Below are 111,643 nucleotides of genomic sequence, written 5' to 3'. Positions count from 1 at the left end.
ACGGCGTTCGGGCGCCTGGGTGTGGGGATCTGCTGGGATCAGTGGTTCCCCGAGACCGCGCGCTGCCTGGCGTTCATGGGTGCTGAAGTCTTGCTGTTTCCCACCGCCATCGGATCTGAACCTGGTTGCGCGACGCTGGATTCCCGTGACCACTGGCAGATGACCATGCGCGGCCACGCCGCCGCCAATCTGCTGCCGGTGGTGGCCGCCAATCGCGTCGGCCGAGAGGCGGCGACCACTGATCCGACCTTGCAGATGAGCTTCTACGGCTCGTCGTTTATCTGTAACCACAAGGGCAAGTTGCTCGCCGAGGCCGACCGCGACAGCACCGGCGTTCTGGTGCAAAGCCCTCATCTGGCTGCCGGGGATCAAAGGTAAGGACATCACGGATGCCCACGTCGATTTCTACGCCCGTTTCGTCAAGCCAGGCGTGGTGATCGCCAACCTCGACAACGACCCTCAGTCATACGATTACAGCGTCACGCGTGCCCATTTGGACATTCTCAACAATGCTACGGATGCCGATGGCCGCACGCTGCAGGTGCATACCGTGTCGCCAACGCTCAAACCACGAAAGAGCAAGTTCAGCCGCAACAACCCGGACTTTGCTGTTGGCTACATCAACTACTTCGTGATCAACGGGGCGGTCATTGCGCCCGAGTTTGGTGACAAGGCGGCAGACTCCAAAGCCTTTGATTTGTTGTCCGAACTCTACCCGGACCGTGAAGTGGTGCTGCTCAACATCGACGCCATCGCTGCCGGTGGCGGCGGTATCCACTGTGTGACCAGTCACCAACCGTTGGCTTAGTCTGGAACAACTCTTTGCCATCGGGTGCTGCGAAGCCGTCAGGCCTTGACCCAGCGTTGACGGCTCCAGCTGCTCAATGTGTCGACGGCCAATACCAGCAACAGCATGGCCAGAATGACCGTGCTGGCTTGAGCTTCCTGGAACAGGCTGAGGCTGACATAGAGCATTTGCCCCAAACCACCGGCGCCGACGAAGCCGAGCACACTGGCCATGCGGATATTGTTTTCCCAGCGGTACAGGATGTAAGCCAGTAGCTGTGGCAACAGGTTGGGCAGTGACCCGTAGCAGAACGCCCATAGGGCATTGCCGCCCTGCAGGCGGATGGCTTCGGCCGGTTCGGGTGGGGTGTTTTCCAGCGCTTCGGCGAACAGCCGGCCGAGCACGCCGGTGGTGTGCAAGGCCAAGGCCAGGGTGCCGGCATTGGGGCCGAGCCCGGCGGCGAGGACCATCAGCGCAGCCCACACCAGTTCCGGAACCGCGCGCAAGGCGTTGAGCACCAGGCGCGACGCGCTCTGCAAAGGCCAGCCGAAGCGCCCGGCCGCGGGCAATGCCAACAGCAGGCCGAATACCGCCGCGAGCAGGGTGCCGAGGGCCGACATGGCGATGGTTTCCAGGGCACCGTGGCCGATGGCTTGCAGATGGCCCGCGCTCAGGTCCGGGCTGAGAAAGCGTTGCGCATAAGCGCCCATCTGCTTCAGGTTACCGCTGCCACCGAGTTCGCCAAGGTCGATGCCCAAGTAGATGAACGAGGCGACCACCGTGGCGCCGATACACAAGAGCAGCACCAGGTTGATCAGGCGATTCATGTCAGCCTCCAGCGCAGCAGTCGGCTGAGTTGATCGGCGAGCAGTACCAGGACGAGAAACGTCAGTAGCAAACTGGCCACTTCACCGCCGGCGAACATGCGCAACGACAAATCCATTTGCTGGCCCAGACCGCCGGCACCGACGAAGCCCATCACCACCGAGGCGCGGATTGCGCATTCCCAGCGGTACACCGTGTACGACAGCAGCTCCGCAGCGACATTGGGCAGGATCCCGTAGAAAAAGGCTGCGAGCCGACCGCTGCCAGCCTGCAATAGTGCGTGGGCCGGGCGCTGGTCGACCGACTCGAAAATTTCCGCGTAGACCTTGCCCAGCATGCCGCTGTAGGTAATGGCGATGGCCAGTACCCCGGCCGTCGGGCCGAGGCCGACGGCGCGCACAAACAAAAGCGCCCAGACGATTTCCGGCACGCTGCGCAGGAAGATCAGTAAACCGCGTACCGGCCAACGCAGCAGTTGACCCCAATAGCTCGGGTGGCCGGCGCGGGAGGCAGCAGACAGCGACAGAGCTCGACTGGCCAGCAGGCTGGCGGGGACGGCCAACAACAACGCCAGGGCCATGCCGGCCGTGGCGATGGCCAGGGTCTGCAGGGTGGCTTGCACTAGCAGCTCAATGAATTCCTCACCATGTGCCGGTGGCCAGAAGGCTGAGACAAACCGGCCCATCTCGCTCTGACTGTCACTCGCCACCAATACACTCAGGTTCAATTCGCTGAAGTGGATGCCCGGCCACAGCAGGGCAAGGGCCAGCAAGGTGAGCAGCAGGCGGGGCCGGGTGGCCGGATCTCGGGCATCACGGGTCAGCATCGGGGAATCTGCACACTCAAGGGCGCCGGAGTAATCGGTGGGGATTGCAGTTGTTCGTTGGCGTAGAGCTTGTCGAGCAACTCGCGGTCGACTTCGCTGGCCGCAAGGTCGAACATGATCTGCCCATCACGCAAGCCGATGATTCGCGAAAAGTGCGCCAAGGCCAGTTCCACCGCATGCAGGCTGGCGACCAGTGTGACGTTGTGCTGCCGGGCATGGCGGCAGAGCACCGACAGCGTGTGCTCGGCCAACACCGGGTCCATGGCCGATACCGGCTCATCGGCCAGCAACACCTCGGGCGCTTGATACAACACGCGGGCAATGCCCACGCGCTGTAGCTGTCCACCGGACAGTTGCTGACATTGCGCGAACAACTTGTCGCTGAGGTCGAGCCTGGCCAATGCCGCGCGTGCGCCCGGAACATCCACCGGATGCAGTAAGTTCAGCAGGCTTTTGCCCAGCCCCCACTGACCCAGCTTTCCAGCCAGAACCGCAGTGACCACGCGCTGGCGCGGTGGTAGCGGGGGCGCTTGATGGATCAGGCCGATGCGCGCGCGCAGACGCTGACGCTGACGGGCGGACAGCTGCCAGGCGCGCTCGCCGAGCACCTGCAGGTCGCCGTCGTCCGGTCGCAGGGCGGTGGCCAGCAGGTTGAGCAGGCTCGACTTGCCCGCGCCGGACGGACCGATGATGGCGACCTGTTCGCTTGCACCGATGTGCAGGTCCACACCGCGCAACGCATGGACGCCGTTAACGTGGGTAAGGCTGACCTGGGTCAGATGCAACGTCATTTGAGCAGTTCGGCGGCGCGTGCGGCTTCCTCGATGCCCTTGTAGTTCTCGGGTTTGGTTTCGATGAATCGGCTGGCGGCCTGCAGATCCAGAATCTCCTTGTCCTTCGGATTCGCCGGATCGAGCGCCAGGAAGGCAGTCTTTATCTTGGCCGCCAGCGCCGGGTCGAGGGTCCCGCGTACCGTCCAGTTGTAGTCATAGTAGGTCGGGGTGGTCGCAAACACTCTGACCTTGGTGGTGTCGACCTTGCCAGCGGCGACCAGTTTTTCCCACACGCTGGCATTCAGTACCCCGGCATCCACCTTACCGGCCTGGACCCAGGCGACAGTGGCGTCATGGGCGCCGGAATAGCCCACACGACTGAAGTAGGTTTCCGGTTTGATGCCGTCCTTGAGCATGAAATAGCGCGGCATGAGACTGCCTGACGTGGAGGACACCGAACCGAAGGCGAAGGTCTTGCCCTTGAGGTCGGCGAGGGATTTGACGGCCGGGTCGGCGGTGATGAATTTGCTGGTGAACTGGGCGTCCTGTTCGCGCTGTACCAGCGGAATGGCATTGCCGGTTTTCAGGCGTGCCTGCACGAACGTGAAGCCGCCCAGCCAGGCCATATCGATACGGTCAGTGGCCAGCGCCTCGACCACGGCTGGATAGTCGCTCACGGGAACGAACTCGACCTTCATGCCCAATTGTTGTTCCAGGTAGGTGCCCAGCGGCTTGAACTTGCGCAGCAGTTCGGTCGGGGCTTCATCGGGAATCGCACTGACTTTCAGGGTGTCGGCGGCCTGCGCCAACAGGGTGCAAAAAGACAGGGTCAAGCCGACAGCCAATGCCAGGGTACGGTTGAGCATGAAAATTCTCCGGTGCATTAAGGCAAAAATGTCGATACGCCAAGTGCAAGCTGATTGCTGCATGGCGCTTTGTGAGGGTAGACGAAATGGAACTAAATTGACCGCTTTTGGCCCGGTTGTTAGTGCAACAAGCCTGAAGTCGATCGGGCCAGGACCCTTGGGTTAGCGCATTTTGCAGCCCGAAATTGCCATGGTTCATGACCGCTCGTAACCCGGCCCGAGGGTTGGCTCACGCTTCGCTATTCTTCATGAGACTACCGGGTTGCAAGTGGAACAGAGGATTGAATGATGAAGATGTTACTGATGGTCGAGTGCCCTAACGAACCCTTCAACACCCTTGTCAAAGCGGGGACGGTGGGCGAGGTTATTGAGCGCATCCTGAACAGCATCAAACCGGAGGCGGTGTACTTTACTGAACAAGACGGCATGCGTGCTGGGATTTTTGTGGTCGACGTGCAAGACCCCTCCGACATCCCCGCATTGGCGGAGCCTTTTTTTCTCAACTTCAACGCCACCTGCAAGTTCCGTATTGTGATGAGTGCACAGGATCTGCAAAAGGCCGGTCTGGAGACGCTCGGGAAAACGTGGGCGTGCTGATAGACCATTTGGGGTCGGCACTGACGACCCCGTTTCCGTCAACCGAATGTCCTTGATCTTCCTTAAAGATGGCTAAATCTTTCAGCGGGTGTTTCGTAGTTTAGTTTTTCTTCTTGATGAGTTTGCCCAGGTAATACTTCAGGCTTAAACGATCTTTGGGCCTTGGCTTGTAGTGGGTTTTGTTTCTTTGTGCGGGATCAATCACCAGGGTTCCTGCGGTGTAGTAATAAAGCGCTATAGACCTGCGCGTGATGTGCTCTGGCGTTGTTAAAGGCTCTGGATGCCCATGATTGCTGTCTTTGTCTGTATTGAAAATGACACATCGATTGTAAATGGGCAGGACTTTTTTAAGGCAGGTCTTCATGTCGACATCCCAAAGTTCAAGGTTGCCGCCGTATTCCTCTCGCCAGTCTTCATTTAGATAAATGATGATATTCAGTCTGCGCTCAACGTTAAGCTTCTTGTTGAGCCTGAAATCCGAGTGCACCCCCAGGAAACCACCAGTTTTCGTTTCATGCAGGCCGCCACCCGTAAAGTAGGGGTCGGGTATCAAGCCTTCGATGCCTGTGAGCTTTTCAAGAAATTGCAACATGGGGGCCGAGTTGAAGGCGTTGAAAATGGTCTTCAAATAGGGAGTGCATTCGTTGGGACTGATTTGACGTTTTCGTTGACCTTTATAGCCGCGCTCATAGAGCATTTCGTTGTTGGTGGGTTCGATTGGGAAGTGCGAGCAGATACTCGCAATCAGCTCTTCATCCAGGAAGTTATCGATGACAATGTGCGGAAATGGCGTAGCCTGAGTATAGCCACTGGCCAATGAGGAACCCAAGGCGCTGGCGGCGTTCTGGTCGAAATCAAGCGCCGGGGAGAGGGTCATAGGTAGTGCTTGAGTGATGTTTGCCATTACCGCTCCAATAACTTGATCCAGGTGGATGACTTCAAGCAGCGTCCAGCGCACTGCTCGTTATGTCTCTTCGTCGCTTAACTTTTGCTGTCTTCTTTTTTCAGGCGCTTAAGAATATCGTTGTACATTTTGGTTCGTCTATGAGTCTTTTCATAGCCGCCAGCGGCTGCGACAGTGCCGGACTGAATGTGATCCAGATAACTGAAGATTTTACGCGGTGATAACATTTCAACGACATAGCCAAGCTCGGTCATGCGGTCTTGGAGGGTGTAGCCTGGCACGCGATCATCCATCGAAAAATGCATGTTGTGCTGTTTGATAAGTTTGCAGTTCCACAATGTACAGAAACTCTTCAAGTAGACTTCTCTGTACGGTTTTGGCTCTCTGGAGCGTAATCCTATGGAGATTTTCAGGCGTCTGAAATGGTGTTTGAATAGTCGTGAGCTAAAGCGCCAAAACGTTCTTGTGGTGCCACGGTTTAATTGCTCAACACAACCGACGGCTACGACTTTTTGGTTTTTCAAACATTTATTCAACATCATCGGAAAAACATTTTTATCGAAAATAAATGTGTCGGTGTGCAGTAAAAATAAATAATCAGTTTCAACTCGCTCCAAAACCAGGTCTAGTGCTTTGCCATGCGCGATATGGCCCGGTTCTGGTTCAGAAACAGAGCGCTCGATTAAATTGATCCAGTCAAGCGTTCGTAAGTACTCAGTGCTTTCATCGGCGGAATAGTTGTCAACTACCCATATCGGGACGTTGTGGCTGCCCACATGCTGGTGCAACAAGTCTAAGCATATCCTGGTGATTTCTGGTGTTTTGTAATTGACTATAACTATGCTGAAGGTTTTAGAGTTATCAGCCAGAAATCTAGTGTTATTCATCGTTCATGTGCCCAATGATACTGCGTGTTATTGGAGAAATAATTGAACTTGTGAGCATTATATGGGCGTCATCGTATAAGGATCTGCTCTGTCGGTAAACATCCGTGACTTAATTCGTTACATGTTCCCCCGCTAGCAGTCTCCCGTGCACGCAGCTTGGCTAAGTACTGCCATTGCTGTAGTGACCGTGGCAACTGCGCATTTAGCCTTACTGATGAAACGTGTGGCCCAGTGCATTCAGGCGAATTGCGATGGGTGGCAAGCGCTGGCTGCTCAGAGCAAGGGTTTCGACATCGTCTGCGGTGTTTTGCGCGATGGTCTGCACAGACTGCAAGCGCCCGACCACTTCGCGACTTGCCGTGGATTGTTCGCGGGTGGTGGTGACAATGCGCCCATTGAGTTCATCGATATGGGAGATGTCGCTGCCCACCGCCTGCAACATCGCTGCCGCCAGCTGACTGTCTTCGACACAGCGCTTCACGCCTTCGCGGACTAATGCTGAAGTGGCGCGCAGTACGGCAGATCCGTTGCAATCCGGCCGTGGGGAATTGGGTGTCGATGGGAGAAGATGGAACCCACCTCGTCGATAGCGTCTAAATTACAGAGAGATGTCCCGCCACGTTGAAGGAACGACTCATGCTTAGATCTCGCTCATTGATTGCAGCTATTACATGCCTTGCGCTGGTTTCCGGTTCCGTGACTGCATTGGCCGATCCTGGTAATGGAAAGGGCCAGGGAAACGGCAAGGGAAATCCGCAAAACAGCCAGGTCCATGGCAACCAGGGAGGCAAGGGCAAAAATGCCGGAGGCGGCGATTGGAATAATGGCCCAAGCATCAATCGCGGCAGCGTACTTGAGATTGTTGGTGGGTATCGGGACTACTGGAGCCCCGGACCTGCATTGCCACCCGGCATTCAAAAGAACCTCGCGCGAGGTAAGCCGCTGCCCCCCGGAATTGCCAAAAAACTGGACGGTCGATTGATCGGCAGGTTGCCCCATTATGATGGGTATGAATGGCAGCAAGTTGGCACCGACTTGATATTGGTCGCGCTGGCAACCGGTCTCATCTATGAAGTGCTCAACGGTGCATTTGATTAATGGGCATGATCCCTATGCCCATTTGAAGGTGGAAGCCGGCGCAACCAGCGCTATTCGTCCACGCTGATGCCCGATCCGCCTAATTCGTTGGGGACGTCCTTCAGCTTGGGCAATCCATCCTTGATGCGCAGCACTGTCTCCTGATAGTGGACGTGAACGCCTGGCGAATACGCGAGATCCGGGATGACCGCGGCATACACATCGATGAGCCCCATTCCTGGGTGTTCAGTGAAGAGGTGCCCGCCGCACGTCTTGCACCACTTGCGGTAACTTCGCGGTGTCTTGTTGTAGGTACCGATGTTGTCAGCACCCCGAGTCACTTGCACCGCCTCGGGTTTCCACAGCGTGAAGGCATTGATCGGTCCCGCTGACCAATGCCGACACGACTCGCAATGGCAGTAGCCCATTCCGACCGGTTCGCCGCTGACGGTAAACTCGACTGCGCCGCAAAAACAACTGCCTTTGTAAGACCGTTCAATGCTCATGGCATGACTCCTTGATCAATTGCCAGGCGATACCGCCGGACGTCATTCGTCAATGTAATGCACTGCTGTCGCCGGCGTGCGCCGCACCTGCAGTTCGAAAATGTCAGGACGCGCGTAGTGCCCAGTGACGTCGAGCGCCCGCCGCGCTGGCGCGACGAGAGCGACGTCGATGTCCGCATACAAAATGCCGGCCTCTCGGTGTAATGGACCGGCCACGATCCGGCCTTGAGGACTGACCACTACCGAGTCGCCGTCGTTGATCCATTCATCCGGATCGGCAAACAGTTGCGCACGCGCCGGGAAGTCGTCGGGAATGTCACTGCCGCGCAGCGCGGTGCCGCTGCCGAGCACCCAACAGCGGCCTTCGAGGGCAATGTGACGCATCGTGCTGATCCAGCCTTCGCCCGTGTCGTACGTGGGGGCGACGTAGATTTCCACCCCTTGGGCATACAGTGAATAGCGTGCCAGCGGCATGTAGTTTTCCCAGCAGATCAGCGCACCCACGCGGCCGACCGGTGTATCGACCGGACGCAACCCGGTTGCATCACCGAAGCCATGCACCATGCGCTCGGGATTGGTTGGCATCAGCTTGCGGTGTCGGTTGAGCACTGCGCCGTTAGCGCCGATAACGACTACGCTGTTGTAGAGCGTGCCGCCTCCATTGCACCGGTCGCATTCATTGATGCCGCACACGATCGTCACCGCGTGAACCCTGGCGGTCTCGCACAATTGGCTCAGGTCACCGTTCGCGATATCGACGGCGTTGGCCAGCAGCCGCGTGTGCAACTGGCCCATGACAGCCCCGTCCGTTCCCGCCGCCAGCCGCCAGATCCACGACGGGTAACCGGGAATGTACGATTCGGGCAAAACGATCAGCGAGGCTCCCGCCGTCGCTGCCTCGGCGACCGATTGCACGGCCCGGGCGATTGTCGCGCTGCGATCGAGCAGCACAGGCGGACGCTGAATGATGGCTACCTTGGTCATGGCGTGCTCCTTTGATGTTGGGCTTTCGAGGTTTCAGCGTGCGCGTGGCGAAGTGGCGGGGCTAGTTCAGAATCTGAAGCGTTGTAATTGCGGAGCCAAGGCAATGGACGAAAGCTACGGTCAGTTCTGCACGGTCGCGCGCGGCGCTGAAGCCCTGTGCGAGCGCTGGACACCTTTGGTCGTGCGCGAGTTGCTGTGCGGCAGCAAGCGCTTCAATGAACTGCACCGCGGCGTGCCCCGGATGTCCACCAACCTGCTGGCACAGCGGCTGCGGCATCTGGAAGAAATCGGTGTCGTGCATCGCACGGCCACCGGCAAAGTCTGGGAGTACAGCCTGACCGAGGCGGGCGAAGAATTGCGCCCCATCATTATGGCGCTCGGTCATTGGGGCGCGCGCTGGATCGGCAGTCGCCTTCGCGATGACGAACTCGACGCGGGCCTGCTCATGTGGGACGTGCGCCGGTTCGTGCGCATCGAGACATTCCCGTCCCGACCGGTGGTCATCCACTTCAAATTCCGCGACGCGCGGCCCGGCGAGCAAGCGTGGTGGCTCGTGGTTGAACAGGGTGTGGCAGACCTGTGCCGCGACGATCCCGGACGCGAACTGACGCTCGTCGTGGACTCCAGCGTGCGCGCGTTGACCGAGGTGTGGACGGGCGACCGCACACCGCGGGAGGTTCTTCAGTCGCGAGAACTGCGTGTAGATGGCGCGGTGAAGGATGCGGAAAGTTTGTGGCGCTGGCTTGGCACGAGCGCGTTCGCGGGTACGCGGAGCGCTGCACGCTAGCGCTGGCAGCTCCGTCGGTCGCAGGACTTTGAACTGTCTGGGGCTTACAGCGTCATAAGATTCGCGATATCAACTTATGGAAAGCCATCATGCTTTTGAAGAATAAGAGTCTCATTGCTGTAATGTCCTGCGCTCTGATGCTGGCGGCCGCCCCATTACTCCCTGCTGACCTGTCCATCATGAACTCCGCCTATGCGAAAGACGGTGGTGGTGGTGGTGGTGGTGGTGGTGGTGGTGGTGGTGGTGGTGGTGGTGGTGGTGGTGGCGGCGGCGGCGGCGGAAACGGTGGTGGTAATGGTGGCGGAAACGGAGGTGGTAATGGCGGTGGCCACGGCGGCGGTACAGGCGGCGGTCACAGCGGTTCAGGGCACTCCGGCAACTCCGACAGCAACGGCCGTGGTAATGGACTGTCCAGCGATCATGCCGGCAAGGCTGTTCGCGACCGTGGTGAAAGCGGAAACCACTACGGCAATGATCGCAATGGTGATCGCGGCCATGGCTCAACGACTTCGGGTATCGCCAATTCCAGAGACTCTCGAGGCTTGGACAAAGCCAGGGCAGTCTCGACCACGACACCAGGCGATCACAACACGAAAGGGTTGAGCAAAGCCGGGACGTCGGTATCGAAAAAATCGCACTGATCAGCCATAACGGCTGATAGGGCTTAGCGGCTGGCTGCGATGGTCTGCATCGTCCAGCGGTGGGTGAATAGGCTGCAAGCTACCAAACCCCACAGCAAGCAATCCTGAACAAAACGGGCGCCTGACAAGGCGCCCGTTTTCGTTTGTTGCGCTGCTTGAATCCGTAAGCGTCGACCGATCACATCCTCTCTAGCGCAGCAGATGCACCGCCAAGCCGACAAGCGCGCAAGCCATCAGCACCTGAATGACGCCCCGTTTAAAGCGGAACAAGGCAATCGCCGCGGCAATGGCAATCAACGCAGAGGGCCAGTCGAGATTGCCGCTGAAGCCCTTCGGCCACAGCACGTGATAACCGAAGAAACATGCCAGATTGAGGATCACTCCAACCACTGCCGCTGTAATGGCCGTTAGCGGTGCAGTGAACTTGAGTTCGTTGTGGGTCGACTCAACCAGCGGGCCACCCGCGAGGATGAACAGGAACGAGGGCAGGAAGGTGAACCATGTCACCAGCGAGGCGGCGACAGCCCCAGCCAGAAATACTTGATCCGCCCCGAAAACCTGCGAAACGTATCCCCCGACAAAACCGACAAAGGCCACCACCATGATCAGCGGCCCTGGTGTGGTTTCGCCTAACGCCAGTCCGTCAATCATCTGTGTCGGGGTAAGCCAGCCATAGTGACCGACCGCACCTTGATAGACATATGGGAGGACCGCGTAGGCCCCGCCAAAAGTCAGTAACGCGGCCTTGGTAAAGAACCAGCCCATCTGGGTCAAGGTGCCTTCCCAGCCAAAAAGCGCGGTCAAGACTCCCATCGGCAACGCCCATAGCGCTGCGCCGATGAGGGCCAGCAGCGCCAGTTTCATCCAGCTGAACCGGGCATGTTCCGGGGACGGGGTGTCGTCATCGATCAAGGCTGGGCCGAAGGACTTTTTGGCAGCGCTATGGCCCCCGGTTCTGAACTTCTCAGGCGCCAGACGCCCTCCGACATAGCCGATTGACGCTGCCCCCAATACGATCAGCGGGAAAGGAACATTGAACGCGAAGATCGCGGTAAATGAAGCTGCTGCTATCGCCCACAGCCAGTTATTCTTCAGCGCCCGCGTGCCGATCCTGTGTGCCGCCTGCACCACGATGGCCGTCACGGCAGGCTTGATCCCATAGAAGAGGCCGGCCACCACAGGCACTTCGCCGAACGCGATGTACATCCACGACAACGCGATGAGGATGAACAGAGAGGGCAGCACAAACAACACTCCGGCGATCACTCCGCCCCAGGTTCGATGCATCAGCCAGCCGATGTAGGTTGCCAATTGCTGAGCCTCTGGCCCAGGCAGCAACATGCAATAGTTGAGCGCGTGCAGAAAGCGTCGTTCGGAGATCCAGCGCCGACGTTCTACCAGTTCCTGGTGCATGATCGAAATCTGTCCTGCTGGCCCGCCGAAACTGATGAAGCCGAGTTTCAACCAGAACCGGAATGCCTCATACAAGCTGATCGCCTCCGGCCTCGATAGATCCTCTTCAGCCGTTGATGCCAACACCTTACTCATTGGGTTGTTCCTCTTTCACAAACTCGGCGAGCAGGCCGTCGAAGATGGCGCTGGCAGCAGCCAGCAAGTGGTCGTCATGGGTAATGGTTTCGCGCAATCCCGCCAGCACCCGCTCGATGCCGGCAGCCTCCAAAGGCTGAATGCCACCGATATCGAGGTAGTGCACCAAGGCCGCGATGCGGTTCAGGCCAGGCTCTTGAAGCTCAAAACTGGCTTGCAGGGTTTCGAACGTCACGCGATTGCCGACATGACTGAAGGTCGCATCATCGAAGTCGAAGCCCAACGCGTCTGCCGGACAGTCCTGTGGAGTATTCAGCCAGAGGATCTGAGCTTGAGGAGCTCGACAGACGCCAGAGCATCGCGACAAACACCGGTATCAGGCAACAGATACGCACCATCGCGCAAAACCGCCGCACCTGAGGCTTTCAGAGCACGCCAGGCTCGCATGCGCTCGGTGGCATTCGCGGTGGGTAAAGCGAGAATCAGTGTCAGCCAGTTGTTCATGTAGAGAGTGCTATTTATTTTGTAATTCTTATTACGTTATCGGTGTTTTTGGCGTTTGGAAAGCCATCCTTGAAATCTGCATTAAATGAAGATTGATTTGAAGTGAAGGCCGGCAATCCGATGGATGCTGGCGCATCTCTTTGTTTGCAGACACAAAAAAACGGGCGCCTTCACGGCTAATGCCGATCAGTTAAGAAGCACAATCCGTAGCAGCTGGCAAAGCCTGCTGCTACGGATTGTGTTTTGGCTTAACTGACTTGCATTACGCCTTCACGGCGCTCGTTTTTGCAGCTGACCCTCTCCATCAAGTCACAACCATCGCGCAACTGAATGACCAGCAATTTGGAAAAGTCCGACAGCACACGCCGTGTCGCTCACGTTGTCTCGAGCACCACGGCCGGTTGGAGCGGCGTTGCTTGATAGACCAGCAGTTGCCATTGTTCATCGGTTTTCTGCCACGCCGTGAGCGTTCGGTTGTGCAGATGTTTTCGCACGCCCCCGGAGGTGACGGTGATGAACATCTCGCCAAACGCGATCGCCAGTTCACCCACCCGGGTCACTTTGTCGATTTGATGGTTGAGGGTGTGATAGATGAACTCCCGGGAGCGGCATTTCTCAAGGTAGCTCTTGAGATCGTCGACCACACCGCTGGCGTGGATGTAGGTCAGGTCCGGGTGGAACAGGTAGCTGAAAATATCCAGATGACCGCCGAGCATGGCGGCACTGCGTTGTGCTTCGCAGGTGCGGATCACCAGGTCGATCTGATCGTTATGCGTCATCAGCCGCTCCTCGCGCCGCCGTGACGATGATTTCGATCAGCAGTTTGCCACCCAGGTCGGCGCCGTAACAGGCGCGCTGGGGCCAGTGCTGCGGGTTGTCGCCGATCCAACGGGCCCAGATTTCATCGACCATGGGTTTGCTGCCCATGTCCGCCAGTAGCACCTGGGCCGACAGCATGCGCGAAGCGTGGGAGCCAAGGCCTTCGAGGCTGGTGCTCAACGCGGCGAGGGCCTGGTGAGTCTGGCCGACGATGTCCAGTGAGGTGTCCGCAGAGGTTGCCACGGTATAAACGATGTTGGCGCAGGCGCAGGAACGGCTACGTCCTGCGTGGCCGCTCGGAACGCGTTCAATTGTTTGCATAGGGTCTTCTTCCAGGTTGAAGTGAGGCACAAGCCAGCATCGACTGGCTTCTGCCGTCCTTGATTAAACCGGCTGCGTTGCTTCTTCCGCGGCAATGGCGGCCTGAACGCTTGGACGTGCTTCGATGCGCTTCATGAACGACGCCAGTTCTGGCCAGTTCTTGACATCGATATTGAAGAACGGCAGCCACTTCAGCACGGTGAACAGGTAGGCATCGGCCAGGCCGAAGGCGCCCAGCAGGTAGTCTTTGTACACCAGGCCCTTGTTCAGGTAGTCCAGGCGCTTGAACAGTTTCTGCCGGAAAATTTCTTTGGTGGACTCAGGAATATCAGCATTGAACAAGGGCGCGCTGCCACCATGGATTTCCGAGGTGATGAAGTTCAGCAGTTCCTGCAGACGAGTGCGCTCCCAGGTGCCGTTGGCCGGTGCCAAGGAATTGCCCGGAACCTGATCGGCCAGGTACTGGACGATGGCCGGCCCTTCGGTCAGTACCTGGCCGTTATCCAGCACCAGTGCGGCGACGTATCCCTTTGGGTTGATGTCGCGGAAATCACGGCCTTCTGCCGTGGCTTTGGTCTTGTTGTTGACCCGGATCAGTTCGAAAGACAGGCCCAGCTCACGTAGCACGATGTGCGGCGACAGGGAGCAGGTCATGGGGGCAAAGTACAGTTTCATGGATATCTCCTTATAAGCGGGCAACCCTTACCCGAACGTGTTGCCGTTCCAGGCCTGAAACGGCTGTGAACCTCGTTCCAGACATATTGGTGTCATGTCATCGAACGGTAAAATTACGATCTTATGCGCCCATCATTAGGTGCTCTTATGTTCATTCAAGCGACTTTCGCTTCAGTACTGCGAACCGTCATCGGGATGTCGCTGCCGAGGGTCGACTTGCGGATTTCATTGAGAAACGCCTGGGCAGAAGGCGTGTGTTCGCCGGCGGGTGAGCAAACCAGGCCGAACTCGCGATAGATCGGTTTGCTCAATTCGAAGACCCGCATTCCCCGGCGATCAACCGGCAGTGTCGAGGCCGGTACGATCGAAATGCCCATGCCTTCACTGATCAACGCAAACGCCGTGGTCCAGTCGCGCACGGTGATCTTGATGTCCTTGAGCTTGAGTCCTTCACGCTCGACCAGAGACTGACCATTGAGGTAGCAGCCGCCGGTCGCGAGGATGAAAGGCTCTTCCACCAGATCCTTGAGCGCGACCGTGCTGGCCGAGGATTTGCGGGCCAAGTGATGGTTCGCGGGGACTGCCGCCACCCAGGAATCGCGGCCCAGCAGCAACGCACCACGGGACGGGCAGGGATTCATCACGACGCCCAGGTCGATGCTGCTGTTGGTCAGCCATTGTTCGACTTCTTCATCGGTGCCTTCGAGCGAGACGATTTCGATACCGGGGTGCAAACGACTGAAGCTTTGCAGCAGCGGCGGCAGCAGGTTGGCGAACACGGATGGAAAGCTCGCGAGTTTGATCCGCCCCAGATGGCATCCGCGCGATGCATCTACCAGGTTCTGAATTGATTCGAACTCGCTGAGCATGCGTCGTGCGCGGTCGATGATCTGCTGCCCGATCGCCGTCGCAGTGGTCTGGCGGCGGTCGCGCACGAATACTTTTACGCCTAGCGTTTCCTCCATCTGCGTCAGGGCCTGGCTTGCGCCCGACTGGGTAATGCCATAGCGCTCGGCGGCGCGGGAAACATTTTCGGCGTCAGCCACGGCGACCAACAGGCGCCAATGCATCAGGTTCATCATCTCAGTAGTTCCTCTTATGTTCGGCTAATCGAGATTTAATTTTACGAAGCACCTGCACAGCCTCAGGATCGCCCCTGAATACACAGTGAGGTGTTGGAAAGTGGGCAAAACCTTGTCAATGGGTTTGGCGGCCAGACCCGTCTCGGCGGCTCCTGTTCTGGTGAGCGTGGCGTTGAGTTCGTTCATGGTCGCGCTGGATGTCACAGCGCTGAACGTGGCGCTGCCGAGCATCGGGCATGACCTGGCAACGGGTATGGATCGGCTGCAATGGATCGCCGGCGCCTACACCCTGGTGTTTGCGAGCCTGCTGTTATCGGCCGGTGCGTTAAGTGATCGTCTGGGGGCCAGGAAAGTGTTTCTGTGTGCACTGTTGGTGTTCACCGCTTCGTCAATGGCCTGCGGATTGGCCCAAGGCGTCGTTGAACTGATTGCCGCGCGGGCCATTCAAGGCATCGGTGCGGCACTGATGCTGCCCAGTTCCATGGCACTGCTGGTCGAGGCGTATCCCGATCCCAAAGCGCGGGCCAAGGCCGTGGCCTTGTGGGGCGGGATCTCGGCACTCGCGCTGGTGAGCGGCCCGTTGTTGGGCGGCATGCTGGTGGAACTGGCCGACTGGCGCTCGATTTTTTATCTGAACGTACCGTTCTGCCTGATTGCCTTGGGCTGTTGCGCGGTACGCAGCAGTCGCCTTGCCATCCAGCCGCGTTCGATTGACTGGGCGGGACAGATGCTTTCGGCGCTGGCGCTGGTGTCGTTGATCTTTGCCCTGATTGAAGGGCCGGTGTGGGGCTGGGGCAACGCGTGGGTCATCGCTACGTTGCTGGTGGCGCTGATTTCGGGCGCGGCGTTTATCTATTCGCAGCAAGCGCAGCGTGAACCGATGCTGCCGCTGAATCTGTTCGAGTCCAGAACCTTTTCCGCTGCCATTGGCGCCGGGTTTCTGCAAACCCTGGCGTATTACGGCAGCCTGTTCGTGCTGCCGTTCGCATTGCAGGGGCAGGGCCGGACGCCGGTGGAGATCGGCCTGGCAATGATCCCAATGACGATTGCGACCGGCGTGATGGCGAGTCTCTCGGGGCGTTTGTCCAATGCCTTCGGTGCTCGTTCAGTCGGTGCCGCCGGTATGCTTTGTGGAGCGCTCGGGGCGGCATTGCTGGCGCTGTACGGAATGGATCGCATCAGCCTGATGCTCGGGGGGCTGTTGATCGGTCTGGGTGGTGCGACCTTGCCGGTTATCGTCGGCGCTTGTCTGGCAAGTGTGCCAAGCGGCAAGGTCGGCGTCGGTTCCGGGGTACTCAATGCCGCGCGCCAATGTGGCGGAGTGACCGGTATCGCCTTGCTCGGCGCCACGCTCGAAGAGCCGGGGCGCGCCACCGGTGCCTTATCGATCATTGCCCTGTCGTTCATTGCCGCCGCCTTGCTGACCGTGCTGCGGCTGTACACCGACGAAGTCGATGTCGTGAGTGAATGCTGACCGGCGCGCCGAAGCTGGCCGGTGAGTGTTTCAATGAATCGACGTTGCGTTGCCTGCCCCGTATCGAACAGGCAGGCAAACGCAACGTTGTTGTGTGGGTTCAGGTTGTGAAAGAGCGATTCGGCAAGGCGCCGAAGCACGCTTGCCGAAGATGCAGCCAACAGCGATGTTCAACCCCAGCGGCGTACCTTGCCGGTGTCCAGTCCCAATAGATCGAGCATGCGGCCAACCGTGTGATCGACCATGTCCTCGATGGATTGCGGCCGGGCATAAAACGCCGGTACCGGCGGCATCACGATGCCGCCCATCTCACAGATCTGGGTCATGCTGCGCAGGTGTCCCAGATGCAATGGCGTTTCGCGCACCATCAGAATCAATGGCCGGCGCTCCTTGAGTGTCACGTCGGCGGCGCGACTGAGCAGGCTGCCGGTGATGCCGCTGGAAATTTCCGAAAGGCTCTTGATCGAGCAAGGTGTCACCACCATGCCCAAGGTCTTGAACGAGCCGCTGGAAATCGATGCGCCGATGTCTGCCGGATCGTGCACGACGCTGGCAAGGGCTTTGACATCCGCCACTTTCATGTCGAGTTCATGGGCCAGCGTGACTTGAGCCGATTTGGTCATGATCAAATGGGTGGCTAGCCCCAGCTCGCGCAGCAGCACCAGGGTGCGCACACCGTAAATCACGCCACTGGCACCGCTGATGCCGACCACGATGCGGCGTTCAGGGCTGCTCATGGGAATCCACCGCGTTGTCGAATGCGCTGATCACCGGCGCTTCGCCCGGCAGACCCAAATCGCTCCAGCGCTCGCGCACGCGTTCGTAGACCGATGGGCGCAACAGGGTGCGGATCGGGAAGTTGCGAATGTTGCGGTAATCCTTGCAAGCGTTGATCAAGGCTTTGGAACCGAAGAAACGCTTCTCCGGCGGGTTCTGTGCCGGATCCAGCGGCGAGCCGCGGGTGTTGCGCAGAATGTCGATGTCATCGCTGGGCGTGGCGCGCGTGGCCATGGCCCACAGCACCTGATTCATGTCGGTGGGATCGACGTCCTCGTCTACCGCGACGATCCATTTGCTGATGTAGGCGCCGCCGGGCACCTGACTGGCGAGCGCCAGGGCTTGTGCGGCATGCCCGGCGTATTTCTGTTCGAGACTGATGACGATCATGCCGAAGGCCCCGGCAGCGGCGGGCGGGCAATACACCCCTTTAATGCCCTGGATCCCGAGCTTGTCGAGGTCGCTCCAGATCTTGGCCGAGCGGATGGTGGAGAAAAACGCGCTTTGCTCGTTCGAGGGAAAATCGGCCATCAGCGCATTGGTCAGGATCGGTCGGGTGCGGTAGTGCAGGGCGGTGACTTCGATCAGCGGACAATCGATGTCCCTGTAGCCGTAGTAGCCGGTGAATTCGCCGAAAGGCCCTTCTTCACGGGTCGAGCCCGGGCGAATGACGCCCTCAATGACAATCTCCGCTGCGGCAGGAATCAGCAGGTCGGAGTTTCTCGCGCGCACCACTTCAATGGGTTTGCCCTTGATGCCACCGGCAAAATCATACTCGCTGACGCCCGGCGGCAACGACTGCGATCCCACCACCATCATCAATGGATCGACGCCCCAGGCTGCCGCGACGGGCAGAGCCTCGCCCCTGGCCCACGCCTGGTGGATGTGACGCAGGGCATCCTTGCCCGGTGCCAGCGACAGGCCGACCTCGCGGGGACCCTGGATCATCATTCGATAAGTGCCGACGTTCAGATAGCCGGATTCCAGATCCCGGGTGAACACTGCGTCCGCCGTACCGGCGTAGGCGCCGCCATCCCTTGGCCAGTGTTTGGGGATCGGCAGGCGGGTGAGGTCGATGTCGTTGCCGGTGAGGGTGTTCTGGTAGATCGGCGCGGCTTCAGCCGAGATTTCAAGCGGGGCGATGCTGTGTTTGAGCTTGTCTTTGGTGCGCCGGATCAGTTCCATGGTCGGCGTATCCGGTGCCTCCTCAAGGGTGATCGCGGTGCGCGCCACGCTCGGGCCGAAGATGTTCCACAAATGACGCAAGCCCAGCGGCGAGTCCGCTTGGTCGAAGAGCACCGCAGGCGAGTCGGTTTGGCGGGCCACCAGATAAGTGATGGCGCTCATTTCTTCAATCGGGTCGACGGCTTGCGAGACGGTCTGCAGTTCGCCGATCTTCTCGGCCCGTGCCAGCCAGTCTCGAAGGTCGGCAACCGGTTCAATCAATTCGTTCATCTTGGGTATCCGCAGGGACTGAATAGAAAAAACGGCGGGCGCATTTCTGCACCCGCCGTCAGCAGATCAACGTTTGTCGATCGAGTACTTTCCAGGCCCCAACAGGCAGAGGAAAAGGAAACCGCCGGCGATGCTCACATTCTTGAAAAAATGCACAAACAGCGTGTGATGATCGGCCGGATTGGTGGTGTTCCAGAACGCATGACCGATGATCCCGGTGCCGATGGTGTACAGCACGAAAATCGCTGCGATGGGCCGGGTCCAGAAGCCGAACAGCAGGGCCAGTCCGCCGAAGAATTCGACGAGGGTGGCGACGATCGCGGTGAACTCAGGGATCGGCGCGTTCACCGATTTGAGGTAGGTCACGAAGCTGCCGTGGTCGGTGACATAGGTAAAACCGAAGTAGCCGTACAGGATCAGAATCATGATCCGTGCCACGAGGATCAGTGCGTCGCGTTGGTCATCGAACAGTTGATAGCGTAAGTACATTCCATTGCTCACAAGTCAGATTGGGTAAGGGATGGCGGCGGAGTCTGTGTCAGCCAGAAAAAACGATTGATCGAACACCTGTGGGTTCACAGCGTTTTCGTGGTTTGGTTGAGCGTCGAAAACGTCAAGTACGTTGCCGGCGGCCAGTTTCGCCATGCGGCTCACTGCCTCGCGGGAAACCCCGGCCAGGTGCGGCGAACAGATAACGTTGTCGAGGCTGGGCAGACCGCTGCCGTGGGACGGCGGTTCTGGCAGGAACACGTCCAGCGCGGCGCCGGCGATGCGTTTTTCGACCAGGGCCTGATAAAGCGCCTGCTCGTCGACGATGCCGCCACGTGCGGTGTTGATCACATACGCCTGGGGTTTCATCAGGGCCAAACGCTCGGCGGACAGCAAGCCGACCGTTTCGGCGGTCTTCGGGCAGTGCAGGCTGACGTAATCGGCGCTCGCCAATCCGTTTTCCAGCACGGCAACCGGCTCGACGCCGTGGGGCAACTGCCGTGGGGCGAGGTACGGGTCGTACACCTTGACCCGCATCCCCAGCGCCACGAGGAGCGTGGCAACACGGGCGCCAATCCGCCCGCAACCGATGAGCAGCACTTCGCGGCCTTCCAGTTCACTGGGCAGGTAGTCGTAGCGCTGATGCCAATTGCCGTTGCGCACCAGATGGGTAAGCGCCTCGGTTCGTTTCGCCAGGGACAGCATGAAGCCCAGGGTGTGCTCCGCCACTGCCCGGTGATTGGCATTGGCGCAGACCATCACGGGAATCGCGGCCTCGGTCATCGCCGGGATATCGACTGCGTCGAACCCGACGCCGATCCGCGACACCACCTGCAAACCCGATGCGCGTTGCAACTCGGCGGTGCCGAACCGGGTCAGGCCGAGAACCACGCCGTGCACTGCATCGAAGCTCTCGAGCAAGGCCTGGAACTGGCCCTGCTCGATGGTGTTAGGAAACTCCACCACTTCAATGTCGTCACGCTCGTGCAGCATTTGCTTGCCTTCGGCACCCAGGATATGGGCGATCAGGACGCGCTTCTTGTTCATGCGACGTGCTCCTGTACCGCGTTCCGGGCAAAGAACTCGCCGTCATTGACGCCGATGCGGAACATCACCCGCTGGGCATCCCGCGACAGCTCGGTAGCGCAGTGCAGCACCGATCGGTTATCCCAGATCAGCAGGTCGTTGGGCTCCCACTGGTAGTTGAAAATCCGCTCCGGCGTCAGGGCAAACGCAAACAGCTCATCAAGCAACGTCCGACTTTGCTCTTGCGAGTAACCGTTGATGCGCGAGGTGTAGCCCGGGTTAACGTAGAGGCTTTCGTGCTGTGTGCGCGGATGCACGGCAACCGTTGGGTGAGTGCTGGCCGGGAAGGTCTGCTCCAGGCGAGTGAAGATTTCCTGGATCGACTCCCCGACATCGTCTTCCTTGACTTTGTAAGTCCAGCGCACGTCATGTACCGCCTGACGATTGTTGATCCGCTCGTACAGATCCTTCGGCAGATCGTCATACACCGACTGCATATCCACGAACAGCGTATCGCCACCCGCTTCGGGAATCTGTTGCGCGTGCAGCATGGTCAGTGGCAGTGGCTCGGCCAAGTAGCTGGAGTCGCTGTGCCACATGTTGCCGAGCTTGCGCGCACCGACCGCGCCAGCGCCGTTGCGGTTGTTGATTACCAGAATGTTCGGATACGCCGGGTCGTGGTAACTCTTGAGCTTGAACTGTTCGAGTTCTCCGAAGCACGCTGCAAACTGTTGATAACCCTCACGGGTCAACGTCTGGTTTTTCAGTGCCACCACTTTGCGTTCGTATACCAGTTCCTGAATGGCACGAATCTCCTCCAGGGAAGCCGTGTTGATATCGAAATCCGTCACCGACGTGACGAAGGTTTGCGCCAGATCCGTTCGCTTCATCTTGTGAGTCTCCTGCACAACGTCAGTCAAACAGCCAGCGCAGGCTGGAGTTGGGCAGCGACAGGGGCGCTATCCCGATTCGAATCGCTGCTTTTGAGCATCAGGCTCAGATCGAGGATATCGGCCGGGTTGTGTGCCGAGGTGACCGACATGCGCAGTGCTGCCTGACCACGTGGTACGGTCGGGAAGAACACGACGGAGGTGTAGTGACCCTGTTGCAGCAGGTACTCACCCTTGGCGATGGCTTCCTCTTCGTTACCGATGCGTACGATCCGGATCGGCAATTCACTGCCGCTGGTTTCGGTCGGGATCAGGTTGTCGAACAGCTTCATGTTGTTGCGCAGCGAGCGTTGCAGTTTGTGCAGTTCCGGCGTGGCATGGATTTCCGCCGACGCCAGTGCTGCGCCCACGGCAGCCATGTTTGGTGCGCAGGAGAAGCCGTAGGTGGGTGCATAGCGACGGATCGAGTTCTCGATGTGCTTGGTGCCAAGCATCAACAGACCGCCCGCTGCGCCATAGCCTTTACCCAGGGACGCGGCCACGATGGTGTTTTCATCCAGCCCGTCCAGTTGCGAACGGACGAAGCCTTCACCGTGCTGGCCGACCACCGAAATGCCGTGGGCGTCGTCCAGATATACGAACAGACCGTACTTGTCCTGCAAGGCACGCAGCTCGCGAACCGGCGCCGCGCCGCCCATCGAGTAGGCACCGTCGCCCACGTAGGCGACCTTGCGACCGCCCTGGCACAGACGCTCCAGGTGTTCGAGGTCGTTGTGCTCGATCACGATCACGTCAGTTTCTTCGCGCAGAACCGGGATGTGGTACTGCAGCGTCACGTGGGCGAAACGGTCGAAAGCGATCAGCGGTTTCTCACCGCCGGTGAACAGGCCGGCAGCCAGCAGCGGCAGGGCGCCCATGTTGGCGGCAGCCACGGTCGGGAACACCACCACACCGTTTACATCAAACAGCTTGGCCAGGGTGTGTTCCAGGCGTACCAGCGGCTCGGCGGAGAGGCGTGTGCGGGCTACCGAAAAATGCGCCGACGGGATTTCATCCATCGAGGCCTTGGCGGCCGCGAGCACTTTAGGGTGGGCGTCCAGGTTGAGGTAACCGCAGCGCGTGTAGTCGATCACTTCCTTGCCGCTGGTGGCAATTTCGATGCGGCGGTTGTCGAGCACACGGCAAGAAACCCCCATCAGACCTTTTTCATACGCGGCGTCGAAATGCGGACGGCTTATTTCAGCCATTCTCGAGGCATTGCGGGCTTTCGGTTGTGAAGTTTTTTCGTCCGGGCTGTTGTTGATTTCAACTGTTTTGTTCACGGCGATCTCATCCTTTGAGTGGTCGTTTTCAAGCCGTTCTGGCTTGAAAACGACGCTAGGATCCACGACCCCTGAAACAATTTGCAAAGGACTTCTTCGATGCTACCTTATGACAAAATCTCATGAGCATTACGAAGTCTTATGGTTTCCAGAATTCCGTCTCTCAATGGATTGAAAGCGTTTGAATCTGCTGCTCGCCATATGAGTTTTACCAAGGCCGCCGAGGAACTCAATGTCACGCAGACTGCCATCAGCCATCAGATCCGCCGACTTGAAGATGAACTGGGCATTCGCCTGTTTCTGCGGCTCAAGGATGGTCTGGCGCTGACCACCGAAGGCTATGCGTACTTGCCTGGCATTCGCTCGGCATTTCATGAATTGCGCTATTCCACGGAAATGTTGCTCGAGTCGACCAACAACAGCGCATTGACCATCAGCACCCTGGTTTCCCTGGCATCCAAATGGCTGTTGCCGCGCCTGGCATCCTTTCAGGATGCATTTCCCAATATTGACGTGCGGGTCACCGCATCAACCGAACTGGTCGACTTCCGCAAGGGCGGCATCGACGCCGCGATCCGCTACGGCTTCGGCGACTGGAAGGGCTTGCGGGCGGACTGGCTGATGTCCGACGAGATCTTTCCTGTGTGCAGCCCCAAGCTGCTGACTGGCCCCAAAGCCTTGAAAAGCCCGGTCGATCTGGCCAATCACACGCTATTGCAGGTCAGCGGCATGACCAGCAACGACTGGAACATGTGGTTGAGCGCGGCGGGGCAACCGAAGAAACTCGCCGAAGGCACGCGGCTAACCTTCGATCTGGCAATGATGGCGGTGCAGGCGGCCATCGACGGATTGGGGGTGTGCATCGGTCGCTCCACCTACGTCGATGACGATTTGAAGGCCGGGAAACTGGTAGCGCCGTTCAACCTCAAGTTGAAGTCCGATCTGGGTTTCTACCTGGTGACGCCGCTGGAAATTGCCAACTCGAAAAAAGTCGTGGCATTCCGCACCTGGCTGATCGATCTGGTGCAGAACGCCGAATCTGCCTCAGCGTCCGAAATCCTCGTGAGTTGATTTGAACTGATACAGGAATCAGCTCACCAATGCTGCGGCATGAAGATAGCAAGTCGTAGCGGCGGCCCGATGCGTTCGGCTATCGGTACAGCAGAGGTGCCAGCAGTGCACACATGCCGCGCCAATGCGAACCTTCCCAGTAAACCCGTTGGCAGGCGTCGCAGCGCAGGAAGTGCGAATAGAGGATGCCAACGCGTGGCGGCACCTGCGACCGGGCGAGTTCCGGGCTGATTTCGTGCAGCGGCAGGTTGCAATGAAGGCACAGGCTGAAGGGCCGCGCGCTACGCGCCAGGTCGAGGCGCTCGTACAATTCGCGCAGTTGCAGCGACGGTTTCAGGGCATGCACGTAACAGCCGTGGCTGATGATCCGTCGCTTGAGCAATTCGCGATCGCGGGTTAGCACGATGCGTCCTTGCTGCGCCGCGATCTCGGCGATCTCGCCATCCTCGAAGCCATTGTCGTAGAGGGTGTCGAAGCCGCTCATGCGCAACAGGTTGGCCAGCCCGCCAAGGTGCGCATCAGCGATGAAGCGCAGCACCCGTAAAGGTTGCGCACGAACCTTGAGCAGCGGACTGATATCCAGCGCTTCGAACTTGGGATACACCGCCAGCCGGTCACCGTCGAAAATCACCCGCTCCAAACCCACCGACTCGCCGTTGAGCAGCACCAGCTCGACCTCCGTGTGCGGTATCCCGAGCGCCTCGATCATGTGCTTGACCGTCGCCGCTCGCGCGCACTCGCAAGTGAATGACTGCCGCCGCCGTCCGGCCGGCAGGAAATCGTTGAGCTCCTCGTAGAAGCGGAAGGTTGCTCTGGTCATGTTGAACAGTATGGCAGGGCTGCAAGGATGAGCGAGTCTAGTCCCGGTCGAGTGCACAACCCGTATCAGGGGCTCGTAATAGCAGAGCAAATGTTTCATGCGCGTCGTCTCCGCCGTTAGTCAGGTTATGAGCCAGCAGCGGGGTCAGAATGGCCAGGCGATCTGCTTCAGTTACATTTTCTGATAGTTGGATTTGTACCGGCATGGTGCTCTCCCTGAGCGTTTTGCAAACGGGTCAGAACGATATCCCATTTGCGTCACCCATGATGAGTCAACCGGTCGATGTAACAGATTGGCTAGCTACTTTCTTGGCAAATCGCTTGCCAAAAGCAATCCACCATTTTTCATAATAGAAGGTCGAGATATGTGCGGTGATAAAAATGGCGGCAAACAACAAAGGGCGCTTCAAATATTTTATGACGGTATCTCCGCTGCCCAGCCAAGTATGTATTAGCAGCGGATGAACAACGTAGAGTGCGTACGAGATGGTGGCGATATAAAATAGAGCGCGATTATTCAGAATCCGGGCAACTCGTGTTCGACTATTGAGTAACGTGCTCCCCACCATTGCTGCGGCAAGATAGGGGCGGAAGTAGTTCATAAAGCCCGCATCGGGATGACAAGACAAGACAAACAGGAAGCATAAAAATATTTGCGTGATCGCCGTTTGTGTCGGAAGTTTGTCAAGGAGGTTGCCCAGCCTATTGTTGTATATCAGGGCCAGTATGCATCCGGAAAGAATTTCATCAATGCGGTAGTAAGTGTTGATGGCGACATGTACATCATTCATGACCCGGTACAGCGTGACGGCGATGCAGAGAACAGGGATCAGCAGTACCCACTTGTTTCTCATCAGAACGACCAGCAAAGCGATGGCGAAATAAAACTGCACCTCCATGCACAAACTCCATAGGTGGCCGTTTACACTGCCAAGCCACATAGGCGGCCAGTTGGCGACGAACAGAAAGTTTGCGATGTAGAACTCCGGGGTGCTGTTCATGACAGGTAAAGCAATGAGCATGTACAACCACGCGAGCGGCACAACCCGAAAGATTCTGCGGATTAAAAAATCAACGACGCTGCTGTTGTTGAGCAGAAAATTTGTTATCAGGAAACCCGATAGCGTAAAAAATATAGCCATTCCCATAACGCCTGCGGCGGCATTGAATTGCCAGGCCTTTGGGCTAAGTGGTAGCAGGTGGCATGCCAAGACAAGCAAGATGCTTATGCCGCGCCATCCATCAAGTACGCTGAATCGAGAGCCCGCTACGGAACTACTGTTCATATTCGCATCCCGCTCTTGGGTCGATAGAGGGCATTCTATAAAAGCAGTGCTGCACCTGAAGACTGTCTGAATTTATATAAAAAGCCAGTAGTTGCAGCGGTGAAAAATTCAAGAAATCAGATCATTTAAGCCTGTAGTCTAGGACACCTTTTGCACTTTACACTTCACGCCATGAAAAAATTCCAGTCGCGTGGTATTCGCTAACTGACTGGGTTTTTGGCGTTGTTTGTTTGACGTTGCTTGATAGCAGCATATAGATGCCGATCGTCGCAAAGTGGTTGGGATCCGGGAAGCCAACTATAAGCGGTCCAACCCCATCAATTTTTCGCCATCCGCCTGACGGACCGCTTACCCATCGACCGCCTCCGTGCTCAAAAAAATCGCGCATGGCGAAATTTTGATACTACACGTCGAGTTGGCGGGAGCGACGAAGCACTGACGACGATTATTGTTTTCACACAAAAGCAGGAAACAATAATCATGCTGCCGTTGATCAAAAGAATAGACAGTCACGTTCATTTTTATACGTCGCAAGACCTTCGCCGAGTGGCCGGTTCGCTGCCCTATACGTTACCTGAGCCGCATCCGCTGACTGCTTATCTGGATGCATTGATCGATGCCGGAATTGCTCCGACGCTCCTCAATAACGTCCATTTAAGTATCCTGCCCGATTCAGAAAACGTATTTGCTTCATTTGACGAACTCAAGAATCTCCAGGCAGCCAACCCACTGCGCTATGGGGACGTCAAATTGGTGGGGACGATCAAGGCAGAGCCTTCTTATGCCACCCAGGAACGTCTTTCACACCCGCAGGTGGTTGGCGCCCGAATCGTTCTGCACGATGCAAGGCCTGAAACGGTTTCCGATGCGCAGTTCAGTGATGGGCAGTGGTCGGCGTTTTATGGCCGCCTGCAACCGCACCAGCATCTGCACATTTACGCGAAAGAAGCCGAGACGAATCTGCGCGTATTGCGCCAGATCCCTCGCGATGTGCGGGTCATTATCGATCACCTGGGCACCTGTCACAGCGAGCGTGACATTACTGAGCCGGCTTACATCGCGCTGCTCTCTGAAGCGAGAGAACGAGGCAACGTGTGGTTCAAAGGCCCGGGCTATCGCACTTCTGTCTATCCCGAGGAAACAGCACGTTTCGTGACGCAAATTGTTTGCGCAGTCGGCGCGGACAAGATTCTTCTGGAAGCAACCGATTCACCTCATGTGGGGACTGACAGCCAGGGTGTGCCGTATTCCCGACTCTTTAATCTGAACAATGCTTTTAACTTTGTAGATGCCGTTGCACAGCATGTTTCTACAGAAACCCGAATTCCTGTTGGCCAACTTCTCCGAGGAGCATCTGGCCAATTGGTAAGTTGATCTATGACCACGCTCTAACTTCGAGATATCTAGCGATGACGAACATTACTACAAAAGAAATCGAGTTTGCCGTTAAGTATGGTGACGAAACCCTGAACCTCAAAGGAACGGTGTTTCAGCCGGAACTGATCGACGCGTCAATTCCGCCCGTCATCTTCAACTCCGGCTTCACCGGTGGGGTCACGATGTACGGCCAGCTGTTTGGCCGCGCCCTGGCAGCCCGCGGTTATCGCGTCATGACTTACGACGTGGCGGGCTTTTTTTCCAACAAATACATCCGCAACACGATTCAGGCCGCCGACATTGAGATCACCAATGTCATCCTCGAAGACCAGAAAGATGAAGTCCTTGGTGCCATTGAATGGGCGCGCGAGAATTTTGGTGAGATGCCGGTAGTTGCGTCCTGGGCGATGGGCTCGGTGGCGAGCCTCGGAGCAGTGGCTGAACTGGCCGCCGCAGGCGCAGAACAGATCCGCTTCTGGGTGCCGATGAGCTACACCAACATCCGTAAGCTGCAAGCCTTGCGTGCAGACAAAGACGCGGCGGATGCCGCCATTAACCAACTCGCGGATGACGCGCCGATCCCTCCGTTCGATACCGGAACTGACGGAACCCGCCTCGGCTACTATCCGCTGGATCCCGAGACTCAGGCTTACGTTGATCAGCAGTTGGGCGGCTACACCGAAGCGGGTGGCGCGGACCGTTGGCCGGGCTGCACCCACGTGACGGCGAAGTCCTACAAGTCTTATGTGGCGTATGACCCGGAGCAGTCCATCGAAGGTGCAAAAGGCTTCCCGCCTGCACTGATCATCCACGGTGCGGACAACACGTTGCACATGCCCTCGGAGTCTGTGCGTCTGCACCAGAACTATCCGGGTGATGCAGGTCCGAGCGCGCTGATCATTTCCCACATGCAACATGGCCAGCAGAATCAGGTCGACAGCCCTGTGTTCCAGTCGATGATCCAGAGCATCGATGAGGCCATCCGCGCGCGCGGCTGATCCGCTCGCCCTTATCCTGTGAGGCCTCGGGCGACGAGGTCTCGCAGCGACGCTCAAGCGCCGCGCCGCATTTTCCCGTCATTGCGATCTGTCGCAGCGATTGAATCTGGCTGAATGCGTGCCCAACCCCTAACATGGCGTGTTCAAAGCCACTCTCTCTCAGGCTGGCCTGAGCTGTTCACTTGAACGGCTGGAACGACCCATGAAAGGATCCGGCGATGGCAGCCCCCAGCGAATCAGCGACGTCTGTGAATAGCTACACCACCAAGCGAATCGGGCTGCTCATTCTCCCTCAGTTCTCCATGATGGCACTGGCCGGAGCCAGCGAGCCTTTGCGGGCGGCGAATCGGTTGTCCGGCAAGACGCTTTACGAGTGGACCTTGCTCACGGAATCCGGTGGGCCGGTCAGCTCCAGCAGCGGTATCGAAATCCAGACCGTGCCGATCGATCAAGCGCCCGATATTGATCGCTTGTTTGTACTGGCGAGCCTGGACATCGAACATCAGAAACCACCCAAAATGTTGCGCTTCCTGCAGCGCGCAGCGGCCCGAGGAATCACCGTCGGCGCACTGAGCACCGGGACGTTCATCCTCGCACGCGCCGGGTTACTGGAAGGGAAGCGCTGCACGTTGCACTGGGAGTCCATCGGTCAATTTTCGGAGGAATTCCCCACGATCGAAGTGACCAAAGAACTGTACGTCAACCACGGCAACCGCTGGACGTGTGCCGGGGGGACAGCAGCCATCGATCTCATGCTGGCGCAAATCGCGCTTGATTTCGGCAATCAGCTGGCCGCGAGCATCGCCGAGCAATTTCTGCACGCCAGGATAAGAGCCCCGGAAGAACATCAGCGGATGTCGATTCAGTGGCGGTTCGGGATTCACGATCGCAGGCTGACGGCCGCCATCGCCTTCATGGAAGACAATCTGGAGAACATTGTCGGCATCGAAGAAATCGCCGACCGCTGCAATCTGTCCCATCGTCAGCTGGAGCGGCTGTGGCATCAGCACTTCGGGATGACGCCGAAGAAATTTTATCTGGAGCTCAGGCTGAACGAAGCGCGGCGCTTGCTGCGTGAAAGCACCCAGCCCATTGCTTCCATCGCCTACAGCTGCGGATTTGTCTCGGCGTCACATCTGGGTGCTGCTTACCGTCGGGTATGGGGATGCACGCCGGGTGAAGAGCGGCGGAAATTTGATGATGCTCATTCCTGATTGCAGTCGTTGAACCGGCTGGTCAATGAACGCTGATCCCCTGAAAAACCACAGAGTTGATCCGGCTCTGTAAAACCGCATAGCAAGCTAATGACTCGGCCCGACAGGCGGTGCGCTCCGGCACGCTTCGGGAATTTGGCGATCCTGCATACTTCCTTCTTCAATCAACCCTTCATCTTGCATTGCGCGCCGGGGTGCCACGTGACGTCGGTTTTTTGATAGAAATCGTCGGGCTCAAAGGTCAGGCTGCCTACGGTAGCGCGGTAATGTTTCGTACAAATCCGGCGTCCACTTCCAGATGCATAGCCGGCAAAAACAACAATGACGTACAGAAGGCATAACAACCATGGAAACCTTGAGTTTCATTCTGGAAAACGGCGGGCTGATCGGCCTGCTACTCGGACAGCACCTTCTCATCGTGGCGGTAGCGGTGGGGCTGGCGATTCTGACCGGCGTGCCTGTCGGGATCGCGATTTCCCAACACCCTAGAACGCGCCGTTGGGTCCTGGCGTTCGCCGCTGTCCTGATGACCATTCCGTCTGCCGCGCTGTTCGGGCTGATGATTCCGGCTCTGTCCCTGATTGGCTACGGGATCGGCGTCGTGCCGGCGGTCATTGCGCTGTTTCTCTATTCCCAGCTGCCCATCATTCGAAACACCACCACCGCGATCTCCAACATCGATCCCGCCTTGCGCGAAGCGGCGATTGGGATGGGCATGTCCACCTGGCAACGACTGCGCAAGGTTGAGCTGCCGATTGCGGTCCCGCTGATCATGGCAGGCGTCAGGATGGCGACCGTCATCAACATCGGCATCGCGGCCATCGCGGCTTACATCGGCGCTGGTGGCCTGGGCAGTCTGATCATTCGTGGCATCGCTCAATCGGATACCCGACAGCTGTTGGCCGGCGCAATCGTCATCAGCGTGATTGCCATTGCGGCCGATTACGCGCTCTACGGCTTGCAGCGTGTCCTGACGCCAAAAGGCCTGAACAAGAACAAAGTGGCCGCTGGCCGAATGAAGGAAGCTACGACGTGATCCAGATCGAAAATTTAAACAAGAAATTCGGCTCAATCACTGCAGTAGAAGATGTCTCATTCAATGTTGAAGAGGGGCAGATCTGCGTACTGCTTGGGCCGTCGGGCTGCGGTAAAACCACGACGTTGAAAATGATCAACCGACTGATCACGCCGACCTCAGGCACGATCCGAATCGGTGGTCGCGACACATCCGAACTGGACAGCGTCACCCTCAAACGCTCCATCGGCTACGTGATTCAGCAAGTCGGCCTGTTCCCGAACATGACCGTCGAGGAAAACATCTGCGTCGTCCCTAATCTGTTGGGATGGGATAAGAACAAAAGTCGCAAACGCGCGGCGGAGTTGCTGGAAGTGGTCGCGCTGGAACCGTCCAAATTCCTCAAGCGCTACCCGTGCGAACTGTCTGGCGGCCAGCAGCAGCGGGTAGGGGTGGCCCGGGCCTTGGCAGCGGATCCACCCGTGATGTTGATGGATGAACCCTTTGGCGCGATCGACCCGATCAACCGCGAAGTGATCCAGGACGAGTTCATGCGCATCCAGCGCCTCGTCAACAAAACCGTACTGTTTGTCAGCCACGACATCGATGAAGCGGTGAAGATGGCGGACTGCGTCGCCCTGTTCCATAACGGAAAAATCCAGCAATTCGGCAGCTCGGATGATTTGCTGGCCCGACCCAACAGCGAGTTCGTGGCGAACTTCATGGGCGGCGACCGGATCATGAAACGCTTGCGCCTGCTGCGCGCGGCTGACGTCGTGAGCAAGATCGCGCCGCGCGAACACATGCAGATCGTGGGCGGCAACAGCGGTGTTACTTCGCACACACACCTGATCGTCAAGCCCGGGGATGACCTGCGCCAGGTGCTCTCGCAACTGCTGGGTCGCGGGCAGGACTGGGCAATATGCAACGACAGCGACGGACGCTTCATCGGTTATGTCCACCAGGCTGACATCCTGGCGCGACTTGTTGAAAACATTACTCCGGCGGTGCACTGACGATGTCTGACTTACTGATCAGATTGTGGGAAGGGCTGCAGTTTTACTGGGGCGACATCAGCTACCTGACGGTCCAGCATCTGCAGATCGTGGCGGTCAGCGGGGCGCTGGCCCTGGCCATCGCGCTGCCGTTGGGCGTGTGGATGAGCCGTCCGGCGAACCAGCGTTACGCCATGGCCAGCATACAGGTCCTTAACGTGGGACAGGCGATCCCCAAGCTCGCGCTGTTGGCCTTGGCCATGAGTTTCATTGGCGTTGGCAGCGGGGCGGCCATCATCGGCTTGTTTGTCGCGACGTTGCTACCCGTCGCGGTCAATACCTATGAAGGCTTGCGCGCGGTGCCGCAGCACTTGGTCGAAGCGGCTGAGGCCATGGGCATGACGCCACGGGAGACGCTGTGGAAAGTCGAAATTCCGAATGCGATGAACGTGATTTTCGCGGGCATCCGCACGGCGCTGGCGATCAACGTCGGTACCGCGCCGCTGGCCTTTCTGGTTGGCGGCGGCGGGCTGGGCGAGTTGATCTTTACAGGGATCGACTTGAACGACTTCGGCATGATGCTGGCCGGCGCCGCCTCGACCGCGCTCCTGGCGATTGCAGTCGATTTGGGCTGCGGCTTGATTCAAAACATTGCAGTGTCTCGGGGCTTGAGGTTGGCCGGGCGCGAATGAATCTGAAGACCATCGACCTAAACCAATAATATGAGGTGCATGATGATTTATCGAATGCTGGCCAGTCTGATCTTTAGCCTTAGTCTTGTTTCAGGTGTTGTGGGCAGCGCTTCTGCCAACAGCACGATTGTGGTCGGCGGCAAGAAGTTTACCGAGCAGCAACTGGTTGCCGAGATGACCACTCAACTCCTGCGCGCCAATGGCTACAGTGTCGATAAACGCCCGGACCTGGGTTCGTCTGTATTGCGCGCGGCGCAAGAGAACGGTCAGGTCGATGTGTATTGGGAATACACCGGCACTTCCCTGATTACTTACAACAAAGTCACGGACAAACTTAGCGCTGACGAAACTTACAAGAAGATCAGCGAGCTTGATGCGCAAAAGGGCATCACCTGGCTGAACCCTTCCAAGGCCAACAACACCTACGCGTTTGCCATGCGCAAGGCGGAGGCCGAGAAGGATGGCATTGTCTCGATCAGCGATCTTGCAAAGAATATCCAAGGCGGCAAATCCTATAAATTCGCCTCCAACGCTGAGTTCTTTTCCCGGCCCGATGGCCTGCGTCCTCTTCAAGAGGCGTACAAGTTTGAATTCGAGCGCAAGAATATCGTCCGCATGGACGGCGGGCTGACCTATCAGGCACTCAGGGACGGTCAGGTCGATCTGGCCTTGGTCCTGTCGACCGATGGACGGATTCCGGCCTTCGGTTTTGTGGTGCTCAAAGACGATAAAGGCTTCTTCCCCAGCTACGCGTTGACGCCTGTCATTCGCACTGAAGTGTTTAAAGAGAATCCGAAGATTGGCGAGTTGCTCAACGCCCTGTCTTCCAAACTGGACGACGACACCATTGCGGGTCTCAACTCTCGGGTCGATGTTGGCCGTGAATCGATCGAGAGCGTGTCCAAGGAATTTCTGCAAAAGAGCAAGTTGCTGTAGGAACTGCCGAAGGCTGCGATCTTCGATGGTGCCTTTATAACCTTCCAGGCCTGGCATAACGCCGCAATGCTGTTCACTTAAGCGCGGGCATCCACATTTGTGGCGAGGGGATTTATCCCCGTTCGGCTGCGCAGCAGTCGTCACCCCCTGTAAATGCGTATTCCGGATGAAATGCTTGGGGCCGCTTCGCAGCCCAACGGGGATAAATCCCCTCGCCACAGGTTTTTGCTCGACTGAAGAATGTCTTAAGTGAACAGCATTGGGCATAACGCCGGACTTTTTTACCCTGCCTACCACCCATTCCCTCGCACCCACATGAGGTGCGAGCTGGTTTCGTTCGCCTGTACCCACTCGGAGAATAAAAATGCAGTTGAATAAGAAATTCGTGGTGTGCTCGTTTTTGCTAATGGCGGCAAGTGCTCAGGCGGATGACGGTATCGACCGCATGACCCTCGCCGATATGCGTCATGCATTGAATAACGGGACCCTCAGTTCCGAGCAACTGGTCCAGCACTATCTGGATAACATCCGGGCGAACAATCACCAGGGCCAAAACATCAATGCGCTGGTGAGCATCAATGAACAGGCGATCGATCAGGCCCGGAAGTGGGATGCTGAACGGGCGAAAAATCCCCATGCCAAATACGCACCGCTGGCCGGTATTCCGTTCGTAGTGAAGGACAACTTTGACACCGCCGCAATGGTCACCTCCGGTGGGTCCTACGTTCTGCGTTCGTCAGTGCCGAGCCAGGATGCCTTTACCGTCAAGAAGTTGATCGACGGGCAAGCGATTCTTCTCGGCAAGGCCAACCTGTCGGAACTGGCCGCGTCCTTTGGCTGGTTTGGCTACAGCTCGTTCGGCGGCCAGACGCTGAATCCGAAAAATACCAAGCGTGATGCGTCTGGCTCAAGCAGCGGTTCTGCCGCCGCCGTGGCGGCAGCGTTTGCACCGTTTGCGCTAGGGTCGGACACCAGCGGCTCGATCCGCGCCCCGGCCAGCGTCACCGGCACAGTGGGTTTTCGACCTTCGCTGGGGTTGATCAGCCGCAGCGGCATCATTCCGCTGTCGCTCGCGTTTGATACCGGTGGTGTCATTACCAACAGCGTGCTGGATCAGGCCATCGTGCTGGATGCGATCAAGGGCCAGGACAAAAGCGACCCGGCGACCCTGGATCTGGTCGCCGACAAAATTCAGTTCGAGCCAGCGCTGAGCCGTTCCTCGTTGCAAGGCAAAACCATTGGGGTGATCACCAATTTCAAAGGCGCCAATCCCGAGGTGGATGCAGTCTTCAAGACCGCTCAGGAAACCCTCGGCAAGCGCGGCGCCCATGTTGTTTCCATCGACCTTCCGAAGTCGTTCGAAACGCTATGGAGCGATGTGTTGGGTCCCGTTGGCGAAAGCGAATTCAAACCGCAATTCGAACGCTACCTGGCGACCCTCAACCCGAGCCAACCGCGAACGCTGGCGCAGTTTCTCGATCTGGCGAAAAAGAATCAGGCTGAAAACGGACCGCATGGCATGAACCCGGCACGCCTGGCCGGACTGGAAGCCGTATCGAATACCACAAGCACCGATTCGCCGCTGTATATCTCCATCCTCTCGAGAAAGATCCCGCAGTTGCGCGCGCAACTGATGGACATCATGAAGAAGAACAAAGTGGACAGCCTGTTCTTTGCGACGATCAATTGCCCGGCTTCGGTGGTTCACGGCGTGACCGATGACAGTTACGTGTGTAAATCCGGCGATACCTACGCGTCGTCGTACATTGCCTCCGCCACAGGGTTTCCCGAAATCACCGTTCCGGCAGGCACGATCAAGGGCAACCTGCCGGTCGGTGTTTCGTTCCTGGGTGGCTACGGCGAAGACGCCAAGGTTGTGGGCTTTGGCTACGCATTCCTCGGGCGCTGATCCCGTCAGATCTGTTCCAGCAACCAGGTACGAAACGCAATGAGCGATGGCAGCATTTCGTTGCGGGGCGGGTAGGCCAGGTAGTAGCTGCGCTGACTGGCGAAGGGCTGGTCGAGGCTGATCAGCTCGGCGTTGGCCAACTCGTCGGCCACCAGAATGCGCGGCACCAGACCGATGCCAATGCCTGCCCTGACGGCCTGGATCAAGTGCGAGGTGAGTTCGAAACTCGGCCCCAGCCGCATCATTCGATGGGGCAGGCCGTGGTGACTGAACCACTCGCCCCAGACGTTGGCATTGCTCGCGACGTTGAGCAGCGTCTGTTCGCCAATGCGCTCCGGGGTCCAGGTGTCATGGAGTTCGGCCGCTTGTGGAGAAATGATCACCATCAGTTCTTCCGTGTGCAGGCGATGGCTGATCAGGCCCGGCAAATCGGCATTGCCGACGACGATCGCGGCATCGATGCCGCTGGTTTCAAAGTCGATGGCGTCGATCCGGGAATTGATGTGCACCAGCATGCCAGGATGGGTTTTGTAGAAGTCATGAAGGCGCGGCAATAACCACTTCGAGCCGAAGGTCGGCAAGGTGGCCAGGCGCAAGGTGCCGCTGCCGGATTGATAAGCCATGGCTTGCAACGTGGCGCTGCGGATGCGTCCGAGCGCTTCGCTCATTTCCCGCTGATAGAGACGACCGACATCAGTCAATTGCACTTGCCTGCCTTCACGGCGAAACAGCGTCAGGCCCAGTTGCTGTTCCAGCGCCTGGACTTGCCGGCTAACGGCGCTTTGGGTCAGTGACAGTTCCATCGCGGCCCGGGTGTAGCTTTCATGGCGAGCGGCGGCTTCAAAGGCCAGCAGCAACGACATCGAGGGCGTTAGGTGACGGTAATTCATTCGTAAAAGTCATCGATAGCGGCAGGATTATCCGTTTGTCCGGCGCCAGAGCCTGCAGGATCATTGGCGTAAACAACGACCTGAGGCTGACCCATTAATGCTCAGGCGACAAGTGTTTTGATTTTTCCCGTGATTAGACCGACAAGAGAACAGCCTGCGATGATCGCTCAGTTGCCCACCGTTGCACTCGCGGCACAGTACCCGGAATTTCTTCAAGCCCTGCGCGCCAGTGGCTTCCGCGGTCAGCTCAGCGCCGACTACGCCACTCGCACCGTGCTGGCGACCGACAACTCGATTTACCAGCGACTGCCGCAAGCCGCGGTGTTCCCCGTGGATGCGGACGACATCGCACGCATCGCGACCTTGATGGCCGAACCACGTTTTCGCCAGATCAAACTGACCCCGCGGGGCGGCGGCACCGGCACCAACGGCCAGTCGTTGACCGATGGCATCGTGGTCGACTTGTCGCGGCACATGAACACCATCCTCGAAATCAACGTCGCGCAGCGTTGGGTGCGGGTGCAGGCGGGCGTGGTCAAGGACCAGCTCAATGTTGCGCTCAAACCCCACGGACTGTTCTTCGCCCCGGAGCTGTCGACGTCCAACCGCGCCACCGTCGGCGGCATGATCAACACCGACGCCAGCGGCCAGGGCAGCTGCACCTATGGCAAGACCCGCGATCACGTACTGGAACTGCACAGCGTGCTGCTCGGCGGTGAGCGCCTGCACAGCCAGCCGCTGTCCGACGCGGAGCTGGAAGTGGCGTGTACGCGACCCGGCCGCATCGGCGAGGTGTACCGGACAGCGCGGCACATCCAGGAAACCCAGGCTGACCTGATCGACTCGGTGTTCCCCAAACTCAACCGCTGCCTGACCGGTTACGACCTGGCGCACCTGCGCGACGAGCACGGGCGTTTCAACCTCAACAGCGTGCTGTGCGGTGCGGAAGGTTCGCTGGGCTACATCGTCGAAGCCAAACTCAACGTGCTTGCGATTCCCAAGTATTCGGTGTTGGTGAACGTGCGCTACGGCAGCTTCATGGATGCGCTGCGCGACGCCAACGCGTTACTGGTGCACAAGCCGTTGTCCATCGAAACCGTGGATTCCAAGGTGTTGATGCTGGCGATGAAAGACATTGTCTGGCACAGCGTCGCCGAGTATTTCCCGACGGACGCCGAGCGCTCGACACTGGGCATCAATCTGGTGGAGTTCAGCGGGGAAGACCTGGCGGATGTGAACGCTCGCGTGGCGTCGTTCGTGGCGCATCTGCAGGCCGATACGACGATCGAGCGACTGGGCCACACCCTGGCCGAAGGGGCCGAAGCTGTGGCGCGCGTATACACCATGCGCAAACGCTCGGTTGGGCTGCTGGGTAACGTCGAAGGCGAGATTCGCCCGCAGCCATTTGTCGAAGACACCGCCGTGCCGCCGGAGAAACTGGCCGACTACATCGCCGAGTTTCGAGCGTTGCTGGACAGCTATAACCTGGCGTATGGCATGTTCGGTCACGTCGATGCCGGTGTGTTGCATGTACGTCCGGCGCTGGACATGAAAGATCCGGCACAGGCCGCTCTGGTCAAGCCGATTTCCGACGCCGTGGCCGAGCTGACGAAGCGTTATGGTGGTCTGCTGTGGGGCGAGCACGGCAAGGGTTTGCGTTCGGAATATGTCCCCGAATTTTTTGGTGAGCTGTACCCGGCGCTGCAATCGCTCAAGGGCGCGTTCGACCCGCACAATCAGCTCAACCCCGGCAAGATATGCACCCCGCCGGATGCCGCCCAGGGCTTGCTCAAGGTCAACGAAGTCACGCTGCGTGGTGATCTGGATCGGCAAATCGATGAGCGCGTCTGGCAAAGCTTCGGTACCGCGATGCACTGCAATGGTAACGGCGCTTGCTACAACTACGATCCCAACGATGCGATGTGCCCGTCGTGGAAAGCCACCCGTGAGCGCCAGCATTCGCCGAAGGGCAGGGCGTCGTTGATTCGCGAGTGGTTGCGTTTGCAAGGCGCGGCCAATATCGATGTATTGCAAGCGGCCCGGGGCAAGTTGTCGTGGTTGAGCGGATTGCCGACGAGGTTGCGCAATAACCTGGCGCGCTCGCGCGGCGAGGCGGACTTCTCCCATGAAGTCTACGACGCGATGGCGGGGTGTCTGGCCTGTAAATCCTGTGCGGGGCAATGCCCGGTCAAGGTCAACGTGCCGGAATTCCGTTCGCGATTTCTGGAGCTGTACCACGGTCGCTATCAACGTCCGCTGCGCGACTATTTGATTGGCTCGCTGGAGTTCACCATTCCTTACATGGCCTACGCGCCAGGTGTGTACAACGCGGTGATGAGCTCGAAATGGATGAGCCGTCTGCTTGAGCGACAGGTCGGCATGCTCGACAGTCCGTTGATCAATCGTCATGACTTGCAGGCCACGCTGACCCGCTGCAAGGTCGCTGTCGCCAGCGTGCCAGCCTTGCGCGAACTCACCGTCGCACAACGTGTGCGTAGCGTGGTGTTGGTGCAGGACGCCTTTACCCGTTATTTCGAAACACCGTTGCTGGCGAGCTTTATACAACTGGCGCATCAGCTGGGCTATCGGGTGTTTCTGGCGCCCTATAGCGCCAACGGCAAGCCGTTGCACGTGCAGGGTTTTCTCGGTGCCTTCGCCAAGGCGGCAATCCGCAACGGCAATCAGCTCAAGGCGCTCGCCGATTGTGGCGTGCCGCTGGTGGGTCTGGATCCGGCGATGACGCTGGTCTACCGCCAGGAATATCAGAAAGTACCGGGGCTGATTGATTGCCCGAAGGTCTTGCTGCCTCAGGAGTGGCTCTGCGACGTGTTGCCGGAAAACCCGCATCCCGCGACCGGGACATTCCGTTTGTTGGCGCACTGCACCGAGAAAACCAACGTCCCGGCCAGTACTTCGCAATGGGAAGCCGTTTTTGCCCGGCTCGGGCTCAAGTTGACGACTGAGGCGACCGGCTGCTGCGGCATGTCCGGCACCTTCGGCCATGAAGCACGTAACCAAGGCCACTCACGGACCATTTTTGAGCAGTCCTGGGCCGGCAAGTTGAAAGAAAAGAGCGAGGCACTTGCAACGGGATACTCCTGTCGCAGTCAGGTGAAGCGCTTTGCCAACCTGCAATTGCGCCATCCATTGGAGGTTGTGTTGGAGCATTCGCTCGCGAAGTGAAAGGGGAGCGTCGTTGAGTCCTGCGGAGTGTTGCTTCGACAAACCTTTTTTCACCGCAATGCGCGCCTTAGGGGTTGGCACCCCCCCAACGAAACATGTCGTTGTTTGCTCGGCGCGCATCGTTTCGGATATGAATATTAGCTTTGTCGATGTTTTATCTCCGAACAGTATCGTAATCGTAGGGTTTAGTTCCATAGAAAGAATGGATTTCTGTTGCCCAAGTCTCGTCGGCCATATTAGGCCAATTGTCCTTGTCAAAACCTGGTGCATTTTCCAAGCGTTCTTTTTCTACGTTTAGTACGAAGCGCTTATTTACTGTATCGAGTGTCAATGCATTCCAAGGTACTGCAAACAGTTTTTCTCCCATACTAAGAAAGCCACCAAAAGATAGAACAGCATAACTCACTCTGCCGCTGCGAACATCCAGCATGATTTCCTTGATATCTCCCAAGTCTTCTTCATTATGGTTATAAACATCATTTCCAATGAGTGTGTCTGCCCCCATCAAATCGGGGCCAGGGCCCTGTTCTTCAGAGTCGGCATCTCGCAGGAGGTTGGTTTTGTACATGCCATAGGTATCGCGATCTACGTAGTTCATTACTATCTCCTATCAACAATCGTCAATCAATCAGAAAAATATACTCACCGCCTTGATGGCTGTATTAGTGGGAGTCACCCGCTTTCGAAAAAGTTGAATTTTTTTTCTGCATGACGACGAATGGCAAGTTTGAGTAAAAAGTCGATCAACTTTTAATGGGTGCGCTGTTCATGTGTGACATCTTAAGTATGACGATTAAGTTTAAGTTGCTACTGCGACCAAACTTATTTGAATGATAGTTAATATAGGGGAAAGTCCAGCAATATCTGGAACAGGACGTACTGTTGGCAGGTGAATGTCTGCTTCTGGTCGAGAACAGCCTGTCGCGAAGGGCGGCAATCGACCCATAGCGGCCGGTCACGAATTACCGAGGTTAACCCATAGCGGGCATCAAGCCGTTGCACTTGCAGGGTATTCTCGGTGCCTTCGCCAAGGCGGTAATCCGCAACGGCAATCAGCTCAAGGCGCTCGCCGATTGTGGAGTGCTGCTGGTGGGGCTGACCCCGGCGATGACGCTGGTCTACCGCCAGGAATATCAGAAAGTACTGGGGCTGACTGATTGCCCTAAGGTCTTGCTGCCTCAGGAGTGGCTCTGCGATGTGTTGCCGGAAACCCGCATCCCGCGACTGGGACATTCCGATTGTTGGCGCACTGCACCGAGAAACCAATGTTCCGGCCAGCACTTCGCAATGGGAAGCCGTTTTTGCCCGGCTCGGGCTCAAGTTGACGACTGAGGCGACCGGCTGCTGCGGCATGTCCGGCACCTTCGGCCATGAAGCAAGCAACCAAGGCCACTCACGGACCATTTTTGAGCAGTCCTGGGCCGGCAAACTGAAAGAAAAGAACGAGGCGCTGGCAACGGGATATTCCTGTAGCACTCAGGAAGCGCTTTGCCAGCCTGCAACTGCGCCATCCATTGGAAGTTGTGTTGGAGAATACACTCGCGACCCACACGGCATTGCGAACGACTATGTCGTCGCCTGGAGGGATTCACGAATCGGAATTCGTTTGCGTCTTCTCTGATGACGCCTATGTACCGGTTGTGTTCAAACAGTTCTGAACTGAAATACCGATTGAACTCGAATTGAAAATGTTGAGGAGACCGCGGCCAGGCTGGCAACGCATTGCGTCGCAAATGACATGCCTTCAAAAGCCAGCGGTCTCACATCGCCAATGCCCATAACCATCAACTGCCGATTTAGGTAATCGACTAGGAAACGGGATTGTTCACACGACGGGTTGCTGATGGCGCCATTCCTGCGTGCGGCCGCCATAGCCATAGGCTGCTGCGCGTGCATCGATGAGGTACACGTAGGAAATGTCATGCAGGTCTGGAAGTAGTTTTTTCATAGCGGAATGAACCTCAAGGAGAAAACGCGCTTTTTCTTTTTTTGTATTAGTCTCGTCAGTGATGCTGATAACAAGATGGAACGCGCTACCCCCTGCCTGCGATAACGGTTTCCCCGCGATGAACCAATCCTCATTGGGGATATATTCGACGGTCGTTGCCATGAGTTCAGGCTGTTTGCCCAATACCGTGGCAGTGAGCTGATTGATAGCAACCATAGCTTGCTGACCCAAGTTGGGATTGCGTGGACCCGACAGTTTGAGCGAGATCGAAGGCATGAGATTGTCCTCTCAGGTAGATGGCGGCGGGCAAGTACTTAAGACGCGCGGTCAATACATCGCAAGCGCGTGTAGCGCACTTGCCACGTCGGTTTTGTCATTTGTTCGCGTCCAGCACGACGCGGTATCGGGCCTTGCCACTGCGCAAATGATCGATGGCTTCGTTAACTCGGCTCATGGGGAATATCTCTACCTGCGGCAGGATATTGTGACGTGCGCAAAATTCCAGCATGGTTGCCGTGTTATTGGGCGAACCGATCGGTGAGCCGGACAAGCTTTTTTGTTGTGGTATCAGGTTGAAAACATGAACTGGAATAGCGCTCGGCACGATGCCTACAAAATGCAGTCGGCCTTTGCCGCGCAGCGTTTCTAGCATGGCCGGCCAGTCGAGATCTGCGCTGGCGCTAACTAAGAGAAAATCCAGGGTGCCGGCAATGGCTCTCAGTGCATTGCTATCGGTCGAGGCAATCACGTTGTGTGCACCCAGACGCTTGGCTTCGTCCTGTTTGTTCAAGGTCGAGGTAAAGGCGGTGACTTCGCACCCCCAGGCGTTAAGGAAGCGAAGTGCCAGATGACCGAGACCACCAATGCCCACTACGCCGACGCGGTCAGTGGGTTTAACTTCGAATTCCAGAAGTGGATTGAAGACCGTCGAGCCAGCGCAGAACAGTGGCCCGGCCATGGCAGGGTCGAGTTCTTTCGGTAACGGAACAGCCCAGGCCCAGTGCGAACGCAGGTAATCCGCAAAACCACCGTTGCTACCAATGATGGTGGGTTTGACGGTACCGCATAAGTGGTGTGAGCCACCGATGCACGAGGAGCAATGCATGCAACTGCCCTTGTACCAACCAATCCCCACGCGTTGCCCTACGTCGAGCCCGCGCACGTGCGTACCCATTCGCACGATGCTACCGACCACTTCGTGACCGGGGATAAAAGGATATTGGCTCAGCCCCCATTCGTTATCGATCATCGACTGGTCAGAGTGGCAGACGCCGCAATACTCAACAGCGACCTCTACCTCTTCATCTCCCAACGGACCGGGATTATAGCTATAGCGCTCCAGTGGAGCGCCGGCCGCCATAGCAGCCCAACCGGTGAAAGAGTTGAGTTCGGTGCTAGTACTCATCGAATACCTCCAAATTAGGAGAAGGTTTTGGCTGTGATGCCTGGTACGAAGTTTGGGCGCCGACACAAAGCCCCGTTTGATTCGGGGCGTTGCATTTTCAGCCTCTGGAAAAATCAAAAACTACATCTGCAAGGTGAAGCCCTGCTTTCAGCTATGCAAACATTGCATTCGACTCAAAAAAGCGTGGAAACTATTTCGATTCCTCACCCAAGGTGCCGGTGTAATGCGCTAGGCGTTTCTCAACGTCGGCTTTCGTCTGCAATCCAAGCTCCATCAATTGCTTGATCCGCGCCTGCGCCGCCGGACGTTTCACTGAACCGATGAAACCTTCCCATTCTGAGGCGATGGCTTCATTGGGTGGAAGGCTGGCCGCGTCGACCAGTCTCTTGATGTCGGCAATTGACTGTTTGTCGAACCGGGCGATGCGGCGAGCCATGGTGTCGACGAATGTGTCGAGTTCGGCATCGGGTAGCGCGCGATTGACGTAGCCATAACGCTCGGCGAGCTCGCCATTGATGTCATTGCCGGTCAACAAGACTTCCAGTGCCCGCCCTCGTCCCATCAGCCGCGGTAGGCGAGCCATCGGGCCACCTCCGGGAACCAGCGCGGCGCCGATTTCCCATTGCGACAAAATGGCTTTTTCTCGGCTGGCGAAACGCATGTCACTGGCCAGGGCAAGTTCGCTGCCGACGCCAGTCGCACGGCCTCGTATCGACACAATCGAGACCACTGGTGCCTTGCTCAATCGCACCAGCATGTCGGGTAGCGGTGGCAGGCCGGTCGGCCCATTGGGCATGCTGGTTGTATCAGTCAACGGCGGCACGAAGTCATAGTGAGTCAGGAAGAAATCCGGCACGTCACTGTCGAACACCACGACCACCAGTTTCGGATCGGACTCGATGGCCGTCACTACCTCGTTCAACTGCGGCATGGTTTCCGGCCCGTAGATGTTGTACGGAGGGTTGTGAAACGTGACACGCCAGTACTGGGGTGTGACCTTCGTGAGCTTGATTTCCTGTTTTACCGCACTAAGGGGGGAGTCACCGGCGAGTACCGCACCTGTTGACGCCGCGCAAACGAAGATCAATGCAGCCGTAAGCAACTGAATTCTCATATGAATCTCCATGAGATTTGCCTAAAAGCATGCGGGTCCCCGCTTGAGCGGTGTGCAGCCTGCGTAGTAATTGAAGCGCGCTAAAACTCACGCCCCTTCGCTCGATTCCTTCGCGAGTAAATACATGCATTGGTTTCGTGCATAAGCGCCTTAAATCGGCTGGGCACGATTGGCGGTAGGGGACAGGTGTCGACAGAGTTGTTAACGGTAGGCTGTTTGATCTATCCCGAATCACTCGGGATACTTTGGCTGACCGGAACATGTCGTCTTTTGTCGGCAGCTCCGACAATTCAAGCGTAGCAGCGCAACTTTACTTAGCCAGCCACCACGTCTTGGCAACTGAGCCCACATTTTTTCAATGTCGTGATCCAGGGCGCTTAAGCCAGTCTCTACGGAAAGCTATTAACGCGTCGCGCATGCGAAGGTGCCCAAGGGATCCTGAGGAGATAAACGGCAAATAAAATTACGCCCATCATATTTACAGCAACAAATTATTATGATCATAATGCCGCGGGTTTCTTGCGCTTGCGACCTCGTGTTAATGCGCCATAACCCCAGCCAGAAACCCCAACAGATTGAGCGTGCCTCCCTCACGTCACCTTGGAAATAGCCATGAAACATCCTAGTCGTTCCAGCGTGTTGCTTGCCCTCCTAATCGGGCTTTGCGGCCTAGGTGAAATATCTACCCAGCTGCTGATCCCTAGCCTGCGAGACCTTGAGATGGGGCTTAACGCCGCGCCGGGTGCCTCCTTGGCGGCTTTATCAGTGTTTGTCGCTGTCTTTGGCCTCGGGCAACTTTTCTTAGGCCCGCTATCCGACCGCATCGGTCGCCGGCCGTTGCTGCTCGCCGGGGTCGCCATTTATGTGCTTGCTTCTCTATGGATGGCGTTTGCAGGGAATATGGCCGAGTTCATCGGTGGCCGAGCGCTTCAGGGGCTGGGTGCCTGCGCTGCATTGGTAGTGGCGCGGAGCATCGTGCGCGATGTTTGGAAAGAGAAAGCCGGCCCAATAATGGCCGTCACGGTGATTGGCATGCTCAGTGCGATCATGCTGTCACCGGTGCTTGGCGGGCTGATCGCTACCCACGCTGGAGGTTGGCGCACGGTTGTGTTCGCCACTGTATTGTTTGGCGCACTTGCGCTGATTGCCTCGCTGTTCTTCAAGGAGACCAATCTGCAACGCGACCCACAGGCGGGTCGGTTGAAAACGCTTTTAAGCAACTACGCTGTGTTACTTAAAAGCTCATCCTTGCGCAGCTTTTCCATGGCCATTACCTGCACCTATGGCGCGATGTTCTGCTTTATTGCCGGCTCCTCGCGGGTATTCGTTGGGCAACTCGGCTTGAGCCCGACCCAGTATGGCCTGGTTTTCGGCGGCATCGTTTCGGGGATGATCGCTGGTGCGATTTTTACCAACCGCACGATCATGAAGTTCGGTCCGGAAAAAATCGTGGGTATCGGCACCAGCCTAGTTGCGGTTGGCGCCAGCCTGGTCCTGGTGCTCCATGAACTTAACGGCCCATCAGTGCTCGGCTTGATGCTGCCACAGATGGTGCTGACTCTGGGCGCGGGCATGGTCTTGCCGGGTTCGGTCGCTGGCGCGGTGATTCCCAACCCGACTCGCGCAGGGTTGGCAGCGGGCTTTATCGGTTTTGCCCAGATGGCTGGCGCGACTATTTCCGGCATATTGCTCAGTCGACTTCAGGACGACTCGGCCTTGCCGATGGTCGCTCTGAATGCCGCCTTCGCCGTGGCCGGTTTCTTAGCCTTCCGGCTCATGCGCGCACGCAAGGCGCCCGCTGCGAAGGCCACACTTGCGCAGTAAGCTCAGCAGTGGCGTTCAATTCAGCTCGGTCATTCGGCACGCACGATAAAGCCTGCTGCTTGCGATGGTGTCCAATAGTTCACAAAAAATCCGGAGCCTTAATCAGACTCCGGTTTTTTTATGGAGTTACAACCGTGTGTGCAAGTGCGGCACGTTGCGTTCTACGTCATTCAAGATTTGAATAGTCTTACTGCCTGTTGGTAGTAATAACTCTTGTTGAAGTGCTCGAAGCCAGCTTCGTAGTCATTGAGCTGTTCACTATCTTTTTTCTCCTCTGCGGACCTCCTTACATAAATCGAGCCGAAGCAGAGCCTTCTTTGCCTGCTGCCAAATACCCGTCTGACCACAGTGGTTTTCTCGGTGCAATGCAAACCCAGCGTAATTGGATTTTTGAACGGTTAGCCGATCACTGCCATCTGTACTAACCATGAAACGAGAGGCAAAAGGCCGTACTGAGGGAAGAGACCCAGAACCCTAATTCAAAATTTAGTATCTGTTGCTGAATTGAATTCATGTATATGTATTTTATTGTATCCCGAAGAAACTTTTAAACATTGACTTACAAATACCCATTTTACCGATACATCAAGGATACACGGCTACGGCTAAATGATTTCGCCCAAATGAGATCTGCCTGTTGAAGTGAACGTGGTTGCGCGTATGTCGCCAGAGGTTTCTGGTTTCATCCGCTTTGCCTTTTGCCTTCTAGAAGGTTTTTCCCTTTCTGGCATGTCCTGCGCGGCTTGGTCGCGCAACAATATCCGGAGAAGTAATATGTCCCGTTCGTTCTCGAATAAAACTAGCCTCGGCTTGGCAGCTCTTGCCCTGACCGGCATTAGCTTAGCGTCATCCGCCGCCTTTGCCGTGGAAACATTGCCTCAGGGTTATCAACTAGCCGCTGCAGATAAAACCTCGGAAGGTAAATGTGGTGAGGGCAAATGCGGTTCCAGTGAAACCAACGCCAAGCCCTCGAAGGCAACCACCGCTGAAGGAAAATGCGGTGAAGGCAAGTGTGGCGACGCGATTTTCAATTCGATTGATACCGATCATGATGCTCGAGTCTCGCTTGCAGAGTTCCTAGTTGTTGCACCAAGCGCTCAAGCAGTATTTGCAAAAAAAGACACTAATAAAGATGGCTATATCGACGAAATGGAGTCTTATATTAGCGTCAAGGCCGCTTACAACGAAAATGGTAAAGAGTTGCCAAAAGGTCTATTTTCGACAAAAGAGTGATACTACTTTTTCGTGATATCGCCTCCGCCTTTTGCGGAGGCTTTTTTTTGGTTAACTAGACACGAATGATCACTCCTCCAAAACCTGTTGATGAATAAAGACGTTCCGCACTAAATACGAGACGTTCAGAAGCCCCAGGGGTGAAACAAAAGGCACACTGCCTCCAATCTCAACGCATACCGCGCTGGGTTGTTGGTTAGCGTTCCTAATCACACTTTTGGAAGCCTTGAACATGAAAATCTTAAGTATCGAGAATTACAAAACAAGCGCACAGAATCAGTCATTGCTTGGGATAAAAACCATGAAATCGATGTTTTTTCCACCGCCGCGACAGAATTATTTTCTTTTATGGCTGCTGCGGACGACTCCGGCCCGCATGTGTTCGACCGGTATGAATACTGTTTTCCAAACCAAATTCTTACACTTTGGGACGCCGACGAACAATCGATCGTAAGGCGGAGAAGAACGTGAGGTGTGGGGGCGATCGGAATTGGTAGCGAGGAATATGTCGCGGCGGTTGAGGGTCTTCATCAGTAGCGATTAGGTGCCACGAAGGACCGCTATTGGCCGTTTTCTGCCCGTCGCGAGAGGCAGAAAGCGACCCAAAGCTGTCACTCGCCAGCAGCAGCTGTCGACCGATTCTATTGAAAAACTCCGAGCGGATTTGGCCCAACCTACACTGAGCTTGAAAAGCGTCCGATTTACGCGTTGCAAGCCCTTCTGGCAGGGCAAGCGTATTGCAGTGAATCGCTCCAGCCCTACCACTTATGCCTGAGTCGTTAATCATGGATGAAGTCACTACCATTCCCTCGGATGATGTACCTGCTATTCAACATATAGTGCAGCGCAAACTCGGACGCTGTCTGTTGCGCTTGCAACAATACGAACGGCAGCTGAAAGCCATTGTCGCGCATGGTGAGCTGAGCGGCCCTGCGGATCGGCTGCCTATCATCCGTGAGCAAAAGGTCGCATGTGTCCAGAACAAGACGATGGGCACATTGATGGGGATGTTGACCGAAAACTTTCTGACTCCGCCGCTCCCAAATGAAGAAGAGTCACAGACGGAAGCCGATGTCGGTGAGCAGATCTGGCTCAGGTATCGATACCAGTTGGAAATGCCAGCCGAGCACTATGAGGCAATGAAGGCCGACCTCAAGGAGCTGGTTGACCTGCGCAATAAACTGGTTCACCACTTCATTGAGCGTTTCGATCTCTGGTCTGAATCAGGCTGCCAGGCGGCGGATGGTTTTCTGGAGGAAAGCTACGACATCATCAATCGGCATTGTCTAAATCTGCGATCTTGGGCCAAAACCATTGATGTGGCACGAACTGAAATGGCTTCGTTTATACAGAGCCAAGCATTTGAAGATGTGTTCGACGGTATCCGGGTGGATGGTTCAGTCAATTGGCCTGGCAGTGGGATATGCAGCTGTTTACGTGAAGCAGAAACCAAGCTTGCCGAAGGTGGCTGGACCCGACTGGAAGCAGCCATCCGCTGGATGGGTAGTGCCTATCCAGAGCAGACGCCCAAGCGCTACGGCTGCAGCAGATGGAGGCATGCCCTGCACGAATCACGGCAGTTCGAAATACGAAAATCCAAAGCTGATAATGAGCGTACTGCCGTCTGGTATCGCAGCAAGGCCACCTGATTGGGAAACTGAATCGCCCCTCCTTTTTTAAGCGCGCTGAGTGACTGCTTCTGGCTCGCTAGCTGCCTGTCAGAGAGGGCTGCAATCGACCCTTTGTCGCCTCCCTACTGATCACACCTTTATAGGGTCTCTACTTCTAGTTAGGCCCTGTATGTACAGTTGGGAGCGCGCGATGAGCAACGAACAGACGGCACCGGAGACGAAAGGCGTTACGGTGAAGTTACTGGCTACGATTGACCTGGGTCCTGAGATCGAGGGTATGGCAGGGCGCCAACTTAGAATGCGCAAGGTGACCATCGAGCCTGGAGGCGTCTTCGGGCCGATTCACAACCATGTAGACAGACCCGGCACCGTCTACATTCTGCAAGGAACGATCACTGACCATCGAAATGGAGTCGCCACGGATTATGGGCCGGGAGTGGGCTGGCCCGAGGACAGGAACACCACTCACTGGCTTGAGAACAGAGGCACGACTGCGGCGGTGGAGATCTCGGTCGATATGGTCAGGCAGGCGTAAGCTCATTTACTTCACTTGAACTGAGCTACCAGCCAATCCTTCAAACGCCCACACGCCGGATCCTCTGCCTTCTTCTCATTGATCATCAAATACTGAACCGATTCCCTGAGCGTCAGTTCCTCCGTCACCGGCCGAACCAGGCGCCCCTGCTGCACCAGATGTCTCACCAAATGATCCCAGCCCAAGGCGATACCTTGATCATCCAGCGCCATTTGCACGAGAAGGCTGTAGTCATTGCTGCTGAAGTAGTGCGGACTTTCCGAGGCCGGGATCTGCAGGTCATGGGACTGGAAAGCGAACCACACATTCCAGTCGACCTGTTCTGACAGCTGGGAGCGGCCATAAGGGTTCAGGTCCAGCAGTACGCTGTTGCGCATACCCTCCAGGGTTTTCAGTTCTGGATGAGCCTCCAGATAACGAGGCGTGCACACGGGATAGACGACTTCATTAAACAAAGGTATTCGCAGATAGCCGGGGCGCAGATCACTGTTCTTGGTGATGAAAATATCCGTATTGATCCCGGGCTCCATCACCAGAAAATGCTGGGTGGTGATGACATTCAGGTCGACATCGGGGTTGGCGCTGAAGAAGTCTTTCAGTCGATGGGATAGCCACAGCGCCGACAAGGCGGGTGAGCAGCATAGGGTCAGGGTGCGCTTATCGCTTTTTTCCCGGCGGATTCTTTCAGTCGCTTGAAAGATGTTGAGCAGGGACAGCTGTGCCGCATCGAAGAGTGCGGTGCCCGAAGCTGTCAGCCTGACTTCCCTCCCGGTACGGGTGAACAACTCGGTCCCCAAGTAGAGTTCAAGCTCGCGAATCTGACGGCTGATCGCCGCCTGGGTGACGCACAACGCTTCGGCGGCCCGGGTAAAGTTCCGATACTTGGCGGCGGCCACGAAGGATCTCATGGCCTTGAAGGACGGCATTGAGAGCAGGGCCTGATCCGGCTGGGAGCTTTTTGCCATAACAAAAACTACCTGTTTTCGCGAAAAAAAAGTCGGTTCTGCCCTTCGGGCTCCGGGTCCACACTCTACCGCACGATGGGTCGCAATCGAACCGGCGCCGCGAACACAAAAACAAGGAGACGACATGCCGTACCGATCAGGAAGGGAAGCGTTCATGCAAGGTGTCCGGGCGCTCATTCCATTGAGTCCCGGCGTCGTTCCTTTCGGATTGTTGACGGGGGTCATGGCGATCAACATGGGCATGTCGCCCGGCACGACCATGGGCATGACACTGCTGTTCTACTCTGGGTCCGCGCAGATGGTCGCGTTGCAACTGCTCCATACGGGCGTTGTGCCGCTGGCGATCGTGGTGACGGCCCTGGTCATCAACTTGCGCTTCATCATGTACAGCGCGTCACTGGCTCCCCATCTGCACCACTTGCCCCGACGCTGGACGTGGCCGGTGTCCTACATGCTTTCTGACCAATCCTACGCACTGTGCAGTCTCAAGCTGTCCTCTGGCGAGCTGGGTCAATTTGCACACCACTACTATGCCGGCACCGCCGCTGCCATGTGGCTGACCTGGCAATTGTCGGTATTGGCAGGCATCTACCTGGGCGCAAGCATCCCCGAGACCTGGTCGTTGAGCTTTGCCATACCGCTTTCGTTTCTGGCGCTTCTGGTTCCCGGCATACGCAGCGCGCCGAGCCTGGCCGCCGCCTCGGTCGGCGGGCTGATCGCCGTGTTGGCGGTCAACATGCCCTATAACCTTGGGCTGATAACCGCTTCCATCGGCGGTGTCATCGCGGGTCTGTTGATCGAGAGTGTTCGCAAGCGCCCATTGAGCGATGCGCTAACCCATGACGTCGAGAGGGAGACACCATGAGTGATCTGGCCTTGTGGGGGATGTTCCTGGCCGTCGGTTTGGGAACGTTCGCGATGCGTCTTTCTTTTGTCGAACTGTATGGCCGGTTGCGCATCCCGTCAGTGCTGAGTCGGGCCTTGCTTTACGTACCGGCGAGTGTGCTGGCGGCCCTTGTGCTGCCCACCGTGGTGTATCCCAACGGGCAGGGTGAATTCGTGTTGAATAACCCCCAGATACCCGCCGCCATTATTGCGGCCTGGGTCGCCTGGCAGACTCGTAATACGCTCCTGACGCTGGCGGTCGGTATGGGAGGACTGTGGCTATTCAAGTTTTTCGGTTTGTAATGAATCGATCTGCGACAAACTGTCTGCCAGGCGTCTGGCCTGCTGAGTCGCGTCCTCACGCGCGCGCAGATCAACGTCTTCCCCCAGGATGGTTTTCTCCACAATCACCGAATGCACATCCGTGACGCCGATAAATTTCAGCCAGGCTTCCACGTAGGGCTTCTGGAAGTCGAAGCGCTCCGCCGGTGTGCTCGACTGCGCCGAAAAATCCAGGCCGCGGGCGTACATCACCACGGCGAGTTTGTTGTGCAGCATGCCTTCCAGACCGCGTTCCGGGTCAACGCTGAACAGGATGTCTTTCTGCGATACCAGGTCGATGAAGTGCTTGAGTTTGTACGGGATGCTGAAATTCCACAGCGGTACGGACATCACGAGTACATCCGCGCGGTGCAGGTGACTGGCCAACTCTTTTAACGTGTTCCAGGCGTCTTGTTGTGCGGCGGTCAACGGCGTGCCATTGAGCCCAGCGTATTTGGCCTCCATGGCCAGATCATCGAATTCCGGCAGCGCCATGTTCCAGAGGTCGAGGGTAATGATTTCGGTGTCCGGGGTGTTTGCTTGATAACGCGCAATGAAGCTGCGGGCGACTTCAAGGGAAGCCGAACGCTGCTTGCGTGGCGAACACTGAATATGGAGAAGAGTCGTCATGGCACACCTTGATGATGGGGAAGCAGGGCAGGTGAGAGCATTGCAACATAGTTGTATTTGAAATATAAATCGTAAATTCCTACTCAATTGATCACGTATAAAACTATGTTCGATGCTCTGCTGCTCAAGACATTTGTCACCGTCGTCGATGAAGACGGCTTCAGTCGTGCCGCCGAGAAGCTGCACCTGACTCAGTCGGCGGTCAGTGGCCATGTGCGGCGATTGGAAGAACAGATTGGTAAACCCCTGTTGACGCGCACCACCCGTTCCCAGCAACTGACAGCCGATGGCGAGCGCCTGATCTCTTATGCGCGCACGATCCTCGCGCTGAACCGTGATGCCTGGACAGACCTGACACGCACGCCGTTTCACGGGCGGCTGCGGATCGGGGTGTCCGAAGATTTTGTCGAGTCTCGATTACTGCGCACCGTTCAGGATTTCGCAGCGCAGTACCCCGGGATGAAGATCGAAGTGCAGGTGAACATTCCGGGCACGTTACTGGCGCTGATGAAGCAAGGGCATCTGGAGGTGGTCATCGGTTCGCTGTGCGAAACCAGCGAAGCGGGGCTGTTGCTATGGCAAGAACCGCTGGTGTGGGCCTGGTCGGCGCAACTCGTCCCCCGGTTACCCACGCCGTTGCCGCTGGCCCTGTTCCCCGAGCCGTGCCCTTATCGCGAAGCCGCGCTGACGAGGCTGGCGCAGGCGGGAATCGCCCAACGCACAGCGATGTTGTGCAGCAGCACTGCCGGATTACGGGCGGCGGCACTGGCAGGCTTCGCGGTAGCGCCCATGCCACTCAGTCAGTTGGGGCAAGGATTGGCGGTTATTGGGGTAGAACAAGGGTTGCCGGAATTGCCGGATGCGCAATGTCGGCTGTTCGCGTCGCCTGACGCGGATCAGGTGGTTGTGGCTGCGGTTACTCAGATGATTGTGGAGTACTGCTCGAAGCGGAGGGCTTGATTGTCATTTCAAAGGCCTGCTTGAAGGTATGGAGTACGCGGTCTTTGCCTTCCTGAGGGACGGTCAGTCGTCTGTTGGATGCTGTTAAACACTTCGATCATGGATACAAAAAAACGGGCGCCTGATGGCGCCCGTTCTCATTTAATCCATCGCATATAGCGCTTTTCACCGTATGAAAGTCTTCACATTTTATTTCACATACTGACTTGATGAAGAGGCGCTAATTTCCTGGCCTCCAGAGGTTTTGTAGGCGCTTAAAACAAAATTACCTTCACATTTTATTTCACATATTTTTAGGTGAAGTGGCTTCGGTCAATGGGTTCACGAAGGGCCCCGTCAGCCGCGTTCACGCACAGACCCCAACTGCAAAAAAACGGGCGCCCATTGAAGCTAATACCGATCAATCAAGGAACGACACAATCCGTAGCAGCTGGCGAAGCCTGCGTTCGGCTGCGAAGCAGTCGTAAAACCTGAGTTTGCGGTCTTCCTGAAACACCGCATCGTCTGATTTCACGACTGCTCCGTCCGAACGCGGCCCGAACCGAACGCAGGCTTCGCCAGCAGCATTGCGGCTTAACTAATCGGCATCACCCATTGAGGTGCCCGTTTCTACTTACTCCTTCACCTCCGCTCGCAAGCGTCGACCGATCACGTCCATCAAGTCACAGCCGTCGCGTAACGGAATGGCCAGCAGTTTGGAGAAGTCCGACAGCACCACCGTGTCGCAACCGAGTTCGCCGCGGTAGGCGATGTTTTCCAGCACCTGCGTGACCGTGCGGATGCGGTAATCGGCCATGGCTTGCAGGACGTCGAGTGGGGCTTGGGTGTCAATGAGCAGGGAGGCCGGGATCAGGTCGATTCCGGTGAGGGGCATGTATCTTTCCATAGGTGAAACTCCGATCAAGGCAAAGGTTGACTGTCCCTCTATCGTCGCCAAACGAATGGGTGACAGCTGTACGCAGGTTGGCGAACCGGGATCGGAAAACCGGCAGACCCAAAGGTCTCCCGCGCACAGCTGCCATAAAGACAGCTTTGCGAGCGTGCAACAGCGTCGGCAAGAAAGCACAGAGCTTTTGCACCCGATAACTCAGGTCGCCAAACCTGGTCGCCATTGGGGCGACGGGGCGAACTATAAGCTTCTATGGATGATAGGGGCAAGGTGGAATATTGCGTTGAGGCACTATCTGGCAGGGGGACTTCACCCGAAAACTAAAATTCCATCTTTTGTGTTAATTTAGAAAAAAAGACGAATATTAAAGTTGATAATCGCTAGGCAGGGAGGAAGGAAAATGACTATACCGAAAGTTTTTGTGTCGTACTCTCATGATTCGCAAGAGCATAAAAAGTGGGTTCTTGAGTTTGCAACGCGATTAAGAAACTCTGGTGTGGATGCGGCGCTTGATCAATGGGATCTAAAGCCAGGAGATGATCTTCCTCACTTTATGGAACAAAATCTCGCATCCTCTGATCGTGTAATTATGGTCTGTACAGAGCGATATGTTGATAAAGCAAACATAGGGTCAGGTGGTGTTGGTTATGAAAAAATGATTGTCACATCGGATTTGATGAAGTCTATCAATTCAAATAAGGTGATACCCGTAATTCGACAGGCTGGTACTTTTATAGTGCCAACATTTCTAAAGTCGAAAATGTTTATAGATTTTTCTGACGATGGACAAAGTGAGTTTTCTTACGATGAGCTGATTAGATCTCTGCATGGTTCTCCACTATTTGTGAAACCTCCCGTAGGGAATAGTCCATTTTTACCTGTCGTAGATAATATGCCTGAAAGGACCGGTGACGCCATTCTTGAGCTTATGAAAACTATTGTTGACGTCTTCGAGCGCCAAACTCATGACTATTTAGATTACGGCACAGTACTTCGAAAAATGGGGATCTCTAGATTGATGTTTGATGTGTTGATTGACCAGGCTTTAGAGGCGGATTACATAACTCAATATGGTGATAAGGACCTGTCGCTTACAGGTAAAGGTAAGCAGTATGCGATGTTTCATAAGTTGGTGGGGTAAGGGGGCATAGCATATAATCAAAGGGGTATCGATATTGTGCAGGATTGTTAGGATGGAAAAGGTGACGGATTTGTTTAGTTAAAAAATCTGTCTCTTTTTTTATCTCATGTTCTTGTGGGTTGTTAAGTTGGCGTTAATTAAATGTATGTAAAATATCTGGTTGCTTTTTTGGATTGTTGGGATCTACTAGATAAGCTTTGGATAGTTTCTGTTTTTGGGTGTGAGCTTTAAATGACGGCCATAATAGGCCGTCATTAGCGATGGGTGGTTTAGTTGTTAATTATGACTTTTAAATCTGTTCCTGAAATTCCTTTGATGTAAACATAGCTTGTACCAAGTACTGCAAGTTGCTCGTCTGAAATATGTTTGTTGGATATTGCGGGCTGAACAATATAGAACCCTATGACCAATTCCTTGTCACGGCATTTATACCGAAGAAGGTCGATTTGAGAAATGTCTCCTTTTAGTATTCTGTTAAAGCCTATTTCCTTTGATTTTGAGTATCTCGAAACAAGCTGTGAGAATAGGGCTTCACCTGAGTGAAGCCATTTGACGGATCTAGATGTCTGGCCGCTTACTTCATATGTGTCGGTAACTCTACCACCCGGTGCGGCTTTTCCCTTAGTCGCGCCACAATACTTGCAGTGGTAGAAATCCACTTCTATCCTGTCGTCTTTTTCATTGATTCCTACAAGGTCTGCTATTTCGCCAGCACCGTCGTCGTTGAATACAATCTGATATTTTTCTTCGATCTTCTTGTAAGTGAAACCTTGGACTGTATCAAGGTCTAGTGCTTTTCCCATTGACTCTTTTTGGATCCTTGTATTGCCCCAGTCCCATGTGGATAGCAGTTTTTTGGGTAGTTTAATGTTAAGGGTGACTGGCGAATAATATCTATAATTGCCTCTGATGAAAGATCCGTCTTGCTTTAGTAATCTCAGAGGGTTTTCATCGAGGTATTCGGAAAAAAGCTGCTCCCCCTGTAAAGAGATTTTTACATTGTTGCATGAGGTCTTGTAATCGTCATGTAATAGCGTAATTGTTATTTTTGAAATTTCTATTGCATCGTCAGTGGCACTATTAGTTAGGATTGGGATCTCAAGTATATTGTCTGAGGTGAGAATAGGCCTGCCAAGATAAATATCTAGCAAATTAAATGATTGGCCGTTTATTGTTAATGATACTTTCGATTCGGTTTCAATTGATATTTGATCTGGCCAGTCAGCGTAAAAAATTCCTGTGGGCCATGCATCGCGAATTTGCTCCGAGCGCATTACATTATCAAGAATATCTTTTGTGTTGATGTTGGCATCATTTAGTTTCAACGACGCTTGGTCACACCAACGCACCCAGTAATCAATAGACTCTGAGTTCATTTCCCATATTTTTCCTTTGTGAGAGCATCCTGCTGTTGTTTTTTCGCCATCCTCGAATCCACTTGCAAAAATATTGGATTTTATCGCGGTCCCATTTTCTAAATCACCCATAATCGAATTAATATCTCGGCCAACATGCATCGTGAAGCTTACATCCTTTTGAGTGCGAGATAAGCCAACGTTCTGTAGCTTCATGAATGAAATGTTGTGCAGTGTTCTAAATGTTTTCTCTCCAGCGATTTTTACACTATTGTTCGATATTAGATTTCGAAAGTTTGTCGCTTGTCCTTCATCACCCGAGCAATGAATAAACAGTGTTTTCTGTTCTTGTTGGAAGTAGGCTATATAAAGGTACCATTCAGTGTTTATAATGTCGGATGAATTAGCCCAGTTTACCGGTATCTCTGCCTTTGTTACCATGATCACCATGTTGTTAGCATCGTTTACGGTGACAAATTGTAGTTTTTCTCTAAGGGATTTAAAGTTTTCCGCGTTCGCTGGCTGCCAGTCTTCTTTAGTAAGTTGATAGGCGATTGCACTAATTTTTGGGGTAGGGTTCAGTGCTAGGATTTTTTCTCCGTCCCTATCACCTTCAAATTGAGAGGTGAGTTCGTCTCTCTGTACTTCTCTTTGGATCTTGTTGGTGCTCACGTCCCGAATAATAGCACTCCAGTCGGCACTTTCCTCATAAAGAGCTGACATCTGAGCATCCATCTTCTGGTTGGCGATGTTTGCAACAAATTTAGCGGTGCCGAGTTTGTCGTCGACTCGTGTAAGTCGTCCTATAAATTGTAAGGTCACAGCAGGACTTCTGTGTTGGTCATGGATTGCTGCAATTTTAAGTTCGGGGAGGTCGAATCCTTCACCAAGCATGTCTACGCAGACAATTATCTTGTGTTTCTTTTGTTTTATATTCTTTAAGGTGTTTTCTTTGTTTTTAATTTTACTGTGAATTAAAATGGGTGAGAGGTCGTTGTGATGTTTGTATATCTCAAAAAGCTGTTCTGCTTTTTTCTGTGACTTGGCTCTTACCATCATTAAGTGGTCTTTGTTGTCTTTTAGGTCTTGCCTTAATAGTTCAACGGCTTTTGCTGCGATAGCACTATCTGCTAAGCTTGGCTGGTATTCTCTAATGGGGTGAAACTCTATTTTTTGAAAGTAGCCATCGTTTTGTGCGTCTTTTAATGGGTAGTTGTAAATTATTTTTCCATCGAGGCTTTCTTTGTCTTCTCTGAAGGGTGTTGCTGTAAATTGCAAGCAGGGTTTTTCTTTAAAAGCTTTTCTGATTCGATTCCAAGTAATTGCGGCAACATGATGGGCCTCATCAATGATTAGGTGTGTGGATATGTTGGTTAGTGCCATCAACTCCTCTTCATTGAAGTTCTGTAGTGCCTGAGGTGTCGCGATTATTACGTTCGCTCCAACTAGCTTGTTTATTTCAAGTACTGTCAGTTTTGAGCTGATTTTGATGGTGACAGGGTTTTTTACCATTTCTCCGATGGCATTCATCTTTCTTAGGGTTTTAAGAACTTCTATTTTTTCGGAGGTCTGCTCGCGAAGTGCATCAGACGGAACGATAATCAGAGTTCTAGGAAACATTCCGGCCAGAATTAGAGAAAATATTGTATCGGTCTTACCTGTACCGGTAGGCATCACGACCGTTGCAGGGGTGCTCGGCGATGAAACGAGATGGCCTAGTGCGATATATAGCGCTGCCAGTTGAGGCTTTCTAAGCCCTAAACCTCCATTGGTAGCATTAGGTTCGATGAAACGGAACGGCTGATCTACCCAGCTACGATAGGCTTCGTTCGTCTCGTACATCCCTGTATCTAATGGCATTCCGGATTCCCCTCAATTTGGCAGCAGTATTTTGTTAGAGATTTCGTAAAAAATTATGAATTTGGTTGTTTTTTTATCGCTTCTTCGGAGGGTGTAATTAGTTTTGTGTAAACGGTCATTTGGCAGGAGACTGCCTACCCCAAGGAAATCCAATGACCGAGCCAAAACCCAAGCGCGCCAAACGAGTCAAGCCTGATCCTGAACTGGTTAAACTGGCCGACAGTCTGCTGGCCAACTACAAAAAGCCCGAAGATCTGATCGGCGAAAACGGCCTGCTCAAACAGCTCACCAAGATGCTGGTGGAGCGGGCCCTTGAAACCGAGATGACCGAACACTTGGGGCACGACAAAAGCGCAGCGATCACCAACACCGCCGCCAATGCGCGCAACGGTCACAGCGGTAAAACCCTGAAGGGCGACTTCGGCGAACTGCCGCTCGACATCCCTCGCGACCGGCAGGCGTCCTTCGAGCCGCAGTTGGTGGCCAAGCATCAAACCCGCTGGACGGGCTTCGATGACAAAGTCATCTCTCTCTACGCTCGCGGTTTGAGTGTCAGAGAAATCCAGGCTCACTTACAGGAAATGTACGGCACAGAGGTCTCTCCCAGCCTGATCTCGGCGATTACCGACGCGGTGAGTGACGAGGTCAAGCTGTGGCAAGCCAGACCACTGGACGCGCTGTACCCGATCCTCTATCTGGACTGCATTCACGTCAAAGTGCGTGACGCTGGCGCCGTGCGCAACAAGGCGGTTTACCTGGCTATCGGCGTCAATATGGCCGGTCACAAGGAAGTGCTGGGTCTGTGGATCGCTCAAACCGAAGGCGCGAAGTTCTGGCTGCAAGTGGTGACCGAACTCAAGAATCGGGGCGTGCAGGACATCTTCATCGCCTGCGTGGACGGTCTCAAAGGTTTCCCTGAAGCCATTGAAGCCGTCTACCCAAAAGCCGTCGTTCAGCTGTGCATCGTGCACATGGTGCGCAACAGCTTGAACTTCGTGTCGTGGAAAAAGCAGCGAGAGGTGGCGGCTGATCTCAAACTGATTTACACCTCGGCAACCGCCGAATTGGCCGAACAACGACTCTGCGAATTTGAAGCCAAATGGGATGCCGAGTACCAGTCGATCAGCCTGTCATGGCGGCGAAACTGGGCTCGGGTGATCCCGTTTTTTGACTATCCAGCCGAAATTCGCAAGGTGATTTACACCACCAATGCCATCGAATCGATCAACATGAGCCTGCGCAAAGTGATCAAAACGCGCGCCTCATTTCCGACCGATGACGCGGTGATGAAACTGTTTTATCTGGCGCTGAACAACATCAGCAAGAAGTGGACGATGCCGATCCGGGACTGGAAAGCGGCCTTGAATCGCTTCAGTATCCAGTTCGAAGATCGGCTGTTAACGGTTTAATAAAAATCCCGTTTACACAAAATCTAGGACACCCTCCTTCTTCGATTGAACCTACACGCTCAACAGTAGTGGCACAATGGTAATTTTGAAGTTCTATGACTGTAGGCTGACTGGTTAAAACTGGAAGCGGAAACCATGAGCTCTACCTAGATTCGAGAATTACCAGCGTACTGTTCGTATTTTCCTTAGCGTAGAATCCTGAAGCGCCAGCCCACCCCCGAGACGGACCCTCAATGCATACCCCCTCAACCCAACACCCCCTCTGGAAAACCTACCTCCTTTTCCTCGCCCCCATGGTCCTCTCCAATTTCCTCCAATCCATGTCGGGCACCATCAACAGCATCTACATCGGCCAAATGCTCGGCACCCAAGCCCTGGCGGCCGTGTCCGGCATGTTCCCCATCGTCTTCTTCTTCATCGCCCTGGTCATTGGCCTCGGCGCGGGTGCGGGTGTGCTCATCGGCCAGGCCTGGGGCGCGCGTGAACCGCACTTGGTGAAAACCATCGCCGGCACAACCTTGCTGTTAGGCGCAATGATCGGCCTGACAGCGGCAGTACTCGGCAGCGTATTCGCAAGGCCAGCCCTGGAAGGCTTGGGCACACCGGCCGACGTTATCGACGACGCCGTGTCCTACGCCCACGTCATGATGTGGATCATGCCGTCATTGCTGGTCTACGTGCTGTTCACCCAACTGCTGCGCGGGGTGAGCGATACGGTTTCGCCGTTGATCGCGCTGGTGGTGTCGACGTGTATCGGGTTGGCGCTGACGCCGGCGTTGATTCGGGGTTGGTTCGGGTTGCCGATGATGGGGATTCAGAGTGCGGCGTATGCGGGGTTGGCGGGTAATTTGTCGGCGATGGGGTGGCTGGCGTGGCGGTTGATTCGCAAGGGGCATCCGTTGGCGCCGGATCGGGAGATGTTTGCGGCGATGCGGCTGGACCTGGTGATTCTCGGCAAGGTGTTGCGCATCGGGTTGCCGACCGGGTTGCAGATGGTGGTGTTGTCGGTGTCGGAGCTGGTGATTCTGGCGCTGGTGAATCAGCACGGTTCGCAGGCGACCGCGGCGTATGGGGCGGTGACGCAGATCGTCAATTATGTGCAGTTTCCGGCGCTGTCGATCGCGATCACGGCGTCGATCCTCGGTGCTCAAGCGATTGGGGCAGGGCGGCTTGATCGCATGGGGCCGATTCTGCGCACGGGGCTGTTGATCAATGTGTGCCTGACCGGTGGGTTGGTGGTGTTGGGTTATCTGTTGTCGCACTGGTTGCTGGGGTTGTTCCTTACGGATGATTCCACCCGGGCGAAAGCGGAGCATCTGTTGCACATCATGCTGTGGAGTCTGTTGGTGTTCGGCTTCCAGGCGATTGTCGGCGGCATCATGCGTGCCAGCGGCTCGGTGCTGGTGCCCATGGCGATTTCGATTTTTTGTGTGGTCGGGGTGCAGTTGCCGGTGGCGTATGTGCTGGACGGGCACTTCGGGTTGCAAGGGGTGTGGATGGCGTTTCCAGTGGCGTATCTGGGGATGCTGGTGTTGCAGACGGCGTATTACAAAATGGTCTGGCAGCATCAGAAGATCGAGCGGTTGGTGTAGGCGGGCGGACTTGCTGTCGGCCACCTTCAGACTGACAATCTCTAGTGACCGTGTGATGCGAACCGACAGGCGTGATCGCCTCAGGAGGTTTTCAAATGAGTCCCTCATCGCCCACCATCCTGCAGGACCGGGCCGCTGCCGGTCGGCGGCTGGTGGAGTCGCTGCTCAAATACGCTCATCGCCCCGATGTCATCATCCTCGCCTTGCCCCGTGGCGGTGTGCCGGTGGCCTATGAGGTGGCCGCTGCACTGGACGTTCGTCTGGACCTGATGCTGGTGCGCAAGCTGGGCGTCCCGTCTCATGAAGAGCTCGCCATGGGCGCCATTGCCAGCGGCGGTATCCAAATTCTCAATGAACACGCGCTGCGGGTTCACCCGATTGACCCGGCTACGTTCGATGAAGTCGTCGCACGGGAAACCCGAGAGCTGTTACGCCGCGAGAAGGTTTACCGGGGAACGCGCGCGCCTGTGCAACTTAAGGATCAGGTGGTGATCCTGATCGACGACGGCCTGGCGACAGGCGCCTCGATGATGGCGGCAGTCCAAGCGGTGCGCGCGCAGACGCCGTCTCGTATCGTCGTCGCTGTGCCGGTGGCGCCGATCGAGACGGCGGAGGCGCTGCGCAGCGAAGTGGATGAGCTGATATGCCCGATCATTCCCGACTGGCTGATGTCGATCAGCCGTTGGTACATGGACTTTACCCAGACCTCGGATGCCGAGGTCATCAAGCTGTTGCAGCGGGCCTGGCTGCGAGAATCTGCTAGCGCCGCTTCAGCTCAGGGACGTTCCGAGGCGTAAGCGACACAATCCGTAGCAGCTGGCGAAGCCTGCTACTACGGATTGTGTCGCTCCTTAACTGATCGGCATTAGGCGTTACTCCCGGGTTTACACACCAAATGGGAAGGTGTCGTCTTCCGGTTCCAGTTCCTGGCTTTTCGGCAGTGCCAGTGCCGTCACCGGTCGGGTCTGTTCAATCCAGACCATTGCATCAAATTGTTCGGCCAGCACCGCCTCGAAGTAATGACTGCTGCGCTCGGTGTCGGGTCGGTAAATCACCCCGATGGCCCGCTCCAACAAAGGTTTGGACAAGGCTCGAAGCAGATCTTTTCGTTGCGGATCTCGCCAATCAGTCAATGAAGCCGGGACACCGGCCTTGAGGAACTGATGCTCCCAACTGTCTGGACGAGATGGCCGGATGTCCTTGATGTGCATCTCGCCATCCCAGTCATCGGCCGCTGCTACCTGGCCCCGGTCGGTGCTCATGCCGATCAGAACGACATTGCGGCCATAAGCGTTGCGGCACAGCTGACCGATATTGAACTGACCTTTCCAGCCCATTTCCGTGGCCGCCGCATTGCCGATATGGGAGTTGTGCGCCCACACCACCGCTTTGGCTTTTGGGCCTCGATGCTCAAGCAGGGCCTGTAATGTGTCGAACATGTGCCGGTCACGCAGGTTCCAGGAGGTGGTCGAACCTCGATAAATCGCTCGGTAGTATTGTTCCGCCGCCCGGACGACCCGGGCGTTTTGCGCCGCATTGAAGAACGCCTCGTCGTATTGGACGAGCCCGGCCAGTTGTTCGGCCAGCATGGCATTGAGTTGGTCGACCACGGCCTGCTCGCAGGGCATCAAGCCGTCGCGTTCCACAAAATGACCGTACAACGCAGGATCATCCTGCCAGGGGGTCAAACAGCCATAACGACGCCTTGCTTCATAGGCCAGGTGCGGGTCGACCCGTTCCAGATAGCTCAGCACCTCATGAATGGAGTTACGCAAACTGTAAACGTCCAGACCGCGAAACTCGACGCGACATTCAGGGGCTTGCTGGTGGTTGTACTGATGGAGCCAATGGGCGAACGCTCTCACATCGGTGTTGCGCCACATCCAGGTCGGAAACCGGCTAAAGATATGACGTTTCCAGGCCGAGGGCGCCAACCCCCGGACATAACGGTCGACATGACCGGCGTCTGGCCAGTCGGCTTCAACCGCCACGATAGTGAAGCCGTGCTGCTTGATCAGTCTTTGGGTGATCGCAGCCCGGGCTTGATAAAAGTCGCAAGTGCCATGACTGGCTTCACCGATCATCACCACCCGCGCATCAGCGTAGCGGTCGAACATTTCACCCAGGGCTTCGGCGTCCTGTTCCGGCAGGGGCTCGGCGTATTGACGCAGGAGAGGGGCGATGGCGGCATCGTCAATATGGCTATGTGAGCCATAAAGAGTGTCTGGCATGTCTTGGGAAGTGGTGTTCATGGACGTCATCCCCATGAGGGTGGATTGTCCAGCGTGCAGTGAGTCGGCTTTGATCGGTACGACTGACTTGTCTGTGTTTGATTTGAGTCAGAAACAGGGGAAAAATTCTAAGCCAGTGACCCGTCGATTCGGCGATCCGGTGGCTGCGTGATCGTGCACTTTAAGGGGGCAGCACGGCCATTCGCCAGGCTATGGCTGCACACCCGCTGATCATTATTGATAGCGACTCACGACGGATGAGCGATCTCTAGCCAGTCTTCAAACCGGGTCACTCCGACAATGGGGTTATCGCCGGGCGTGAGGGACTTGTCATTGATCGGGGCGCCGAAGTAAGGAACCGTGTCGTCCGAAACGGCTTCGCGCGGGTCCTTGGTGTGTTTCAGGTACTCACTTACGAATTCGACAATGGGTCGGCGATCCGGCCCGGCCACTTCCACGGTCTGATTGATCGGCGCTTTTTGCGCGATAGCCGTCAGTGCGGCCGCGACATCCAACGAAGCCACCGGTTGCAACGCGGCGGACGATAGATGGATGGTGTTGCCGTCCTCGCGACCCGAGTAAGCAATGGCACCAATGAACTCGAAGAACTGCGTGGCCCGCAGGATGGTGTAGGGAACGCCCGAGGCCTTGATGAGTTTTTCCTGGGCCATTTTGGCCCGGAAATAACCACTGTCGAGCATTCGTTCGGTGCCCACGACTGACAGGGCGACATGGTGTTGGGTGCCGGCTACCTTCTCGGCAGCAAACAGGTTATGCCCGGCGGTCTCAAAGAAATGCAACGCCGCGTGATCTTCGAATGAGGGGGAGTTGGCCACGTCGACCACCACGTCGGCGCCCTTGAGCGCGTCCGCCAGGCCCTCGCCGGTGATGACGTTGATGCCGGTACTCGGTGACGCTGAGATGACTTCATGCCCCAGATCCTGGAGGTTCTTGCAGACTTTGCTGCCGATCAGCCCGCTTCCTCCGATGATGACGAATTTCATGGCCGGTCTCCCGATGCGGTGAGTTGGGACAGTCATTAAACACCCGGGCAGCGGCCGTATCGGGCGGCCATTGGCGTGGGCCGACAGGTGGTCGGAAGTCTGAGCGGCAGGTGGAATTAACAGCGTTTGTTTGCTTTAGTCCACCTATCGCTGGCTCATGTGTGCGGCGCCTCTGCTCAAGACGGGACCTGACCGGAGAATCCCATGAAACACCGATTCCCGACCTGCGCCGTGCTGGTGGCCGCCCTTGCATTCGGCGCGTTGCCTTGCGCCCAGGCGGTCGAATACACGCAGGTGAATGAAACCGCCAGTACGATTTCCTTCACGTTTAAACAGTTCTCTTCGCGGGTATACGGTACGTTCCGCAAGTTCGACGCCACACTTGATTTCGACACAGCGAACCCGTCAGCAGGCCGGGCCGCGCTCACCATCCAGCTCGACAGCATCGATGCCGGAAGCAGCGACGCCAACAACGAACTGCAAAAACCAGCCTGGTTCAACACGGCAAGGTATCCAGTGGCGACGTTTGAATCGACCGGCGTGAAGGTACTGGGCGACAACCGTTACTCGATCACCGGAAAACTCACGCTCAGAGGGATCACACGTGAAGTGGAGGTACCGGTCCTCTTGAAGACCGACAACGCCATCGGGATTTTCGATGGCCAGTTAACGCTCAAGCGCAGCGACTTCAAAGTCGGTGAAGGTGAATGGGCCGGTGGTGTTGTCTCTGACAAGATCAATATCCGGTTTCGGATGGTTGCGCCGCAGCAGTAACGTGCTGCGGCGCATGCTGCCCCGGCACGTTATGATAGGCACGCCCGCGAACACACTCTTCACGTCCGCCCCAGAGTCAGAGCCACGAATGCCCCAGATCACCCATTTCAAAACCCCGTGCCCCGAGCACATCAATAGTCAGATCCTGCAAATGGTGGTCGATTACCTGACCGACATCAGCATGATCGCTATCGCGCCCAGCAACCTGTTGTACAACGTGTACCAGTACGCGATCGGCTACGAGGTTCACCTCTATCTGGAGGCGTTGAACGGGGCGAAAGGGATTGCGGTGGAGTTGCTCGTCGCGACCGACGAAGACGACCCGGAGAAGGTCGTCGGCTTTTTGCTGTACCTGCCGGTCAAGGACGATCCCGATGCGTGTGGTGTTGCGTATATGGCAGTGAGTGCCAGCCATCGGCGCCAAGGTATTGCTCGGCGGATGCTGCGGGAAATGATTGGCCGCTACCCGCATGCCGAGCTGACGTGCGCGGTGGCCAAGGTTCCGTATTTTGAGGCAATGGGGTTTCAGGTGGTGGGCGTGCGCGCGACTCAAGTGTTGATGAACACCCGCGACCACGGCACCGATGGCTTGATGGCCGTGCTGGATGTGGCATCGATTTACAGCTCGCTGGAGCTGCGGCAGATTCATACGTACCTGCTGCAAAAACACGGCAAGCGAGCTATGCTCGATGCGGAAAAGCAGCGTGATCGGCATCTGGACCAGATGACGCGCAAGGCGAATGGGTTTGTCCGCGAGCGACTGGGTGAAGGTGCGGTGCCAGCTCCTTCACCTCGACTGCGGTTGGTCTAGTCGCTTCGAATCGACGCAAAAAAGCCCTTGGTGCGGACAACGTGCCAAGGGCTTTTTCTTGTCTGGATTTCGTGCAGATAAAAAAGAGCCTCAAAGCTCTTTGATGGGGAGAAGTAGAGCACTCGAGGCTCAAGATGCGCATGAAGCAAGTGGTGAGCTTGGTAGGGGTTCATTTCACCCACCACTTACGCAACGGCTTGAGCAAACAAGCGGCTGCGTAGAATCATCGTAGAAAGTTGGGGGTTGGTGCTCAAGTACCGCTAGTCGAATCCATCGGTCCGGCGTCAGTTTTCGCGATGTTTTCAGCGTCGCCACGGGCGCTTCTTTCGACCATGGCGATGATGGTTTCGTACAGTTCGTCCTGTGCCTGCGCGGCGTTGATTTCTCCATTCGCGGCGGCGTGTGACAAGGCTTCCGCCGCACCGAGCATCGCCCGCAATCCCGCTGCCTTGATGTCACCCGCGCCGGCAAAAGGGGCGAGGGCGGCTCGGCACTTGTTCAGGAAAATAGCTTCGTACTCGCGCTTGATCTTCTCCAGTTCCGGGGAGCTGGCGAGTGCCGCGATGACACCGGGGATCTCGTTGCCCTGAAGCAGCACGCAGTCGACGTACGACGAAGCGATCACCTTGGCGGTGCCGGGTAAAGTCGGTTCGCTGCTCTGAAGCGCCGCATCCATCAGCGCTGTCTGCCGGGCATCGAAGTCTTGATAGAGCGCCGCCAGCAGCCCGGCTCGCGTGGTGAAGTGATCGTACACCACCGGTTTGGTGATCCCGGCCAGCTCGGCTAGTCGTCCCAATGTCAGCGCGTCGGTGCCTTCATCCCGAACGAGTTGCCAGGCGACGTCCAGCAACTGGCGTTGGCGGTCTTCCCGGGACATGCGTCGTCGAGGTTGGGGGTTGGAATCCTGCTCGATTGTTTCGGTGGTTGACATGGCTATGTACCAAAAGTAACTTACTGATCGTAACTTACCAAGAGTATATAAGGTCCGCCTTGTGCTCTCAATCAGGAGTTTCCAGCATGCACGCGCTTATCGTTGTGGCTCATCACGATCCTCGTTCGCTTACCCATAGCCTGGCGGCGCAAGTCGCTCAGGGCGTCACCCTGGACGATCCCGGTCATACCGTTGAAATCGCCGACCTCTCGGCCGATGGGTTCGATCCGAGGTTCAGCGCCGCTGACCTGGCGGTGCATCACCGGGAAGCGCCGCCCCCTGCCGATGTGGTTGCCGAGCAAGCGCGGATAGACCGCGCCGATGCGGTGGTGCTGGTTTATCCCGTCTACTGGTGGTCGATGCCGGCGCTGCTCAAGGGTTGGATTGATCGGGTGTTCGCCAACGGCTGGGCGTTCGATTTCACGGCGGATGCCAAGCTGGAGAAGAAGCTTGGTCATTTGCGGATTCACTTGATCGGTGTGGGCGGTGCCGACGCTGCAACTTACGCCCGGCACGGTTATGCCGAAGCCATGAAGACGCAGATTGACCATGGGATTTTTGATTACTGCGGTGCGCGGGTGGTGACGTCCGAGTTGCTGCTCGAATCGGAAATTCAGGACCCGGCAGTACACCTGGATGCCGCGAAAAGCCTTGGTCGCGAGCTCTTTGCGACATCCATGCACCTCAATCCTGTTAGACCTGCACTCCCGGCCAACCCGCTCGACGCAAGGCGTTGAGCAGCGTCCCCGCATCCAGTCCCGGCACCGCATGGCCATTGCCTTCGGCGGTGTCGGAGGCCAGCAAGGCATTGATGATTGCTTCCTCCACTGCTTCGGTGGCGGCTAGGAACAGCTCGCTGATGTGGTCATTGTTGACCATGCTCAGGTTGTCGGTGGTTGGCGCACGCTTACTCTCGTAAGCGGCCGGCGGCACGTGTTGGTTGCCGGTGGCGAAGGCGATGAAAATGTCACCGCTGTGGTCTTCATTACCGCCGCCGGTGCGGGCCAGGCCGAGGCTGGCGCGCTGCGCCAGGCGAGTGCACTGGTGCGGCAGCAACGGCGCATCGGTGGCCAGGCAAACGACAATCGAGCCCATGCCAGGATGCGGTAACGACGCTTTGAGAAACGGCGAGTCGGCCTTTTCCATGTAGCGCCCGACCGGGTAACCGTCGACGCGCAACTCGTTGCGGATGCCATGGTTAGCCTGGACGATGGCGCCGACGGTCCAGCCACCCTCAGCACTGTTCAGACGTCGCGAAGCGGTGCCGATTCCGCCCTTGAATTCGTGGCAGATCATGCCGCTGCCGCCGCCGACGGCACCCTCGATCACCGGACCACCTACCGCGGTGCGCAGGGCTTCGGCCACATGTTCGACCTTCACATGGAAACCGTTGATGTCGTTGAGCAGACCGTCGAAGGTTTCCAGTACCACCGGCATGTTCCAGTAGAGTCGCCCGTCATCGGGTTGCTCCTGACGATCCAGCGTCACCAGCGCATCGCGCACCACGCCCAGGCTGTGGGTGTTGGTGAAGGCGATCGGGCTGGTCAACAGACCGGCCTCGCGAATCCACTCAAGACCGGTCGCATCACCGTTGCCATTGAGCACATGGACGCCGGCAAAGCATGGTTGCAGGCTGGTAGAACCGGCACGCGGCTCGATCACGGTGACGCCGGTCAGAATGTCGCGGCCGTTGGCGGTGCGTCCTCGCACATTGCTGTGGCCGACTCGTACACCGGGCACATCGGTGATGGCGTTGAGCGGGCCGGGTTGCAGTTGGCCGAACTGGATGTTCAGGTCGCGGGCACGTGGTTTCATCGTTTCTCTCATCTTCAATTTATTCAAAAAAGTTATTGGCTAACGCAATCCCCGTAGCAGCTGTCGAGCTTGCGAGGCTGCGTTCGGTTCGGGCCGCGTTCGGACGCAGCAGTCGTAAAGTCTAAGTACGCGGTGCTTCAGGGGGATCGCGTTAACCGGATTCACGACTGCTTCGTCCGAACGCGGCCCGAACCGAACGCAGCCTCGCAAGCTCGACAGCTGCTACAGATCCCGTCGGGTTCACTGACCGTTTTTGACTTTGCTCCAGATCCGCGTCCGCACGCGTTCGGTGGCGGGCGGCAGAGGCTGAAGGGTGAATAACGTGGCCATGGCTTCGGCCGACGGATATACGGCCGGATTGTTGCGGGTCGCTTCGGCCATCAGTGGCGTCGCGCTGCGGTTGCCGTTGGGGTAGGAGAGGTGATCACTGACCGGCGCGATGACGTCGGGGCGCATCAGGTAGTCGATGAAGGCCAAACCCTGTTCCGGATGCGGCGCGTCCTTGAGCAACACCAGGGTGTCGAACCAAACCGGCGCACCTTCCTTCGGCAAGCTGTAGGCGATTTTCACGCCATTGTTCGCCTGCTCGGCAGTGGTCTTGGCTTCCAGCATCGCGCCAGACCAACCCACCGCGACGCAAATGTTGCCGTTGGCCAGGTCGCTGATGAACTTGGACGAGTTGAAGTAGGCAATGTGTGGACGCAGCTTGAGCAGCAGTGCTTCGGCCTTCTTGTAGTCCTCGGGATTGGTGCTGTTGGGGGGCAGACCAAGGTAGTGCAGGGCGACTGGCAGCATTTCGGCCGGTGAGTCGAGCATGGCCACGCCGCACTGGCCGAGTTTGGCCAGGTTCGCTTCATTGAACACCAGGTCCCAGGAATCCACCGGCGCCTTGTCGCCCAGCGCCGCGCGGACTTTGTCAATGTTGTAGCCGATGCCGTTGGTGCCCCACAGATAGGGCACGGCGTACTGATTACCCGGGTCGTTGTTCGCCAGTTTCGCCAGCAGATCAGCGTCCATGTTTTTGAAATCGGGCATCCGAGCGTGGGGCAGAGGTGCAAGGGCACCGGCCTTGATCAGGGTCGGCAAGCTGAAGTTGCTGGCCACCACCACGTCGTATCCGCTGCGGCTGGTGAGCAATTTGCCTTCCAGCACTTCGGCGCTGTCGAAGGTGTCGTAGACCGGCGCAATCCCGGTGTCACGCTTGAAATCCTGCAGCGTCGTAGGACCAATGTAGTCATACCAGTTGTAGACGTGAACCGTCGGACCCTCGGCGGCAACCGCCGATAGCGAAACCGACAAACAGGCGCCCAGTCCAAGATTGATATACGAGCGGTGACGACTCATGATGCGGCACTCCTGACCTGCTGCAGGCCGGTGATGATCAGGTGCTTGCAGCGTATCGACCGGGAGTGAACTCACCCATTCCCATCATGGGTTACTCAAAAGGGGTAGTGCGTGGACGCGTTGTTGAAAGAGTTACCCGTGCACCAGGGGCTGGCGCGGGTATTTGGTGCCGTGGGGCAGGACGGGTTCTGGCGTGCGCTGGTCGACACGCTGCGGCTGCTGGTGCCGCTGGATAATGCGTTGGTCGCGGTGATGCGGGCCGGGCGGGTGCCGCGTCTGCTGATCGACTTCGACTCAAAGGGCGGTGCTGCCGAGCAAGAAGAACTGGCGGATTACAGCGCCGGCATGTACCTGCTCGATCCGTTTTATCAGGCGGCCTGTGCCGGCATCGCCGACGGCTTGCACAGCCTCGAATCGGTGGCGCCCGACCAGTTCCAGCAGAGCGAGTACTACCTGAGCTACTTCCGCACCGTGGTGGGCGGCGACGAGTTGCAGTTCATGATCAACGTCGATGGCGCCGTGCTCGGTTTGTCGTTGGGACGCTCGACGCGATTCACGCTTGAGGAACAGGGCCGCCTGCTCTGCGTGCGCGATTGGGTGCTGGCGGCGATGCGCCGTCACCTGCAATTGATGCCACCGGAAGGACCGGCAACCGAGGCGGTGGCCGGGGATCTGGCGACCCTGCTGGATCGCTTCGACGCGCGCCTGTCGGTACGGGAAATCGAAACGGCGCGCCTGATTCTTCAGGGCTTCTCAAGCAAGGCCATCGCCCAGCAGATGGGCATTTCCCCGGAGACGGTGAAGGTGCACCGACGCAATCTCTATCACAAGCTCAATGTGAATGGGCATGGTGAGTTGTTTGCGCTGGTGCTCAATCCCCCAGCCTGAACACCAACGCCTTCAACCCGCATTCAACATCGGCGTCCGGAAACTCCGGTGGATTGTCCAGCCGTTGCTCGAAACGCAGGCTCGGTGCTTCGCGGGTGACGCCGTCGATGAGGAAGTCCGCACCGAACGCCGGATCGTTCATGCACGCCAGCACCGTGCCCTGAGGACTGAGCAATTCCGGCAGTCGGCGCAGCACGCGCTGGTAGTCCTTGGTCAGCAGAAAACTGCCTTTCTGAAAGGACGGTGGGTCGATGATCACCAGGTCGTAAGGGCCCTTGCCGATCACCTTGCCCCAGGATTTGAACAGGTCATGACCGAGGAACGTCACCTTGCTCAGGTCGTGGTTGTTGAGCCGGTGATTGTCGCGGCCACGGCTCAGGGCCGGGCTGGACATGTCCAGATTGACCACGTGCGTCGCACCACCTTCGATGGCCGCTACTGAGAATCCGCAGGTGTAGGCGAACAGATTCAGCACGCGCTTGCCCTGAGCATTGGCCCGCACCCAGTCGCGGCCATAACGCATGTCGAGGAACAGGCCGGTGTTCTGTTTGCGGCCCAGGTCCACCCGATAATGCAGGCCGCCCTCGGTGATCGTCATCTCGTCGATCGCGTCCCCCAATAGCCACTCGGTGGTGCTTTGCAGCAGGTAGCGATGTTGCAGCAGGAGCGTGTGCGCGCCGGATTGCGTCCACTCAGGCGATTGCGTGAGGTCCATCAGCTTCTGTTTCAACGCTTCCAGCTGCGACGCTTCGGGTTCCTTGAACAGCGACACCAGCACCACGCCTTGCAACCAGTCCACGGTCAATTGCTCCAACCCCGGCCAGCACCGGCCACGGCCGTGGAACAGCCGGCGGGTTTCGGCGGGGGCAGCCGTCAGAGCCGTCAGTAAATGGTCGTGGAGGATGGAGAGAGCGTCAGCGTTCATCGGGTACGGTCGGCAATTGGAGGGGGGCGGCATTTTAAACACAATTGAGCCAAGGGTGGACCACGCAAAAACCTGTGGGAGCGAGCCGGCTCCGGGCGGCGTTCCGACGATGGCGGCATTACATTCAACATCAATATTGACTGATCTATCGCTATCGTCGGAACGCCGCCCGGAGCCGGCTCGCTCCCACAGGTTTTTGGGGGGCAGTTATCACGTTTAATTTAACTTTACGTGAGGATTTGGCGATCTGTCGGCTCGCATAATCGGCTCCAACGATCAACCGCCGGGAGCCCATCATGTCGCCGTTACCTGCTGCATCCACGGTCAACAGCCATCCCCGCTGGCTACGGCTGACCCACTGGCTGAACGCCTTGGCGGTGTTGGTCATGGTCACCAGCGGTTGGCGAATCTATAACGCGTCTCCGCTTTATGACTTCAGTTTTCCCAAGGCAATCACGTTGGGTGGCTGGCTCGCCGGCGCATTGCAATGGCATTTCGCGGCGATGTGGTTTCTGGCCGTCAACGGTCTTGTCTACCTGATCATCAACCTCGTCAGTGGTCGTCTGAAACGGCGCTTTTTCCCGGTTTCGCCTAAAGGTGTCCTGCATGACCTGTGGGCCGCGTTGAGAGGGCGGTTGGGGCATGCCGACCTGAGTCATTACAACCAGGTGCAGCGGGTGGCGTACCTGTTCGTGATGGTCGACATCACGCTGTTGGTGATTTCCGGGCTGGTGTTGTGGCAGTCCGTCCAGTTTCCGCTGTTGCGTGAACTGCTGGGCGGTTACGAAGGCGCACGGCATGTGCACTTCATCGCAATGTCGCTGTTGGTGGCCTTTGTCGCGGTTCATCTGGTGATGGTCGCACTGGTTCCCAAAACGTTGTGGGCCATGATTGTCGGTCGCAAGGAGGTCCTATGAAAAAGCGCATTCAAGGCTCAGGGCTGGACGAGTCGTCCATCCTGACAGACGCCAGAAAGATCCTTGCCCCACAGATCGAAGACCGCTCACGGCGCTCGTTCCTGATGCGCGGCCTGACCCTTGGCGGCGTGGCCATGTTGTCCGGCTGCAACCTCACCGACAACAAAAGCGTCGAGACCGCGCTGTCCTCCATGTCCCGGTTCAATGATCGGGTACAGGGCTGGTTGTTCAACCCCAATACCCTGGCGCCGACCTATCCCGAGTCAATGATCACCCGACCGTTTCCGTTCAATGCCTTTTATGGCATCGACGAGGCGCCGATGGTGGAGGAACAGAGTTATCGACTGGAAGTGACCGGGATGGTCGCGGACAAGCGCAGCTGGCGCCTGGAAGAACTGCGCGCCATGGCCCAGACCGAACAGATTACCCGGCACATTTGCGTCGAAGGCTGGAGCGCGATCGGGCGCTGGGGCGGCGTGCGGTTCAGCGACTTCCTGAGACGGATCGGTGCCGACACGGATGCCAAATTTGTCGGCTTCAAATGCGCCGACGATTACTACACCAGCATCGACATGGCTACCGCGCTGCACTCGCAGACCTTGCTGGCGCTGACCTATGACGGCGCGGTGCTGCCGCGCGAATACGGCTTCCCGATGAAGCTGCGCATGCCCACCAAGCTGGGCTACAAGAACCCCAAACATATTCAGGCGATTTTCGTCACCAACACCTATCCGGGTGGCTACTGGGAAGACCAGGGCTACAACTGGTTCGGTGGTAGCTGATGGCGCCTGGCCCACTTCTCTGCGCAGCGTCCGCTGCGCTCATTCGCAAGCTGTGTATAAAGGAGTTTCATCATGAAAAAGTTAGCGACCACCGTACTGTCCATGTGCCTGGCGTTTGGCGCCGCGAGCGTGCTTGCCGCCGATGCAACAACCAATAACAGCATGAACAAGGATTCAATGTCTAAAGACACCATGCACAAAGACACGATGAAGAAGGATTCCATGAACAAGGATTCCATGAGCAAGGACACGATGAAGAAAGACACCATGTCCAAGGACGGAATGAAGAAGGACGAGATGTCCAAGGACACCATGAAAAAAGACGCTCCGTCGTACTGATCCCAACACCCTACTTCTAGGCCAGACCCTGGTTTGCAGGCGCCCATACAGCGCTGTATGGCGCCTGATTCATCGCCCGATTGCATCAAAAATGAATTTCCGCGAAGTCCGCTGCTCATACCTGTAAGTAGCGGATTTAAGCGCGCGAAATCATTTAGGCATTCAGGGAGTGGCACAGTCATGGGACCAGTATCGACGGCGGGCGATCATTTCCTTGGCGAGTTGATTCTTGTGGTTGAGGACGACCCGTTGATCCTGGAGTTTCTCTGCGAAATTCTTCAGGACGAAGGCTTTGTGGTTCAACCGCAGACCAGCGCGGATGCCGCGTCGAAGTATCTGGAGCAACACTCCGAAGCCGTCCGTCTATTGCTCACGGACATCACCATGCCGGGCAAACTCAATGGCGCGGACCTGGCCAATCTGTTTGGCGACCGCTGGCCGGACAAGCCGATCATGATCATGTCCGGGTTCGAAACGCCGGAAAGCGCCGGGGTCAGGCATTCGGTGTCGTTCATCAAGAAACCGTGGGCGCTTGGGCAGTTGCTGGATTGTGTGGAAGGTGCCTTGAAGTCGAAAAGTACCCAGTAGAACCTGCGGCACATCAGACCACTACGACCTGTCACGATGCGCCTTTTGGCGGGCCTATACTTCAAGAGTCGGCACACTCGGCGCGACCTGCAATCGTGTTTGATCCATGAGGTGACGCGTCGAGTGATCGTTGACGCAGGCCACGGCCTGCCTTCGTCGTAGGGAGGATAAGATCATGGCGCGTAAATATATCGACTGCCGCGAGTTTCCAAGCGATGCCAAATGCTCGGTTGCTCTGTCCGCAGACTCTGAAAACGAACTGCTAGAGGCCGCCGCACAGCATGCGGTCAGTGTTCACAAGCACACCGACTCACCGGAACTGCGCGCTCAACTGAAGACAATGTTTCACGACGGCACCCCGCCTGTTGACGCACCGCGTCCCGCTTAGCACGGAAATCCTCTGCAGGAGTTGCCGAAGGCTCGGGCCGCGTTCGGCAGCTCCTCGCAAATGCTACATTGTTCGGCGAACCCGCCTGGCACTTGCGAGAGGTAGCTCCCCTTTGTCCGCTCAAAAATCTGTCTTCAACACCCCGTACCGCGCTTTTCTGTTTGATATGGACGGCACCGTCCTCAACTCCATCGCCGCTGCCGAGCGGATCTGGGCGGCTTGGGCCTTGCGCCACGGCGTTGATGTCGTTTCATTCCTGCCCACCATCCATGGCGTTCGCGCCATCGACACCATCAATCGTCTGGCGTTGCCCGGGGTGGATGCCGAGGCTGAAGCGGCGTTCATCACCGAGGCGGAAATCGAGGATGTCGAGGGGATCATCGAGGTGCCTGGCGCAGCGATTTTCCTGAAGTCGCTGCCCGCCAACCAGTGGGCGATCGTCACCTCGGCGCCGAAGGCATTGGCGCTGCGGCGGATGGCGGCGGCGGGTATTCCGCAGCCTTTGGTGATGGTCACTGCCGAGGACGTCAGTGCCGGCAAACCCGATCCCGCGGGCTATCGACTGGCAGCCAGGCGCTTGGGCGTTGAACCGACCGATTGCCTGATTTTCGAAGACGCCACCGTGGGTATCCTCGCCGCCGAGGCGGCGGGCGCGGGGCTGATCGTAGTGACCTCGACCCACAACCATCCGCTCCAGACCCCGCATGCCACGCTCGCCAGCTATGAATCGGTCGGCAGCCGCGTGGAGTCCGAAGGTCTGCTGCGCCTTGAGACGCGAGGGCTTCAGTAAACCCCGGGAATCAACCGCCAGCTGCGGGCGCAATAAGCCCCAGCGCGAGCACTCGCTCGCCACAAAGGTACTCACGGTCCAAGAGCGCGCTTAAGTGAACAGCACTGCAGTTTGGCCGAGATTTTCATCTGCACCTCCACAAATGGACCTGACACCGTTCGGTGCAGGAGCGGCCGCAGGCTGCGATCTACACCGAACGGGCATTACGCCGGATCACCTGTGGCGGCTGCCCGAACGCCCGAAGGAAGGCTTCGCGCATGCGGCGACAGTCGCTGAAGCCAGATTCTTCGGCGATCTGATCTAGGGTCAGGCGCCCGCGTTCCAGCATCTGCCGCGCCGTTTCCAGGCGCAGGTTCTCGATGGCTTTGGCCGGTGATTGACCGGTTTCCGCCCGAAAGGCCCGGCTGAATTGCCGAGGGCTGAGGCGCGCGACGTCCGCCAGTTGCTCCACCGACAACGTCTCGGTGAGGTGTTCTCGCGCATAGCCAAGGACGGTTTGAATGCGGTCGGATTTCGCTTCCAGTTCCAACAGCGCCGAGTGCTGCGACTGGCCGCCCGCACGGCGGTGGTACATCACCAGTTTCTGCGCCACGGAACGGGCAAGCGCGGCGCCGTGATCCTTTTCCACCATTGCCAGCGCCAGGTCGATGCCGGCGGTCATCCCGGCGGAGGTCCAGATCGAACCGTCGACAACATAGATGCGGTCTTCTTCGACCTTGATCGATGGAAACCGCACTTGCAGCTCCCGTGCATAAGCCCAATGGGTGGTGGCGCGCCGTCCGTCGAGCAATCCCGCCTGTGCCAGGACGAACGCCCCGGAGCAGATCGACGCCGTGCGCCGTGCGGTTTTAACGTTTGCGCGCAGGTAGTTCAGCACGCCCTCGGGGGCCTGCGCGAGGATGGCATCGCCGCCCACCACAATCACCGTGTCGAACACCCGCTCACCAAAGGCCTCGGTGCCGACGTTCAACCCACCGGAAGCGCGCAAGGTGCGGCCGTCTTCGGACACCACGCTCACCTCATAAAGCGCCTCGCCAGCGCTGAAATTGGCGTACTCGAACACCGGCATGGCCGCCAGCGCCATGGACTGGAACCCTTCAAACACTACAAATGCCACGGAAGTCATCGAGATGTCCTCTAAAGGTCATGTCCGAAAAACGTACTTTAAACGTCATTTGAGACGGGCGTTAGACCCTTTATAACGGTTCACACCCGGCGACGTTATCGCCTCACTGTGAAGGAAATCGACATGGCCCTCTCATCCAAAGGCACCGCACTGATCACTGGCGCTTCATCGGGCATCGGCGCGGTGTATGCCGACCGTCTGGCCCGGCAGGGTTACGACCTGATTCTGGTCGCCCGCAGCCAGGCAAAACTGAACGCCCTGGCCAACCACCTGAGTAACGAAACCGGCCGCGCCGTGGAAGTGGTCGCCGCTGATTTGAAAGACAAGGCCGACGTGCGGCGGGTCGAAGAAATTCTACGCTCCGACGCCAGTATCACCCTGTTGGTCAACAACGCCGGGGTCGGCGCTGTCATGCCGCTGCTCGGCAGCCCGGTGGATGACATGGAAGACATGATCGCCCTCAACGTGACCGCGTTGATGCGCCTGGCGTACGCGGTGGTGCCAGGCTTCGTCGCTCGCGGCACAGGAACTGTGATCAATATCTCCTCGATCGTTGCCATCGCCCCGGAAATACTCAACGGCGTGTATGGCGGGACCAAGGCGTTTGTCCTCGGCCTGAGCCAATCCATGCACCGCGAACTGGCGGACAAAGGCATTCGGATCCAGGCCGTGCTGCCCGGCGCTACTGCCACTGACTTCTGGAGCGAGGCCGGCAACCCAGTGGAAAACCTGCCGCAAGAGATCGTGATGTCTGCCCAGGACATGGTCGATGCCGCGCTGGCCGGGTTGGCACAAGGCGAAGTGGTGACCATTCCGGGCCTGCACCAAGGCGATCAGTGGGACGCCTACGAAGTCCAGCGCCAGACGCTGTCAGGCTTGTTCGGCAACTCCACGGCAGCACCGCGTTATCGCTGAAGCGGTAGCCGCCGGGCAGGGTGAACTAAGCTTGGATTAGGACCGTTCACCCTTAAGGAGCACCACCATGCTTCATATCAGGACGCCCTTGATTCTGCATCCAGACCTGTCGACCCCCGCCCGACGAATATGGCTCAAGCTGGAAAACCTGCAGCCCAGCGGCTCATACAAACTTCGCGGCATAGGGCTTTTGTGCAGCCAGGCGGCGGCGCAAGGGAAACGCAAAGTGATCTGTCCTTCCGGCGGCAATGCCGGGTTCGCCACCGCCGTGGCTGCCGCCAGACTGGGATTGAAAGCCTGCATTGTGGTGCCGAACACCACGCCGGAAACCACCCGCGCACGGATCAGCAAAACCGGTGCCGAGGTGATCGTCCATGGCAAGGTCTGGGACGAAGCCAATCTACGGGCCAAAGAACTCGCGCGGGGCGCTGACACTGAATACGTGCCAGCCTTCGATCACCCGGTGCTATGGGAAGGGCACAGCACGATGGTCGATGAAATCCTTGAGGATTGTCCTCAGGTCGATGCACTTGTGATGTCGGTAGGGGGCGGAGGTTTGCTGGCGGGGATTCTCACCGGATTGATCCGCCACAAGCGCATGGATTGCCGGATCATCGCCTGTGAAACCCAGGGTTCTGCGTCTTTTGCCGCCGCTGTCAGTGCCGGACATCCGGTTGTATTTCCCCGGATCGATACGGTCGCCAGGTCGCTCGGCGCGACGTTGGTGGCTGCCTGGCCGGTGCAGCACATCCTCGATTTTTCCCACGAGTGCGTAGTGCTCAGCGATGACGAGGCGATCATGGGCGTGGTGCGTTACGCCAACGACTTGCGTCAGTTGGTCGAACCGGCGTGCGGTGTTTCGTTGGCGATTGGCTACCTGGACCATCCGGCGATTGCCGAAGCCCATGATGTGGTGATTGTGGTGTGTGGCGGCGTGAGCATCAGTGCGCAACTGGTAGCGGGTTGGGCGCGATTATCAGGCGCAGAAGCAAGGTAGGGCTGCAAACGCTATCCGGGTGTCGCGAGCCCCACCGCTACTTTTTCAGCCTTTATTGACCTGCAGCTACGCCTTCCTGGACGAGGATGGCTCTGGCCAGGTCTTCGTCGCTGGCGTTGAGGCCGGGATTTTCCAGGCGGACCTGCTTTAAGTACGACTCCAGATAAGCACCACGAATCGCGCCGCCACTGGCGACGAAGCTGGTGGCGTCATCTCGGGCCGGAATCACCCGTTTGTCATCCTTGAAGGTCGAGTACAGCGATGCGGAGACCCCAGCCGAGGTGGCGACATCTTTAGCCTCTACATCGGCCATGGCTGAACCAACGGGCAAACAAAGCACTAGTGAAGAGATGATAATCAGACGGCGCATGACGGTGTCCTCTGAAAGCGTGAAGCAAAAAAGGAAGTACCACATCTGTAGGATGCGTGGCGGTCGCCAGGAGTTCCCTGCCGAAGCGTTATCAGTCCAACGCCTGCCTCTGAAAAAACTCAGCCCCTCGCCGCTCCCACAGGGTTCCTCTTTTACTGACAGATCCTGGATTTAGCCCCAATCCGCTACCGATAACGTTTGCAAACCCTTCCCCCGAGCCTGTGCGACCAGTTCTTCAGTGTCCTCACCGCCGGGCAGGGCGATGACCACGTCGGGGCGGCTGTCGTGCAGCATGAAGTGGTTGCGCAGGCGTTCGGCCAGTTTGCCGTGGCGTTGCCAGTTGGGCGGGTAGCGCACGATGTCGGCGCCGTGTTCCCGGGCCCATTCCTCGATGTCGGCGCCCAGGTATTGATTACCGCCATGGATCAGCACCTGCACCGGGTGCAGGCGCTGGAAGGCGTCGAGCACGCGGCGGCATTGGCGGTTGTCAGCGTAATGGCGGCCGGCACAAATCAGGACGCGCATGGCGAGGCCTCCTTGACCTGATCATCGCCCAACGGCTCACCCGCCCGTTCCAGCAGCGGATAGGCAAGGGCGGCGATGTGGTGGTGTACCCGACGATAGTCACGCAGCACGCGCTGAAAGATGTCGCCGGATTCAGCCCAGGTGTTTTTGTCCTCTTGCAGTTTGCGAAAGTGCTGACGGCTGGCGTCGGCTTCGAGTCGCCGGACGCTCTCCTTGCGGCTGATCAACTGGTGCGCGGTGGCAATGTCTTCGCGCAGGAACACGGTGACCGCCAGGCTCAGGCTTTCCAGCAGCGCCTCGTGCAACGGCGCAATGTTGCGCAACTCGAACACCGAAAAGTGTTCGCCGCGGCGCAAACGGCGCATGGCCAACTGCGTGAGGCTGCTGGAAAGAATGTCCGCGGCGTGTTCGAGGTTGATCACAAACGTGAGGATTTCCTGGGCGCGATCGGCGTCGCTGTCGCTGATGCCTTCCTGGCCAATGTCTGCCAGATAGGCGCGAATCGCCGCGCTCAACAGGTCCGTGGATTGATCGATGCGCCGCACCTCATCGGCACAGGCCGGCGCCGAGGTATGGAACAGTTGCAGCGTGCGCTCAAGCATGGCCGAGAGCATGTCGGCGATGCGCAGGGCTTCGCGGGCGGCGTTGGACAGGCCGATGTTGGCCACCTCCAGACCCGCCTCGTCGAGGTAGCGCGGCATGCCCGGATCGACATCCCGCGCCGGCTCCGGCAACAGGCGAGTCAGCAGTCTGGCCATGGGCTCGGTGAAACCGATGAACACCAGTGCCAGCAAAAGGTTGAAGCCAGTGTGCAGGTAAACCACCAGCGCCGCGGGGTCGAGATTCAGCGATGCCAGCCACCCGGCCAACGGCAACACCACTGCCGCGCCCAGCGTGCGCACCAGCAGATTGCCGAGGGGCAGGCGCCGGCCGACGTTCGAGCCGGCGTTGATCACCGACGGTAACGCACCGCCAATGTTCACCCCGAGCACCAGCGCGACGATGGTCGTTGCCGAGAGCATTCCGGTGGCGGCCAGGGACACGATTAGCAGCACCACGGCCACGCTCGAATGGCAGAGCCAGGTAAGGATCAGCGCTACCAGCAGCGCAATCAGCAGGTCGCCGTCGAGGCTTTGCATGATCAGCTGGAACACAGGCGTCCCTTCCACGTCGGCCAGTGTCGAGCCGAGCATATGCAGGGCCATCAGCATCAGCCCCAGGCCGATCAGCGCACAGCCGACACTTTCGAATCGCGAGTCATCCTTTAACCGGAAGACGATCAGCCCGGTCAGCAAAACCATTGGCGTAAGGATCGAAATATCAGCGCTCAGCAGTTGCACCACCAGGGTGGAACCGATGTTGGCGCCGAGCATCACCGCCAGCGCCGGGGCCAGGCCCAGGGTGCCGGCGGCGGTAAACGAGGTGGCCATCAGGCTGACGGCGGTGCTGCTTTGCAAGACGCCGGTGATGCCGATGCCCGCGAGCAGGGCCAGCCAGCGGTGGTTCAGGTGCCGGCCCATCCAGTGGCGCAATGGCGTGCCGAAGCCGCGCAACAGCGCCGAGGAAATCATGTGCGTGCCCCACAGCAGCAGTGCAATGGCGCCAGCGAGGTTGATCAGTAGAGTCGTTCCCGACATGAGAACTCTCCTTTTTTCAGTAGGGTTAACGCATGTCCCTTGTGGGAGCGAGCCTGCTCGCGAAAGCGGACTGTCAGCCAACATCGATGTTGATTGACCCGCCGCCTTCGCGAGCAGGTTCGCTCCCACAGGGGATTGGTGGTGTTCAGGCGATCAGAACCACTGCTTGAACCGGCGGATGTAGATCGTCTTCATGGTCTGCGCCACCACGCAGTAGCTGAGCAAAGTACCCACCAGCCAAGGGAAGTATTCCCATGGCAACGGCACCAGGCCGACCAGCGCGCCCAGCGGCGAGAACGGGATGTAGATGCCCAGGCAGATCACTACGCCGGTCGCGAGAATCACCGGCAATGCAGCCGTGCTCTGGAAGAACGGAATCTTCTGGGTGCGCAGCATGTGCACCACCAACGTCTGCGACAGCAATCCTTCGATGAACCAGCCAGACTGGAACAGGCTCTGCATTTCCACGCTGTTGGCGGCGAACACGTACCACATCAGGGCAAACGTGGTGATGTCGAAGATCGACGAGGTCGGCCCGATCCATAGCATGAAGCGACCGATGTTCTTCGCATCCCACTTGCGCGGTTTGCGCAGGAACTCCTTGTCCATCTTGTCCCACGGCAACGCCAGCTGAGAGATGTCGTACATGAGGTTTTGCAGCAGCAGGTGGATCGACAGCATCGGCAAAAATGGAATGAACGCACTGGCCACCAGCACTGAGAACACGTTGCCGAAATTGGAGCTGGCGGTCATGTTCAGGTACTTCATGATATTGCCGAAGGTTTCGCGGCCCTTGAGCACGCCTTCTTCGAGCACCATCAGGCTCTTTTCCAGGAGGATGATGTCCGCCGATTCCTTGGCGATGTCCGTGCCGCTGTCCACCGAGATCCCGACGTCGGCATCGCGTAGCGCCGGGGCGTCGTTGATGCCGTCGCCGAGGAAACCCACGGTGTGACCGTTGCCTTGCAGCGCCTTGAGCACCCGGGATTTTTGCAGCGGTGTCAGCTTGGCGAACACCGTGCGTTCTTCGACCCGCAGCTTGAGGGTGGTGTCGTCCATGTGCTCGATGTCTTGGCCGAGCAGCGGCGTGCCTGGATCGAGGCCGACTTCACGGCAGATCTTGCAGGTGACCACGGCGTTGTCGCCGGTCAGCACCTTGACCGTCACGCCCATGTCGCGCAGTGCGACAATGGCCGGGCCGGCAGTTTCCTTTGGCGGATCGAGGAAGGTCAGGAAGCCGCGAATCACCAGGTCGCGCTCATCGGCGGTTTTGTACTGGTTTTTGCTTTGGGTTTTCGGGATGTCGCGGGTGGCAACCAGCAGTACCCTGAAACCGTCCTCGTTGTACTCGTTGGCCAGGGCCAGCAAGTCTTTGCGTCGCTGTGCATCCAGTGCGACCACCTGGCCGCTTTCATTGATGTGGCTGGCGATGCTGAGCATTTCCTCGACCGCGCCCTTGCACACCATCAGGTGATCGTCGCGGCTGTCCTTGACGATGATCGACAGGCGCCGACGGACGAAGTCGAACGGCAATTCGTCGACTTTGCTGTAGGCGAACGGCACACGGAACGTTGGATTAGCGTTGGCGAATTGCACCACGGCCTGGTCCATCAGATTCTTCAGACCACTCTGGTGATGGCTGTTGAGCCACGCCAGTTCGAGGATCGAATCGTCGCGCCGGCCGTGGCTGTCGACGTGGTGCTCGAGGATGATCTTGTCCTGGGTCAGGGTGCCAGTCTTGTCGGTGCACAGCACGTCCATCGAACCGAAGTTCTGGATCGCATTGAGGCGCTTGACCACCACTTTTTGCTTGGCCATAGCCATGGCGCCTTTGGCCAGGTTGGCGCTGACGATCATCGGCAGCATTTCCGGGGTCAGGCCAACGGCAACGGCCAGGGCAAACAGGAACGCATCGCCCCAGTCACCCTTGGAGAAGCCGTTTAGCAGGAACACAATCGGTACCATCACCAGCATGAAGCGGATCAGCAACCAACTGACGCTGTTCACCCCACGGTCGAACGCGGTTTGCACCCGCGAGCCGACGATGGCTTTGGCCAGTGAGCCGAAGTAAGTCCGAACCCCGGTAGCCACCACCACAGCCTTGGCCGTGCCGCTGACCACGTTGGTGCCCATGAAACAGATGTTCGGCAGGTCCAGCAGGTTCGACTGATCTGGCGCGCTGCTGGTGGCGGACTTTTGCGCCACATTGCCCAGGGTGTCGTACTTCTCGACCGGCAAGGCTTCACCGGTCAGCACAGCCTGGCTGATAAACAGGTCGCGGGATTCGATCAGGCGGATGTCGGCCGGGATCATGTCGCCAGCGCTCAACTGAACGATATCGCCGGCCACCAGATCGCGCATCGGCACTTCACGCTGCAGCGGTTTGCCGTCGCTATGCTCGCGGCGCAGCACGGTAGCGGTGGTGCGCACCATCGCCTTGAGGGCTTCGGCGGACTTGGCCGAGCGGTATTCCTGCCAGAACCGCAGCAGACTGCTGAGGCTGACCATGGTCATGATAATGATGACCTTGGTCAGGTCGGCGTCATCCGCTTCACCGTTGCTGATCGGCAGCCAGTAGTCAGTGAAGAAACTGATGCCGGCCAGGGTCAGCAGCACATAGATGAAGGGATTGTTCAGGGCTTTGAGCAGTTGGATGAGGGCGTGAGGCGGCTTGTCGTGGGCCACTTCGTTGTGACCGTTGCGTGCGAGGCGGCCCTGGGCTTCGAATTCGGTCAGGCCGTCAGTGGTGGCGTTGAGGTTGGTCAGCGTGACGGCCAGGCCGTTCTGCGCTTCCCGTGCGGCGCGCATCGACAGCTTGGCGTTGTCGTTGCTGGTGCCTTGGGCGGTTTTCTTTGCGGTTTTTACAAGGGTCATTGCTGTGCTCCTGCCGCCGGCTCGCGGCACGACACACAGGCACCTCAGCTAATTAAAGACGAGCGCACGTATGTCGAGCCGCCAATAAGCGATCGATTCTGATCGTTGCGTTTTTAATAGTTGATGTTCGCTGTCCGTCGATTGAAAAGTGACGGGCAGCGAACCGTCTACTGGCTTCGTCCATAACTAACTCACTATTTAACAGGCAATAAGAAGTTGCCGAATTCCTTGATAAGGAAAACGTTAAGGAAGGGCTTTTAAAGTGCCTTCAGCTCAATTGAAAGTGCGCGCCCCGAGGAACAGGCCGAGCATCAGGCCGGCCTGCTGGAACAGGCGCGCGATGCGCCGACTCGGTGGTTCCTGGCTATCGTCGAGGCTCCAGCGTTGCTGCAGCTGACCCGTCATCGGGCAGACGCGCCAGTTGGCACGCCGTTGCGCCTTGGCAGGGGAGGAAGGGCTGGAAAACGGCGCGCTGGCCCGGGCTGTGGCAGGACGCTCACGGCAGAGCTTGACCCGCATGGTCGAGGCAAAGGCGCGTACGCCGGGCATTACAGTGGATTTGAAGTTCATAACATACCTCTGGACCGGACTGACGCCGGCGAGGCAAGTTACGGTGGAGCATCAAGCTCTAGCGCAGCTCACCCGACCGAAAAGTCGAGTCCCGTCATGTTCTGGGTTATGTGCCAGAGCCCGCGAATACGCAGTGAACCGGCAGCGACTAGATACTGTGTCCATTGAATTCTTTTGTGAGTTGAAAAAAGGCCTGTGAAACCGGCCCGCGCAATTTACTCAGGGAGGTGGGTGAAGTCAACCTTCAATACTTGATTAAAGTGCAATTGAATGGAAAAACGCGGGATCTGATTGTTGAAGTTAGAAGTTGTTCAGGTAAATGACAGTTAATTGTCAATTTTATGATGCGCACCGTAGGAGCAAAGTTCGCTCCGGGCGGCGATCCGACGATAGCGGTGCGTCACTTATGTTGATGCTGAATGTGCAGACGCCATCGCGAGCAGGCTCGCTCCCACATTTGTTTGGTGCCGTTCACAAGATTTGTAACCGGCGCAGGTCCCCTGTGGGAGCGAGCCTGCTCGCGATGGCGTCAGCCGGCACACCGCATAAACCTGTTTAACGACACGCGTTTAAAGACACTCGGTGTTACGTCATAAGCGGCTACAACACCTTGCGTCGTTACCTACGCGTACGCCAGAATCCGCCGGCTTGTGCGGCTATGGGGCGGGCTATATCGTTTCCCGGTCACTGAAAAACAGTGATCGGGTTTGGTAGCCCGCCTGTTGTAGCCGTATGGCAACACCCTATGCAGTCTCCTTTTTTTTGGGGCTTTGCTTTTTATGGTGGTCATGCGTGGGGCTCCTTTGTGAGCGCCGGGTTCCTACTACAGCCGGTCTACCAACCCACGTATGGCCGCCACCCATCGTTTGGTAGCGAGGGTGATGGCTCCTTAAAAGTTGTAGTAGGAGTTTCATCTATGTTCAAAGTCACACCCAACCCCCCGAATACCAGTCCGTTACCCTACGACGCCTTTCTCGATCTTGACCCCAAGAAAATGAAAGAGGCGGCCGACCGCGCACTCAGCTTCTACCTCAACCCCGGGGCGTCGAAAACGCAGATACCGCCCCGCAAGCCCAGCACCATTTTCACCATCGACGCAGCGGTGGATGACGAAACGTTGCTCGTCGAGGCCTGTGAATCGTTGGCATCAGCCAGCGCCATGGTCAACGATCTCGCCGACGTAACGGACGGCCCGCGACGGCAAACGGTGCTGGTGCTGCAACGGGTGATCATGTTGGGTGAGTTAGCGGTCAATCGGGTTTTGGATAACCACAAGCCTGGGTAGTAGCCAGGCACTGTAGGAGCAAAGCTTTGCTCGCGATGGTGTCAGGCCTCACACCGCGTGATCGTTCATCGCGAGCAAGCTTTGCTCCTACGGCACTCGCATCACTCGTGACAATCCAGAACAAATGTATTGCCCATTCCTGTCTGTTTCCCCACAGACGGGCTGGGTACCTTTGGTCCACTGCAACCTCACAAGGACCCCGTTATGTTGAATCGATTGGTACTGCCGTTTGCCCTGTTGTTCACCCTCAATGCCGCCCACGCCGCGGATGCCCAACCAATTCATGCTGGCAAAAAACGGCATCTACAACCTTGAGCTGATCGACAGCCGCGCGCTGGTGAAAGACAAGGCCTGGGGGTTCATGTTTGTCCTCGGCCAGCCGCTGTACAAGGGTTCGACCCAGGTCAACATCAACCCGGTCGCCATTCGCTGACAGCCACCGTTCGAAGCCGTAACGCCCACTTTGTAGCAGCTGGCGAAGCCTGCTGCTACAAAGTGGGCGTTGCCGCAGTCATTGGTTTACCTCTTGAATCGAGAACACACGGACATGGTTCCTTGCCTTTGCAGCATCGCTGCACGCTTGCCTCGTCATGCGCAGCATGTTCAGCGTTCACCGGGTCGTATTTCCTGGTGCTGATCTTCTTCGTGGTCATGACCATGCTGCTGGCGATATTCTCCAGCCTGATCGATTATCAGGAACGAGAGCTGGCGTGAAAGGAGCTGAGGGCAGGTGAGCGTCGATATCGAATGCGTGGTGGTCGGGGCCGGTGTGGTCGGGCTGGCGGTCGCCAGAGCCCTGGCCCGCAGCGGGCGGGACGTGATTCTGGTCGAGGCGGGCGAGGGGATTGGCATGGGCATCAGTTCGCGCAATTCGGAAGTGATCCACGCCGGCATTTACTACCCGAGCGGCAGCCTCAAGGCGCAATTGTGCGTAGAGGGCAAGCAACGCCTTTTCGCTTATTGCGATGAGCGCGGTGTCGATTATCGGCGCCTGGGCAAGCTGATCGTGGCCACGGATGATGGTCAGTGCGCGGCCTTGCAGAAGTTGTTGGCGCAGGGTCGCAGCAACGGCGTCGATGACCTGCAATGGCTGGACGCCGAACAGGCGCGGGAACTAGAGCCGGCAGTGTCCTGCGTCGCTGCGCTCTGGTCGCCGTCCACCGGGATCGTCGATTCCCATGCCTTGATGCTGGCGCTTCAGGCGGATGCCGAGGCCAGTGGCACGTCGCTGGTTTTTCATACGCCGCTGGCGTCGGCCCGTTGCACCGAGCAAGGTTTCGAACTGCAGATGGGTGGCGCCCAACCGATGACCTTGAGCTGTCGCGAGTTGATCAATTGCGCCGGATTGTCTGCGCCTGAGGTGGCGAGCCGGATTGAAGGCTTGCCGTCGCAGCACATTCCCGAGGCACGATTGTGCAAGGGCAGCTATTTCAGCTTCAGCGGCCGGGCGCCGTTCCGGCATCTGGTGTATCCGGCCCCGGAAAGTGCAGGGCTGGGTGTGCACATGACGCTGGATCTGGGCGGCCAGGTGCGCTTCGGGCCGGACGTCGAGTGGATCAATTACGTCGATTATCGTGTGGACCCACGCCGAGCCGATGGCTTTTACGAGGCAATCCGGCGCTACTGGCCGGCATTGCCCGATGACAGCCTGCAACCTGCCTACAGCGGCATCCGCCCGAAAATCACCGGACCGACCGAGCCGGCGGCCGACTTTGTCATCAGTGGTCCGGCCGAGCATGGTGTGCCGGGGCTGGTGAACCTGTTCGGTATCGAATCACCGGGGTTGACCAGTTGCCTGGCGTTGGCAGATCGGGTGACGACCATACTAGCCACACCACGACCGGTGTAGCAGCTGCCTTGTGGCGAGGGGATTTATCCCCGTTCGGCTGCAAAGCAGTCGTGAATTCAGACAACGCGGTGCATCAGATAGATAGTGTGTTCAGGTTTTACGACTGCTTCGCAGCCGAACGGGGATAAATCCCCTCGCCACAAGGCAGTTGCTACACAGGTCGTGAAGCTACCGGTAATCAGCGTTTGCAATGCCGTTCGCCCTGAGGGCTATGCTTGGCAGTGCGCCCATCACAATGGGAGACCTGCGATGATTAACGTACGCACTGCCCGCATGCTTGCCGATTACAAACGCTGGGCCAATCAACGCCTCTTTGACAGCCTGGCCGCACTGCCGCCGGGTGAGGTCAATAAAGAGCGCGTGTCGGTGTTCAAGAACATGATCGGCACCCTGAACCACATCTACATGGTGGATTGCATCTGGCGGGCCCACCTCGAAGGCCGAGGGCACGGCTTCAAGACGTCCCACGATCTGCTGCACCCCGAACTCGCCGAGCTGCGCCTGGCGCAAAAGGACATCGATCACTGGTACTGCGACTGGAGCGAACGGCAGACCGATGCCTCGCTGGATAAACCCGTCGAGTTCAGTTTTGTCTCGGGGGAAAGCGGCATCATGAGCGCCGGCGCGATACTGATGCATGTGGTCAATCACGCCAGTTATCACCGCGGCTGGGTGATCCAGATGTATTTCGAGATTCCGGTCATGCCGCCAGTCACTGACTTGCCGGTGTACCTGCGTGAGACCGACCCCGCGTCTTTCCAATCGATCAGTGCCCCGGCAGCGGCGCCGACTTGTGTTGGGCAATTCGCGAGCGCAACCAACGTTCTGCCGGATCGTTATCGTTGACGCCGTTCCAGACCATGGACAGTTCGGACAGCACGATGTCAAACGGCGGGTCGTCGGCCCGCAGCTGGCTGCTGCCTTCGATCAGCGCGCACGCCGCGTAGTCCGGCACCGTGGCGAGCATGTCGGTGCCGGCCAGCAAGGCGCGCAGGCCGGCGAACTGTGGCACCGCCAGCACCACCCGGCGTGAGCGGCCGATGCGCGCGAGGTCGTTGTCGATGGCCCCGGTCAAATCTCCGGAAAACGACACCAGCGCGTGCGGACGTTCGCAGTATTCATCCAGGGTCAGGGTGCCGGGACGATTGTCGCCGCGCAGGATCTTGACGCTCAGGTCACCCGTGGAGAGGGGGCAAGCCCCTTCGCCACAGTAACCGATCGTTCCCACAGAGCGTGGGAACGATCATGTTACTGAGCCGGTAATCTAAGCTCCGCGCACAACCCACCTCCCTCACGATTACTCAACGTCAACGATCCCCCGATCGCCAACGCCAACTGCTGCGCAATCGCCAACCCCAACCCGGTCCCGCCGGTACTGCGGTTACGCGAATTCTCCACGCGATAAAACGGTTCCATCACCTGGGCCAATTCCTCCTCGGCAATCCCCGGGCCACGGTCCATCACCTTCACTGACAAACTGCCGTCAGCCTTAGCTTCCACCCACAATTCGGCGGCGCCAGCGAACTTCAATGCGTTGTCCGTCAGGTTCACCAGCACCCGCCGCAAGGCGTGCGGCCGGGTGTTGATCACCGCGTCACTTTTACCGCCCAGCTGCACGTCTTTGCCCATGTCCTGATAGTCGAACACCAGGCTGTCGAGGAACGAATCCAGATTGGTGCGGCGACTTTCCTCGGTGGCGCCATGCACGCTGCGGGCATAGGCCACGCCTTCGCGCACCAGGTGTTCTATCTCGCCAAGGTCATTCCATAGTTTGTCTTTCTCGGCGGAGTCGTCCATGAATTCTGCGCGCAGTTTCATGCGGGTAATCGGGGTTTGCAGGTCGTGGGAAATCGCCGCCAGCAGTTGCATGCGCTCCTTCAAGTAAGCGGCGATGCGCGCCTGCATCGAATTGAACGCCTTGGCGGCATGCGCGACTTCGGTCGGGCCTTTTTCATCCAGGTGCACCGCGTGGGTGTTGGGGTCCAGGGTCTCTACCGCTTGGGCGAGGCGGGTGAGAGGGCGGATGGCGATTCTCACGGCCAGCCAGGTGCAGATGAGCATCAGTGCCAGTTGCCCGAGCAACACGATGGGTAACCATGGCGACAACGGCACCATCGACGGACGCACGTCGATGGTCACCGGGCTGCCGTCCGCCAGTTTCAGGTGGACCTGAAAATGTTTATCCGGCCCGGGGATGTCGGTCATCGTCATCGGGTAATCCTTGCCGATGGCTTCTTTGATCGACGTCATCGCTACGGGCGAATCGCTCATGGGCATGCCGGGCGAGCCTTCGTTCAACAAATAGCGGTAGTTGCGTCGATCCAGTTGTTGCAGCCAACTCATGCGTTCTTCGGCCGGCAAGCGGTCGAGGATGGCGATGGAGGTCGAGACGTCGGTTTCCAGATTGCCCAGCATGGTGTTCTTTGTGCTTTCGTATCGCTCGTAGTACTGCGCACCGAAAGACAGCGCCTGCGCGAGAATCAAGCCGATCAGGAAGATCAGCGACAGCCGCGAGGCGAGGGTGCGAGGCCAGCGCATCGAGAAATTCATGAGGGCGCCCCGAGGACTTCCACCGGCAGGGAAAACACATAGCCTTCGCTGCGCACGGTTTTGATGTAGGCCGGTTCGCGGGCATCGTCCAGCAAGCGCTGGCGCAAGCGGCTGACCAGCAAGTCGATGGAGCGGTCGAACAAGTCGGCATCGCGGCCTTGGGTCAGGTTCAGCAGTTGATCGCGATTGAGCACCCGTTGCGGGTGATCGAGGAACACCCGCAGCAACCGATATTCCGCGCCACTGAGCGCGACCATCGTGCCGTCCTCATCAAGCAAGTGCCGGGCTGAGGTGTCCAGACGCCAGCGCCCAAAGGCCAGCAAGCGACCGCTTTCGGTGACCACCAGGTTGGGCGGCAGCATCCGCGTGCGGCGCAGCACGGCGTTGATGCGGGCGAGCAGTTCACGGGCCGCGAACGGCTTGACCAGGTAATCGTCGGCGCCCATTTCCAGGCCGATGATGCGGTCGGTTTCATCGTTGCGCGCGGTGAGCATCAGCACCGGCGTGGCCTTGTGTTTGCCGGCGCGCAACTCACGGCAGAGCATCAGGCCATCGTCGCCCGGCATCATGATGTCGAGCACGATCAGGTCCACCGGCGTGGACTCCAGGAAGGTGCGCATTTGCCGTCCATCCGCCACGACGGTGGTGCGCAGGCCGTTTTTCTTGAGGTAGTTGCCTACCAGTTCCCGGATCTCGCGGTCATCGTCCACGATGAGAATGTGATCGACGTGTTCCATTTGGCCAGGCCTCTGTAGATGGGGGATGTGGCGCAGTCTATCGAGCCTTGGCCCGCTTGCCCGCAGTCCTTTGTATTGCAGTGTATCTGGCCTGTCGGCGGATACACATGGACGCAAAAACACCCATTTTCAGGGCATTTGTATCGCTGTGTATCCCGAGCCGGTTTTGATACGTACCGATTTACACGCGCCTGTTCCCGACACAGTCGGGATACCTCGCGGGCTTCTAATAGGTTCCATCGAGGCAAACCAAACCGCCTCGGCCCAATCAACGATTGCCCTATTGAAGCCTTGAGGAAACCACCATGAACACCAAAGCCGTCTACGCCGCTTGCCTGTTTGCCGCTCTGAACATCTGCACCTTGTCGGCCCGCGCCGAAGCCGATGTCTCCGCTAAAACCTACACCTATGGCTCGCACCTGGACATCAAGAAAGTGCTGTCGCTGACACAGGACACCTCGACTTCCTGCGGGGTTGTGGATGCCCAGCTGACTTACCTGGATTCCCATAACAAAACCCAGGTGCTGGACTATCGCAAATTTGCTGATGGCTGCAACTCAGACAACTGAGTCTTGCGCTGACCCATGGCTCATCCCAATTGAAACAGGAAGAACATCATGAACAACGTTACCCGCTTTTTGACTGCCATTGCTTTCTCCGCGGCTGGCGCCGCTGCCCATGCCAACGGTGCTGTTGAAGAGAAAAGCTGTGGCAGCGCGACTTGCTTCCAGCTGACGCCGGTGGGGGAGAAGGGTGGGAGCGCTTTTCTGGCAGAGGAGGGTTCTAGCCGGACGCCGCAGGGGCAGTTGTTGGGTAACCAGACTGCTTGAGGGTGTCAGTGGAATCGACCCCTCACCCCAGCCCTCTCCCCACGGGGGAGAGGGGGAAAGGGAGCCGATCTCCATGCTTTTCAGAATCAGAGTTCGACTCGTAAGCGCAGGTCGAAGAATTTTGAAAGGGACAGATCTCCATGCTTTTCAGAATCAGAGTTCGACTCGTAAGCGCAGGTCGCAGAATTTTGAAAGGGACAGATCTCCATGCTTTTCAGAATCAGAGTTCGACTCGTAAGCGCAGGTCGCAGAATTTTGAAAGGGGCAGATCTCCATGCTTTTCAGAATCTGAGTTCGGCTCGGACTTTCAGGTCGCAGAATTTCTACCAAACCACTCGGTCAGTCCCCTCGCCCCCTTGGGGAGAGGGTTAGGGTGAGGGGTGGATTTCGAATCCTAACCACCATTTTCAAGGTGACAACCATGTTCCTCATCGCTTTCCTGGGCGGCATATTGACCGTCCTCAGCCCTTGCATCCTTCCGGTCGTGCCGTTCCTGTTCGCCGGTGTCAAACGCACACGTTCCTCGATCCTGCTCACCCTCGGCGGCATGGTCCTGACTTTTGCCCTGATCTCCAGCCTGGCCGTGGTCAGCAGCGAGTGGGTGATACACGCCAACAATACCGGTCGCCACGTAGCGCTGATCGTGATGGCGGTGTTCGCCCTGTCGCTGATTTCCGCCCGTGTCGGTGACTGGCTGGCCCGTCCCTTTGTGGCGCTGGGCAACCGCCTCGATCCGGACACCCGCAAAATGTCCGGTCCGCTGGGCTCGGTCATGATCGGTGTTGCCACCGGTCTGCTCTGGGCACCATGCGCCGGACCGATTCTCGGGGTCATCCTCACCGGCGCCATGCTGCAAGGTGCAAACGCTCAAACCAGCCTGTTACTGGTGGCGTACGGCCTGGGCAGCGCATTGTCCCTGGGCACCTTGCTCTTCGCCGGTCGCGGCCTGGTCAATCGCTTGAAAACGTCGATCCCGGTCACCGGTTGGCTGCGTCGTGGTACGGGTGTTGCGGTGCTGGCGGCGGCGGTGGTGATTTCCACCGATGCCGACAAAACACTGCTGGCCGGCACTTCGTCCGAAGCCGTCACCACGGTTGAACAACGCGTACTGGAAACCGTGCCGAAAGTCGTCGATTACTTCATCAGCAAGGTCAAGGCAGACTCGTCCATGGACAACGCCAAAGGCCCAATGCCGTCGCTGTCCGGTGCGGTCGAATGGATCAACTCGCCGGCGCTGAGCAACGATTCGCTGAAAGGCAAAGTGGTGCTGGTGGACTTCTGGACCTACGACTGCATCAATTGCCAGCACACCTTGCCGTACGTGAAGGACTGGGCGAAGAAATACGAGAAGGACGGTCTGGTGGTGATCGGCGTGCACACCCCGGAATACGGTTTTGAACGCATCATCGCCAACGTCAAGGATCAGGTGAAGAAACTCGGTATCACCTACCCGGTGGCCATCGACAACAACTACGCGATCTGGCGCAATTTCGACAACCAGTACTGGCCGGCTCACTACCTGATCGACGCCAAGGGCCAGGTGCGTTTCACCCACTTCGGTGAAGGTCGCTACGAGACTCAGGAAAAAATGATTCAGCAGTTGCTGGAAGAGGCCAAGGCTGACGCCAAAGTCCCCGCACCCGCCGCATAAACCTTCACAAACCGTGAAGTCTCCAGACGATCGGACAGGGTTGGCCGACGATCGGGCAGGACGCCAGCGCTGCCCGGCGCGATAGTTGGCACACAGGGTTTGCCGACCCCGTCATCAATAACAAGAATGAGAGGTTGCCATGCCTTACATCGCGCCGAACGCAGAGCTCATACGGGAACACGCGAGGCTGGGTGTTTTCCCCTGCCAACAGCGTTTCCCAGGTCATGAACATTACGATCCCACAACGGCCGAGTAAGCCGGGCCTGCATTCCAACCCGCAACGGAGCGGAATTCATGAGTACACCCATTGATCTTACTGCATTGAAAAACCGTCAGATGGCCGCTTGGGCCAGCGGTGACTATGCCGTGATCGGCACCAGGTTGCAGATTGTCGGCGAAGAACTCGCCGAAGCCTGCGACCTGCTCTGCGATGAACGCGTGCTCGATGTGGCCGCCGGTAACGGCAATGCGACACTCGCTGCCGCACGCCGTGGATGCCACGTCACTTCCACCGACTATGTGGCCGCGCTGCTGGAGCGCGGCGAGGACCGGGCCAGGGCCGAACACCTGGACGTCACCTTCCAGGTGGCCGACGCCGAGGCGCTGCCCTTTGAGGACGCCAGCTTCGATGCCGTGCTGTCGACCTTCGGCGTGATGTTTACGCCGGACCAACCCAAGGCCGCCGCGGAACTGGCGCGCGTCTGTCGACCCGGAGGCCGCATCGGCCTGGCCAACTGGACACCGGAAGGTTTCGTCGGCCAGATGTTCAAGACCCTCGGCCGCCACATGCCGCCACCGCCGGGCGCTCAACCGCCTTCGCAGTGGGGCACCGAAGCCTGGCTGCACGCGCAATTCGACGAGCGCAAATTCCTGGTCCAGGTCACTCGCAAGCACTTCAACTTTCGCTACCGCTCGGCCGCGCACTTCATCGACACGTTCCGCACTTGGTACGGCCCGGTCCACAAGGTGTTCCTGGCGCTGCCTCCCGAGGGTGCCGAGGCCCTGGAAAAGGACCTGACCGAACTGTTGAACCGCTTGAACCGGGCGGGAGACAAGTCACTGGTAGTGCCGAGTGAATACCTTGAGGTGGTGATCACCCGGCGTTGATCAGTCAATACAAAACCCCTGTAGGAGTGAGCCTGCTCGCGAAGGCGGTCTGTCAGTCAGCAACAATGTCGACTGATAGATTGCTTTCGCGAGCAGGCTCGCTCCCACAGGAGGTCTGTGCTTGCCCCGGAACACTCACTCATCCAGCCGCTCGGTGTACACCACCCAAACGCTGCACGGCATTTTGTACAGCAGATGCTCCACCGTACTGCCGATCAGCCGGCCCATGCCGCGATGGCCGATCCTGCCCATGACAATCACGTCAACGTCATAGGCATCGGCATAGCGGGTAAGGACTTTGGCCGGGTTGCCCATGATCATGTGCCGCTGCTCCGGCGCGATGCCGTTGCGCTCGGCCAGGTCGTTGAAGGCATCCTCCTGGTAATCGAACACGGTCTTGGCCTTGCCCGACGAGAAGAACGCCGACCCGTTGTCGAAGCCGAATTCGTCGGCACTGATGGATGAAAGGTCATAGGCATAGACCACATCGAGTTCGGCATTACAGGCGCTCGCCAGTTTCACCGCCTCGTGAAGGATTCGATCGTTGAAGGTTTTGTAATGGTCATCGCGATGAAAAGGGTCGACCGCCGCGACGATCTTTCGCGGCAAGGCATGCACGGCGTGGCTGACGAAATGCAGCGGCACCGGGCATTCGCGCAGCAGATGCACATCGAGCGGAGTGAATATCAGCCGCGACAGCCGCGATTCGTGCTCCAGCGCCTTGATCAGCACATCCATAGGCTGCTCTTTCAGGTGAATCAGGATCTCCTCCAATGGGCGTTCGACCCAGGCCACTTCGGTGGTGACGTGCACACCGATTTTGCGCAAGGGGCGGGCCTGTTCCTCAAGCCATTGGCGGTGGCGCTCGACGTAGCCCACGCGCATCTGTTGCAGAGCCTTTTCGTTGACCAGACTGGCGGTCGCCAGGCCTTCCAGATAATCGAAGGCGACGATGTGCAGCGCGGCGTCTTCGGCCTTGGCCAGCGCAGCGGCCCTGTCGAAAGCAGGGCTGTGTTCCATCAGCGGTGATGCAACCAGCATGAAGCGGGATTGACCAGACATGACGAACCTCCCGAGGATTAGCCGCCCGACGTGCGGCTCGTGCGACGTACATCCAGTCTCTAAGTATTGACCATGGATGAAGGTTCGGCAGCCGAGTTGGCCGCGCGCGAAGATATACAGAATTATTACTGGGGGCTGTGGGGTAGGGCGCTGTTGAATACTAACTGCACCTGACGTTAACGGCCTTCGCAGCACGTTGCAGTTCTTGTTTGACGTCGACCGGTATCCGCTGTTTCACGAGTCGTTGTTCGAGAAATGTCTGATCGCCTCGGGTATCAACCTCTGCGTCAATAGCTGCATCCACTGCTTCTATGGTGGCAGCGTGAGCCTCTATGACCGAGTCGACCTCAGCGTCGCTCCTGGCGGCGTCGAGCGCACCAATGAGTATCGCCACTTCGTCTTCTTCAGCCTTGCCATAGGCTTCCACGGACAATCCGGCAGCCAACGCCCGCGCCCGGATTTCCACGCCTTTGAGCGTCTGCTTGGCCTCTCCGCACAGAAGGTCGTGCTTTTGGCTTTCGACGATTTTCCATTGGAAAAATCCATACGTCATCGTGCCGATAATCGCTACGGTGATTCCACCGATCAGGATCCGTTTCATAGGCTAACGTCCTGAAAGTCTGGGGATTGTGAGTTTGCTGAACATCGCTTCATTCTCATTCGAGGAAATGAAAGCGTAGCACCGGAACCGGTCCAGCCTCGTCCAAAGTCAATGCAAATGCATTGACCAAAGGAGAGGAACGGCATGTCTTCAAGAGTATAGCCACACGGCTATCGGCGTCGTGCTAGTTACCGTCCGCCACTTTGCGTTCTATTTCCGCTATTTTCCGACTGAGTTCCTCAGCTTCCTGTTCCGGGGTTCGAGTTGGAGAAGGCGTAACGGTGTGATCCACGCTTTTGGCGTCCGTGTCGCTGTCCTCAAGGTGTTTTTCAACGGTTGACGTTTCATTTGATTTGACGTCATCAACACTGTCATCGCTGTTCATATCACTGACCTCCATTGACCTGAACATTGGATTCGATGCCATGGCTTGAGTTCGAGATTTTTTGTCGGCGCCGATCGACTTGGGCATTCCACGTCAATTAACAGAGGGGCTTCGCTTCTACTGGGTCTGGAAGAAAAATTGGCGTCATGAAATAGACGGCTGGCGCCATCCCATGTCGCTTGCAAAGTCTCTACCTTGAACTTTACTAGTCACTGAACGTGAGAGCGTTCTTAGTCAAATATGTCTTTTATATCAAGGTTTAAGCACGCCTCTTGAAGTTCCGCCTTGATCTTTTTCTGATTTACCCAAAAGAAAGCTCAAAGGATGACGAAGAAATGAAAGAGAACGTGGCGGCAGTTGTCAGGAAACTCATATCTCCTTCAACGCGGTATGAGATTAGAAACGCTTCAAACTGGTTGCGAGACATCCTCGGACGTGCCTGTTTCTGGCGCTGGGAGATTGCCAGGTTCAGAGCGCAGAACGAAAGTCCTTACGAAGTCCTTTATATCGGAAGGAAACAGAAGCGGGAGATGGCCAAGCTTCTCATAAGGGGGAAGTCCCAAGGTGATTCCCCTATGGTCGACAGCGAACCGGAACCCGGCGCGTCGAGTCATCTGGTAGTGGTCAGTGAAATGCCGACCTCGGGAGCCTTGTATGTACCCTTGTATCTGAGCGCCGTCGTTCCGCTGGGGCGATCCATCGAGGAGATCACCACAAAATACGATAGCGAATTGCGTCGAAATATACGCAAGAACCGACCGCGCTACCGAATGGTCCAGACGCTGTTGGATGAAGACATTGAAAAGGCAGACAGGGAAATGCTTCGACCTTATGCCACGGCAAGGCAAGGCATCCACGCTGCGCAATTTGCCACGCAGGAGGTTTTCAGGATCGCCAAGACTGTCGGCCGGCTCGACCTGATCATGCTGGAGGACGAGGTTGTTGCATGTCACCTTGGCTGCGTAATAACCCGGGGCGGAAAACGCTACTGGAGCACGCTACGTTTCGGATATACCGAGGCGATTTTTTCAGATGCCAAAAGACTGCGTGAAGTGAACTCGATTACCACCTTCATGGCACTTGAATGGGCGATAGACAATGGCTTCGATTATTACGATATCGGTCTTTGCCTGGCACGCCCGGATGACGGACTTCTGAAATGGAAAAGAAGGCGTGGCGGTGATATTGATTCTTTGGGAAACCACGCTTACATGTTTGTCCGGCTGCCCAAGACAGGGGCAGCCAAATTCCTTTGGGACACGCCGCTATTCGCTGTCGAAGGAAAGGAATTGACCCTTCACCTTGGCTTGCCGGACGGGCCAAGCGATGAGGAGGTCGCCAGCCGTTATCATGAAATGGTATTTGGCGGGCTGCACAAGATTTATCTTTATTGCGCCAAGAGCTCGGGCGAACAGTTTCTCGAAACCTTGCGTAGTCGCTACGCCAATTTGCAGACCCCACCCATTATGAAAAGGATTGCATCCAGCTGAGCAATGTCCACGACTGAAATAAACAGAGCGCTTCGCGTCTGGCTATTGACCCTGTTCCGCAGGGAGGACTCTTCCATGGAAAGCGATGTCTCGCAAATTGGCACTTCGACCACGGGCAATCGGAAAAAATGGACCCTTGCCGCCTACCGGTATATGGCAAGAAAAAGACTCGCACGAAAGGCGGAGATCAGCTTAAAAAGCCTGGCGGTGAAAACCTGGGATATTGCTCCGGGTGGGATATCGCATTCTCCACCGGCTTTCTTCCTGCCCAATCAAATGGACCGTGTGACAGGATGGGAGGCGAAGCGCTTTTATCCTTTCGAGCACCCCGCTCGCACAATGGAAGGGCTGGGCGACGTAGTACAAGGCCAGACACGTGGCTACCTGATCAAGGATGTCTGGCTGATCGATGGCGCGCTCTACAAGAACAATGCAAGTCACTGGTTGTCTCTCAAGCCTGGTATGTTTCCGCGAATTCTCGTGGAAAACGAGATCGAGCGCGGTGCCGCCTACTGCACGCAAAATGGAAACACATGGTTTGGGACATGGTTGATGGAAGATTGCCCGACCTATTCATTGGCATGCGACGAAGGCGTCCCGGTAACCACCGCGCCATCCGCAAGGTTTCCCATATTTACCCAGGCCCCCGCGTATGAGGACTGGTTTGGCATGAAACCGCTTCGCTTGAACGGTGCGTTCTTTCGTGAGCTCGTGCTATTCGACGATGTGAGCAACAATCAAAGCAGGCATTTACGTTTCCGTGCCATGGGTGAAAAGCTACTGTCGCACGTGAGCTATGACACTCACCCTGGCGTGTTCATTCTCCGGGGTGGCGACGGTGACTTGCGTTTTTTGCGCAATGAAATGGAGCTCGCTGAACATCTGCGCAAGACCAGGGGGTTTCGCGTAATCAATCCTTTGAAAACCGATGTCCCGACCATAGTGGCGACGTGTGCCGGGGCGCGGACCGTGGTGGGGGTCGAAGGGAGCCAGCTTGTACATGGTGTCAATGTACTGCCGCAGGGTGGTTCGTTGCTGGTACTGCAGCCACCGAACCGTTTCGTCAGCTACTTCAAGTACCTGACGGATCGCGACAACCAGAATTATGGCTTTGTGGTCGGAACGCCAGAGGGCGATGGCTTCAAAATCGACATTCAGGAGGTTGAGCGCACATTGGATCTGTTCCCATCCTGATGAGCGATGGCGCCTGCCTGCTATTCACCGTATCAGTGCTCTTTGACCTTCTTTATGCGGAAAATAATCAGCGCAAGGATGGCGATCGCGAGGGGCGTCATCGCCAGCATCGCCTCCCGTGGGGCTACCTCGACGCCGAGCAGGTGCATCCCTGAGTAGCCAAGCTTGAGCAGGCTCAGCAGGTAGTAAGTAATGGCGATAATCGACAGACCTTCCACCGCGCGCTGGATCTTGATCTGGGCATCGGCGCGGGCGTTCAGGCTTTTGAGAATTTCCGAGTTCTGTTCTTCCATTTCCACCTGAACCCGGGCCTGCAACAGGTCACCCAGGTTGGCTACGCTTTTCGCCAGGTGTTCCAGGCGTTGTTCAGTGGCGGTGCAATACCTGACGGTGGGTTTGAAGCGGCGTTCGATGAACACCCCGAGACGCTGGCAATCGCCGACGTGGCTTTCCCGCAATTCGCCCAGGCGCTCGTACACGAGTTGCGCATAGGCCTGGGTGGCACTGAAACGATGGCGGGTTTTCGCGGTGCTGCTGACCACTTGGGCGGACAGGTTGGAGATGTCCGCCAGGAGGGCTTTCGCGTTGCCGCTGTCGGCGTCGGCGTTACGCTCGGAGAGGGTGACCAAGGTCCTGTCAAAGACATCGAGTTGCGCGCTCAAGGTCTTGGCCGTGGTCAACGACAGCGAGGCCATCATGCGGTAGGTCTCGATTTCCAGCAGGCGACGGATCATCCGTCCTTGGCGGTAGGCGTTGAGGCGCCGGTTGATGAACAGGATGTGGTTGTTGCCGTCCTCGCTGAGACGAAAATCGCTCCAGACCACCGCATCGCCACCGCCCACGCAGGAACCGCACGGGTCCTTGAAGCCGAAGTCGGCGAGGTCCAGCCCGGCTTCGCCACGCACGACGATCTGCACCGAGTTGATCAACTGCGGCAAATGCGCTTCGACCTGTTGCGCCAGCACTTCGGGCAGCGATGTCCAGGACAGGTCATCGCCGGATGAAGTGACCACCAGGGTCAGGGTGAAGAACTCGGCGTGGCGCTCCCATTTCAGGGCGTGGCCATCGAGTTGGGTGATGCCTTGGGCGGCATGAGGATCGATCGCAATAGGGCTGCAGCGCTCCAGCAGCGCATTGCACTCCAGCACCCCGCCAAGGAAGGCCAGATGAAACACATGGGCTGGCTCGTCGAAATACAGTGACGGGCGCGCGTGCAGTTCGTTGTGCAGGGTTTGTCTTTGCGGATGCATGCTGTTCAGGCCATTGATCGACTGCTGTTGTAGGTGGGACAGGTCGATGAACTCACGAGTCACAAGCAGCTTTGCGCTGAAGTGGTCAGCGAGGACGAATCAGAAAAGGCGCCTTGTAAATCGTGAGCCAGGCGCCCAAAACTAAGTAAACGGGTTACTTCTTGCTTGATTGCTCTCTGATCTGAGTCAGGCTGAGTCGAGGCGTCAATGCTTCAGGGTCGACTCTGACCTCAATCAAGGATGGCCGGGACATTTCAAGGCAGCGCTCAAACGCTGGCGCAAATTCCGACGTGGCGGTTACCACCTCGCCATGCAGTCCATAGGCTTGGGCCAGTGCGGCGAAATCCGGGTTGCGCAATTCCGTGCCTGACACGCGTCCTGGGTAATTGCGTTCCTGATGCATTCTGATGGTTCCGTACATTCCATTGTTGATCACAACGAAAACCACATTGGCCCCATATTGCACTGCAGTCGCTATCTCCTGGCCGTTCATCAAGAAGCAGCCATCCCCTGAAAACGAAACCACCACTCGGTCCGGGCACGTCAGTTTGGCGGCCACTGCCGCAGGAACGCCGTAGCCCATGGAACCATTGGTAGGGCCTAGCTGGGTGCGGTATTGGCGGAACTGATAGAAGCGTTGAAGCCAGACGGCATAGTTTCCGGCGCCATTGGTCAGGATCGCGTCGTCTGGAAGTCTGCGATTCAACCACTCAATGATTTCGGCCATCTGGACGTCACCTGGGGAGGGCGAGTGTTGCAGATTTTCGCGGTAGTTTTTGTTGAGGGTGCGCGTCCAATCACTCTTTATTGGGCTGGTCATTGCTGGAAGCTTTGCGGCTGATTTGGCAAAGCTCGACATGCTGCTGTTGATCGCTAACGCCGGTTGGTAAACCCGTCCCAGTTCCTCGATGCCCTGGTGAATATGGATCAAGGTTTGCTTCGGTACCGGGATGTCCAAGGCCGCATATCCACCCGTTGAAACCTCACCCATTCTGGAGCCCACGACCAACAGCAGGTCGGCGTTTTTTACCGCTGAGGACAGCTGCGCTGACGCGGCGAAACCAAGATCGCCGACATAGTTCGGGTGTCGGTTGTCAAACAGGTCCTGGCAGCGAAAGGAGGCGGCAACCGGGATATTTTGCTGTTCAGCAAAAAGCCGGATGTCGTGCACTGACTCGGTATCCCAACCGCTGCCCCCCAGCACCATCAATGGCCGCTCTGACCGCTCAAGCAGTTGCTGCATGGCGGCCATTTGCTCGGCTGCCGGGGTCATCAATACGCGTTTGAAAGGCCCGGCATCACTGACTTCCGCCATTTCGGTCAGCATGTCTTCCGGCAGTGCGACCACTACAGGCCCAGGCCTGCCATTGACCGCTCGATGGAACGCCTGGCTGATCAGTTCTGGAATTCTGCGGGTGTCGTCTATTTGCACGACCCATTTCGCCAAGGGGCCAAACATCTGGCGAAAATCAACTTCCTGAAAGGCTTCGCGATACTGCTGATCGCGAGCGACCTGGCCGATGAACAGAATCATCGGCGATGAATCCTGAAACGCTGTGTGAACCCCAACCGAGGCGTTCGTTGCCCCCGGGCCTCGGGTCACGAAACAGATGCCCGGCTCTCCAGTGAGCTTGCCGTAGGCTTCTGCCATATAGGCCGCACCTCCTTCCTGGCGGCACACTACCAGGTCGATTTCTTCTTGCACGTCATGCAATGCATCGAGAACCGCGAGGTAGCTTTCTCCCGGAACACAAAAAGCTCTTTTGACGCCATGGATGCGTAAGGCATCCACCAATATCTGACCTCCGCTACGACGAGAAATGGTTTTATTCATTGTTATCTCCTGAGTCGAATGGTGCGGTGTGAAAGGGTGAATGACGCTCTTTCTGACAGGTACTGACTCGATCAATTGGAAGAACAACGGCTAACGTCTGCGCAACGAATTCTGAGCACCATCGAGTAGGGGTACAAACGATGATTGCTCAGCACTTCATTCCCTCAGCTATTGAAGTCGGACTTCAAGTCGCCCAGTAATTTTTTTATGCCGCCGCGTGCTTCAGGCGTGGCTACAAATCGTGAAATTGCAATTTCACACAACTACCGATTAATATACGATCCATATACATTTCATATTGGATTTGTCAGTGGGTATCGTAAAAATTTCAGAAGCCATGCACGAGAATCTGCGCGTCGCCAGCGATGCGTTGAGCCGCTCGATCAACGCCCAAGCCGAGCACTGGATGCGCATCGGGATGCTTGCGGAATTACATCCCAACCTGGACCACAGCGACATCTGCCGCGTGCTGATTCGTGCCGAACTGGCTGGCGGCCTCGATGTAAAACAGCTTTGCGCACTCGCCGATGTTTCGCAAAGCGCGCAGGTTGATGCAACATCAGGAGCCCAACAATGAAGGCCAATGTAAAGCTCAATACCCCGGCAGAAATAGCCATGTCTCGTGCGGCGGGCACGCTGGCCGCCGAGGTGCTGGCCATGATTGCTCCCCACGTCAAAGCGGGGGTCACCACCGACGAACTGGATCAGCTCTGTCACGACTACATTGTCAACGTGCAGAAAGCCATTCCGGGCAATGTCGGCTATCACGGTTTCCCGAAAACCGTGTGTACATCGGTCAACCAAGTGGTCTGCCATGGTATTCCTTCGGCTACGCCACTAAAGGATGGCGACATCGTCAATATCGACATTGCCGTTATCAAGGAGGGTTGGTACGGCGACACCAGTCGCATGTACTTCGTGGGTGAGCCCAGCCCGGATGCCCGACGCCTGGCAGAGACGACCTATGAAGCGATGTGTGCCGGTATTCGCGCCGTCCGCCCCGGCGCTACCTTGGGTGACATTGGCCATGCCATTCAGACGGTGGCCGAAAGAGACGGATTCAGCGTCGTGCGTGAATACTGCGGTCACGGTATCGGCAAGATTTATCACGATGAGCCGCAGATCCTTCACTACGGCTTCCCGGGCCAGGGCCTGAAACTGAAAGCCGGCATGATCTTCACCATTGAACCCATGTTGAACGCTGGCAAACGCCATGTGAAAACCCTGGCTGATGGCTGGACCGTGGTCACCAAGGATCACTCACTCTCGGCTCAGTGGGAGCACATGGTCGCGGTCACTGACGACGGCTTCGAGGTGCTGACCCGTTGGCCCGATAGTGTCGATGGGTATGCCGCCATCGTTTAGGCACAGCTGGCCTGATCAATCGCAAAATGGCGCTAGTGGTTTTGAAACTTCTACAGTTAGCATTGAGGTTTATCAACGCACCCAACGACAGGTTGGGCTACGTAACCGAGCAGGCCGAACATTGATCGAGCGACGCCAATTTAGCGGAGGCATGAAGGGGAAAAATCTCCGCTATCTGAATGAGAACCCCAACGAGAAAACTCAAATGGTCCGGGCAGGATTTCTGTTGCTTGAACATTTCTCGCTGCCCGCATTCACGCAAGCACTGGATACGATTGTCACCGCGAATCTTCTGCGACCCGGGTTGTTCTCTTCTCGAACGTTCGGCTTGACCGATGAGGAAGTCATCAGTGACCTGGGCCTGGTCATTCGGCCAGATGCCCGTTTCGATTGTTCAGTGATCCAGGACCTGGATCTTCTGGTCATTTGTGGCGGCTACAGGACAGAACTCAAAGCGACGGATGAACTCATCTCCCTGTTGAGGGCTGCATCAGACCAGGGTGTCGGTCTGGCGGGGTTGTGGAATGGCGCATGGTTCCTGGGAAGGGCAGGCTTGCTTGACGGATATCGTTGCGCGATTCACCCCGAACATCGCCCCGCGCTCGCGGAAATCTCCAAGGCGACGCATGTCACCAGTGAGCCCTACGTCATTGATCGAGATCGGCTCACGGCTTCCAGTCCCTCGGGGGCATTCCACATGGCGCTGGACTGGATCAAAGTTTTGCACGACAAAGCCCTCGTCGAAGGGATTGAGGACATCCTGGCTTTCGAGGAGTCGCGTTATCGGCGGATAAAACCGACTGAAAATGTCTGCGTGAGTGCGCCATTACGCGAGGTGGTGAAGCTGATGGATGCCAACCTCGAAGAGCCTCTGGAGTTGGAGCAGTTGGCCGTATACGCAGGTCGTTCGCGTCGACAACTCGAGCGCTTGTTCAAGGAGCAACTGGGCACAACGCCGCAACGGTATTACATGGAATTGCGGATTACCGAGGCGCGTCGGTTGCTCCAGCACACCGAGCTGTCCCAGGTAGACGTGTTGGTTGCGTGTGGCTTTGTATCGCCCAGCCATTTCAGCAAGTGCTATAGCTCGTACTTCGGCTACAGACCTTCCAAGGAAAAGCGACTCGTCAAGTAGGAGTGCTCCGGAAATCGGAGATGGGTACAGCGCCGCTCAACAACCTTGATCAAAATTGGGGAGTCGGCCCACCTCTCACCGGCAACCGACGGGCTAAATCTTTCAGCGCTCGTTGACCACTGCCGTGCTATTGCGCAACGTCAACTCAAACGGCAGTACCACATGACGCTGTGCAATCGGTTTCTTCTCAATCAAGGCAATCAGCATCTCGACGGCTTTCTGACCGAAGACTTCGGCGGGTTGCGCGATGGTCGTCAGTGGGGGATCGCAATACGCCGCGAAGGGAATGTCGTCGAAGCCTACCAGTGAAATATCCTCGGGTACCCGCAAGCCCTGCTGCTTGATTCGTTTCAACGCGCCGATGGCCATTTCATCGTTTTCGCAAAAAAGCGCGGTGGGACGGTCGGTCAGCTGCAGCATCGCTGCTGCACCGTCATGACCGGCCTTCAAACTGAAATCACCGTGGCAGATCAGAGCGGGATCGGACGCGATGCCGGCCTGGCGCAATGCGTCCTGATAACCGGCCACACGATCGCGGGTCAGCGGGCTGCTTTTCGGCCCTTTGATCAGGCCAATCCGGCGGTGGCCCAGTTCTATCAAATGCTCGGTCATGGCCTTGGCTGCTGCGCGGTTGTCGAGGCTGATCGTGGGATGGCGGCCGCCTTGAATCACTTCACAGGCGTTGACGACGGGCGGTAACTCGACGGTGGGGAAGGGCGCTTCAAAAGGGTCGTAGGCGCGCAGTTGAATCACGCCATCGGCCTGATGGGCGTACACCAGCTCGGCGAATTCCCGTTCGATTTCCTCACGGCCCTGGGTGTCGCACAGCAGAAGCCGGTACCCGGCGGCCTGGGCAGCCTGTTGCGCACCGCTGATCACCCGGGCGAAAAACGTGTTGGCGATGGCCGGGACCAGAATCACCAGATTGCCAGTCCTGCGCGAGCGAAACTGCACCGCCATCAGGTTCGGCCGATAACCGGCCTTTTCCACGGCGGCGTTGACCTTGTCCCTCGTGTCGGGGAGCACGCGTTCAGGCGATTTCAGCGTTCTGGAGACCGTGGCCACCGAGACACCGGCAAGCCGGGCTACTTCACGGATATTGGACAAGACCACCTCGTTGTCGAACTGTGCGGCTGGCGAGCTTAGCGCAAGTCGGCCGTGCCCTGAAATGTTCATAGATATTAATCCGGGGTTTGACACCTCGCACAACAGGGCCTAAATTTCCGCCAAGATGTAACCGGTTACATCATCCAGAGGTTAAGCGCCCAAACAGCATGGATATCTAGATAAGGCTAAGTCCGTAGCAGCTGCCGAGCCTGCGAAGCTGCGTTCGAACGCGTAGCGGTCGTAAAACCTGAGTGCATGATCTGGCTGAAAAAATGCACCACCTGATTTGACGACTGCTTCGCAGTCGAACGCAGCCTCGCAGGCTCGGCAGCTGCTACAGGACTGGGCCAAAAAGATGTGTAAATGTCTATGCCTCAAACAGAGAAGAGTTGCGATGAATGTTCCAGTGCCAAAAATAAGAATGGGGTTTGTCGGGGGCGGCGAGGGTGCCTTCATCGGCAAAGCCCATCGTCAGGCCGCCGGCCTCGATGGTCGTTTTGAACTGGTGTGCGGTGCGTTCAGCCGAGATGCCAGCAACAATCAGGACACGGGCGCGGCGCTCGGATTGCCCGCTTCCCGCTGCTACAGCGACTGGCAGCGAATGCTCGATGCTGAGCGCGCGCTACCCGCTGATCAACGCATGGAGTTGCTGGTCATTGTCACCCCCAATCACTTGCATGCGCCGATTGCCAGCCAAGCGCTGCGGGCAGGTTTCCATGTGTTCAGCGAGAAACCCGCGGCGCTGAATCTGTCCGAACTGTTACCCCTCAAAAAGCTGTTGGAGACCAGCGACCGCCTCTATGGATTGGCCCACACCTACCTGGGTTATCCGATGGTCTGGCAGGCTCGGGAAATGGTCCGCGACGGTGTGATCGGTACGGTGCGCAAGGTCATCGTCGAGTATCCCCAAGGCTGGTTGAGTCAGGATGTGGCCGGGCAGGGCAACAAGCAGGCGGGCTGGCGCGATCAACCCGAACAGTCGGGGCTGGGAGGCTGCATTGGCGACATCGGCACCCATGCCTTTTCATTGGCCGAATTCGTGGCAGACCAACCGATCAAGCACCTGTGTGCGATGTTGAATACGCACCTTGCAAGCCGGCAACTGGACGACGACGCCGCGATGCTGTTCAAGATGGCCGACGGCGCGAGCGGTGTATTGATCGCCAGCCAGGTCTGCGCTGGCGAAGAGAACCCGTTGAAGATCCGCGTTTACGGCGACAAGGGCGGGCTGGAATGGCGTCAGGAAGAACCGTCGAGCCTGATTCATCGCTCCATCGATCAACCATTGCGCATCCTGCGTTCCGGTGTCGGTCAACCCTGGTTGTGCGAAGCCGCGACCCGACGCATGCGGCTGCCCGCCGGACATCCCGAAGGCTATCTGGAGGCCATGGCCAACCTCTACGGCGACTTTGCCAGCGCTATACGCAGCAACATCGAAGGCAACGATGCCCCCGGTGTGCCAGGCATCGAAGTGGGATTGCGCGGCATGGCCTTCATCGAAACCGTGATCGCCAACCATCGTGGCGACACCAAGTGGACCGAACTGGTCTGCCATCCATGAACCCGGAGAATCCCCCCGTGAACCCTACGCCCCCATCCCCGACAGGCCTGCGCGGACCAGGTATTTTCCTGGCGCAGTTCATGGCCGCTGAAGCGCCATTCGATACGCTGGCCAATATTGCTCGTTGGGCGGCGTCCCAAGGGTACAAGGCCATTCAGTTACCCACGTTGGGCACGCAATACATCGACTTGGCGCGCGCCGCCGACAGTCAGGATTACTGCGACGAATTGAAAGCCATCTGTGCTCAGGCGGGCGTCGAAATCAGTGAGCTGTCGACGCACTTGCAGGGCCAACTGGTCGCGGTGCATCCGGCGTTCGATGCCTTGTTCGATGACTTTGCGCCGGCACATTTACGCGGTCAACCGCAGGCGCGGACCGAATGGGCCATCGACCAATTGAAGCTGGCGGCCCGCGCCAGTCAGCGGTTGGGGTTGAAGGCCCATGCGACCTTTTCCGGCGCGCTGCTCTGGCCGTATCTCTACCCTTGGCCGCAACGGCCGAGCGGTTTGGTCGAACAGGGTTTTGCAGAACTGGCCAAGCGCTGGTTGCCGATCCTCCAGTGTTTCGAAGAGGCCGGCGTCGACCTGTGCTACGAGATCCACCCAGGCGAAGACTTGCACGACGGCGCCTCGTTCGAGCGTTTTCTGGAGGCTGTCGATCATCATCCACGCGCCGCCATTCTGTATGACCCAAGTCATCTGTTGCTCCAGCAAATGGATTACCTGGGTTTCATCGATCGCTACCACGACCGCATCCGCATGTTCCACGTCAAGGACGCCGAGTTCCGGCCCGATGCGCGTTCGGGTGTCTATGGCGGGTATCAGGCATGGGTCGACCGACCGGGCCGCTTCCGTTCTCTGGGCGATGGCCAGATCGACTTCAAATCGATCTTCAGCAAACTGACCCAATACGACTTTGCCGGTTGGGCCGTGCTGGAGTGGGAGTGTTGCTTGAAGGATTCGGCACAGGGTGCCGCGCAAGGAGCCGCGTTCATTGAGCAGCACATGATCACCAAGACACAAAAGGCGTTCGACGACTTCGCCAGCGTGACCTCCGACGAAGGTTTCAATCGTCGACTGCTGGGTTTGCCCGATGCCTGAATAAAACGTTGTTCGTTCCTCTCTCCAAAAAGAAAAACAATAAGACGGTGACTGTTATGACCCTGATGACCGCGCGATTAAGCGCCATGATGTTTCTGCAATTCTTTATCTGGGGCGGATGGTTCGTCACCCTCGGTACATTCCTCGCCAGTAATCTGGGCGCCAGCGGCGGGCAGATCGGCATGGCATTCTCGACACAATCCTGGGGCGCGATCATCGCGCCGTTTGTGATCGGTTTGATCGCCGACCGTTTCTTCAATGCCGAGCGCATCCTCGCGGTGCTGCACCTGGTGGGCGCCGTGTTGCTGTATCAGCTTTATCGAGCGCCTGACTTCAGCACCTTTTATCCATTCGTGCTGGCCTACATGATGATCTACATGCCGACCCTGGCACTGGTGAACTCCGTCGCGTTCCGGCAAATGAGTGACCCGGCCCTGGAGTTTTCCCGTATCCGCATGTGGGGCACCCTCGGTTGGATCGTGGCTGGTGTGGTCATCAGCTTTGTGTTTGCCTGGGACTCTCAAGCCGCAATTTCATCAGGCGGGTTACGCAATACCTTTCTGATGTCGGCGATTGCTTCTCTGGTTCTGGGCCTTTACAGCTTCACCTTGCCGCGCACCGCACCCCTGAAGCCAGAGTCGGGCAGCGGTGGCCTCAAGCAAATGCTCGGGCTGGACGCCTTGGGCTTGCTCAAAGACCGCAGCTACCTGGTGTTCTTCATCGCCTCCATTCTGATCTGCATTCCGCTGGCGTTTTATTACCAGAATGCCAATCCGTTTCTGGCGGACCTCGGCATGACCAACCCCACGGCAAAAATGGCTGTCGGTCAGGTCTCGGAAGTGCTGTTCATGCTGCTCCTGCCGCTGTTCATTCAGCGCTTCGGCATCAAAATCGCGCTCTTGGTGGGGATGCTGGCGTGGGCCTTGCGCTACCTGTTGTTCGCCTACGGTAACAATGGCGACCTGGCCTTTATGCTGTTCACCGGCATCGCCCTGCACGGCATCTGCTACGACTTCTTCTTCGTCTCGGGCCAGATCTACACCGATGCCAAAGCCTCGGAACACTTCAGAAGCTCCGCCCAGGGCCTGATTACCCTGGCGACCTACGGCCTGGGCATGCTGATCGGCTTCTGGGTCGCCGGGCAGGTGACCGATCACTACGCGTTGGCGGACAGCCATGACTGGAAAAGCATCTGGTTGTTCCCGGCCGGGTTTGCGTTGGCGGTTTTTTTCTGTTTTTCGCTGGCGTTCAAGGGACGGCAAGCGGCGGTTGTGCAATCGACCGTGTAGCGATTGATGGCGGCCGGAGGTGAACAACTGCCTTCGGCTGTATCCGGCTCTACAAAACGTACGGCTTCAAGGTCTTTAGCGGGAAGGTTCGTGCCGCTCGTGAATGACGATGCCTTGAGGATGGCTGCAAAGGCCAATGTCGCCAGCAGCGCGACCGCATCCGCACTAACACGTCTGCGTTCTTGCAGACGGGCAAATCCCTGCTTAACTGTGAATCAATGGTCGATCCGTGACTTGTCGGTCACGGCAGCCATCCGGGCACCGTCATGCTGTGCGCTTAGCTCAAACTGGTACAAGGAAGAAAGTAACATGATGCGGAAAACTGCCATCGTAGAGATCTGCGGGAAGTACAAGGTTCATACCGAGCACTATCTCAACACCGCAGCGGACAAGACCATCATTCTGGTCAACGGCTCACTGGCAACGACAGCATCCTTTGCTCAAACGGTGCGTTACCTGCAACCACGTTTCAATGTAGTTCTCTACGACCAGCCCTACGCCGGTCAGTCCAGAGAACACAACTTCCATGGCCAACCGATCCGAAAGGAAGACGAGGCCGCGATACTGCTGGAATTGATCGAACACTTTGGTGCGCACCACGTGCTGTCCTTTTCCTGGGGCGGTGCGGCCACTTTGCTGGCGCTGGCCCAGCAGCCGCGACGAATCGAGAAAGCGGTAATCAGTTCATTCGCCGCGCGGATCAATGCACCGATGCGCGATTACCTGGAGAGCGGCTTGAACCATCTCCAGGCTTGCGACCGTCTCAATGTCGGTCGCTTGATCAACAGCACGATCGGCAAGCACCTGCCATCGCTGTTCAAACGCTTTAATGACCGCCATGTCAGAAGCCTGGACGAGCACGAGTACCGGCAGATGCATTTTCACGTCAATGAAGTGCTGACCCAAGACACCCATTGCTATGTCGCGTGTGCCAACGCCATCGAAATCCCGCTGCTCTTTATCAACGGCGAATGGGATGAGTACACCTCGGTCGAAGACGCCAGGATTTTTGCCGATCACGCCCCTCAGTCCCGATTCCATACCATCAAGAACACCGGGCATTTCCTCGATATGGAACACTCGGCGGCCATGCATGACACCCGCCAGGCCTTGCTCGGTTTTCTGGACCCGGCTTGCAGGAAGCAGGGCCGTGTTGCCTCAGATACCCAAGCCAATTACGTATAAGCCATTGAAATCCGGCTTATTTTGAATGTCAGCCGTCGACAACGGGCGTCAAACGCCGCTCCATAATGATCGTGCGCTCGGCCCCGTGAAACTCGTCGCGAATTTTTCGATAACCCAACTTGAAGTAAAAGGCTTCCGCGGTAATGGAGGAGGGAACGCGCAGTACCTCGATTTTTGCGCACTCGGCGACAGATTGAAGGGTCGCCATCAACTGCCTGCCGAGTCCGCGCCCCTGATGGCCAGGGTCAACGAATACGCTGCGCACAACGTCTTGATCAAGACTGGCCGTGGCGACGACACGCTTATCGATGGTGGCGACAAAGACCTGGCGTTGGCTCAACAAGGCGCGGATGGCCTCGGTAGAAAAGCTTTTCTCTACCTGGGTGATGACGTCGGGCGGGTAATCCAGGGCATTGGACTGGCGTAGCGATTGAATGATGACCTGGCTGATGGCTGCCGCATCGTCAGGTGTGGCGAGTCGAATCTGGTTGTTCATTTGAAGGCCTCATCCTTGTGTCCTACCGAAATCCTTTTGCTTGATGTTGAGCGACTATTTGAGCTGCGCACCACGCTCCTTTAACAGCTCCCGCAATACCGACCGATGGCAATGC

General features: G+C 57.3%; 107 protein-coding genes and 9 pseudogenes (2 of these 116 cut by a window edge). 60 read left to right on the top strand and 56 right to left on the bottom strand.

What is annotated here, in order from left to right; translation table 11 throughout:
- Positions 1-363 (top strand): annotated as a pseudogene (locus ACYZUA_RS20915) (nitrilase-related carbon-nitrogen hydrolase); its annotated part reaches 426 nt to the left of the window's first position; the annotation flags it as partial.
- Positions 344-808, top strand: a pseudogene (locus ACYZUA_RS20910) (agmatine deiminase family protein); the annotation flags it as partial. The pseudogenes ACYZUA_RS20915 and ACYZUA_RS20910, both read left to right, overlap by 20 nt.
- Before the next feature lie 38 nt (positions 809-846).
- Here the strand turns inward: ACYZUA_RS20910 and phnE are convergent.
- From phnE to ACYZUA_RS20890, 4 genes are read right to left on the bottom strand one after another with little or no spacing between them, the layout of a single operon-like run.
- On the bottom strand, positions 847-1,614 hold the full coding sequence (phnE, locus tag ACYZUA_RS20905) for a phosphonate ABC transporter, permease protein PhnE (protein WP_461960437.1): 768 nt from the start codon (positions 1,612-1,614) through the stop codon (positions 847-849).
- A complete protein-coding gene (locus tag ACYZUA_RS20900; RefSeq protein ID WP_461960436.1) occupies positions 1,611-2,438 on the bottom strand; it encodes a PhnE/PtxC family ABC transporter permease in 828 nt (275 codons plus the stop codon). The genes phnE and ACYZUA_RS20900 overlap by 4 nt, the downstream gene beginning before the upstream one ends.
- A complete protein-coding gene (locus tag ACYZUA_RS20895; RefSeq protein WP_461960435.1) occupies positions 2,432-3,229 on the bottom strand; it encodes a phosphonate ABC transporter ATP-binding protein in 798 nt (265 codons plus the stop codon). The genes ACYZUA_RS20900 and ACYZUA_RS20895 overlap by 7 nt, the downstream gene beginning before the upstream one ends.
- Positions 3,226-4,077, bottom strand: a complete 852-nt coding sequence (locus ACYZUA_RS20890) for a putative selenate ABC transporter substrate-binding protein (protein WP_461960434.1) — start codon at positions 4,075-4,077, stop codon at positions 3,226-3,228. Before ACYZUA_RS20890 ends, ACYZUA_RS20895 begins: the two co-directional genes overlap by 4 nt.
- Before the next feature lie 288 nt (positions 4,078-4,365).
- On the opposite strand from ACYZUA_RS20890, the gene ACYZUA_RS20885 reads away from it, so the two are divergent.
- On the top strand, positions 4,366-4,674 hold the full coding sequence (locus tag ACYZUA_RS20885; protein ID WP_461964069.1) for a panthothenate synthetase: 309 nt from the start codon (positions 4,366-4,368) through the stop codon (positions 4,672-4,674).
- Positions 4,675-4,774: 100 nt separating this feature from the next.
- Here the strand turns inward: ACYZUA_RS20885 and ACYZUA_RS20880 are convergent, their stop codons facing one another.
- The 3 genes and pseudogenes from ACYZUA_RS20880 to ACYZUA_RS20870 all read right to left on the bottom strand — a co-directional run.
- Positions 4,775-5,578: a 2OG-Fe(II) oxygenase gene (locus ACYZUA_RS20880; protein ID WP_461964067.1), complete on the bottom strand. Its 804-nt coding sequence runs from the start codon at positions 5,576-5,578 to the stop codon at positions 4,775-4,777.
- Positions 5,579-5,655: 77 nt separating this feature from the next.
- On the bottom strand, positions 5,656-6,465 hold the full coding sequence (locus ACYZUA_RS20875) for a glycosyltransferase (RefSeq protein ID WP_461960433.1): 810 nt from the start codon (positions 6,463-6,465) through the stop codon (positions 5,656-5,658).
- 208 nt (positions 6,466-6,673) lie between these two features.
- Positions 6,674-6,955, bottom strand: a pseudogene (locus ACYZUA_RS20870) (methyl-accepting chemotaxis protein); the annotation flags it as partial.
- 146 nt (positions 6,956-7,101) lie between these two features.
- Between ACYZUA_RS20870 and ACYZUA_RS20865 the strand changes: the two are divergent.
- On the top strand, positions 7,102-7,563 hold the full coding sequence (locus ACYZUA_RS20865) for an anti-virulence regulator CigR family protein (protein WP_461960432.1): 462 nt from the start codon (positions 7,102-7,104) through the stop codon (positions 7,561-7,563).
- A 50-nt stretch (positions 7,564-7,613) separates the two neighbouring features.
- Here ACYZUA_RS20865 and ACYZUA_RS20860 read toward each other — a convergent pair whose 3' ends face one another.
- Together ACYZUA_RS20860 and ACYZUA_RS20855 are read right to left on the bottom strand one after the other, a co-directional pair.
- On the bottom strand, positions 7,614-8,048 hold the full coding sequence (locus ACYZUA_RS20860; protein WP_461960431.1) for a GFA family protein: 435 nt from the start codon (positions 8,046-8,048) through the stop codon (positions 7,614-7,616).
- Between the two features lie 42 nt (positions 8,049-8,090).
- Positions 8,091-9,032, bottom strand: coding sequence for a carbon-nitrogen hydrolase family protein (locus ACYZUA_RS20855; protein WP_461960430.1), 942 nt, complete (start codon positions 9,030-9,032; stop codon positions 8,091-8,093).
- 103 nt (positions 9,033-9,135) lie between these two features.
- On the opposite strand from ACYZUA_RS20855, the gene ACYZUA_RS20850 reads away from it, so the two are divergent.
- Both ACYZUA_RS20850 and ACYZUA_RS20845 read left to right on the top strand, forming a co-directional pair.
- Positions 9,136-9,819 (top strand): winged helix-turn-helix transcriptional regulator, encoded by a 684-nt coding sequence (locus ACYZUA_RS20850; RefSeq protein ID WP_461960429.1) that lies wholly within the window; start codon positions 9,136-9,138, stop codon positions 9,817-9,819.
- Between the two features lie 89 nt (positions 9,820-9,908).
- Positions 9,909-10,460, top strand: a complete 552-nt coding sequence (locus ACYZUA_RS20845; RefSeq protein WP_461960428.1) for a hypothetical protein — start codon at positions 9,909-9,911, stop codon at positions 10,458-10,460.
- A 189-nt stretch (positions 10,461-10,649) separates the two neighbouring features.
- Here ACYZUA_RS20845 and chrA read toward each other — a convergent pair whose 3' ends face one another.
- From chrA to ACYZUA_RS20815, 6 genes and pseudogenes are all read right to left on the bottom strand, one after another.
- On the bottom strand, positions 10,650-12,008 hold the full coding sequence (gene chrA, locus ACYZUA_RS20840; protein ID WP_461960427.1) for a chromate efflux transporter: 1,359 nt from the start codon (positions 12,006-12,008) through the stop codon (positions 10,650-10,652).
- Positions 12,001-12,512: pseudogene (locus ACYZUA_RS20835) on the bottom strand (chromate resistance protein ChrB domain-containing protein). Before ACYZUA_RS20835 ends, chrA begins: the two are co-directional and overlap by 8 nt.
- A gap of 374 nt (positions 12,513-12,886) precedes the next feature.
- Positions 12,887-13,291 (bottom strand): nuclear transport factor 2 family protein, encoded by a 405-nt coding sequence (locus ACYZUA_RS20830; protein WP_461960426.1) that lies wholly within the window; start codon positions 13,289-13,291, stop codon positions 12,887-12,889.
- Positions 13,281-13,652 (bottom strand): Rid family hydrolase, encoded by a 372-nt coding sequence (locus ACYZUA_RS20825; protein WP_461960425.1) that lies wholly within the window; start codon positions 13,650-13,652, stop codon positions 13,281-13,283. The genes ACYZUA_RS20830 and ACYZUA_RS20825 overlap by 11 nt, the downstream gene beginning before the upstream one ends.
- Before the next feature lie 63 nt (positions 13,653-13,715).
- Complete coding sequence (gene gstA / locus ACYZUA_RS20820) at positions 13,716-14,327, bottom strand: glutathione transferase GstA (RefSeq protein WP_461960424.1); 612 nt, start codon at positions 14,325-14,327, stop codon at positions 13,716-13,718.
- Positions 14,328-14,482: 155 nt separating this feature from the next.
- Positions 14,483-15,409: a LysR family transcriptional regulator gene (locus ACYZUA_RS20815; RefSeq protein WP_461960423.1), complete on the bottom strand. Its 927-nt coding sequence runs from the start codon at positions 15,407-15,409 to the stop codon at positions 14,483-14,485.
- 100 nt (positions 15,410-15,509) lie between these two features.
- Here ACYZUA_RS20815 and ACYZUA_RS20810 point away from each other — a divergent pair, with 100 nt between their 5' ends.
- A complete protein-coding gene (locus ACYZUA_RS20810) occupies positions 15,510-16,883 on the top strand; it encodes a DHA2 family efflux MFS transporter permease subunit (RefSeq protein ID WP_461960422.1) in 1,374 nt (457 codons plus the stop codon).
- Between the two features lie 170 nt (positions 16,884-17,053).
- Here ACYZUA_RS20810 and ACYZUA_RS20805 read toward each other — a convergent pair whose 3' ends face one another.
- The 6 genes from ACYZUA_RS20805 to ACYZUA_RS20780 all read right to left on the bottom strand — a co-directional run bounded on the left by ACYZUA_RS20805 (position 17,054) and on the right by ACYZUA_RS20780 (position 22,842).
- Positions 17,054-17,620 (bottom strand): UbiX family flavin prenyltransferase, encoded by a 567-nt coding sequence (locus ACYZUA_RS20805; protein ID WP_461960421.1) that lies wholly within the window; start codon positions 17,618-17,620, stop codon positions 17,054-17,056.
- A complete protein-coding gene (locus ACYZUA_RS20800) occupies positions 17,607-19,115 on the bottom strand; it encodes a UbiD family decarboxylase (protein WP_461960420.1) in 1,509 nt (502 codons plus the stop codon). Before ACYZUA_RS20800 ends, ACYZUA_RS20805 begins: the two co-directional genes overlap by 14 nt.
- Positions 19,116-19,181: 66 nt before the next feature.
- Positions 19,182-19,604, bottom strand: coding sequence for a DoxX family protein (locus ACYZUA_RS20795; RefSeq protein WP_045157108.1), 423 nt, complete (start codon positions 19,602-19,604; stop codon positions 19,182-19,184).
- 15 nt (positions 19,605-19,619) lie between these two features.
- Complete coding sequence (locus tag ACYZUA_RS20790; RefSeq protein ID WP_461960419.1) at positions 19,620-20,651, bottom strand: hydroxyacid dehydrogenase; 1,032 nt, start codon at positions 20,649-20,651, stop codon at positions 19,620-19,622.
- Positions 20,648-21,520: a TauD/TfdA dioxygenase family protein gene (locus ACYZUA_RS20785; protein ID WP_461960418.1), complete on the bottom strand. Its 873-nt coding sequence runs from the start codon at positions 21,518-21,520 to the stop codon at positions 20,648-20,650. Before ACYZUA_RS20785 ends, ACYZUA_RS20790 begins: the two co-directional genes overlap by 4 nt.
- 26 nt (positions 21,521-21,546) lie before the next feature.
- Complete coding sequence (locus ACYZUA_RS20780) at positions 21,547-22,842, bottom strand: aminotransferase class I/II-fold pyridoxal phosphate-dependent enzyme (RefSeq protein WP_461960417.1); 1,296 nt, start codon at positions 22,840-22,842, stop codon at positions 21,547-21,549.
- Positions 22,843-22,983: 141 nt separating this feature from the next.
- On the opposite strand from ACYZUA_RS20780, the gene ACYZUA_RS20775 reads away from it, so the two are divergent.
- On the top strand, positions 22,984-23,913 hold the full coding sequence (locus ACYZUA_RS20775) for a transcriptional regulator GcvA (RefSeq protein ID WP_461960416.1): 930 nt from the start codon (positions 22,984-22,986) through the stop codon (positions 23,911-23,913).
- Positions 23,914-23,992: 79 nt separating this feature from the next.
- Here ACYZUA_RS20775 and ACYZUA_RS20770 read toward each other — a convergent pair whose 3' ends face one another.
- From ACYZUA_RS20770 to ACYZUA_RS20760, 3 genes and pseudogenes are all read right to left on the bottom strand, one after another.
- A complete protein-coding gene (locus tag ACYZUA_RS20770) occupies positions 23,993-24,733 on the bottom strand; it encodes a Mut7-C RNAse domain-containing protein (RefSeq protein WP_461960415.1) in 741 nt (246 codons plus the stop codon).
- A gap of 61 nt (positions 24,734-24,794) precedes the next feature.
- Positions 24,795-24,938, bottom strand: a pseudogene (locus tag ACYZUA_RS20765) (GNAT family N-acetyltransferase); the annotation flags it as partial.
- Between the two features lie 66 nt (positions 24,939-25,004).
- Entirely contained in the window at positions 25,005-26,018 is a 1,014-nt protein-coding gene (locus ACYZUA_RS20760; protein WP_461960414.1) for an acyltransferase family protein, read from the bottom strand.
- Positions 26,019-26,498: 480 nt separating this feature from the next.
- On the opposite strand from ACYZUA_RS20760, the gene ACYZUA_RS20755 reads away from it, so the two are divergent.
- From ACYZUA_RS20755 to ACYZUA_RS20720, 8 genes are all read left to right on the top strand, one after another.
- Positions 26,499-27,392, top strand: a complete 894-nt coding sequence (locus ACYZUA_RS20755) for an amidohydrolase family protein (protein ID WP_461960413.1) — start codon at positions 26,499-26,501, stop codon at positions 27,390-27,392.
- Between the two features lie 35 nt (positions 27,393-27,427).
- Positions 27,428-28,393 (top strand): alpha/beta hydrolase, encoded by a 966-nt coding sequence (locus ACYZUA_RS20750; RefSeq protein WP_461960412.1) that lies wholly within the window; start codon positions 27,428-27,430, stop codon positions 28,391-28,393.
- A gap of 218 nt (positions 28,394-28,611) precedes the next feature.
- Positions 28,612-29,607 carry a GlxA family transcriptional regulator gene (locus ACYZUA_RS20745; protein ID WP_461960411.1) on the top strand — a complete coding sequence of 332 codons (996 nt, stop codon included), beginning with the start codon at positions 28,612-28,614 and terminating at the stop codon, positions 29,605-29,607.
- A gap of 346 nt (positions 29,608-29,953) precedes the next feature.
- Positions 29,954-30,643 carry an ABC transporter permease gene (locus ACYZUA_RS20740; protein ID WP_403137690.1) on the top strand — a complete coding sequence of 230 codons (690 nt, stop codon included), beginning with the start codon at positions 29,954-29,956 and terminating at the stop codon, positions 30,641-30,643.
- Positions 30,640-31,638 (top strand): ABC transporter ATP-binding protein, encoded by a 999-nt coding sequence (locus tag ACYZUA_RS20735; protein ID WP_403137693.1) that lies wholly within the window; start codon positions 30,640-30,642, stop codon positions 31,636-31,638. Before ACYZUA_RS20740 ends, ACYZUA_RS20735 begins: the two co-directional genes overlap by 4 nt.
- A 2-nt stretch (positions 31,639-31,640) precedes the next feature.
- Positions 31,641-32,309, top strand: a complete 669-nt coding sequence (locus ACYZUA_RS20730; RefSeq protein WP_461960410.1) for an ABC transporter permease — start codon at positions 31,641-31,643, stop codon at positions 32,307-32,309.
- Between the two features lie 39 nt (positions 32,310-32,348).
- A complete protein-coding gene (locus ACYZUA_RS20725; protein ID WP_461960409.1) occupies positions 32,349-33,245 on the top strand; it encodes a glycine betaine ABC transporter substrate-binding protein in 897 nt (298 codons plus the stop codon).
- 364 nt (positions 33,246-33,609) lie between these two features.
- Positions 33,610-35,154 carry an amidase family protein gene (locus tag ACYZUA_RS20720; RefSeq protein WP_461960408.1) on the top strand — a complete coding sequence of 515 codons (1,545 nt, stop codon included), beginning with the start codon at positions 33,610-33,612 and terminating at the stop codon, positions 35,152-35,154.
- Between the two features lie 5 nt (positions 35,155-35,159).
- Here the strand turns inward: ACYZUA_RS20720 and ACYZUA_RS20715 are convergent, their stop codons facing one another.
- Complete coding sequence (locus tag ACYZUA_RS20715) at positions 35,160-36,044, bottom strand: LysR substrate-binding domain-containing protein (RefSeq protein ID WP_461960407.1); 885 nt, start codon at positions 36,042-36,044, stop codon at positions 35,160-35,162.
- A 159-nt stretch (positions 36,045-36,203) separates the two neighbouring features.
- On the opposite strand from ACYZUA_RS20715, the gene ydiJ reads away from it, so the two are divergent.
- Positions 36,204-39,227, top strand: a complete 3,024-nt coding sequence (ydiJ, locus tag ACYZUA_RS20710; RefSeq protein WP_461960406.1) for a D-2-hydroxyglutarate dehydrogenase YdiJ — start codon at positions 36,204-36,206, stop codon at positions 39,225-39,227.
- A gap of 154 nt (positions 39,228-39,381) precedes the next feature.
- Here ydiJ and ACYZUA_RS20705 read toward each other — a convergent pair whose 3' ends face one another.
- Positions 39,382-39,825, bottom strand: a complete 444-nt coding sequence (locus tag ACYZUA_RS20705; RefSeq protein WP_461960405.1) for a PRC-barrel domain-containing protein — start codon at positions 39,823-39,825, stop codon at positions 39,382-39,384.
- A 392-nt stretch (positions 39,826-40,217) separates the two neighbouring features.
- Between ACYZUA_RS20705 and ACYZUA_RS20700 the strand changes: the two are divergent.
- A pseudogene (locus ACYZUA_RS20700) lies at positions 40,218-40,759 on the top strand ((Fe-S)-binding protein); the annotation flags it as partial.
- A 293-nt stretch (positions 40,760-41,052) separates the two neighbouring features.
- Here the strand turns inward: ACYZUA_RS20700 and ACYZUA_RS20695 are convergent.
- The 3 genes from ACYZUA_RS20695 to ACYZUA_RS20685 all read right to left on the bottom strand — a co-directional run bounded on the left by ACYZUA_RS20695 (position 41,053) and on the right by ACYZUA_RS20685 (position 43,694).
- Positions 41,053-41,451: a tautomerase family protein gene (locus tag ACYZUA_RS20695; RefSeq protein ID WP_461960404.1), complete on the bottom strand. Its 399-nt coding sequence runs from the start codon at positions 41,449-41,451 to the stop codon at positions 41,053-41,055.
- Between the two features lie 97 nt (positions 41,452-41,548).
- Positions 41,549-42,580 carry an NADPH-dependent aldehyde reductase Ahr gene (gene ahr / locus ACYZUA_RS20690; RefSeq protein WP_461960403.1) on the bottom strand — a complete coding sequence of 344 codons (1,032 nt, stop codon included), beginning with the start codon at positions 42,578-42,580 and terminating at the stop codon, positions 41,549-41,551.
- Positions 42,581-42,770: 190 nt separating this feature from the next.
- Positions 42,771-43,694, bottom strand: a complete 924-nt coding sequence (locus tag ACYZUA_RS20685) for an enoyl-CoA hydratase/isomerase family protein (RefSeq protein ID WP_461960402.1) — start codon at positions 43,692-43,694, stop codon at positions 42,771-42,773.
- A 612-nt stretch (positions 43,695-44,306) separates the two neighbouring features.
- Here ACYZUA_RS20685 and ACYZUA_RS20680 point away from each other — a divergent pair.
- From ACYZUA_RS20680 to ACYZUA_RS20665, 4 genes are all read left to right on the top strand, one after another.
- On the top strand, positions 44,307-45,518 hold the full coding sequence (locus tag ACYZUA_RS20680) for a multidrug effflux MFS transporter (RefSeq protein WP_461960401.1): 1,212 nt from the start codon (positions 44,307-44,309) through the stop codon (positions 45,516-45,518).
- Positions 45,519-46,292: 774 nt separating this feature from the next.
- Complete coding sequence (locus tag ACYZUA_RS20675; protein WP_461960400.1) at positions 46,293-46,751, top strand: HvfA family oxazolone/thioamide-modified RiPP metallophore; 459 nt, start codon at positions 46,293-46,295, stop codon at positions 46,749-46,751.
- A gap of 785 nt (positions 46,752-47,536) precedes the next feature.
- Positions 47,537-48,400 (top strand): OST-HTH/LOTUS domain-containing protein, encoded by an 864-nt coding sequence (locus ACYZUA_RS20670; RefSeq protein ID WP_461960399.1) that lies wholly within the window; start codon positions 47,537-47,539, stop codon positions 48,398-48,400.
- Between the two features lie 172 nt (positions 48,401-48,572).
- The gene (locus ACYZUA_RS20665) at positions 48,573-48,917 is read left to right on the top strand and encodes a cupin domain-containing protein (protein WP_461960398.1); all 345 of its coding nucleotides are present in this window, start codon (positions 48,573-48,575) and stop codon (positions 48,915-48,917) included.
- An 11-nt stretch (positions 48,918-48,928) separates the two neighbouring features.
- On the opposite strand, the gene ACYZUA_RS20660 is transcribed toward ACYZUA_RS20665, so the two are convergent.
- Complete coding sequence (locus ACYZUA_RS20660; protein WP_461964065.1) at positions 48,929-49,882, bottom strand: LysR family transcriptional regulator; 954 nt, start codon at positions 49,880-49,882, stop codon at positions 48,929-48,931.
- A gap of 124 nt (positions 49,883-50,006) precedes the next feature.
- Here ACYZUA_RS20660 and ACYZUA_RS20655 point away from each other — a divergent pair, with 124 nt between their 5' ends.
- Both ACYZUA_RS20655 and ACYZUA_RS20650 read left to right on the top strand, forming a co-directional pair.
- Positions 50,007-50,747: an AzlC family ABC transporter permease gene (locus ACYZUA_RS20655; protein WP_461960397.1), complete on the top strand. Its 741-nt coding sequence runs from the start codon at positions 50,007-50,009 to the stop codon at positions 50,745-50,747.
- On the top strand, positions 50,744-51,070 hold the full coding sequence (locus ACYZUA_RS20650) for an AzlD domain-containing protein (protein ID WP_461960396.1): 327 nt from the start codon (positions 50,744-50,746) through the stop codon (positions 51,068-51,070). The genes ACYZUA_RS20655 and ACYZUA_RS20650 overlap by 4 nt, the downstream gene beginning before the upstream one ends.
- On the opposite strand, the gene ACYZUA_RS20645 is transcribed toward ACYZUA_RS20650, so the two are convergent.
- Positions 51,047-51,718: an FMN-dependent NADH-azoreductase gene (locus ACYZUA_RS20645; RefSeq protein ID WP_150656167.1), complete on the bottom strand. Its 672-nt coding sequence runs from the start codon at positions 51,716-51,718 to the stop codon at positions 51,047-51,049. The genes ACYZUA_RS20650 and ACYZUA_RS20645 overlap by 24 nt on opposite strands.
- A 105-nt stretch (positions 51,719-51,823) precedes the next feature.
- Between ACYZUA_RS20645 and ACYZUA_RS20640 the strand changes: the two genes are divergently transcribed.
- A complete protein-coding gene (locus ACYZUA_RS20640; protein WP_461960395.1) occupies positions 51,824-52,678 on the top strand; it encodes a LysR substrate-binding domain-containing protein in 855 nt (284 codons plus the stop codon).
- 613 nt (positions 52,679-53,291) lie between these two features.
- Here the strand turns inward: ACYZUA_RS20640 and ACYZUA_RS20635 are convergent.
- Positions 53,292-53,564 carry a hypothetical protein gene (locus ACYZUA_RS20635; RefSeq protein ID WP_008154643.1) on the bottom strand — a complete coding sequence of 91 codons (273 nt, stop codon included), beginning with the start codon at positions 53,562-53,564 and terminating at the stop codon, positions 53,292-53,294.
- 403 nt (positions 53,565-53,967) lie between these two features.
- Here ACYZUA_RS20635 and ACYZUA_RS20630 point away from each other — a divergent pair, with 403 nt between their 5' ends.
- Positions 53,968-54,708 carry a toll/interleukin-1 receptor domain-containing protein gene (locus tag ACYZUA_RS20630; RefSeq protein ID WP_461960394.1) on the top strand — a complete coding sequence of 247 codons (741 nt, stop codon included), beginning with the start codon at positions 53,968-53,970 and terminating at the stop codon, positions 54,706-54,708.
- Between the two features lie 269 nt (positions 54,709-54,977).
- Here ACYZUA_RS20630 and ACYZUA_RS20625 read toward each other — a convergent pair whose 3' ends face one another.
- Positions 54,978-57,923: a DEAD/DEAH box helicase gene (locus tag ACYZUA_RS20625; protein ID WP_461960393.1), complete on the bottom strand. Its 2,946-nt coding sequence runs from the start codon at positions 57,921-57,923 to the stop codon at positions 54,978-54,980.
- A gap of 152 nt (positions 57,924-58,075) precedes the next feature.
- Between ACYZUA_RS20625 and ACYZUA_RS20620 the strand changes: the two genes are divergently transcribed.
- The 3 genes from ACYZUA_RS20620 to ACYZUA_RS20610 all read left to right on the top strand — a co-directional run bounded on the left by ACYZUA_RS20620 (position 58,076) and on the right by ACYZUA_RS20610 (position 61,721).
- The gene (locus tag ACYZUA_RS20620) at positions 58,076-59,332 is read left to right on the top strand and encodes an IS256 family transposase (RefSeq protein WP_240890573.1); all 1,257 of its coding nucleotides are present in this window, start codon (positions 58,076-58,078) and stop codon (positions 59,330-59,332) included.
- A 233-nt stretch (positions 59,333-59,565) separates the two neighbouring features.
- A complete protein-coding gene (locus ACYZUA_RS20615; protein WP_461960392.1) occupies positions 59,566-60,924 on the top strand; it encodes an MATE family efflux transporter in 1,359 nt (452 codons plus the stop codon).
- Between the two features lie 95 nt (positions 60,925-61,019).
- Entirely contained in the window at positions 61,020-61,721 is a 702-nt protein-coding gene (locus ACYZUA_RS20610) for a phosphoribosyltransferase (protein WP_461960391.1), read from the top strand.
- Positions 61,722-61,808: 87 nt separating this feature from the next.
- Here ACYZUA_RS20610 and ACYZUA_RS20605 read toward each other — a convergent pair whose 3' ends face one another.
- On the bottom strand, positions 61,809-63,176 hold the full coding sequence (locus tag ACYZUA_RS20605) for an erythromycin esterase family protein (RefSeq protein WP_461960390.1): 1,368 nt from the start codon (positions 63,174-63,176) through the stop codon (positions 61,809-61,811).
- Positions 63,177-63,403: 227 nt separating this feature from the next.
- Positions 63,404-64,159: an SDR family oxidoreductase gene (locus tag ACYZUA_RS20600; RefSeq protein ID WP_461960389.1), complete on the bottom strand. Its 756-nt coding sequence runs from the start codon at positions 64,157-64,159 to the stop codon at positions 63,404-63,406.
- Between the two features lie 204 nt (positions 64,160-64,363).
- On the opposite strand from ACYZUA_RS20600, the gene ACYZUA_RS20595 reads away from it, so the two are divergent.
- Both ACYZUA_RS20595 and ACYZUA_RS20590 read left to right on the top strand, forming a co-directional pair.
- A complete protein-coding gene (locus ACYZUA_RS20595) occupies positions 64,364-64,933 on the top strand; it encodes a YceI family protein (RefSeq protein ID WP_461960388.1) in 570 nt (189 codons plus the stop codon).
- 88 nt (positions 64,934-65,021) lie between these two features.
- The gene (locus ACYZUA_RS20590) at positions 65,022-65,744 is read left to right on the top strand and encodes a GNAT family N-acetyltransferase (RefSeq protein WP_461960387.1); all 723 of its coding nucleotides are present in this window, start codon (positions 65,022-65,024) and stop codon (positions 65,742-65,744) included.
- A 250-nt stretch (positions 65,745-65,994) separates the two neighbouring features.
- Here ACYZUA_RS20590 and ACYZUA_RS20585 read toward each other — a convergent pair whose 3' ends face one another.
- Positions 65,995-66,675: a TetR/AcrR family transcriptional regulator gene (locus tag ACYZUA_RS20585; protein ID WP_461960386.1), complete on the bottom strand. Its 681-nt coding sequence runs from the start codon at positions 66,673-66,675 to the stop codon at positions 65,995-65,997.
- An 86-nt stretch (positions 66,676-66,761) separates the two neighbouring features.
- Here ACYZUA_RS20585 and ACYZUA_RS20580 point away from each other — a divergent pair, with 86 nt between their 5' ends.
- A complete protein-coding gene (locus ACYZUA_RS20580) occupies positions 66,762-67,412 on the top strand; it encodes an NAD(P)H-dependent oxidoreductase (protein ID WP_461960385.1) in 651 nt (216 codons plus the stop codon).
- Here the strand turns inward: ACYZUA_RS20580 and ACYZUA_RS20575 are convergent.
- Both ACYZUA_RS20575 and ACYZUA_RS20570 read right to left on the bottom strand, forming a co-directional pair.
- The gene (locus ACYZUA_RS20575; RefSeq protein WP_461960384.1) at positions 67,369-68,490 is read right to left on the bottom strand and encodes a DmpA family aminopeptidase; all 1,122 of its coding nucleotides are present in this window, start codon (positions 68,488-68,490) and stop codon (positions 67,369-67,371) included. The two genes, ACYZUA_RS20580 and ACYZUA_RS20575, sit on opposite strands and share 44 nt — an antisense overlap.
- A gap of 240 nt (positions 68,491-68,730) precedes the next feature.
- Positions 68,731-69,834, bottom strand: a complete 1,104-nt coding sequence (locus tag ACYZUA_RS20570; protein ID WP_461960383.1) for a polyamine ABC transporter substrate-binding protein — start codon at positions 69,832-69,834, stop codon at positions 68,731-68,733.
- A gap of 111 nt (positions 69,835-69,945) precedes the next feature.
- On the opposite strand from ACYZUA_RS20570, the gene ACYZUA_RS20565 reads away from it, so the two are divergent.
- Entirely contained in the window at positions 69,946-70,722 is a 777-nt protein-coding gene (locus ACYZUA_RS20565; RefSeq protein WP_461960382.1) for a helix-turn-helix transcriptional regulator, read from the top strand.
- Here ACYZUA_RS20565 and ACYZUA_RS20560 read toward each other — a convergent pair.
- On the bottom strand, positions 70,706-71,647 hold the full coding sequence (locus tag ACYZUA_RS20560) for a class I SAM-dependent methyltransferase (RefSeq protein ID WP_461960381.1): 942 nt from the start codon (positions 71,645-71,647) through the stop codon (positions 70,706-70,708). The genes ACYZUA_RS20565 and ACYZUA_RS20560 overlap by 17 nt on opposite strands.
- A 296-nt stretch (positions 71,648-71,943) precedes the next feature.
- Between ACYZUA_RS20560 and ACYZUA_RS20555 the strand changes: the two genes are divergently transcribed.
- The 6 genes from ACYZUA_RS20555 (at position 71,944) to ACYZUA_RS20530 (ending at position 75,451) form a co-directional block, all read left to right on the top strand.
- Positions 71,944-72,564 (top strand): cytochrome b/b6 domain-containing protein, encoded by a 621-nt coding sequence (locus ACYZUA_RS20555; RefSeq protein WP_461960380.1) that lies wholly within the window; start codon positions 71,944-71,946, stop codon positions 72,562-72,564.
- On the top strand, positions 72,561-73,346 hold the full coding sequence (locus ACYZUA_RS20550) for a molybdopterin-dependent oxidoreductase (protein ID WP_461960379.1): 786 nt from the start codon (positions 72,561-72,563) through the stop codon (positions 73,344-73,346). The genes ACYZUA_RS20555 and ACYZUA_RS20550 overlap by 4 nt, the downstream gene beginning before the upstream one ends.
- 72 nt (positions 73,347-73,418) lie before the next feature.
- Complete coding sequence (locus ACYZUA_RS20545) at positions 73,419-73,685, top strand: pentapeptide MXKDX repeat protein (protein WP_461960378.1); 267 nt, start codon at positions 73,419-73,421, stop codon at positions 73,683-73,685.
- Between the two features lie 180 nt (positions 73,686-73,865).
- Positions 73,866-74,273 carry a response regulator gene (locus tag ACYZUA_RS20540; protein WP_461960377.1) on the top strand — a complete coding sequence of 136 codons (408 nt, stop codon included), beginning with the start codon at positions 73,866-73,868 and terminating at the stop codon, positions 74,271-74,273.
- Positions 74,274-74,448: 175 nt separating this feature from the next.
- A complete protein-coding gene (locus tag ACYZUA_RS20535; RefSeq protein ID WP_415756902.1) occupies positions 74,449-74,661 on the top strand; it encodes a DUF1059 domain-containing protein in 213 nt (70 codons plus the stop codon).
- Between the two features lie 112 nt (positions 74,662-74,773).
- A complete protein-coding gene (locus tag ACYZUA_RS20530) occupies positions 74,774-75,451 on the top strand; it encodes an HAD-IA family hydrolase (RefSeq protein ID WP_461960376.1) in 678 nt (225 codons plus the stop codon).
- 187 nt (positions 75,452-75,638) lie between these two features.
- On the opposite strand, the gene ACYZUA_RS20525 is transcribed toward ACYZUA_RS20530, so the two are convergent.
- Positions 75,639-76,577, bottom strand: a complete 939-nt coding sequence (locus ACYZUA_RS20525) for a GlxA family transcriptional regulator (protein WP_461960375.1) — start codon at positions 76,575-76,577, stop codon at positions 75,639-75,641.
- A gap of 123 nt (positions 76,578-76,700) precedes the next feature.
- Here ACYZUA_RS20525 and ACYZUA_RS20520 point away from each other — a divergent pair, with 123 nt between their 5' ends.
- Positions 76,701-77,492 carry an SDR family NAD(P)-dependent oxidoreductase gene (locus ACYZUA_RS20520; protein WP_461960374.1) on the top strand — a complete coding sequence of 264 codons (792 nt, stop codon included), beginning with the start codon at positions 76,701-76,703 and terminating at the stop codon, positions 77,490-77,492.
- Between the two features lie 67 nt (positions 77,493-77,559).
- Entirely contained in the window at positions 77,560-78,489 is a 930-nt protein-coding gene (locus tag ACYZUA_RS20515) for a pyridoxal-phosphate dependent enzyme (protein ID WP_461960373.1), read from the top strand.
- Between the two features lie 52 nt (positions 78,490-78,541).
- Here the strand turns inward: ACYZUA_RS20515 and ACYZUA_RS20510 are convergent, their stop codons facing one another.
- From ACYZUA_RS20510 to ACYZUA_RS20490, 5 genes are all read right to left on the bottom strand, one after another.
- Positions 78,542-78,859, bottom strand: coding sequence for a DUF2388 domain-containing protein (locus tag ACYZUA_RS20510; RefSeq protein WP_461960372.1), 318 nt, complete (start codon positions 78,857-78,859; stop codon positions 78,542-78,544).
- Positions 78,860-79,030: 171 nt separating this feature from the next.
- Positions 79,031-79,384: a DUF2493 domain-containing protein gene (locus ACYZUA_RS20505; protein ID WP_461960371.1), complete on the bottom strand. Its 354-nt coding sequence runs from the start codon at positions 79,382-79,384 to the stop codon at positions 79,031-79,033.
- Positions 79,372-81,021 (bottom strand): Na/Pi cotransporter family protein, encoded by a 1,650-nt coding sequence (locus tag ACYZUA_RS20500; RefSeq protein ID WP_461960370.1) that lies wholly within the window; start codon positions 81,019-81,021, stop codon positions 79,372-79,374. The genes ACYZUA_RS20505 and ACYZUA_RS20500 overlap by 13 nt, the downstream gene beginning before the upstream one ends.
- A gap of 153 nt (positions 81,022-81,174) precedes the next feature.
- Positions 81,175-83,895 carry a magnesium-translocating P-type ATPase gene (mgtA, locus tag ACYZUA_RS20495; protein WP_461960369.1) on the bottom strand — a complete coding sequence of 907 codons (2,721 nt, stop codon included), beginning with the start codon at positions 83,893-83,895 and terminating at the stop codon, positions 81,175-81,177.
- 273 nt (positions 83,896-84,168) lie between these two features.
- Positions 84,169-84,465, bottom strand: coding sequence for a hypothetical protein (locus tag ACYZUA_RS20490; protein WP_461960368.1), 297 nt, complete (start codon positions 84,463-84,465; stop codon positions 84,169-84,171).
- Between the two features lie 916 nt (positions 84,466-85,381).
- On the opposite strand from ACYZUA_RS20490, the gene ACYZUA_RS20485 reads away from it, so the two are divergent.
- From ACYZUA_RS20485 to ACYZUA_RS20465, 5 genes and pseudogenes are all read left to right on the top strand, one after another.
- Positions 85,382-85,750: a DUF6124 family protein gene (locus ACYZUA_RS20485; RefSeq protein WP_461960367.1), complete on the top strand. Its 369-nt coding sequence runs from the start codon at positions 85,382-85,384 to the stop codon at positions 85,748-85,750.
- Positions 85,751-86,024: 274 nt separating this feature from the next.
- Positions 86,025-86,183: pseudogene (locus ACYZUA_RS20480) on the top strand (cyclase family protein); the annotation flags it as partial.
- A gap of 122 nt (positions 86,184-86,305) precedes the next feature.
- Positions 86,306-86,464, top strand: a complete 159-nt coding sequence (locus ACYZUA_RS20475; protein ID WP_461964175.1) for a hypothetical protein — start codon at positions 86,306-86,308, stop codon at positions 86,462-86,464.
- A gap of 16 nt (positions 86,465-86,480) precedes the next feature.
- Complete coding sequence (locus ACYZUA_RS20470) at positions 86,481-87,599, top strand: NAD(P)/FAD-dependent oxidoreductase (RefSeq protein ID WP_461960366.1); 1,119 nt, start codon at positions 86,481-86,483, stop codon at positions 87,597-87,599.
- 249 nt (positions 87,600-87,848) lie between these two features.
- Entirely contained in the window at positions 87,849-88,445 is a 597-nt protein-coding gene (locus ACYZUA_RS20465; RefSeq protein ID WP_461960365.1) for a DinB family protein, read from the top strand.
- On the opposite strand, the pseudogene ACYZUA_RS20460 reads toward ACYZUA_RS20465, so the two are convergent.
- The 3 genes and pseudogenes from ACYZUA_RS20460 to ACYZUA_RS20450 all read right to left on the bottom strand — a co-directional run.
- Positions 88,366-88,776, bottom strand: a pseudogene (locus tag ACYZUA_RS20460) (LysR substrate-binding domain-containing protein); the annotation flags it as partial. The gene ACYZUA_RS20465 and the pseudogene ACYZUA_RS20460 overlap by 80 nt on opposite strands.
- A gap of 71 nt (positions 88,777-88,847) precedes the next feature.
- Entirely contained in the window at positions 88,848-90,149 is a 1,302-nt protein-coding gene (locus tag ACYZUA_RS20455) for a sensor histidine kinase (RefSeq protein ID WP_461960364.1), read from the bottom strand.
- On the bottom strand, positions 90,146-90,886 hold the full coding sequence (locus ACYZUA_RS20450; protein ID WP_033060285.1) for a response regulator: 741 nt from the start codon (positions 90,884-90,886) through the stop codon (positions 90,146-90,148). Before ACYZUA_RS20450 ends, ACYZUA_RS20455 begins: the two co-directional genes overlap by 4 nt.
- A 305-nt stretch (positions 90,887-91,191) precedes the next feature.
- Here ACYZUA_RS20450 and ACYZUA_RS20445 point away from each other — a divergent pair, with 305 nt between their 5' ends.
- From ACYZUA_RS20445 to ACYZUA_RS20425, 5 genes and pseudogenes are all read left to right on the top strand, one after another.
- Entirely contained in the window at positions 91,192-91,455 is a 264-nt protein-coding gene (locus ACYZUA_RS20445) for a DUF2790 domain-containing protein (protein WP_461960363.1), read from the top strand.
- Positions 91,456-91,503: 48 nt separating this feature from the next.
- Entirely contained in the window at positions 91,504-91,716 is a 213-nt protein-coding gene (locus tag ACYZUA_RS20440) for a hypothetical protein (RefSeq protein WP_461960362.1), read from the top strand.
- Between the two features lie 421 nt (positions 91,717-92,137).
- Positions 92,138-93,367 (top strand): cytochrome c biogenesis protein DipZ, encoded by a 1,230-nt coding sequence (locus tag ACYZUA_RS20435; protein ID WP_461960361.1) that lies wholly within the window; start codon positions 92,138-92,140, stop codon positions 93,365-93,367.
- A gap of 145 nt (positions 93,368-93,512) precedes the next feature.
- Positions 93,513-93,623, top strand: a pseudogene (locus ACYZUA_RS20430) (DUF4242 domain-containing protein); the annotation flags it as partial.
- A gap of 38 nt (positions 93,624-93,661) precedes the next feature.
- Positions 93,662-94,474 carry a class I SAM-dependent methyltransferase gene (locus tag ACYZUA_RS20425; protein ID WP_461960360.1) on the top strand — a complete coding sequence of 271 codons (813 nt, stop codon included), beginning with the start codon at positions 93,662-93,664 and terminating at the stop codon, positions 94,472-94,474.
- Positions 94,475-94,609: 135 nt separating this feature from the next.
- Here ACYZUA_RS20425 and ACYZUA_RS20420 read toward each other — a convergent pair whose 3' ends face one another.
- From ACYZUA_RS20420 to ACYZUA_RS20410, 3 genes are all read right to left on the bottom strand, one after another.
- A complete protein-coding gene (locus ACYZUA_RS20420) occupies positions 94,610-95,536 on the bottom strand; it encodes a universal stress protein (RefSeq protein ID WP_461960359.1) in 927 nt (308 codons plus the stop codon).
- A 160-nt stretch (positions 95,537-95,696) separates the two neighbouring features.
- Positions 95,697-96,137 carry a hypothetical protein gene (locus tag ACYZUA_RS20415; RefSeq protein WP_461960358.1) on the bottom strand — a complete coding sequence of 147 codons (441 nt, stop codon included), beginning with the start codon at positions 96,135-96,137 and terminating at the stop codon, positions 95,697-95,699.
- 184 nt (positions 96,138-96,321) lie between these two features.
- Entirely contained in the window at positions 96,322-96,522 is a 201-nt protein-coding gene (locus ACYZUA_RS20410; protein ID WP_461964063.1) for a hypothetical protein, read from the bottom strand.
- 335 nt (positions 96,523-96,857) lie between these two features.
- On the opposite strand from ACYZUA_RS20410, the gene ACYZUA_RS20405 reads away from it, so the two are divergent.
- Positions 96,858-98,012, top strand: coding sequence for a hypothetical protein (locus tag ACYZUA_RS20405; RefSeq protein ID WP_461960357.1), 1,155 nt, complete (start codon positions 96,858-96,860; stop codon positions 98,010-98,012).
- 75 nt (positions 98,013-98,087) lie between these two features.
- Positions 98,088-99,206 carry a glycosyltransferase 61 family protein gene (locus tag ACYZUA_RS20400; protein ID WP_461960356.1) on the top strand — a complete coding sequence of 373 codons (1,119 nt, stop codon included), beginning with the start codon at positions 98,088-98,090 and terminating at the stop codon, positions 99,204-99,206.
- A 32-nt stretch (positions 99,207-99,238) separates the two neighbouring features.
- Here ACYZUA_RS20400 and ACYZUA_RS20395 read toward each other — a convergent pair whose 3' ends face one another.
- Positions 99,239-100,456, bottom strand: a complete 1,218-nt coding sequence (locus ACYZUA_RS20395; protein WP_461964061.1) for a DUF3422 domain-containing protein — start codon at positions 100,454-100,456, stop codon at positions 99,239-99,241.
- A gap of 154 nt (positions 100,457-100,610) precedes the next feature.
- Complete coding sequence (locus ACYZUA_RS20390; protein ID WP_461960355.1) at positions 100,611-102,290, bottom strand: thiamine pyrophosphate-binding protein; 1,680 nt, start codon at positions 102,288-102,290, stop codon at positions 100,611-100,613.
- 310 nt (positions 102,291-102,600) lie between these two features.
- Here ACYZUA_RS20390 and ACYZUA_RS20385 point away from each other — a divergent pair, with 310 nt between their 5' ends.
- The 3 genes from ACYZUA_RS20385 (at position 102,601) to ACYZUA_RS20375 (ending at position 104,790) form a co-directional block, all read left to right on the top strand.
- Positions 102,601-102,867, top strand: a complete 267-nt coding sequence (locus tag ACYZUA_RS20385) for a ParD-like family protein (protein WP_461960354.1) — start codon at positions 102,601-102,603, stop codon at positions 102,865-102,867.
- A complete protein-coding gene (map, locus tag ACYZUA_RS20380; protein ID WP_461960353.1) occupies positions 102,864-103,655 on the top strand; it encodes a type I methionyl aminopeptidase in 792 nt (263 codons plus the stop codon). Before ACYZUA_RS20385 ends, map begins: the two co-directional genes overlap by 4 nt.
- 121 nt (positions 103,656-103,776) lie before the next feature.
- Positions 103,777-104,790, top strand: a complete 1,014-nt coding sequence (locus ACYZUA_RS20375; RefSeq protein ID WP_461960352.1) for a GlxA family transcriptional regulator — start codon at positions 103,777-103,779, stop codon at positions 104,788-104,790.
- Between the two features lie 102 nt (positions 104,791-104,892).
- On the opposite strand, the gene ACYZUA_RS20370 is transcribed toward ACYZUA_RS20375, so the two are convergent.
- Positions 104,893-105,897, bottom strand: a complete 1,005-nt coding sequence (locus ACYZUA_RS20370; RefSeq protein WP_461960351.1) for a LacI family DNA-binding transcriptional regulator — start codon at positions 105,895-105,897, stop codon at positions 104,893-104,895.
- A 394-nt stretch (positions 105,898-106,291) separates the two neighbouring features.
- Between ACYZUA_RS20370 and ACYZUA_RS20365 the strand changes: the two genes are divergently transcribed.
- From ACYZUA_RS20365 to ACYZUA_RS20350, 4 genes are all read left to right on the top strand, one after another.
- A complete protein-coding gene (locus ACYZUA_RS20365; RefSeq protein WP_461960350.1) occupies positions 106,292-107,458 on the top strand; it encodes a Gfo/Idh/MocA family protein in 1,167 nt (388 codons plus the stop codon).
- On the top strand, positions 107,455-108,558 hold the full coding sequence (locus ACYZUA_RS20360; protein WP_461964059.1) for a sugar phosphate isomerase/epimerase family protein: 1,104 nt from the start codon (positions 107,455-107,457) through the stop codon (positions 108,556-108,558). Before ACYZUA_RS20365 ends, ACYZUA_RS20360 begins: the two co-directional genes overlap by 4 nt.
- Before the next feature lie 56 nt (positions 108,559-108,614).
- The gene (locus ACYZUA_RS20355; protein WP_461960349.1) at positions 108,615-109,847 is read left to right on the top strand and encodes a nucleoside permease; all 1,233 of its coding nucleotides are present in this window, start codon (positions 108,615-108,617) and stop codon (positions 109,845-109,847) included.
- Positions 109,848-110,156: 309 nt separating this feature from the next.
- Positions 110,157-111,032 carry an alpha/beta fold hydrolase gene (locus ACYZUA_RS20350; RefSeq protein ID WP_461960348.1) on the top strand — a complete coding sequence of 292 codons (876 nt, stop codon included), beginning with the start codon at positions 110,157-110,159 and terminating at the stop codon, positions 111,030-111,032.
- A 28-nt stretch (positions 111,033-111,060) separates the two neighbouring features.
- Here the strand turns inward: ACYZUA_RS20350 and ACYZUA_RS20345 are convergent, their stop codons facing one another.
- Together ACYZUA_RS20345 and ACYZUA_RS20340 are read right to left on the bottom strand one after the other, a co-directional pair.
- On the bottom strand, positions 111,061-111,528 hold the full coding sequence (locus tag ACYZUA_RS20345) for a GNAT family N-acetyltransferase (protein WP_461960347.1): 468 nt from the start codon (positions 111,526-111,528) through the stop codon (positions 111,061-111,063).
- A gap of 54 nt (positions 111,529-111,582) precedes the next feature.
- Positions 111,583-111,643 carry the end of a DUF488 domain-containing protein gene (locus ACYZUA_RS20340; protein ID WP_461960346.1) on the bottom strand. 326 nt of this gene lie beyond the right edge of the window, so only the last 61 of its 387 coding nucleotides appear in the window; its start codon lies off the right edge, out of view; its stop codon occupies positions 111,583-111,585.

It is taken from the genome of Pseudomonas sp. LS2P72 (genome assembly GCF_054897865.1).
This window is presented reverse-complemented; position numbering and strand designations above follow the sequence as displayed.

Bases quoted from the DNA above. Each gene is read 5' to 3' on its own strand.
- phnE (WP_461960437.1), bottom strand. From the start codon at position 1,614: ATGAATCGCCTGATCAACCTGGTGCTGCTCTTGTGTATCGGCGCCACG.
- ACYZUA_RS20900 (WP_461960436.1), bottom strand. From the start codon at position 2,438: ATGCTGACCCGTGATGCCCGAGATCCGGCCACCCGGCCCCGCCTGCTG.
- ACYZUA_RS20895 (WP_461960435.1), bottom strand. From the start codon at position 3,229: ATGACGTTGCATCTGACCCAGGTCAGCCTTACCCACGTTAACGGCGTC.
- ACYZUA_RS20890 (WP_461960434.1), bottom strand. From the start codon at position 4,077: ATGCTCAACCGTACCCTGGCATTGGCTGTCGGCTTGACCCTGTCTTTT.
- ACYZUA_RS20885 (WP_461964069.1), top strand. From the start codon at position 4,366: ATGAAGATGTTACTGATGGTCGAGTGCCCTAACGAACCCTTCAACACC.
- ACYZUA_RS20880 (WP_461964067.1), bottom strand. From the start codon at position 5,578: ATGGCAAACATCACTCAAGCACTACCTATGACCCTCTCCCCGGCGCTT.
- ACYZUA_RS20875 (WP_461960433.1), bottom strand. From the start codon at position 6,465: ATGAATAACACTAGATTTCTGGCTGATAACTCTAAAACCTTCAGCATA.
- ACYZUA_RS20865 (WP_461960432.1), top strand. From the start codon at position 7,102: ATGCTTAGATCTCGCTCATTGATTGCAGCTATTACATGCCTTGCGCTG.
- ACYZUA_RS20860 (WP_461960431.1), bottom strand. From the start codon at position 8,048: ATGAGCATTGAACGGTCTTACAAAGGCAGTTGTTTTTGCGGCGCAGTC.
- ACYZUA_RS20855 (WP_461960430.1), bottom strand. From the start codon at position 9,032: ATGACCAAGGTAGCCATCATTCAGCGTCCGCCTGTGCTGCTCGATCGC.
- ACYZUA_RS20850 (WP_461960429.1), top strand. From the start codon at position 9,136: ATGGACGAAAGCTACGGTCAGTTCTGCACGGTCGCGCGCGGCGCTGAA.
- ACYZUA_RS20845 (WP_461960428.1), top strand. From the start codon at position 9,909: ATGCTTTTGAAGAATAAGAGTCTCATTGCTGTAATGTCCTGCGCTCTG.
- chrA (WP_461960427.1), bottom strand. From the start codon at position 12,008: ATGAGTAAGGTGTTGGCATCAACGGCTGAAGAGGATCTATCGAGGCCG.
- ACYZUA_RS20830 (WP_461960426.1), bottom strand. From the start codon at position 13,291: ATGACGCATAACGATCAGATCGACCTGGTGATCCGCACCTGCGAAGCA.
- ACYZUA_RS20825 (WP_461960425.1), bottom strand. From the start codon at position 13,652: ATGCAAACAATTGAACGCGTTCCGAGCGGCCACGCAGGACGTAGCCGT.
- gstA (WP_461960424.1), bottom strand. From the start codon at position 14,327: ATGAAACTGTACTTTGCCCCCATGACCTGCTCCCTGTCGCCGCACATC.
- ACYZUA_RS20815 (WP_461960423.1), bottom strand. From the start codon at position 15,409: ATGATGAACCTGATGCATTGGCGCCTGTTGGTCGCCGTGGCTGACGCC.
- ACYZUA_RS20805 (WP_461960421.1), bottom strand. From the start codon at position 17,620: ATGAGCAGCCCTGAACGCCGCATCGTGGTCGGCATCAGCGGTGCCAGT.
- ACYZUA_RS20800 (WP_461960420.1), bottom strand. From the start codon at position 19,115: ATGAACGAATTGATTGAACCGGTTGCCGACCTTCGAGACTGGCTGGCA.
- ACYZUA_RS20795 (WP_045157108.1), bottom strand. From the start codon at position 19,604: ATGTACTTACGCTATCAACTGTTCGATGACCAACGCGACGCACTGATC.
- ACYZUA_RS20790 (WP_461960419.1), bottom strand. From the start codon at position 20,651: ATGAACAAGAAGCGCGTCCTGATCGCCCATATCCTGGGTGCCGAAGGC.
- ACYZUA_RS20785 (WP_461960418.1), bottom strand. From the start codon at position 21,520: ATGAAGCGAACGGATCTGGCGCAAACCTTCGTCACGTCGGTGACGGAT.
- ACYZUA_RS20775 (WP_461960416.1), top strand. From the start codon at position 22,984: ATGGTTTCCAGAATTCCGTCTCTCAATGGATTGAAAGCGTTTGAATCT.
- ACYZUA_RS20770 (WP_461960415.1), bottom strand. From the start codon at position 24,733: ATGACCAGAGCAACCTTCCGCTTCTACGAGGAGCTCAACGATTTCCTG.
- ACYZUA_RS20760 (WP_461960414.1), bottom strand. From the start codon at position 26,018: ATGAACAGTAGTTCCGTAGCGGGCTCTCGATTCAGCGTACTTGATGGA.
- ACYZUA_RS20755 (WP_461960413.1), top strand. From the start codon at position 26,499: ATGCTGCCGTTGATCAAAAGAATAGACAGTCACGTTCATTTTTATACG.
- ACYZUA_RS20750 (WP_461960412.1), top strand. From the start codon at position 27,428: ATGACGAACATTACTACAAAAGAAATCGAGTTTGCCGTTAAGTATGGT.
- ACYZUA_RS20745 (WP_461960411.1), top strand. From the start codon at position 28,612: ATGGCAGCCCCCAGCGAATCAGCGACGTCTGTGAATAGCTACACCACC.
- ACYZUA_RS20740 (WP_403137690.1), top strand. From the start codon at position 29,954: ATGGAAACCTTGAGTTTCATTCTGGAAAACGGCGGGCTGATCGGCCTG.
- ACYZUA_RS20730 (WP_461960410.1), top strand. From the start codon at position 31,641: ATGTCTGACTTACTGATCAGATTGTGGGAAGGGCTGCAGTTTTACTGG.
- ACYZUA_RS20725 (WP_461960409.1), top strand. From the start codon at position 32,349: ATGATGATTTATCGAATGCTGGCCAGTCTGATCTTTAGCCTTAGTCTT.
- ACYZUA_RS20720 (WP_461960408.1), top strand. From the start codon at position 33,610: ATGCAGTTGAATAAGAAATTCGTGGTGTGCTCGTTTTTGCTAATGGCG.
- ACYZUA_RS20715 (WP_461960407.1), bottom strand. From the start codon at position 36,044: ATGAATTACCGTCACCTAACGCCCTCGATGTCGTTGCTGCTGGCCTTT.
- ydiJ (WP_461960406.1), top strand. From the start codon at position 36,204: ATGATCGCTCAGTTGCCCACCGTTGCACTCGCGGCACAGTACCCGGAA.
- ACYZUA_RS20705 (WP_461960405.1), bottom strand. From the start codon at position 39,825: ATGAACTACGTAGATCGCGATACCTATGGCATGTACAAAACCAACCTC.
- ACYZUA_RS20695 (WP_461960404.1), bottom strand. From the start codon at position 41,451: ATGCCTTCGATCTCGCTCAAACTGTCGGGTCCACGCAATCCCAACTTG.
- ahr (WP_461960403.1), bottom strand. From the start codon at position 42,580: ATGAGTACTAGCACCGAACTCAACTCTTTCACCGGTTGGGCTGCTATG.
- ACYZUA_RS20685 (WP_461960402.1), bottom strand. From the start codon at position 43,694: ATGAGAATTCAGTTGCTTACGGCTGCATTGATCTTCGTTTGCGCGGCG.
- ACYZUA_RS20680 (WP_461960401.1), top strand. From the start codon at position 44,307: ATGAAACATCCTAGTCGTTCCAGCGTGTTGCTTGCCCTCCTAATCGGG.
- ACYZUA_RS20675 (WP_461960400.1), top strand. From the start codon at position 46,293: ATGTCCCGTTCGTTCTCGAATAAAACTAGCCTCGGCTTGGCAGCTCTT.
- ACYZUA_RS20670 (WP_461960399.1), top strand. From the start codon at position 47,537: ATGGATGAAGTCACTACCATTCCCTCGGATGATGTACCTGCTATTCAA.
- ACYZUA_RS20665 (WP_461960398.1), top strand. From the start codon at position 48,573: ATGAGCAACGAACAGACGGCACCGGAGACGAAAGGCGTTACGGTGAAG.
- ACYZUA_RS20660 (WP_461964065.1), bottom strand. From the start codon at position 49,882: ATGGCAAAAAGCTCCCAGCCGGATCAGGCCCTGCTCTCAATGCCGTCC.
- ACYZUA_RS20655 (WP_461960397.1), top strand. From the start codon at position 50,007: ATGCCGTACCGATCAGGAAGGGAAGCGTTCATGCAAGGTGTCCGGGCG.
- ACYZUA_RS20650 (WP_461960396.1), top strand. From the start codon at position 50,744: ATGAGTGATCTGGCCTTGTGGGGGATGTTCCTGGCCGTCGGTTTGGGA.
- ACYZUA_RS20645 (WP_150656167.1), bottom strand. From the start codon at position 51,718: ATGACGACTCTTCTCCATATTCAGTGTTCGCCACGCAAGCAGCGTTCG.
- ACYZUA_RS20640 (WP_461960395.1), top strand. From the start codon at position 51,824: ATGTTCGATGCTCTGCTGCTCAAGACATTTGTCACCGTCGTCGATGAA.
- ACYZUA_RS20635 (WP_008154643.1), bottom strand. From the start codon at position 53,564: ATGGAAAGATACATGCCCCTCACCGGAATCGACCTGATCCCGGCCTCC.
- ACYZUA_RS20630 (WP_461960394.1), top strand. From the start codon at position 53,968: ATGACTATACCGAAAGTTTTTGTGTCGTACTCTCATGATTCGCAAGAG.
- ACYZUA_RS20625 (WP_461960393.1), bottom strand. From the start codon at position 57,923: ATGCCATTAGATACAGGGATGTACGAGACGAACGAAGCCTATCGTAGC.
- ACYZUA_RS20620 (WP_240890573.1), top strand. From the start codon at position 58,076: ATGACCGAGCCAAAACCCAAGCGCGCCAAACGAGTCAAGCCTGATCCT.
- ACYZUA_RS20615 (WP_461960392.1), top strand. From the start codon at position 59,566: ATGCATACCCCCTCAACCCAACACCCCCTCTGGAAAACCTACCTCCTT.
- ACYZUA_RS20610 (WP_461960391.1), top strand. From the start codon at position 61,020: ATGAGTCCCTCATCGCCCACCATCCTGCAGGACCGGGCCGCTGCCGGT.
- ACYZUA_RS20605 (WP_461960390.1), bottom strand. From the start codon at position 63,176: ATGAACACCACTTCCCAAGACATGCCAGACACTCTTTATGGCTCACAT.
- ACYZUA_RS20600 (WP_461960389.1), bottom strand. From the start codon at position 64,159: ATGAAATTCGTCATCATCGGAGGAAGCGGGCTGATCGGCAGCAAAGTC.
- ACYZUA_RS20595 (WP_461960388.1), top strand. From the start codon at position 64,364: ATGAAACACCGATTCCCGACCTGCGCCGTGCTGGTGGCCGCCCTTGCA.
- ACYZUA_RS20590 (WP_461960387.1), top strand. From the start codon at position 65,022: ATGCCCCAGATCACCCATTTCAAAACCCCGTGCCCCGAGCACATCAAT.
- ACYZUA_RS20585 (WP_461960386.1), bottom strand. From the start codon at position 66,675: ATGTCAACCACCGAAACAATCGAGCAGGATTCCAACCCCCAACCTCGA.
- ACYZUA_RS20580 (WP_461960385.1), top strand. From the start codon at position 66,762: ATGCACGCGCTTATCGTTGTGGCTCATCACGATCCTCGTTCGCTTACC.
- ACYZUA_RS20575 (WP_461960384.1), bottom strand. From the start codon at position 68,490: ATGAAACCACGTGCCCGCGACCTGAACATCCAGTTCGGCCAACTGCAA.
- ACYZUA_RS20570 (WP_461960383.1), bottom strand. From the start codon at position 69,834: ATGAGTCGTCACCGCTCGTATATCAATCTTGGACTGGGCGCCTGTTTG.
- ACYZUA_RS20560 (WP_461960381.1), bottom strand. From the start codon at position 71,647: ATGAACGCTGACGCTCTCTCCATCCTCCACGACCATTTACTGACGGCT.
- ACYZUA_RS20555 (WP_461960380.1), top strand. From the start codon at position 71,944: ATGTCGCCGTTACCTGCTGCATCCACGGTCAACAGCCATCCCCGCTGG.
- ACYZUA_RS20550 (WP_461960379.1), top strand. From the start codon at position 72,561: ATGAAAAAGCGCATTCAAGGCTCAGGGCTGGACGAGTCGTCCATCCTG.
- ACYZUA_RS20545 (WP_461960378.1), top strand. From the start codon at position 73,419: ATGAAAAAGTTAGCGACCACCGTACTGTCCATGTGCCTGGCGTTTGGC.
- ACYZUA_RS20540 (WP_461960377.1), top strand. From the start codon at position 73,866: ATGGGACCAGTATCGACGGCGGGCGATCATTTCCTTGGCGAGTTGATT.
- ACYZUA_RS20535 (WP_415756902.1), top strand. From the start codon at position 74,449: ATGGCGCGTAAATATATCGACTGCCGCGAGTTTCCAAGCGATGCCAAA.
- ACYZUA_RS20525 (WP_461960375.1), bottom strand. From the start codon at position 76,577: ATGACTTCCGTGGCATTTGTAGTGTTTGAAGGGTTCCAGTCCATGGCG.
- ACYZUA_RS20520 (WP_461960374.1), top strand. From the start codon at position 76,701: ATGGCCCTCTCATCCAAAGGCACCGCACTGATCACTGGCGCTTCATCG.
- ACYZUA_RS20515 (WP_461960373.1), top strand. From the start codon at position 77,560: ATGCTTCATATCAGGACGCCCTTGATTCTGCATCCAGACCTGTCGACC.
- ACYZUA_RS20510 (WP_461960372.1), bottom strand. From the start codon at position 78,859: ATGCGCCGTCTGATTATCATCTCTTCACTAGTGCTTTGTTTGCCCGTT.
- ACYZUA_RS20505 (WP_461960371.1), bottom strand. From the start codon at position 79,384: ATGCGCGTCCTGATTTGTGCCGGCCGCCATTACGCTGACAACCGCCAA.
- ACYZUA_RS20500 (WP_461960370.1), bottom strand. From the start codon at position 81,021: ATGTCGGGAACGACTCTACTGATCAACCTCGCTGGCGCCATTGCACTG.
- mgtA (WP_461960369.1), bottom strand. From the start codon at position 83,895: ATGACCCTTGTAAAAACCGCAAAGAAAACCGCCCAAGGCACCAGCAAC.
- ACYZUA_RS20490 (WP_461960368.1), bottom strand. From the start codon at position 84,465: ATGAACTTCAAATCCACTGTAATGCCCGGCGTACGCGCCTTTGCCTCG.
- ACYZUA_RS20485 (WP_461960367.1), top strand. From the start codon at position 85,382: ATGTTCAAAGTCACACCCAACCCCCCGAATACCAGTCCGTTACCCTAC.
- ACYZUA_RS20465 (WP_461960365.1), top strand. From the start codon at position 87,849: ATGATTAACGTACGCACTGCCCGCATGCTTGCCGATTACAAACGCTGG.
- ACYZUA_RS20455 (WP_461960364.1), bottom strand. From the start codon at position 90,149: ATGAATTTCTCGATGCGCTGGCCTCGCACCCTCGCCTCGCGGCTGTCG.
- ACYZUA_RS20450 (WP_033060285.1), bottom strand. From the start codon at position 90,886: ATGGAACACGTCGATCACATTCTCATCGTGGACGATGACCGCGAGATC.
- ACYZUA_RS20445 (WP_461960363.1), top strand. From the start codon at position 91,192: ATGAACACCAAAGCCGTCTACGCCGCTTGCCTGTTTGCCGCTCTGAAC.
- ACYZUA_RS20440 (WP_461960362.1), top strand. From the start codon at position 91,504: ATGAACAACGTTACCCGCTTTTTGACTGCCATTGCTTTCTCCGCGGCT.
- ACYZUA_RS20435 (WP_461960361.1), top strand. From the start codon at position 92,138: ATGTTCCTCATCGCTTTCCTGGGCGGCATATTGACCGTCCTCAGCCCT.
- ACYZUA_RS20425 (WP_461960360.1), top strand. From the start codon at position 93,662: ATGAGTACACCCATTGATCTTACTGCATTGAAAAACCGTCAGATGGCC.
- ACYZUA_RS20420 (WP_461960359.1), bottom strand. From the start codon at position 95,536: ATGTCTGGTCAATCCCGCTTCATGCTGGTTGCATCACCGCTGATGGAA.
- ACYZUA_RS20415 (WP_461960358.1), bottom strand. From the start codon at position 96,137: ATGAAACGGATCCTGATCGGTGGAATCACCGTAGCGATTATCGGCACG.
- ACYZUA_RS20410 (WP_461964063.1), bottom strand. From the start codon at position 96,522: ATGAACAGCGATGACAGTGTTGATGACGTCAAATCAAATGAAACGTCA.
- ACYZUA_RS20405 (WP_461960357.1), top strand. From the start codon at position 96,858: ATGAAAGAGAACGTGGCGGCAGTTGTCAGGAAACTCATATCTCCTTCA.
- ACYZUA_RS20400 (WP_461960356.1), top strand. From the start codon at position 98,088: ATGGAAAGCGATGTCTCGCAAATTGGCACTTCGACCACGGGCAATCGG.
- ACYZUA_RS20395 (WP_461964061.1), bottom strand. From the start codon at position 100,456: ATGCATCCGCAAAGACAAACCCTGCACAACGAACTGCACGCGCGCCCG.
- ACYZUA_RS20390 (WP_461960355.1), bottom strand. From the start codon at position 102,290: ATGAATAAAACCATTTCTCGTCGTAGCGGAGGTCAGATATTGGTGGAT.
- map (WP_461960353.1), top strand. From the start codon at position 102,864: ATGAAGGCCAATGTAAAGCTCAATACCCCGGCAGAAATAGCCATGTCT.
- ACYZUA_RS20365 (WP_461960350.1), top strand. From the start codon at position 106,292: ATGAATGTTCCAGTGCCAAAAATAAGAATGGGGTTTGTCGGGGGCGGC.
- ACYZUA_RS20360 (WP_461964059.1), top strand. From the start codon at position 107,455: ATGAACCCGGAGAATCCCCCCGTGAACCCTACGCCCCCATCCCCGACA.
- ACYZUA_RS20355 (WP_461960349.1), top strand. From the start codon at position 108,615: ATGACCCTGATGACCGCGCGATTAAGCGCCATGATGTTTCTGCAATTC.
- ACYZUA_RS20350 (WP_461960348.1), top strand. From the start codon at position 110,157: ATGATGCGGAAAACTGCCATCGTAGAGATCTGCGGGAAGTACAAGGTT.
- ACYZUA_RS20345 (WP_461960347.1), bottom strand. From the start codon at position 111,528: ATGAACAACCAGATTCGACTCGCCACACCTGACGATGCGGCAGCCATC.